Annotated in this window: 101 protein-coding genes and 1 tRNA gene (2 of these 102 running past the window's edge); 55 read left to right on the forward strand and 47 right to left on the reverse strand. The window is 70.1% G+C overall.

Going from position 1 to position 113,010, the window contains the following annotated elements; all coding sequences use genetic code 11:
• The 4 genes in view from xdhC to ABLE43_RS05705 are tightly spaced (at most 4 nt apart) and all read right to left on the reverse strand, a layout consistent with a single transcriptional unit that may run on beyond the window.
• Window positions 1–163, reverse strand: the beginning of a protein-coding gene (gene xdhC, locus ABLE43_RS05690; protein WP_348977513.1) for a xanthine dehydrogenase accessory protein XdhC. Its footprint begins 788 nt before the window's first position; the window shows 163 of its 951 coding nt (coding positions 1–163); its start codon is at window positions 161–163; its stop codon lies off the left edge, out of view.
• On the reverse strand, window positions 160–2,472 hold the full coding sequence (gene xdhB, locus ABLE43_RS05695) for a xanthine dehydrogenase molybdopterin binding subunit (protein ID WP_348977514.1): 2,313 nt from the start codon (window positions 2,470–2,472) through the stop codon (window positions 160–162). The genes xdhC and xdhB overlap by 4 nt, the downstream gene beginning before the upstream one ends.
• On the reverse strand, window positions 2,469–3,872 hold the full coding sequence (gene xdhA / locus ABLE43_RS05700) for a xanthine dehydrogenase small subunit (protein ID WP_425475234.1): 1,404 nt from the start codon (window positions 3,870–3,872) through the stop codon (window positions 2,469–2,471). The genes xdhB and xdhA overlap by 4 nt, the downstream gene beginning before the upstream one ends.
• A 4-nt stretch (window positions 3,873–3,876) precedes the next feature.
• Window positions 3,877–5,232, reverse strand: coding sequence for an NCS2 family permease (locus ABLE43_RS05705; protein WP_425475231.1), 1,356 nt, complete (start codon window positions 5,230–5,232; stop codon window positions 3,877–3,879).
• Window positions 5,233–5,476: 244 nt separating this feature from the next.
• On the opposite strand from ABLE43_RS05705, the gene ABLE43_RS05710 reads away from it, so the two are divergent.
• From ABLE43_RS05710 to ABLE43_RS05770, 13 genes are all read left to right on the forward strand, one after another.
• On the forward strand, window positions 5,477–7,027 hold the full coding sequence (locus tag ABLE43_RS05710; RefSeq protein WP_348977516.1) for an adenosine deaminase: 1,551 nt from the start codon (window positions 5,477–5,479) through the stop codon (window positions 7,025–7,027).
• A 181-nt stretch (window positions 7,028–7,208) separates the two neighbouring features.
• Window positions 7,209–9,539 (forward strand): TonB-dependent receptor, encoded by a 2,331-nt coding sequence (locus ABLE43_RS05715; RefSeq protein ID WP_348977517.1) that lies wholly within the window; start codon window positions 7,209–7,211, stop codon window positions 9,537–9,539.
• A gap of 22 nt (window positions 9,540–9,561) precedes the next feature.
• Window positions 9,562–9,726 (forward strand): hypothetical protein, encoded by a 165-nt coding sequence (locus ABLE43_RS05720; protein WP_348977518.1) that lies wholly within the window; start codon window positions 9,562–9,564, stop codon window positions 9,724–9,726.
• Complete coding sequence (locus tag ABLE43_RS05725) at window positions 9,723–11,078, forward strand: AtzE family amidohydrolase (protein ID WP_348977519.1); 1,356 nt, start codon at window positions 9,723–9,725, stop codon at window positions 11,076–11,078. The genes ABLE43_RS05720 and ABLE43_RS05725 overlap by 4 nt, the downstream gene beginning before the upstream one ends.
• On the forward strand, window positions 11,075–12,658 hold the full coding sequence (locus ABLE43_RS05730) for a gamma-glutamyltransferase family protein (protein WP_348977520.1): 1,584 nt from the start codon (window positions 11,075–11,077) through the stop codon (window positions 12,656–12,658). Before ABLE43_RS05725 ends, ABLE43_RS05730 begins: the two co-directional genes overlap by 4 nt.
• Window positions 12,652–13,908 (forward strand): allantoate amidohydrolase, encoded by a 1,257-nt coding sequence (locus tag ABLE43_RS05735; protein WP_348977521.1) that lies wholly within the window; start codon window positions 12,652–12,654, stop codon window positions 13,906–13,908. The genes ABLE43_RS05730 and ABLE43_RS05735 overlap by 7 nt, the downstream gene beginning before the upstream one ends.
• A 37-nt stretch (window positions 13,909–13,945) precedes the next feature.
• Complete coding sequence (locus ABLE43_RS05740) at window positions 13,946–15,127, forward strand: pyridoxal-phosphate-dependent aminotransferase family protein (RefSeq protein WP_348977694.1); 1,182 nt, start codon at window positions 13,946–13,948, stop codon at window positions 15,125–15,127.
• A complete protein-coding gene (puuE, locus tag ABLE43_RS05745) occupies window positions 15,124–16,026 on the forward strand; it encodes an allantoinase PuuE (RefSeq protein ID WP_348977522.1) in 903 nt (300 codons plus the stop codon). The genes ABLE43_RS05740 and puuE overlap by 4 nt, the downstream gene beginning before the upstream one ends.
• Window positions 16,027–16,034: 8 nt before the next feature.
• The gene (hpxZ, locus tag ABLE43_RS05750; RefSeq protein WP_348977695.1) at window positions 16,035–16,415 is read left to right on the forward strand and encodes an oxalurate catabolism protein HpxZ; all 381 of its coding nucleotides are present in this window, start codon (window positions 16,035–16,037) and stop codon (window positions 16,413–16,415) included.
• Window positions 16,412–16,897 (forward strand): 2-oxo-4-hydroxy-4-carboxy-5-ureidoimidazoline decarboxylase, encoded by a 486-nt coding sequence (gene uraD / locus ABLE43_RS05755; RefSeq protein ID WP_348977523.1) that lies wholly within the window; start codon window positions 16,412–16,414, stop codon window positions 16,895–16,897. Before hpxZ ends, uraD begins: the two co-directional genes overlap by 4 nt.
• The gene (locus ABLE43_RS05760; protein WP_348977524.1) at window positions 16,894–18,315 is read left to right on the forward strand and encodes an FAD/NAD(P)-binding protein; all 1,422 of its coding nucleotides are present in this window, start codon (window positions 16,894–16,896) and stop codon (window positions 18,313–18,315) included. The genes uraD and ABLE43_RS05760 overlap by 4 nt, the downstream gene beginning before the upstream one ends.
• Window positions 18,312–18,653, forward strand: a complete 342-nt coding sequence (uraH, locus tag ABLE43_RS05765; protein ID WP_348977525.1) for a hydroxyisourate hydrolase — start codon at window positions 18,312–18,314, stop codon at window positions 18,651–18,653. Before ABLE43_RS05760 ends, uraH begins: the two co-directional genes overlap by 4 nt.
• 27 nt (window positions 18,654–18,680) lie before the next feature.
• Window positions 18,681–19,667, forward strand: coding sequence for a bile acid:sodium symporter family protein (locus ABLE43_RS05770; protein ID WP_348977526.1), 987 nt, complete (start codon window positions 18,681–18,683; stop codon window positions 19,665–19,667).
• Window positions 19,668–19,674: 7 nt separating this feature from the next.
• Here the strand turns inward: ABLE43_RS05770 and ABLE43_RS05775 are convergent, their stop codons facing one another.
• The 3 genes from ABLE43_RS05775 to acs all read right to left on the reverse strand — a co-directional run bounded on the left by ABLE43_RS05775 (window position 19,675) and on the right by acs (window position 23,349).
• Window positions 19,675–20,580, reverse strand: coding sequence for a LysR family transcriptional regulator (locus tag ABLE43_RS05775; RefSeq protein ID WP_348977527.1), 906 nt, complete (start codon window positions 20,578–20,580; stop codon window positions 19,675–19,677).
• A 63-nt stretch (window positions 20,581–20,643) separates the two neighbouring features.
• Window positions 20,644–21,264 carry a response regulator gene (locus ABLE43_RS05780; protein ID WP_348977528.1) on the reverse strand — a complete coding sequence of 207 codons (621 nt, stop codon included), beginning with the start codon at window positions 21,262–21,264 and terminating at the stop codon, window positions 20,644–20,646.
• Between the two features lie 150 nt (window positions 21,265–21,414).
• Window positions 21,415–23,349: an acetate--CoA ligase gene (acs, locus tag ABLE43_RS05785; RefSeq protein ID WP_348977529.1), complete on the reverse strand. Its 1,935-nt coding sequence runs from the start codon at window positions 23,347–23,349 to the stop codon at window positions 21,415–21,417.
• A gap of 166 nt (window positions 23,350–23,515) precedes the next feature.
• Between acs and ABLE43_RS05790 the strand changes: the two genes are divergently transcribed.
• Window positions 23,516–25,177 (forward strand): MFS transporter, encoded by a 1,662-nt coding sequence (locus tag ABLE43_RS05790; RefSeq protein WP_348977530.1) that lies wholly within the window; start codon window positions 23,516–23,518, stop codon window positions 25,175–25,177.
• A gap of 150 nt (window positions 25,178–25,327) precedes the next feature.
• On the opposite strand, the gene ABLE43_RS05795 is transcribed toward ABLE43_RS05790, so the two are convergent.
• Window positions 25,328–25,693 carry a DUF167 domain-containing protein gene (locus tag ABLE43_RS05795; RefSeq protein WP_348977531.1) on the reverse strand — a complete coding sequence of 122 codons (366 nt, stop codon included), beginning with the start codon at window positions 25,691–25,693 and terminating at the stop codon, window positions 25,328–25,330.
• 35 nt (window positions 25,694–25,728) lie between these two features.
• Here ABLE43_RS05795 and ABLE43_RS05800 point away from each other — a divergent pair, with 35 nt between their 5' ends.
• The 3 genes from ABLE43_RS05800 to ABLE43_RS05810 all read left to right on the forward strand — a co-directional run bounded on the left by ABLE43_RS05800 (window position 25,729) and on the right by ABLE43_RS05810 (window position 29,419).
• On the forward strand, window positions 25,729–27,399 hold the full coding sequence (locus ABLE43_RS05800) for an MFS transporter (RefSeq protein WP_348977532.1): 1,671 nt from the start codon (window positions 25,729–25,731) through the stop codon (window positions 27,397–27,399).
• A gap of 233 nt (window positions 27,400–27,632) precedes the next feature.
• The gene (locus ABLE43_RS05805; protein ID WP_348977533.1) at window positions 27,633–28,484 is read left to right on the forward strand and encodes a manganese catalase family protein; all 852 of its coding nucleotides are present in this window, start codon (window positions 27,633–27,635) and stop codon (window positions 28,482–28,484) included.
• 80 nt (window positions 28,485–28,564) lie between these two features.
• Complete coding sequence (locus ABLE43_RS05810) at window positions 28,565–29,419, forward strand: MBL fold metallo-hydrolase (RefSeq protein WP_348977534.1); 855 nt, start codon at window positions 28,565–28,567, stop codon at window positions 29,417–29,419.
• A gap of 114 nt (window positions 29,420–29,533) precedes the next feature.
• Here ABLE43_RS05810 and ABLE43_RS05815 read toward each other — a convergent pair whose 3' ends face one another.
• The 5 genes from ABLE43_RS05815 to ABLE43_RS05835 all read right to left on the reverse strand — a co-directional run bounded on the left by ABLE43_RS05815 (window position 29,534) and on the right by ABLE43_RS05835 (window position 34,358).
• Window positions 29,534–30,613 (reverse strand): AI-2E family transporter, encoded by a 1,080-nt coding sequence (locus ABLE43_RS05815; RefSeq protein ID WP_348977535.1) that lies wholly within the window; start codon window positions 30,611–30,613, stop codon window positions 29,534–29,536.
• Between the two features lie 229 nt (window positions 30,614–30,842).
• On the reverse strand, window positions 30,843–31,418 hold the full coding sequence (locus ABLE43_RS05820; RefSeq protein WP_348977536.1) for an ABC-type transport auxiliary lipoprotein family protein: 576 nt from the start codon (window positions 31,416–31,418) through the stop codon (window positions 30,843–30,845).
• 23 nt (window positions 31,419–31,441) lie between these two features.
• On the reverse strand, window positions 31,442–32,407 hold the full coding sequence (locus tag ABLE43_RS05825) for an MlaD family protein (protein ID WP_348977537.1): 966 nt from the start codon (window positions 32,405–32,407) through the stop codon (window positions 31,442–31,444).
• Complete coding sequence (locus ABLE43_RS05830) at window positions 32,407–33,258, reverse strand: ABC transporter ATP-binding protein (RefSeq protein ID WP_425475232.1); 852 nt, start codon at window positions 33,256–33,258, stop codon at window positions 32,407–32,409. Before ABLE43_RS05830 ends, ABLE43_RS05825 begins: the two co-directional genes overlap by 1 nt.
• Complete coding sequence (locus ABLE43_RS05835) at window positions 33,249–34,358, reverse strand: ABC transporter permease (RefSeq protein WP_348977539.1); 1,110 nt, start codon at window positions 34,356–34,358, stop codon at window positions 33,249–33,251. Before ABLE43_RS05835 ends, ABLE43_RS05830 begins: the two co-directional genes overlap by 10 nt.
• A 56-nt stretch (window positions 34,359–34,414) precedes the next feature.
• On the opposite strand from ABLE43_RS05835, the gene ABLE43_RS05840 reads away from it, so the two are divergent.
• Window positions 34,415–35,095 carry an HAD family hydrolase gene (locus tag ABLE43_RS05840; protein ID WP_348977540.1) on the forward strand — a complete coding sequence of 227 codons (681 nt, stop codon included), beginning with the start codon at window positions 34,415–34,417 and terminating at the stop codon, window positions 35,093–35,095.
• A 164-nt stretch (window positions 35,096–35,259) separates the two neighbouring features.
• Here the strand turns inward: ABLE43_RS05840 and ABLE43_RS05845 are convergent, their stop codons facing one another.
• The 3 genes from ABLE43_RS05845 to ABLE43_RS05855 form a co-directional block, all read right to left on the reverse strand.
• Window positions 35,260–36,525 (reverse strand): DUF445 domain-containing protein, encoded by a 1,266-nt coding sequence (locus ABLE43_RS05845; RefSeq protein WP_348977541.1) that lies wholly within the window; start codon window positions 36,523–36,525, stop codon window positions 35,260–35,262.
• 67 nt (window positions 36,526–36,592) lie between these two features.
• Window positions 36,593–39,793, reverse strand: coding sequence for an efflux RND transporter permease subunit (locus ABLE43_RS05850; protein ID WP_348977542.1), 3,201 nt, complete (start codon window positions 39,791–39,793; stop codon window positions 36,593–36,595).
• Between the two features lie 4 nt (window positions 39,794–39,797).
• The gene (locus tag ABLE43_RS05855) at window positions 39,798–41,018 is read right to left on the reverse strand and encodes an efflux RND transporter periplasmic adaptor subunit (protein ID WP_348977543.1); all 1,221 of its coding nucleotides are present in this window, start codon (window positions 41,016–41,018) and stop codon (window positions 39,798–39,800) included.
• Between the two features lie 192 nt (window positions 41,019–41,210).
• Between ABLE43_RS05855 and ABLE43_RS05860 the strand changes: the two genes are divergently transcribed.
• Complete coding sequence (locus ABLE43_RS05860; RefSeq protein ID WP_348977544.1) at window positions 41,211–41,933, forward strand: SIMPL domain-containing protein; 723 nt, start codon at window positions 41,211–41,213, stop codon at window positions 41,931–41,933.
• A 153-nt stretch (window positions 41,934–42,086) separates the two neighbouring features.
• On the opposite strand, the gene ABLE43_RS05865 is transcribed toward ABLE43_RS05860, so the two are convergent.
• From ABLE43_RS05865 to ABLE43_RS05890, 6 genes are all read right to left on the reverse strand, one after another.
• Entirely contained in the window at window positions 42,087–42,365 is a 279-nt protein-coding gene (locus ABLE43_RS05865) for a hypothetical protein (RefSeq protein ID WP_348977545.1), read from the reverse strand.
• A gap of 225 nt (window positions 42,366–42,590) precedes the next feature.
• Window positions 42,591–43,019 carry a protein tyrosine phosphatase family protein gene (locus ABLE43_RS05870; protein WP_348977546.1) on the reverse strand — a complete coding sequence of 143 codons (429 nt, stop codon included), beginning with the start codon at window positions 43,017–43,019 and terminating at the stop codon, window positions 42,591–42,593.
• A gap of 172 nt (window positions 43,020–43,191) precedes the next feature.
• On the reverse strand, window positions 43,192–44,952 hold the full coding sequence (gene recQ, locus ABLE43_RS05875) for a DNA helicase RecQ (RefSeq protein ID WP_348977547.1): 1,761 nt from the start codon (window positions 44,950–44,952) through the stop codon (window positions 43,192–43,194).
• 133 nt (window positions 44,953–45,085) lie between these two features.
• The gene (locus ABLE43_RS05880; RefSeq protein WP_348977548.1) at window positions 45,086–45,865 is read right to left on the reverse strand and encodes a class I SAM-dependent methyltransferase; all 780 of its coding nucleotides are present in this window, start codon (window positions 45,863–45,865) and stop codon (window positions 45,086–45,088) included.
• Window positions 45,866–45,867: 2 nt separating this feature from the next.
• A complete protein-coding gene (locus ABLE43_RS05885) occupies window positions 45,868–46,800 on the reverse strand; it encodes an alpha/beta fold hydrolase (protein WP_348977549.1) in 933 nt (310 codons plus the stop codon).
• A 317-nt stretch (window positions 46,801–47,117) separates the two neighbouring features.
• Window positions 47,118–48,932, reverse strand: a complete 1,815-nt coding sequence (locus ABLE43_RS05890; protein ID WP_348977550.1) for an ABCB family ABC transporter ATP-binding protein/permease — start codon at window positions 48,930–48,932, stop codon at window positions 47,118–47,120.
• 95 nt (window positions 48,933–49,027) lie between these two features.
• Here ABLE43_RS05890 and ABLE43_RS05895 point away from each other — a divergent pair, with 95 nt between their 5' ends.
• The 3 genes from ABLE43_RS05895 to ABLE43_RS05905 all read left to right on the forward strand — a co-directional run bounded on the left by ABLE43_RS05895 (window position 49,028) and on the right by ABLE43_RS05905 (window position 51,259).
• Window positions 49,028–49,264, forward strand: a complete 237-nt coding sequence (locus ABLE43_RS05895; protein ID WP_348977551.1) for a hypothetical protein — start codon at window positions 49,028–49,030, stop codon at window positions 49,262–49,264.
• Window positions 49,265–49,353: 89 nt separating this feature from the next.
• Window positions 49,354–50,451, forward strand: coding sequence for a DUF475 domain-containing protein (locus ABLE43_RS05900; protein ID WP_348977696.1), 1,098 nt, complete (start codon window positions 49,354–49,356; stop codon window positions 50,449–50,451).
• Between the two features lie 52 nt (window positions 50,452–50,503).
• Entirely contained in the window at window positions 50,504–51,259 is a 756-nt protein-coding gene (locus tag ABLE43_RS05905) for a Coq4 family protein (RefSeq protein ID WP_348977552.1), read from the forward strand.
• Between the two features lie 18 nt (window positions 51,260–51,277).
• Here the strand turns inward: ABLE43_RS05905 and ABLE43_RS05910 are convergent, their stop codons facing one another.
• A complete protein-coding gene (locus ABLE43_RS05910; RefSeq protein WP_348977553.1) occupies window positions 51,278–51,619 on the reverse strand; it encodes a hypothetical protein in 342 nt (113 codons plus the stop codon).
• A 104-nt stretch (window positions 51,620–51,723) separates the two neighbouring features.
• Between ABLE43_RS05910 and recF the strand changes: the two genes are divergently transcribed.
• Window positions 51,724–52,791: a DNA replication/repair protein RecF gene (gene recF / locus ABLE43_RS05915; protein WP_348977554.1), complete on the forward strand. Its 1,068-nt coding sequence runs from the start codon at window positions 51,724–51,726 to the stop codon at window positions 52,789–52,791.
• Window positions 52,792–52,923: 132 nt separating this feature from the next.
• On the opposite strand, the gene ABLE43_RS05920 is transcribed toward recF, so the two are convergent.
• Window positions 52,924–53,331 (reverse strand): response regulator, encoded by a 408-nt coding sequence (locus tag ABLE43_RS05920; protein WP_348977555.1) that lies wholly within the window; start codon window positions 53,329–53,331, stop codon window positions 52,924–52,926.
• Window positions 53,324–54,394 (reverse strand): GAF domain-containing protein, encoded by a 1,071-nt coding sequence (locus tag ABLE43_RS05925; RefSeq protein ID WP_348977556.1) that lies wholly within the window; start codon window positions 54,392–54,394, stop codon window positions 53,324–53,326. Before ABLE43_RS05925 ends, ABLE43_RS05920 begins: the two co-directional genes overlap by 8 nt.
• Window positions 54,395–54,669: 275 nt before the next feature.
• Here ABLE43_RS05925 and ABLE43_RS05930 point away from each other — a divergent pair, with 275 nt between their 5' ends.
• Complete coding sequence (locus ABLE43_RS05930; RefSeq protein WP_348977557.1) at window positions 54,670–56,121, forward strand: DEAD/DEAH box helicase; 1,452 nt, start codon at window positions 54,670–54,672, stop codon at window positions 56,119–56,121.
• A 145-nt stretch (window positions 56,122–56,266) separates the two neighbouring features.
• On the opposite strand, the gene ABLE43_RS05935 is transcribed toward ABLE43_RS05930, so the two are convergent.
• The gene (locus ABLE43_RS05935) at window positions 56,267–58,759 is read right to left on the reverse strand and encodes an ABC transporter permease (protein WP_348977558.1); all 2,493 of its coding nucleotides are present in this window, start codon (window positions 58,757–58,759) and stop codon (window positions 56,267–56,269) included.
• Complete coding sequence (locus ABLE43_RS05940) at window positions 58,756–59,451, reverse strand: ABC transporter ATP-binding protein (protein ID WP_348977559.1); 696 nt, start codon at window positions 59,449–59,451, stop codon at window positions 58,756–58,758. The genes ABLE43_RS05935 and ABLE43_RS05940 overlap by 4 nt, the downstream gene beginning before the upstream one ends.
• A gap of 71 nt (window positions 59,452–59,522) precedes the next feature.
• Between ABLE43_RS05940 and ABLE43_RS05945 the strand changes: the two genes are divergently transcribed.
• On the forward strand, window positions 59,523–60,203 hold the full coding sequence (locus ABLE43_RS05945) for an arylesterase (RefSeq protein ID WP_425475235.1): 681 nt from the start codon (window positions 59,523–59,525) through the stop codon (window positions 60,201–60,203).
• 4 nt (window positions 60,204–60,207) lie between these two features.
• On the opposite strand, the gene ABLE43_RS05950 is transcribed toward ABLE43_RS05945, so the two are convergent.
• The 7 genes from ABLE43_RS05950 to coxB all read right to left on the reverse strand — a co-directional run bounded on the left by ABLE43_RS05950 (window position 60,208) and on the right by coxB (window position 65,384).
• A tRNA-Phe gene (locus ABLE43_RS05950) sits at window positions 60,208–60,283 on the reverse strand.
• A 30-nt stretch (window positions 60,284–60,313) separates the two neighbouring features.
• Window positions 60,314–60,514 (reverse strand): DNA gyrase inhibitor YacG, encoded by a 201-nt coding sequence (locus ABLE43_RS05955; protein ID WP_348977561.1) that lies wholly within the window; start codon window positions 60,512–60,514, stop codon window positions 60,314–60,316.
• Window positions 60,492–61,469, reverse strand: coding sequence for an Rne/Rng family ribonuclease (locus tag ABLE43_RS05960; RefSeq protein ID WP_348977562.1), 978 nt, complete (start codon window positions 61,467–61,469; stop codon window positions 60,492–60,494). Before ABLE43_RS05960 ends, ABLE43_RS05955 begins: the two co-directional genes overlap by 23 nt.
• The gene (locus tag ABLE43_RS05965; RefSeq protein WP_348977697.1) at window positions 61,462–62,031 is read right to left on the reverse strand and encodes a Maf family protein; all 570 of its coding nucleotides are present in this window, start codon (window positions 62,029–62,031) and stop codon (window positions 61,462–61,464) included. Before ABLE43_RS05965 ends, ABLE43_RS05960 begins: the two co-directional genes overlap by 8 nt.
• A gap of 22 nt (window positions 62,032–62,053) precedes the next feature.
• Window positions 62,054–62,272, reverse strand: coding sequence for a translation initiation factor IF-1 (gene infA / locus ABLE43_RS05970; protein WP_003049127.1), 219 nt, complete (start codon window positions 62,270–62,272; stop codon window positions 62,054–62,056).
• Window positions 62,273–62,545: 273 nt separating this feature from the next.
• Window positions 62,546–64,201 carry a cytochrome c oxidase subunit I gene (gene ctaD / locus ABLE43_RS05975; protein WP_348977563.1) on the reverse strand — a complete coding sequence of 552 codons (1,656 nt, stop codon included), beginning with the start codon at window positions 64,199–64,201 and terminating at the stop codon, window positions 62,546–62,548.
• Window position 64,202: 1 nt separating this feature from the next.
• Complete coding sequence (coxB, locus tag ABLE43_RS05980; protein WP_348977564.1) at window positions 64,203–65,384, reverse strand: cytochrome c oxidase subunit II; 1,182 nt, start codon at window positions 65,382–65,384, stop codon at window positions 64,203–64,205.
• 210 nt (window positions 65,385–65,594) lie between these two features.
• Here coxB and pyrE point away from each other — a divergent pair, with 210 nt between their 5' ends.
• The 8 genes from pyrE to ABLE43_RS06020 all read left to right on the forward strand — a co-directional run bounded on the left by pyrE (window position 65,595) and on the right by ABLE43_RS06020 (window position 71,693).
• Window positions 65,595–66,176 carry an orotate phosphoribosyltransferase gene (gene pyrE, locus ABLE43_RS05985; RefSeq protein ID WP_348977565.1) on the forward strand — a complete coding sequence of 194 codons (582 nt, stop codon included), beginning with the start codon at window positions 65,595–65,597 and terminating at the stop codon, window positions 66,174–66,176.
• The gene (locus tag ABLE43_RS05990) at window positions 66,173–66,901 is read left to right on the forward strand and encodes a pyridoxine 5'-phosphate synthase (protein WP_348977566.1); all 729 of its coding nucleotides are present in this window, start codon (window positions 66,173–66,175) and stop codon (window positions 66,899–66,901) included. The genes pyrE and ABLE43_RS05990 overlap by 4 nt, the downstream gene beginning before the upstream one ends.
• A gap of 151 nt (window positions 66,902–67,052) precedes the next feature.
• Complete coding sequence (acpS, locus tag ABLE43_RS05995) at window positions 67,053–67,454, forward strand: holo-ACP synthase (RefSeq protein ID WP_348977567.1); 402 nt, start codon at window positions 67,053–67,055, stop codon at window positions 67,452–67,454.
• A gap of 11 nt (window positions 67,455–67,465) precedes the next feature.
• Window positions 67,466–68,413, forward strand: coding sequence for a signal peptidase I (gene lepB / locus ABLE43_RS06000; RefSeq protein WP_348977568.1), 948 nt, complete (start codon window positions 67,466–67,468; stop codon window positions 68,411–68,413).
• Window positions 68,410–69,048 (forward strand): maleylacetoacetate isomerase, encoded by a 639-nt coding sequence (gene maiA / locus ABLE43_RS06005; RefSeq protein WP_348977569.1) that lies wholly within the window; start codon window positions 68,410–68,412, stop codon window positions 69,046–69,048. The genes lepB and maiA overlap by 4 nt, the downstream gene beginning before the upstream one ends.
• Window positions 69,048–69,968: a hypothetical protein gene (locus ABLE43_RS06010; protein ID WP_348977570.1), complete on the forward strand. Its 921-nt coding sequence runs from the start codon at window positions 69,048–69,050 to the stop codon at window positions 69,966–69,968. Before maiA ends, ABLE43_RS06010 begins: the two co-directional genes overlap by 1 nt.
• Window positions 69,965–70,483, forward strand: a complete 519-nt coding sequence (locus ABLE43_RS06015) for a DUF2141 domain-containing protein (RefSeq protein ID WP_348977571.1) — start codon at window positions 69,965–69,967, stop codon at window positions 70,481–70,483. The genes ABLE43_RS06010 and ABLE43_RS06015 overlap by 4 nt, the downstream gene beginning before the upstream one ends.
• Before the next feature lie 16 nt (window positions 70,484–70,499).
• Entirely contained in the window at window positions 70,500–71,693 is a 1,194-nt protein-coding gene (locus ABLE43_RS06020) for a glycosyltransferase (RefSeq protein WP_348977572.1), read from the forward strand.
• A 24-nt stretch (window positions 71,694–71,717) separates the two neighbouring features.
• Here the strand turns inward: ABLE43_RS06020 and pepN are convergent, their stop codons facing one another.
• A complete protein-coding gene (gene pepN / locus ABLE43_RS06025) occupies window positions 71,718–74,309 on the reverse strand; it encodes an aminopeptidase N (protein WP_348977698.1) in 2,592 nt (863 codons plus the stop codon).
• A 100-nt stretch (window positions 74,310–74,409) separates the two neighbouring features.
• On the opposite strand from pepN, the gene ABLE43_RS06030 reads away from it, so the two are divergent.
• From ABLE43_RS06030 to ABLE43_RS06040, 3 genes are all read left to right on the forward strand, one after another.
• Entirely contained in the window at window positions 74,410–76,089 is a 1,680-nt protein-coding gene (locus tag ABLE43_RS06030; RefSeq protein WP_348977573.1) for a M20/M25/M40 family metallo-hydrolase, read from the forward strand.
• 168 nt (window positions 76,090–76,257) lie between these two features.
• Window positions 76,258–77,877 (forward strand): M28 family metallopeptidase, encoded by a 1,620-nt coding sequence (locus ABLE43_RS06035; protein WP_348977574.1) that lies wholly within the window; start codon window positions 76,258–76,260, stop codon window positions 77,875–77,877.
• Window positions 77,878–78,056: 179 nt separating this feature from the next.
• Window positions 78,057–78,884, forward strand: a complete 828-nt coding sequence (locus ABLE43_RS06040; protein ID WP_348977575.1) for a Rossmann-fold NAD(P)-binding domain-containing protein — start codon at window positions 78,057–78,059, stop codon at window positions 78,882–78,884.
• Here the strand turns inward: ABLE43_RS06040 and ABLE43_RS06045 are convergent.
• From ABLE43_RS06045 to ABLE43_RS06055, 3 genes are all read right to left on the reverse strand, one after another.
• Window positions 78,794–79,708 (reverse strand): DMT family transporter, encoded by a 915-nt coding sequence (locus tag ABLE43_RS06045; RefSeq protein ID WP_348977576.1) that lies wholly within the window; start codon window positions 79,706–79,708, stop codon window positions 78,794–78,796. The genes ABLE43_RS06040 and ABLE43_RS06045 overlap by 91 nt on opposite strands.
• The gene (locus ABLE43_RS06050) at window positions 79,705–80,706 is read right to left on the reverse strand and encodes a threonine aldolase family protein (protein WP_348977699.1); all 1,002 of its coding nucleotides are present in this window, start codon (window positions 80,704–80,706) and stop codon (window positions 79,705–79,707) included. The genes ABLE43_RS06045 and ABLE43_RS06050 overlap by 4 nt, the downstream gene beginning before the upstream one ends.
• A 196-nt stretch (window positions 80,707–80,902) precedes the next feature.
• A complete protein-coding gene (locus tag ABLE43_RS06055; RefSeq protein WP_348977577.1) occupies window positions 80,903–83,170 on the reverse strand; it encodes a transglycosylase domain-containing protein in 2,268 nt (755 codons plus the stop codon).
• Window positions 83,171–83,304: 134 nt separating this feature from the next.
• On the opposite strand from ABLE43_RS06055, the gene ABLE43_RS06060 reads away from it, so the two are divergent.
• The 5 genes from ABLE43_RS06060 (at window position 83,305) to ABLE43_RS06080 (ending at window position 88,344) form a co-directional block, all read left to right on the forward strand.
• The gene (locus ABLE43_RS06060) at window positions 83,305–83,667 is read left to right on the forward strand and encodes a DUF4440 domain-containing protein (RefSeq protein ID WP_348977578.1); all 363 of its coding nucleotides are present in this window, start codon (window positions 83,305–83,307) and stop codon (window positions 83,665–83,667) included.
• Between the two features lie 175 nt (window positions 83,668–83,842).
• Window positions 83,843–86,044 (forward strand): excinuclease ABC subunit UvrB, encoded by a 2,202-nt coding sequence (gene uvrB, locus ABLE43_RS06065; RefSeq protein WP_348977579.1) that lies wholly within the window; start codon window positions 83,843–83,845, stop codon window positions 86,042–86,044.
• Window positions 86,045–86,195: 151 nt separating this feature from the next.
• Window positions 86,196–87,221, forward strand: a complete 1,026-nt coding sequence (locus tag ABLE43_RS06070) for a glycoside hydrolase family 5 protein (protein ID WP_348977580.1) — start codon at window positions 86,196–86,198, stop codon at window positions 87,219–87,221.
• 41 nt (window positions 87,222–87,262) lie between these two features.
• Window positions 87,263–87,790: a hypothetical protein gene (locus tag ABLE43_RS06075; RefSeq protein ID WP_348977581.1), complete on the forward strand. Its 528-nt coding sequence runs from the start codon at window positions 87,263–87,265 to the stop codon at window positions 87,788–87,790.
• Window positions 87,790–88,344, forward strand: coding sequence for a hypothetical protein (locus ABLE43_RS06080; protein WP_348977582.1), 555 nt, complete (start codon window positions 87,790–87,792; stop codon window positions 88,342–88,344). The genes ABLE43_RS06075 and ABLE43_RS06080 overlap by 1 nt, the downstream gene beginning before the upstream one ends.
• Before the next feature lie 447 nt (window positions 88,345–88,791).
• Here the strand turns inward: ABLE43_RS06080 and ABLE43_RS06085 are convergent, their stop codons facing one another.
• From ABLE43_RS06085 to ABLE43_RS06095, 3 genes are all read right to left on the reverse strand, one after another.
• Window positions 88,792–89,556, reverse strand: a complete 765-nt coding sequence (locus tag ABLE43_RS06085; protein ID WP_348977583.1) for a formate/nitrite transporter family protein — start codon at window positions 89,554–89,556, stop codon at window positions 88,792–88,794.
• Window positions 89,557–89,823: 267 nt separating this feature from the next.
• Complete coding sequence (locus ABLE43_RS06090; RefSeq protein ID WP_348977584.1) at window positions 89,824–91,614, reverse strand: IlvD/Edd family dehydratase; 1,791 nt, start codon at window positions 91,612–91,614, stop codon at window positions 89,824–89,826.
• Between the two features lie 17 nt (window positions 91,615–91,631).
• On the reverse strand, window positions 91,632–92,762 hold the full coding sequence (locus ABLE43_RS06095) for an aldose epimerase family protein (protein ID WP_348977585.1): 1,131 nt from the start codon (window positions 92,760–92,762) through the stop codon (window positions 91,632–91,634).
• A gap of 134 nt (window positions 92,763–92,896) precedes the next feature.
• Here ABLE43_RS06095 and ABLE43_RS06100 point away from each other — a divergent pair, with 134 nt between their 5' ends.
• Window positions 92,897–94,216 (forward strand): sugar MFS transporter, encoded by a 1,320-nt coding sequence (locus ABLE43_RS06100; protein WP_348977586.1) that lies wholly within the window; start codon window positions 92,897–92,899, stop codon window positions 94,214–94,216.
• A 13-nt stretch (window positions 94,217–94,229) separates the two neighbouring features.
• Window positions 94,230–95,216, forward strand: coding sequence for an AraD1 family protein (araD1, locus tag ABLE43_RS06105; RefSeq protein ID WP_348977587.1), 987 nt, complete (start codon window positions 94,230–94,232; stop codon window positions 95,214–95,216).
• A 97-nt stretch (window positions 95,217–95,313) separates the two neighbouring features.
• Here araD1 and ABLE43_RS06110 read toward each other — a convergent pair whose 3' ends face one another.
• On the reverse strand, window positions 95,314–95,847 hold the full coding sequence (locus ABLE43_RS06110; RefSeq protein ID WP_348977588.1) for an NUDIX hydrolase: 534 nt from the start codon (window positions 95,845–95,847) through the stop codon (window positions 95,314–95,316).
• Window positions 95,848–95,857: 10 nt separating this feature from the next.
• On the opposite strand from ABLE43_RS06110, the gene ABLE43_RS06115 reads away from it, so the two are divergent.
• Window positions 95,858–96,247, forward strand: a complete 390-nt coding sequence (locus tag ABLE43_RS06115) for an HIRAN domain-containing protein (RefSeq protein WP_348977589.1) — start codon at window positions 95,858–95,860, stop codon at window positions 96,245–96,247.
• A 114-nt stretch (window positions 96,248–96,361) separates the two neighbouring features.
• On the opposite strand, the gene gspN is transcribed toward ABLE43_RS06115, so the two are convergent.
• Window positions 96,362–97,054 (reverse strand): type II secretion system protein N, encoded by a 693-nt coding sequence (gene gspN / locus ABLE43_RS06120; RefSeq protein WP_348977590.1) that lies wholly within the window; start codon window positions 97,052–97,054, stop codon window positions 96,362–96,364.
• Window positions 97,055–97,071: 17 nt separating this feature from the next.
• On the opposite strand from gspN, the gene ABLE43_RS06125 reads away from it, so the two are divergent.
• The 4 genes from ABLE43_RS06125 to ABLE43_RS06140 all read left to right on the forward strand — a co-directional run bounded on the left by ABLE43_RS06125 (window position 97,072) and on the right by ABLE43_RS06140 (window position 100,236).
• Window positions 97,072–98,094, forward strand: a complete 1,023-nt coding sequence (locus tag ABLE43_RS06125; RefSeq protein WP_348977591.1) for a type 1 periplasmic-binding domain-containing protein — start codon at window positions 97,072–97,074, stop codon at window positions 98,092–98,094.
• 158 nt (window positions 98,095–98,252) lie between these two features.
• Window positions 98,253–98,780, forward strand: a complete 528-nt coding sequence (locus ABLE43_RS06130; RefSeq protein WP_348977592.1) for a type II secretion system protein GspJ — start codon at window positions 98,253–98,255, stop codon at window positions 98,778–98,780.
• Window positions 98,777–99,643, forward strand: a complete 867-nt coding sequence (locus ABLE43_RS06135; protein ID WP_348977593.1) for a type II secretion system minor pseudopilin — start codon at window positions 98,777–98,779, stop codon at window positions 99,641–99,643. The genes ABLE43_RS06130 and ABLE43_RS06135 overlap by 4 nt, the downstream gene beginning before the upstream one ends.
• A gap of 119 nt (window positions 99,644–99,762) precedes the next feature.
• Window positions 99,763–100,236, forward strand: a complete 474-nt coding sequence (locus ABLE43_RS06140) for a restriction endonuclease (protein WP_348977594.1) — start codon at window positions 99,763–99,765, stop codon at window positions 100,234–100,236.
• A 16-nt stretch (window positions 100,237–100,252) separates the two neighbouring features.
• Here the strand turns inward: ABLE43_RS06140 and ABLE43_RS06145 are convergent, their stop codons facing one another.
• Together ABLE43_RS06145 and rsmI are read right to left on the reverse strand one after the other, a co-directional pair.
• Entirely contained in the window at window positions 100,253–100,627 is a 375-nt protein-coding gene (locus ABLE43_RS06145) for a YraN family protein (RefSeq protein WP_348977595.1), read from the reverse strand.
• Window positions 100,624–101,460, reverse strand: coding sequence for a 16S rRNA (cytidine(1402)-2'-O)-methyltransferase (rsmI, locus tag ABLE43_RS06150; protein ID WP_348977596.1), 837 nt, complete (start codon window positions 101,458–101,460; stop codon window positions 100,624–100,626). Before rsmI ends, ABLE43_RS06145 begins: the two co-directional genes overlap by 4 nt.
• Before the next feature lie 11 nt (window positions 101,461–101,471).
• Here rsmI and ABLE43_RS06155 point away from each other — a divergent pair, with 11 nt between their 5' ends.
• On the forward strand, window positions 101,472–102,671 hold the full coding sequence (locus tag ABLE43_RS06155; RefSeq protein ID WP_348977597.1) for a penicillin-binding protein activator: 1,200 nt from the start codon (window positions 101,472–101,474) through the stop codon (window positions 102,669–102,671).
• Window positions 102,672–102,789: 118 nt separating this feature from the next.
• The gene (locus ABLE43_RS06160; RefSeq protein ID WP_348977598.1) at window positions 102,790–103,470 is read left to right on the forward strand and encodes an NYN domain-containing protein; all 681 of its coding nucleotides are present in this window, start codon (window positions 102,790–102,792) and stop codon (window positions 103,468–103,470) included.
• 6 nt (window positions 103,471–103,476) lie between these two features.
• Here ABLE43_RS06160 and ABLE43_RS06165 read toward each other — a convergent pair whose 3' ends face one another.
• On the reverse strand, window positions 103,477–104,292 hold the full coding sequence (locus ABLE43_RS06165; protein ID WP_348977700.1) for an LD-carboxypeptidase: 816 nt from the start codon (window positions 104,290–104,292) through the stop codon (window positions 103,477–103,479).
• Between the two features lie 49 nt (window positions 104,293–104,341).
• On the opposite strand from ABLE43_RS06165, the gene ABLE43_RS06170 reads away from it, so the two are divergent.
• Complete coding sequence (locus tag ABLE43_RS06170) at window positions 104,342–105,742, forward strand: glutamate ligase domain-containing protein (protein WP_348977599.1); 1,401 nt, start codon at window positions 104,342–104,344, stop codon at window positions 105,740–105,742.
• Between the two features lie 72 nt (window positions 105,743–105,814).
• The gene (locus ABLE43_RS06175; protein WP_348977600.1) at window positions 105,815–107,164 is read left to right on the forward strand and encodes an MFS transporter; all 1,350 of its coding nucleotides are present in this window, start codon (window positions 105,815–105,817) and stop codon (window positions 107,162–107,164) included.
• Between the two features lie 36 nt (window positions 107,165–107,200).
• On the opposite strand, the gene ABLE43_RS06180 is transcribed toward ABLE43_RS06175, so the two are convergent.
• The gene (locus tag ABLE43_RS06180) at window positions 107,201–108,124 is read right to left on the reverse strand and encodes an ROK family protein (protein ID WP_348977601.1); all 924 of its coding nucleotides are present in this window, start codon (window positions 108,122–108,124) and stop codon (window positions 107,201–107,203) included.
• A 203-nt stretch (window positions 108,125–108,327) separates the two neighbouring features.
• On the opposite strand from ABLE43_RS06180, the gene ABLE43_RS06185 reads away from it, so the two are divergent.
• The 3 genes from ABLE43_RS06185 to ABLE43_RS06195 all read left to right on the forward strand — a co-directional run.
• The gene (locus ABLE43_RS06185) at window positions 108,328–110,841 is read left to right on the forward strand and encodes a glycoside hydrolase family 3 protein (RefSeq protein ID WP_348977602.1); all 2,514 of its coding nucleotides are present in this window, start codon (window positions 108,328–108,330) and stop codon (window positions 110,839–110,841) included.
• A gap of 110 nt (window positions 110,842–110,951) precedes the next feature.
• On the forward strand, window positions 110,952–112,466 hold the full coding sequence (locus ABLE43_RS06190; RefSeq protein WP_348977603.1) for a carboxylesterase/lipase family protein: 1,515 nt from the start codon (window positions 110,952–110,954) through the stop codon (window positions 112,464–112,466).
• A gap of 256 nt (window positions 112,467–112,722) precedes the next feature.
• A protein-coding gene (locus ABLE43_RS06195) for a hypothetical protein (protein WP_348977604.1) crosses the window boundary here: on the forward strand, window positions 112,723–113,010 show its 5' portion. Its footprint extends 48 nt past the window's final position; the window shows 288 of its 336 coding nt (coding positions 1–288); its start codon is at window positions 112,723–112,725; its stop codon lies off the right edge, out of view.

Consider the following 113,010-nt stretch of genomic DNA (forward strand, 5'->3'; position numbering starts at 1 on the left):
CGAGCGTGCCGCCGCCGATCGTGTCGAACGAAGCGGCATCGCTCACCACCATCCGCGTGCCTGCGCCGCGCGGTGCCGATCCCTCGGTCGCGAGCACGGTGACGAGCGCGAGCGGTTCGTCATCGGCGACCGCCAGCAGCCGTTCCCGCCAGTTCCCGCTCATGCGCGGTGCGCGGCGATCGCGCGCAGGATCGCCTCCGGCGTGGCGGGCGCGTCGAGCGGGGGGAAGGCGCGCCGGTCGGGCGCGGTCGCGGCCACCGCCTCGCCGATCGCGGAAAGGACGCACTGCGCCAGCATGAACGGCGGTTCGCCGACCGCCTTCGACCGGTGGATCGTCGGTTCGACATTCTCCCCGTCCCACAGCGCGATCGTCAGGCGGTCCGGGCGGTCGGCGGCGGTCGGGATCTTGTAGGTCGCGGGCGAATGGGTCAGCAGCCGCCCGTCGGCGGCGAACACCAGTTCCTCGGTCGTCAGCCAGCCCTGCCCCTGGAGGAACCCGCCCTCGATCTGGCCGAGGTCGATCGCCGGGTTGAGCGAGCGCCCGACGTCGTGGAGGATATCGACCGCCAGCACGCGATGCTCGCCGGTCAGCGTGTCGATCACCACCTCCGCACAGGCCGCGCCATAGGCGAAATAGTAGAAGGGCCGCCCGCGATGCGCCGCGCGGTCATAGGCGATGTCCGGCGTGGCGTAGAAGCCGGTCGAGGACAGCGACACCCGCGCCAGATGCGCCCGGCGGCACAGCGTGGCGAACGGAATCGTCTCCGCGCCCGCGACCACCCCTTCGGGCGTGAAGCGCACCTCGTCCGCCGCGCAGCCGCCGATCGATGCCGCCACGCCGGCCAGCCGGTCGCGGATGGTGCGTGCCGCCGCGTGCGCCGCCATGCCGTTCAGGTCGGCGCCGGACGAGGCGGCGGTGGCGGAGGTGTTGGGCACCTTGTCGGTGCGGGTCGCGGTGATGCGGACCCGGGCTGCGGGCACGGCGAACACGTCCGCCACGACCTGCGCGACCTTGATGTACAGCCCCTGCCCCATTTCGGTGCCGCCGTGGTTCAGCTGGATGCTGCCGTCGGCATAGACATGGACCAGCGCGCCCGCCTGGTTGAGGTGGGTGGTGGTGAAGCTGATCCCGAACTTGACGGGGGCCAGCGCGATGCCCTTTTTCAATACCGTGTGCCGCGCGTTGAAGGCGCGCACGGCGGCGCGGCGCGCGTCATAGTCGCTCGTCGCCCGCAACCGTTCGACCAGCGCGGGCGCGATATTGTCGGCGATGGTCATGCCATAGGGCGTCACGTCGCGCCCCGGCCCGTAGAGATTGGCGACGCGCACGTCGAGCGGATCGCGCCCCAGCGCGGCGGCGACGGCATCGATCACCCGCTCGATCGCCAGCATTCCCTGCGGGCCGCCGAACCCGCGAAAGGCGGTGGCGGAGACGGTGTGGGTCTTGAGCCGTTCGGACAGGATCTCGACCGCAGGCAGCCAGTAGCTGTTGTCGGCATGGAACATCGCCCGGTCGTTGATCGCGGGCGACAGGTCGACGGTCGCGCCGCACCGCGAGGCGAGGCGCAGCACGAGGCCGAGGAGATGGCCGTCGTCGTCGAACCCCACGTCATAGTCGACCGTGAAGTCGTGGCGCTTGCCGGTCAGCACCATGTCGTCGTCGCGATCGCAGCGGAACTTGGCGGGCCGCCCGGTCGTGGTCGCGACCAGCGCGGCGGCGGCGGCAAAGGCGGCGGCCTGCGTCTCCTTGCCGCCGAACGCACCGCCCATGCGGCGGACCTCGACCGTGACGTCCGCCGAGGAGACACCGAGCAGCTCGGCGACCAGATGCTGCACTTCGCTGGGATGCTGGGTCGAGCTGGCGACATGGACCTGCCCGCCTTCGCCGGGATGGGCGAGCGCGACCTGCCCCTCGAGGTAGAAATGATCCTGCCCGCCCATCGCGAACCGTCCGCGCATGCGATGCGGCGCGGCGGCGAGCGCGGCGGCGGCGTCGCCGCGCGCCATGCGCTGGGTCGGTTCGATCAGCGACTGCGCGGCGCGGGCGTCGGCGATCGAGAGCAGCGCGGGGCGGGGGGCGTAGGTGATCCGCCCGAGCCGCGCCGCGCGGCGCGCCGCGTCCCGGCTGGTCGCGGCGACGAGGAACACCGGCTGTCCGCGATAGCGCACCTCGCCGTCGGCCAGCAGCCGGTCGTCGTGCGCGACCGGGCTGACGTCGTTGCGCCCGGGAATGTCGGCGGCGGTATAGACCGCGACGACGCCGGGCGCGGCGCGCACCGCCGACAGGTCGATCGCGACGATCGCGGCATGCGTCTCGGTCGCCTGGCCGAAGGCGAGGTGCAGCAGGTCGGCGGGTTCGGGCAGATCGTCGATATAGCGGGCCGCGCCGGTGACATGCAGCAGCGCGCTGTCGTGCGGCAGCGACGGCCGTGCGCCGGACGGGGGTGGGGGCGGGGGCGGGGCGACGGTCATGACACGGCGCGGACCGACACCGGCTCGCCCCGTTCGCGATGCCACAGCCGCCACAGCAGGTTGCCCGCCGCCTCGTGGCGATAGGCGGCGCTGCCGCGCACGTCGCTCAGCGGATCGAAATCCTCGCGCAGCGCGGCGACGGCGCGGACGATCGTCGGCTCGGCGAAGGGCCGGCCGGTCAGCGCCGCCTCGCACGCGGGCGCGCGGCGCGGAGTCGCGGCCATGCCGCCGAACGCGACGCGCGCCTCCGCGATCATGCCCTCCCGCAGCGTCAGGTGGAACGCGCCGCACACCGCCGAGATATCGCTGTCGAACCGGCGCGACAGCTTGGCGATATGGACGATCGCATCGGGGGCGGGGCGGGGGATGTGGATGCGTTCGACGAACTCGCCGGGCGCCCGGTCCTGTCGGCCATAGCCGAGGAAATAATCCTCCAGCGCCAGCACCCGGCGATGCTCCCCCCGGCGCAGCGTCAGCAGCGCGCCGAGCGCGATCAGCGCGGGCGGGCCGTCGCCGATCGGCGATCCGTTGGCGATATTGCCGCCGATCGTGCCCGCGTTGCGCACCTGCAACCCGCCGATGCGCCGCACCAGCTCGCCCAGATCGGGGTGCAGCCGGGCGAGCACGTCATGCGCCTCGGCATAGCGCACCGCCGCGCCGAGCGTCACTCCGCGATCGTCCTCGGCGATCGTGCGCAGTTCGGGCACGTCGCCGATGAACACCGGCGTGGCGATGTCGCGCAGGCCCTTCGTCACCCACAGCCCGACATCGGTCGCCCCGGCGACCAGCCGGGCATGCGGATGGTCGAGCAGCAGCGCGGCGAGTTCGTCGCTCGAACGCGGCGCGAACCAGCGCTTGCCCGGCGCATCTTCCATCGCCCGCAGGTCGCGCAGCGCGGCGGCAACCGCCCGGTCGTCGCGCGCGATCCGCGGCACGTCGCGCGCGGCATCGAGGATCGGGCCATAGCCGGTGCAGCGGCACAGATTGCCCGCGATCGTATCGGCCACCGGCAGGTCGTGCCCCGCCGCCCCCACCGCCCGGCCGTAGAGCGACATCACGAACCCCGGCGTGCAGAAGCCGCATTGCGAGCTGCCGTTCGCCGCCATGCAGGTCTGGAGCGGCGTCGGCGCGCCGCCCTGCGACAGGCTTTCGACGGTCAGCACCGCCTTGCCGTCGACCATCGGCAGGAACAGGATGCAGGCATTGACCGCCCGCCACGCCACGCCGTCCCCGGCGGGCTCGCCGAGCAGCACGGTGCACGCGCCGCAATCACCCTCGGCACAGCCTTCCTTGGTGCCGGTGCGGCGCAGGCGATAGCGCAGATGGTCGAGCAGCGTCGCGGTCGGATCGGCATCGGCGATCGTAACGACCGCATCGTCGAGGAGGAAGCGGACCGTCATCGCCTCACGCACCACCCATCCATGCGAAGCGGGCGACGAACAGCGCGGCGAGCACGAACAGGAACCCGTCGGCGCGCGTCGCCTGTCCGCGCAACGCCTTCAGCACGGCATGCGCGGTGATGCCGAACGCCAGCCCGTTGGCGATCGAGAAGGTCAGCGGGATCAGCGCGACGGTCAGGAACGCCGGGATCGCCGCCAGCGGATCGTCCCACGTCACCTCGACCAGCGGCAGCAGCATCAGCCCGCCGACGACGATCAGCGCGGGCGCGGTCGCGGCGAGCGGCACCAGCTGCGCATAGGGGGCGACGAACATGGTCAGCAGGAACAGCGCGCCGGTGACGACGGCGGTAAGGCCGGTACGCCCGCCCGCCTGCACCCCGGCCGCGCTCTCGACATAGCTGGTGACGGTGCTGGTCCCCGCCACCGCGCCGACCATGGTCGCGACGGCATCGGTCAGCAGGATGCGGTTCAGCCGGGGGATGCGGCCCGCCGCGTCGATCAGCCCGGCGCGCTTGGTCACGGCGACCAGCGTGCCGATGTTGTCGAACAGGTCGACGAACAGGAACACGAACAATATCTCGAACAGGCCGAGCCCGTGTTTCCCGCCCGCGCCGAATACGCCCGCCAGATCGACCTGGAACGCGGTCTGCGTCAGCGTCGTCAGGCTGTACGGCTCGGGCGTCATCGTGACCTGCCCGGTCGCCCATGCCACGGCGGTGGTGGCGACGATCCCGATCAGCATCGCGCCGCGCACGTTCCAGATGCTGAGCCCCGCGATCAGCAGCAGCCCCAGCAGCGCCAGCGCCGCGCCGGGCGTGGTCAGCGGGCCGAGCGCGACCAGCGTCGCCGGACTGGCGACGACGATCCCGGCGTTGCGCAGCCCGATGAAGCCGATGAACAGCCCGATCCCGCCCGCCACCGCCGCGAACAGGTGCGGCGGGATGACCGATACGATCAGCTGCCGCACGCCGGTCAGCGTCAGCACGAGGAAGCAGACGCCCGAGATCAGCACGCAGCCCAGCGCCACCGGCCAGGGGATGCCCATCTGCTGCACGACGGTGAAGCTGAAATAGGCGTTCAGCCCCATGCCCGGCGCCAGCGCGAGCGGCACGTTGGCGACCAGCCCCATCAGGATCGAGGCGAAGGCGGCGGCGAAGCAGGTGGCGGCGGCGACCGCCGCGACCGGCATCCCCGCCTGTCCGAGGATCGCGGGGTTGACCAGCACGATATAGGCCATGGTGAGGAACGTCGTGGTGCCCGCCAGCACCTCGGTCCGCGCCGACGTGCCGCGCTCGGCCAGCTGGAACCGCCGCTCCAGCATGGTCGCAGCCGGTCGTTCGCCTGTTGCCGTGTCCGTCATGCCGTCCCCCGGATTTGCCCCGTGCCCGTCATGCCAGCGGCAGGCTGTCCGATCTACAGCAATGAACGGGACTCATCGTTGCAAAAATGCGTGCACCTCCCCGCCGTGTGCCGGGTGTCGGGCGCGCACGGTTTCCGGCAACGCGACGTGCCGGATATTGCGATGGGCGCGCGCGACCGTCGCACCTAGACAGGCGGGCAGGGGGCCTGCGCCGCGATGCGCAGGCGGTAACAGGGGAACAGCTATGGCCGCCCGTCGGCAGAACGGCATCGATCGCGCGCGCTGGCGGCGGGCGGGCGTCATGGCGATGCTCGCGATGCTGCTGCCGGACGGCATGGCGCGCGCGCGCGGACCCGTGACGCCCGAGGCGCGCACCGCCGCCTATCTCGACCGGATCGCCGACAGCCCGCCGCGGCTGCGCCTGTTCCTGCAGGCGATGCCCAAGGGCGGCGACCTGCACAACCACCCGAGCGGCGCGGTCTATGCCGAGGACATGCTGGCATGGGCGGCGGCGGACGGGCTGTGCCTGTCGATCGATCCGCCGCGCGTGGTGCCGCCGCCGTGCGACGCGCCGGGCCGCGTCGCGGCGGCGGAGTTGATGCGCGACTATCCGCGCCATGCCGCGTTCGTGAACGCCTTTTCGACGCGCGGGTTCGAGGCGGGGGCGGGCGATCCGCGGGTGGCGGGCTATGACCGGTTCTTCGCGACCTTCGACGCCTTCGGGCCGATCGCCGCGCGCAACGCGGGCAAGGTGCTGGCGAATGCGCGGGCACAGGCCGCCGCCGACGGCGTGTCCTATGCCGAGTTCATCGTCGGTTCGGCGGCGACGCAGGCGTTGCTGGCGAAGGTCGGCGACGGCGACGCGAGCGATCTCGCCGCGCTCCATGCCCGGATCGCGCCCGAGCTTCCGGCGGCGGTACAGGCGACCCGCGCGCAGTTCGACCGCTACGAGGCGGAGATGGCGGCGGCGGACGGATGCGCCACCGCTATGCCCAGGCCCGCCTGCGCGACCGAGATCCGCTATCACTTCACCGCCATCCGCATCCGCCCGCCCGCGCAGGTCTTTGCCGAACTGGCGCTGGGCTTTGCGCTGGCCGGGGCCGATCCGCGCTTCGTCGGGGTCAATATCGTCGCGCCCGAACATGATCCGGTGGCGCTGCGCGACTATGCGCTGCACATGCGGATGCTGCGCTTCCTGAAGGAACGTCAGCCCTCCGTTCCCCTGTCGCTGCATGCGGGCGAGCTGACGCTGGGGCTGGTGCCGCCGCGCGACCTGTCGTTCCATATCGGCGATGCGGTGGCGGTCGCGGGCGCGCGGCGGATCGGCCACGGGATCGACATTCCGTACGAAACCGATGCCCGCGCGCTGCTGGCGCGCATGGCGCGCGAGCGGGTGGCAGTGGAAATCAACCTGACCAGCAACGCGGTGATCCTGGGGGTCAAGGGCCGCGACCATCCGCTGTCGCTCTACCGGCAGGCGGGGGTGCCGGTCGTGCTGTCGACCGACGACGAGGGCGTCGCGCGCAGCGACATGACCAACGAATATCTGCGCGCCGTGACCGAGCAGGGCTTGCGCTACCGCGACCTGAAGCAGATCGCGCGCGATTCGCTCCACTATGCCTTCCTGCCCGGCGACAGCATCTGGCAGGATCGCGCCGGGGGGCTGCGCGTCGCCGCCTGCCGCGACCTCGCCGCCCCCGCATGCGCCGCCTTTGCCGCCGCGAACGCGAAGGCCCGGCTCGAAGCCCGTCTCGAACGCGATTTCGCCGCGTTCGAGCAGCAGCGCTTCGACTGAGCGTGCGATTGCGCGAAGCGAGCGAAAAATCCGCGCGCTTGGGGCGCAATATTGTGCTTCCGCACCCGCTTTTGTCGACGCTAACACCGCTGGCGAAGGCGGGCTGCGCCGCACGGAAACCTCCGGCGGACGATGGGAGACGGCACTCCGCCCCATGCGACATCGTTGGTGGGGGCACTTGATGAACTGGACGAAATGCGCGCTGCTGGGATGCGCGGCGCTGATGATCCATCCTTGCGCGGCGCAGGACAGCGCGAACGCCGCCGCACCGGCCGATCCGGCGCAGGATGCGCCGATCCCCGAGATCATCGTCACCGCCGAAAAGCGCGAGGCGGGGTTGCAGGACGTGCCGCAGGCGATCACCGCGCTGACCGGCGACGCGCTGCTCGCGAACAACATCAACAGCTTCCAGGACCTGAGCGCGCTGGCCCCCGGTCTGACCGTCGCCAATGCCGAGGGCGAGCGCACGACGATCTCGATCCGCGGCGTGGGGCAGGAGGCGAACCAGAACGACGTCGCCGCGCCGTCGGTGTCCTATCATCAGGACGGCGTCTATATCGTCTCGCCCTTCGCGCTCGGCGGCAACTTCCTCGATGTCGGGCGGGTCGAGGTGCTGCGCGGGCCGCAGGGGACGCTGTTCGGGCAGAATTCGACCGGTGGCGCGATCAACCTCGTCACCGCCGCGCCGGTGCTGGGCCGGACCGAGGGCTATATCGACGGCGCCTATGGATCGTTCGACTATCGCAACCTGCGCTCGGCGGTGAACCTGCCGGTCGGATCGACGCTGGCGGTGCGCGCGGCGGCGAGCTGGCTGAAGCAGGACGGGACGACCACCAACCTCCGGTCGGGACAGGCGCTGGACGAGCGCGACGATGCGGCGTGGCGCTTCCAGCTGCTGTGGCAGCCTGCCGACCGCCTGCGCATCGACCTGACCGCGCAGCAGTTCCGCAGCGATACCAACGGCCCGGCGCGCTTCGGCCTGCTCGACCCCACGCCGCGCCGCGACGATGACGGCGACCGGCAGCTGTCGCAGGATTCGCCGTCGCGGCTGTTCCTGCGCTCGCAGCTGTACAGCGCGGTGGTGACGTGGGACCTGCCCGCGTTTACCGTCAAGTACCTCGGCAGCCACCAGCGCGAGGATGTCCGCAAGTATCGCGACAACGACTTTTCCGACGTGGCGCTGATCGGCCCGCTGGCGGTGGAGCGCAGCTTCTACGAACGGCAGGACCAGGCGCATCGTTCCTACACCTCCGAACTCAACCTGGTTTCCAGCAGGCCGCTGTTCGGTGCGGTCGACTGGGTGCTCGGCGCCTTCTGGTTCCAGCAGAAGATCGAGGCGCATTCGTTCGAGCGGGTCGACCGCAACCGCAACGGGGTGTTCGATCCCTTCAACCCGGTCGCCAACAACGGCTTGCCGCCTGCGGGCGACATCGGCTTCCAGAGCGATTTCTTCCCCGAGCGCCGCTCCTATTCCTTCTATGGTCAGGCGACGTGGCATGCGACCGACCGGCTGCGGATGACCGGGGGCCTGCGCTATACCGACGACCGCGCGACCAACCGCAACTTCAACTTCTTCACCCTGTCGACCGGGCGCCCGACCGCGAACATCACGTCGCAGGCAAGCGCGGTGACGGGCCGCGCGGCGGTCGAGTTCGACCTCGGCCCCAGCCGCATGGCCTATGCCTCCTATACCCGCGGGTTCAAGCCGGGCGGCAACAACCTGACCTTCGGCATTGCCGACGTGGCGGAGGATCTGGTGTTCCGCACCTTCCGCCCGGAGCATATCGATGCGTACGAACTGGGGTTGAAGGCCGATTTCCTCGACGGGCGGTTGCGCGCCAATCTGGCCGGGTTCGGCTACGACTATCGCGACCTGCAATATATGACCAGCGACCCGCGCAACCGGTCGAGCGGCGTGGCCAACATCCCGCGCAGCCGCATCCTCGGCGCGGAGGCGGAACTGACCTTCGCCCCCAGCCGCGACCTGCGGTTCGATGCCGGGCTGACCTTCCTCGACGGCAGGATCAGCGGGCATGTCCGTGCGCTCGACAGCGTCGATGCGACGGCGGCGGAGCGCGATCTGGTGGTCAACCGGCGGCTCAGCATCTTCGCCCCTGCCGTCACGCTCGCCCGCGCGGCGGTGATCGAGGACCTGTACGGCAACGAACTGGCCAAGACGCCCGCGTTCAGCGCGACGGCGGGCGCGAACTGGAACCACCGGTATGCGGGCGGGGTGCGCGGCTATGGCTCGGCGCTGCTGATCCGGCGCGGGGCGATGCAGGCGCGGGTGTTCAACAATCCGGCGATCGACGACGTGCCGGGCTATACCCAGCTCAACCTGACCGGCGGGGTGCGGTTCGGATCGGGCTGGGACCTGAGCGTCAGCGCGCAGAACCTGTTCGACACCGACGGGGTCAGCACGCGCTTCACCGACGTGTTCGGGGTGAACGCCACCTTCGACCAGCTCATTCCGCCGCGCACCGTCGTCGGCCGCGTGCGGTACAGCTTCTGATGCGACCAACGGGAGAATCGGCATGACCCAGGCGAGCGACGACGAACGGCGACTTGCCGCCCTGCTGGCCGAAGCGATCGGGCTGGTCCTCCCGCCCGAGGTGCTGGACGGGGTGGTGGCCAACCAGCGGCTGCTGGCGGGGCATCACGCGGTGGTGCGCGAAGCGGCGGCGGAGGATGGCCGATGACCCTGCCCGCCACGGCCGTTGCCATCGCCGCAGCGGTCCGCGCGGGGCGGCGGTCGGCGCAGTCGATCGCGATCGAGACGCTCGATCGCATCGCGCGGCACGACGCGCTGAACGCCGCCACCCGGCTGCTGCGGCAGCGGGCGCTGGCCGATGCGGCGCGGGTCGATGCCGATGTCGCCGCCGGACGCGATTCCGGACCGCTGGCGGGCGTGCCCTTTGCGGTCAAGGACCTGTTCGACGTGAGCGGCGAGACGACGACCGCCGGTGCCCGGCAGCGCGCCGATGCCCCGGCGGCGACGCACGATGCCGTCGTCGTCGCGCGGCTGTGCGCGGCGGGCGCGGTGCTGGTCGCGACCACCAACATGGACGAGTTCGCCTATGGCTTCTCGACCGAGAACCGGCATTACGGCACGACCCGCAACCCGCACGACCCGGCGCGGCTGGCGGGCGGATCGTCGGGCGGGTCGGCGGCGCTGGTGGCTGCGGGGCTGGTGCCGCTGGCGCTGGGATCGGACACCAACGGATCGATCCGCGTGCCCGCCAGCCTGTGCGGCATATACGGCCTGCGTCCGACCCATGGGGCGATCTCGCTCGAGGGGGTCTATCCGTTCGTCGAGCGGCTCGACACGGTCGGCGCGTTCGCCCGATCGCCGGAGGATCTGGCGATCGCGCACGCAGTGATGGCCGGGGAGCCGCTGACCCCGTCCGAACCGCAGGTGCCGCGCGTCGCGGTGCTCGGCGGATGGTTCGCGACCCGCGCCGATCCGGTGGTGCTGGCCGGGATCGCGCGGATCGCCGCGCATCTGGGTGCGGGACCGCCGGTCGTGCTGCCGACCGCCGCCGCCGCGCGGTCCGCCGGTTTCATGCTGACCGGGGCGGAGGGCGGCCACCGCCACCTGCCCGCGCTGCGCCGCGATGCGCTGGCGTTCGATTCCGGCACGCGCGACCGGCTGATCGCAGGCGCACTCCAGCCGGTGGCGGCGGTGCGCGAGGCCGAAGGCGTCGCCGAACGCTTCATCGGCGAGGTGCTGGCGGCGCTGGCCGACCACGACCTGTTGCTCGCCCCCGCGACGCCGATGGCGGCACCGCGCAGCGATGCGACGACGATCGTCCTCGACGGACAGACGCTGTCGGCGCGGGCCGATCTCGGCCTGCATGCCCAGCCGATCAGCCTTGCCGGGGTGCCGGTGCTGTCGGTACCGCTCGCCCATGGCGCCGACGCGATGCCGATCGGGGTCCAGCTGATCGCCGCTCGGGGCCGCGAGGCGCTGCTGTTCGCCACCGCCGCCGCGCTGGAAGCGGCAGGGCTGGTCGCCTGTACCCCCGCCCCCCGGTGGGAGGCGGCGGCATGACGCGCGCGACGCCCCGTTCGCTGCGCGGCATGGTCAGCGCGCCGCATCATCTGGCGGCGCAGGCCGGGCGCGACGTGCTGGCCGACGGCGGCAGCGCGGTGGAGGCGGCGGTGGCGACCGCCGCCTGCCTCGCGGTCGTCTATCCGCACATGACCGGGATCGGGGGCGACGGCTTCTGGCTGGTGGCCGAGCCGGACGGGCGCTGCTGGGCGGTCGAGGGCTGCGGCACGGCAGCGGCGGCGGCCGTGCCTGCGCTGTACCGCGACCATGCGACCATCCCGTGGCGCGGGCCGCTGGCGGCGAATACGGTGGCGGGGACCGTCGCGGGATGGCAGGCGGCGCTGGCGCAGGAGCCTGCCGCGCTGCCGCTCGACCGGCTGCTGCGCGATGCGATCCATCATGCGCGCACCGGCGTGGCGGTGACGGCGGGCGGGGCGCAGGTCGCTGCCGCCGCATCGGCGGCGCTCCGCGACCTGCCGGGCGATTATGCCCGCATCTTCGAGCCGGAGGGTCGCCCGCTGACCGAAGGCGAGCTGCTGCGCCAGCACGCGCTCGCGGCCACGCTCGAGCGGCTGGCGGGCAAGGGGCTCGACGGCTTCTATCGCGGCGCGCTGGCTGAGGATATCGCCGCCGACCTCGCGCTGCTGGGCAGTCCGCTGGCGGCGGGCGATCTTGCCGGTTTCGCCGCGCGGCCGGTCGCGCCGCTGTCGGTCGCGATCGGCGGGGCGCGGCTGTTCAACCTGCCGCCGCCGACGCAGGGGGTGGCGTCGCTGCTGATCCTCGCGCTGTTCGACCGGCTGGGGGCGGAAGGGGCCGACGGGTTCGAGCATGTCCATGCCCTCGTCGAGGCGACGAAGCAGGCGTTCCGCTGGCGCGACGCGCATGTCGGCGATCCGGCGACGATGACGGCGGACGCGCAGGCGTTGCTCGACGATGTTGCCGCGCTCGACCGGATGGCGGGCGCGATCGACCGCGACCGTGCCGCGCCATGGCCGCATCCCCCGGCGCTGGGCGATACGACATGGTTCGGCGCGGCGGATGCACGGGGGCAGGTCGTCAGCTGCATCCAGAGCACCTATTTCGAGTTCGGATCGGGCGTGGTGCTGCCGCGCACCGGCGTCACGTGGCAGAACCGGGGCTGCTCGTTCGCGCTGGGGGGCGATGGGCCGAACCGGCTGCGCCCCGGCGCGCGGCCGTTCCACACGCTGAACCCGTCGCTGGCGCGGTTCGACGACGGGCGGGTGATGGCGTACGGCACGATGGGCGGCGAGGGACAGCCGCAGACGCAGGCGGCGGTCTTCACCCGCCACGCCATGTTCGGCCAGCCGTTGCAGGCGGCGGTGGATGCCCCCCGCTGGCTGCTCGGGCGGACGTGGGGCGACCAGAGCACGACGCTGAAGATCGAGGCGGGGTTCGACCCGGCGCTGTACGAACAACTGGCAGCGGCGGGGCATGCGGTCGAGCGCGTGGCCGCGGGATCGTCGATGATGGGTCATGCCGGGGCGATCGTGCGCCGGGCCGACGGGGTGCTCGAGGGTGCCGCCGACCCGCGCGGCGACGGGATGGTGGCGACATGGTGAGCGACCAGCCATCCGGCGCGCGTGCGGCGGCGCGCTGCCGCGAACTGACGCGCCCGCCCTATAGCGACCGCCCCGACCGGCTGTTCCGCGGCTGGCTGACCCCGGCCTATCGCGCCACGATCGAGCGGGTCGGCGGCTGGATGGCGGCGGCGGGGATGACGGTGCGGTGCGATGCCGCGATCAACCTGATCGGCCGGTACGAGGGGGCGTCGCCGGACGCACCAGCGCTGGTGATCGGCAGCCATCTCGACAGCGTGGCCGATGCCGGTGCCTATGACGGGCCGCTCGGCGTGATGCTGGGCATCGAATGCGTCGCGGCGCTCCATGCCCAGCGGCGGCGGCTGCCCTTCGCGATCGAGGTGATCGGCTTCGGCGACGAGGAGGGATCGCGCTTTCCCGCCGCGATGCTCGGCAGCCGCGCGGTCGCGGGGACGCTGACGCCGGGTGCGGCGGACATGGCCGATGCGGACGGGGTCAGCGTCGATGCGGCGCTGCGTGAGTTCGGCAGCACCGCCGCCGCGCTAGGCTCGGCGCGGCGGGCACCGGGCTCGATGGTCGCCTATCTCGAGGCGCATATCGAGCAGGGGCCGGTCTTGGAGGCCGAGGGGCTGGCGCTCGGCACCGTGACCGGCATCGCGGCGCAGCTGCGGCTCGAGGTGACGGTGCGCGGCCATGCGGGCCATGCGGGCACGGTGACGATGCCGCTGCGCCGCGACGCGCTGGCCGCCGCCGCGCGGATGGTGGCGGCTATCGAGGATATCGCGCTTGCCGACGCATCCGATCTGGTCGCGACGGTCGGGCGGATCGCCGCCACGCCGGGGGCGGCGAACGTGATCGCGGGCGAGGCGCGCTTCACCGTCGACATCCGCGCGGGGGCCAGCGACCGGCGCGACCGGGCGGCGACGGCGATCGACGCGGCGATGCACGCCATCGCCCGGGAGCGTGGCGTCGCGATCGCCGTCACGACGATCCACGACCTGCCGCCCGCGCCGTGCGACGCGCGGCTGATGGACCTGATGGACGCGGCGATCGTCGCCACCGGCCAGCCCGCGCGGCGGCTGTTGTCCGGTGCGGGGCATGATGCGATGGCGATGGCGGCGCTGGGGCCGGTGGCGATGCTGTTCCTGCGCTGTGCCGGGGGGATCAGCCACCATCCGGCGGAACATGTCGATTCCGCCGACGCCGACGCCGCCTTTGCGGCGATGCGCGGCTTCATCGACCGATTGGGAGAAGATTATCGTGACGCCTGACCTTTTCGGCGAGATCGATCCGCCGCAGCGGCTGCTGATGGGGCCGGGGCCGGTCAATGCCCATCCCCGCGTGCTGCGGGCGATGAGCGCCGACCTGCTCGGCCAGTTCGACCCGGAGATGACCGGGTACATGAATCAGGTGATGGCGCTGTATCGCCCGGTGTTCGGGACGGCCAACCACTGGACCTTCCTGATCGACGGTACCGCGCGCGCGGCGATCGAGGCGTCGCTGGTGTCGCTGCTGGCGCCGGGCGACCGGTTGCTGGTGATCGATTTCGGGCGCTTCGGGCTGTTGTTGCAGGAGATCGGCGAGCGGATCGGCGCGCAGGTCGAACGCCTGTCGGTGCCGTGGGGCGAGACGGTGCCGCTCGACGCGATCGCCGATGCGATCGAGCGCACCCGGCCGATGGTGGTCGCCTGCGTGCACGGCGATACCTCGACCACCATGGCGCAGCCGCTCGACGGGGTAGGGGCGCTGTGCCGGGCGGCGGGGGCGTATCTCTATGTCGATGCGACCGCGACGATCGGCGGCATGGAAATCGCCGCCGACCGCTGGGGCGCGGATATCGTCACCGGCGGCTTGCAGAAGTGCCTCGGCGGGCCGTCGGGATCGGCCCCGATCACCATCTCCGATCGCGCCGCGACCCGCATCCTCGGGCGCCGCCATGTCGAGAAGGGCATCCGCCGCGCCGATATCGCCGATGCTGCCGGGGTGCGGATCGGCACCAACTATTTCGATCTCGCGATGATCATGGACTATTGGTCCGAGAAGCGCCTGAACCACCATACCGAGGCGACGACGATGCTCTACGGCGCGCGCGAATGCGCCCGTGTCGCGCTGGGCGAGGGGCTCGACGCACGGTTCGCGCGCCATGCCGCGGCGGGGCGCGCGGTCGTCGTCGGGGTCCGTGCGATGGGGCTGGAGGTGTTCGGCGACGATCGCTTCCGCATGACCAACGTCACCGGCATCGTGATCCCGCAGGGCATCGACGGCGAGCGCGTGCGCGCGCGGATGCGCGAGGATTTCGAGATCGAGATCGGCACCGCCTTCGGACCCCTGCAGGGCAGGATGTGGCGGATCGGCGCGATGGGATATAACGCCATGAAGCACAAGGTGCTGCTGACCCTCGCCGCGCTGGAGGCGGTGCTGCGCGCCGAGGGGTTCGCCCTTCCCGCCGGGGCCGGGGTCGATGCCGCGCTCGAAAGCTATGCGGCATGACCGCCGCGCGTGACCTGACGGGTTATGGCGCGACACCGCCCGATCCGCGCTGGCCGGGCGGCGCGCGCGTCGCGGTGCAGTTCGTCGTCAATGTCGAGGAGGGCGCGGAGAATTGCGTCCTGAACGGCGACGCCGGGTCGGAGGCGTTCCTGTCGGAGATGGTCGGCGCGGTCAGCCATCCCGCCCGCGCCATGGCGATGGAGAGCCTGTACGAATATGGCGCGCGCGCCGGATTCTGGCGGCTGCACCGGCTGTTCGCCGAGCGGCAGGTACCGGTGACGGCGTTCGCGGTGGCGCAGGCGATGGCCGCCAACCCGGCGGCGGTCGATGCGATGCTGTCCGCCGGGTGGGAGATCGCCAGCCACGGCCTGCGCTGGATCGACTACCAATATGTCCCCCCCGAGACCGAGCGCGCGCATATCGCCGAGGCGATCGCGCTGCACGCGCGGCTGACCGGCACGCGGCCGCTGGGCTGGTATCAGGGGCGCACCTCGCCCGCGACCGCCGCCCTGGTCGCCGCCGAGGGCGGGTTCGTCTATGACGCCGACAGCTATGCCGACGACCTGCCCTATTGGGACCGGCGGCATGCCGATGCCAATGGCGGGCGGGCGCAGCTGATCGTGCCCTATACGCTGGACGCCAACGACATGAAGTTCGTGGCGTACAACGGCTTTGCCGACGGTGAGCCGTTCTTCCGCTATCTGCGCGACACCTTCGAGCAGCTGCGCGCCGAGGGCGGGCGGATGATGTCGGTGGGGCTGCATGGCCGCATCGTCGGGCGGCCCGGCCGCGCGGCGGCGCTCGCCCGCTTCGTCGATCACGTGATCGCCAGCGGCGACGCATGGATCGCGCGCCGCATCGATATCGCGCGACACTGGCAGGAGGTGCACCCGGCATGACGCCCGAGATGGCAATCGACGACCCGCAGGTGGTGGCGGAAGTCACCGCCGCCTTCGCCGCCTATGAAGCCGCGCTGATGGCCGACGACGTGGCGGCGATGGACCGGCTGTTCCACGATCACCCGACCACGATCCGCTATGGCGTGGGCGAGGTGCTGTACGGCGCGGACGCCATCCGCGCCTTTCGCAAGGGGCGCGGCGGATCGCCGCAGCGCCGCCTCGGCACCGTCGCGATCCACAGCTTCGGGCGCGACCACGCCACCGCCAACGCCGAATTCTTTCGCGAGGGCGACCCGCGGCGGGGGCGGCAGAGCCAGACCTGGGTCCGCTTCGCCGACGGGTGGAAGGTGGTCGCCGCGCATGTCTCGATCGAGGGAGCCGGATCGTGAGCGATTTCAATAGGCTGTCGGAGGCGGTGTTCGTCGCACGCTATCGCGGCGTGGTCGAGCATTCGCCGTGGGTGGTCGCGCGTGCGGCGGCGCGGCGGCCGTTTCCCGATGTGGCGGAGGCGATCGTCGCGGTGCTGGCCGACGCCACGCCGGAGGAGCAGCTGGCGGTGATCCGCGCCCATCCCGAACTGGCCGGGCGCGCGGCGATCGCGGGCACGCTGACCGAGGAATCGCGCAGCGAACAGGCGTCGGCGGGGCTCGACCGCATGACCGCGGAGGAGTTCGAGCGGTTCCACGCGCTGAACGCCGCCTATCGCGACCGGTTCGGCTTTCCCTTCGTCATCTGCGTCCGCCGCACCGACCGCGCGGGCATCCTCACCGCCATGGCCGAGCGCCTGACCAACGATCCCGCGACCGAGGTGGCGACCGCGCTGGACGAGATCGGCCATATCGTCCGCCTGCGACTGGAGACATTGCCATGACCCGACCCATCGGCCTTGCCGCACTGGCGGAGCAGGTCGCGACCGACCTCGAACGCCTCGCCCACGGGGGCCCGGCGTGGACCGTGCCGCAGGAAAGTGCCGAGGGCCATGTCCATGACGTCGTCATCGTCGGCGGCGGGCAGAGCGGGCTGGGCGCGGCCTTCGCCCTGCTGCGCGAACGGGTGTCCGACATCCTCGTCCTCGACGAGAATCCGGCGGGCTATGAGGGGCCGTGGGACACCTACGCGCGGATGATGACGCTGCGCACGCCCAAGCATCTGACCGCGATCGATCTCGGGGTGCCCTCGCTCACCTTCCGCGCCTTCTGGGAAGCGCAGCACGGGGCGGCGGGATGGGCGGCGCTCGACAAGATCCCGCGGCGTGACTGGATGGCCTATCTGCGCTGGTACCGCAGCGTGCTGAACCTGCCGGTACGCAACGACAGCCGCGTCACGCTGATCGAGCCGCTGGGCGGGCGGTTCCGCCTGCATCCGGCGGAGGGTGCACCGCTGCTGGCGCGCAAGGTCGTGCTGGCGACCGGCATCCAGGGCGGCGGCAACTGGCATGTCCCGCCGATGGTGCGCGAGCGGGTGGACCCGGCCCGCTATGCCCATACCGCGGCGGCGATCGACTATGCGGCGCTGGCGGGCAAGCGGATCGCGCTGCTGGGGGCGGGGGCTTCGGCGTTCGACAACGCCCATGCCGCGCTGTCCGCCGGAGTGGCGGAGGCGCATGTGTTCGTGCGCCGCCCGGCGCTGCCGCGGGTCAACCCGATCCGCCACATGGAGCGCAGCGGGATCATCAGCCGCTTCGCCGCGCTGGACGATGCCGCCAAATACCGGATGATGGCCGACTTCTTCGTTCGCAGCCAGCCACCGACCAACGATACCTTCGACCGCGCATCGGCGCTGCCCGGTTTCCACCTGCATCTCGGCACGCCGTGGCTGGACGTGGCGGATACGGCGGACGGCGTGGCGGTGACGACGCCGCGCGGGGTGGAGACGTTCGACTTCCTCGTCCTGTCGACCGGCCTCGTCACCGATCCGGCGCTGCGCCCCGAGCTGGCGCTGGTCGCCGACGGCATCGCGCGCTGGTCCGACCGCTTTTCCCCGGCGGAGGGCGCGAATGCGCTGATCGACGCGCATCCCTATCTGGGGCCGCAGTTCCAGTTCCTGCCGCGTTCGCCGGAACATGCCGACCGGCTGCACGGGCTGTTCGCGTTCAACTATTCGGGGCTCATCAGTCTCGGCCTGTCGGCATCGGCGCTGTCGGGGCTGCGCCACGCGCTGCCCCGGCTGGCGGCGGGGGTCGCCGACCAGCTGTTCCTCGACGATCGCGACGCGATGATCGCCGCCTATCTCGCCTATGACGAGCCGGAGTTCGTCGGGTCGTGGCCGCGCGGCGGGGCGGCGGCATGAGTGCCACGCTCTCCACCCATGTCCTCGACACCGCGCACGGACATCCGGCAGGGGAACTTGCCGTCACGCTGTGCGACGGGCGCGGCGCGGTGCTGTTCAACGGCAGGACCAACGCCGACGGGCGCTGCCCCGAACTGGCGGCGTTGCGGCTGTCGCCGGGGCGGCATGCGCTGCGCTTCGCCGTGGCGGACTATTTCCGGGGGGAAGGCGTGGCGCTCGCCGATCCGCCGTTCCTCGACCAGGTGACGATCGATTTCGGCATCGCGAGCGACGGCGGGCACTATCATGTGCCGTTGCTCGTCTCCCCCTACAGCTATTCGACCTATCGGGGCAGTTGATCCCGTGTGCGCAACCGGAGTGCCCCGATGATCCGCCGCCTGCTCGCCGTCGTCGAACCCTATGTGCTGATGCTGCTGGCGACGGTGCTGATCGCCACGCTGCTGCCGCCGCGCGGCTGGGGCGTGCCGTTGTTCGACGGAGCCGCCGATGTCGCGATCGTCGCGCTGTTCTTCGTGCATGGCGCGAAGCTGTCGCGCGAGGCGCTGCTGGCGGGCGCGCGGCACTGGCGGCTGCATGCGGCGATCCTCGCGACCAGCTTCGTGCTGTTCCCGCTGCTCGGCCTCGCGATCACGGCCAGCGGGCTGCCGTCGCGCGACCTTGCCACCGGCCTGCTGTTCCTGACGCTGCTGCCCTCGACGGTACAGTCGTCGATCGCGTTCACCGCGATGGCGCGCGGCAATGTCGCGGCGGCGGTGTGCAGCGCGTCGCTGTCCAACCTGCTCGGCATCGCGATCACGCCTGCGCTGGCGGCGCTGCTGCTGCCTGCGAGCGGCGGGGTGGAGCTGTCGTTCGACAGCGTGCGCGCGATCGTGCTGCAACTGCTGGTGCCGTTCGCGGCGGGGCATCTGCTGCGCCCGTGGATCGGCGACTGGATCGCCAGGCGCAAGCGGCTGGTGACGACGCTCGACCGGGGGTCGATCCTGCTGGTCGTCTATACCGCGTTCGGCGCGGCGGTGAGCGAGGGGCTGTGGTCGCAGGTCGGGGCGGGGGAACTGGCCGAACTGGTCGCATGGTGCGCGGGGCTGCTGGCGGTGGTGCTGGTGCTGACCGGCATGGCGGCGCGGGCGATGAAGCTGGACGCGGCGGATGCGGCGGTGATGCGCTTCTGCGGATCGAAGAAGAGTCTCGCGACCGGCGTGCCGATGGCAGGCGTGCTGTTCCCGCCCGCGCAGGTCGGCATCGTGCTGCTGCCGGTGATGGTGTTCCACCAGTTGCAGCTGATCGCCTGCGCGTTTCTGGCGCGGCGGCTGGCGAATGCGGCGGAGGCGGCGGAAGCCGCTACGGCGGGGTAGCGCCGCGCTACTCGCCGAGCAGGGCGAATTCCTCCTTGAGCATGTCGACGAAGCTGCTGAGATAGATCGGCAGCACCCGCCCGCGTTGCAGCAGGATCGATACGCTCGCCGGGCGGACGATCCCCTCGGCCAGCGGCATCCAGCACAGCTCGCCCGCCGCCAGCTCGCGCTCCAGCCCGATGCGCGAGAGGAAGGCGATGCCGATCCCGGCGCGCACGAGGTTCTTGAGCGTGTCGATCCGCTCGACCATCGCGACGCGCTTCAGCGGCACGTCGCTGGTGTCGAACAGCTCGGACAGGACGCTCTGCTTCAGCCAGTCGTCGTGCGGCGTCACCACCGCATGGGGGATGCAATCGGGCAGCGTCACCCGCTCGAGCGCGGTCAGGGGGTGGCCGGGCGGCACGATGACCCCGATCGGCGTCTGGACATGCGCCACCGTCGCGGTGCGCGACGTGCCGGTCAGGTCGAACGCGCAGATCACGTCCGCATCCTTCGACAGCAGCTCGGCACGGACCCGGTGATTGTCCCCGGCCAGCAGCGAGAATTCGATCAGCGGAAAACGTTCCCGGTAGCGCGCGATGGTGCGCGGCACGAGATCGTCGGCAAGGCTTTCGGCGGCGGCGATGCGGATGCGCCCGCGCTCCCCGCCGCGCAGCCGCAGCATCTCGTGGCGCAGCGCCACGCTCTCGCGCTTCCACCGGCGGATATAGGCAAGCAGCGCCTCGCCCGCCGCGGTCGGGCGGATGCCGCGCGGCATGCGGACGAACAGCTGCACGTCCAGCTCTTCCTCGAGTTGCAGCAACTGCCGGTTCACCGCCGAGGAGGCGATGTTGAGCGTCTCCGCCGCCTTGCGGATCGAACCCTGGCGGATCGCCTGGTCGAAATAGAGCAACCCCGTCTTGATGAGGGCCATCGCCGTCCCCGCCTTGCCGCCGCCGGACCGGTCATCCGCGAAGGGCGGCGCCTTGGCAAGCCGTTACCCCGTGACCTCCAGCCCCAGCGCGCGCGCCGCCAGCGCCGCCTGCGTCCGGTTGCCGACGTCGAGCTTGCGCAGCACCGCGGTCATGTGCGTCTTGACCGTCGCCTCCGCCATGCCGAGGTCGTGGGCGATCTGCTTGTTGAGCCGCCCGGCCAGTACGCCGAGCAGCACGCGCAACTGCGTCGGGGTGAGCGAGGCGACGCGCGCGGCGATGTCGTCTTCGGGCAGCGCCGTGACCGGCATCCGTTCGCCCGCCAGCGCGGCGCCGATCGCGTCCTCGATCTCGCCCAGCGCCGCATCCTTGCCGACGAAGCCGACCGCGCCGAAGCGGGCGACCTGTGCGAACGCCGCCGCACGGTCGGCGCCGGAGACGACGAGGATCGGCACGCCCGGCGCCTCGGCATGGAGCAGCGCGACGCCGCTGTAGCCGACCGCGCCGGGCATGTTCAGGTCGAGCAGGATCAGCCCGAGGTCGGAGGTATCGCGCACCGCCGCTGCCGCGCGGTCGAGCGAACCTGCCTCGACGATGCGCGCATCGGGCGCGACGGCGATGATCGCGAGGGTCAGCGCCTGGCGGAACAGCGGGTGATCGTCGGCGACGAGGATGGTGGGGGGCATCGGTTCGATACGAGCAGGTCTGCGAACGGTATCACATCGTACCCCCGCGCAGGCGGGGGTCCAGAGCCATGCAAAACAACCGTTCGCTTCTGCGACTCCGGACCCCCGCCTGCGCGGGGGTACGGCGAAGTAAGGATCGCGCGCCGCCGCTCACGCCGGAACGATACGCTCGGCGACCAGCGTGTCGACCACGCCCGGATCGGCGAGCGTGGAGGTGTCGCCCAGATTGCCGGTATCGTTCTCGGCGATCTTGCGCAGGATGCGGCGCATGATCTTGCCCGATCGCGTCTTGGGCAGGCCGGGCGTGAATTGCAGCGCGTCGGGCGTGGCGACGGGTCCGATCTCCTGCCGGACCCATGTCCGCAGTTCGGCGCGCAGGTCGTCCGACGGTTCCTCGCCCGCGTTCAGCGTGACATAGGCGTAGATGCCCTGCCCCTTGATGTCGTGCGGCATGCCGACGACGGCGGCCTCGGCGACCTTCCGGTGCGCAACGAGTGCGCTTTCGACCTCGGCGGTGCCCATGCGGTGGCCGCTGACGTTGATGACGTCGTCGACGCGGCCCGTGATCCAGTAATAGCCGTCGCCGTCGCGGCGCACCCCGTCGCCGGTGAAGTATCTGCCGGGATAGGTGGTGAAATAGGTCTGGAAGAAGCGGTCGTGATCGCCCCAGACGGTCCGCATCTGCCCCGGCCAGCTGTCGGCGATGCACAGATTGCCCTCGGTCGCGCCGTCGAGCACCTTGCCCTCGGCATCGACGATCACCGGCTGCACGCCGGGCAGCGGCCTGGTCGCGCTGCCGGGCTTCAGGTCGGTGGCATAGGGCAGGGGCGAGATGAGGATGCCGCCGGTCTCGGTCTGCCACCAGGTATCGACGATCGGGCAGCGCCGCTCGCCGACGACGCGGTGGTACCAGTCCCACGCCTCCGGATTGATCGGTTCGCCGACCGAGCCGAGCAGGCGCAGCGACTGGCGGCCGGATTGCGTCACCCATTTGTCGCCCTCGCGCATCAGCGCGCGGATTGCCGTCGGGGCGGTGTAGAAGATGTTGACGCCCAGCCGGTCGATCGTCTCCCAGAACCGGCCATGGTCGGGATAGTTGGGCACGCCGTCGAACATCACGGTCGTCGCCCCGTTCGACAGCGGGCCGTAGACGACATAGCTGTGCCCCGTCACCCAGCCGATGTCGGCGGTGCACCAGAACACCTCGCCCTCCCGGTAATCGAACACGTCGCGGAAGGTGGTGTGCGCCCACACCAGATAGCCGCCGGTGGTGTGCAGCACCCCCTTGGGTTTGCCGGTCGAACCCGAGGTGTAGAGGATGAACAGCGGGTCCTCCGCATCCATCGGCTCGGCGGGGCAATCGGGCGAGGCGTCGGCCAACAGGTCGTGGAGCCAGTGATCGCGCCCCGCCTGCATCGGCACGTCCGCGCCGCTGCGGCGGATGACGAGGACGGTCTCGACGCCCGGCGCGTGCCGCAACGCCTTGTCGACATTGGCCTTGAGCGGAATGCGTTTTCCCCCGCGGCAACCCTCGTCGGCGGTGATGACCAGCTTGCTGTCGCAATCGACGATGCGGTTGGCGAGGCTGTCGGGGCTGAAGCCGCCGAACACGATCGAATGGATCGCGCCGATGCGGGTGCAGGCGAGCATCGCGGCGGCGGCCTGCGGGATCATCGGCAGGTAGAGGGTGACGCGGTCGCCCTTCTTCACGCCCTTCGCCTTCAGGACGTTGGCGAAGCAGCAGACCTGCTGGTGGAGTTCGCGATAGGTGACGCGCGCCGTCTCGCCCGGTTCGTCGCCTTCCCAGAGGATGGCTACCTGATCGCCGCGCGTTTCCAGATGGCGGTCGAGGCAGTTGGCCGACACGTTGGTCTGCCCGTCGGCGAACCAGCGGATGCGGAAGTCGGCCTCGTCGAACGAGGTGTCCTTGACCTGCGTATAGGGCCGCGACCAGTCGATGCAGGTGCCGCCCTCGCGCCAATAGGCTTCCGGGTCGGCAACCGAGGCGGCGTAGCGCGCGTCATAGGTCGCCTTGTCCAGCTGTGCCGCAGAATCGCGCGGGGCGGCGTGGATCGTCTCGGTCATGTCTCTCTCCTGTGCCCTTGATCTGTGGTTGCATGGGCGCGCGTCAAGCCGGTGGTGCCTACGACCAAGGTCGTACTGGTCGATGACGCACAGGCGGGCGACAATCGCCGCGTTCGGACGTGCGGCATCAGACCGTGCGCCGCCCTTTCACGGAGAGGATGCCGCCATGGCGGATGCGACGACGGCCGGGGCACACCCCAAGGGCCAGAACGAGAAGCTGGTGATCGCGGCATCGTCGCTCGGCACCGTGTTCGAGTGGTACGACTTCTACCTCTACGGACTGCTCGCGACCTATATCTCGAAACAGTTCTTCTCGGGCGTGAACGAGACGACCGGGTTCATCCTCGCGCTCGGCGCATTCGCCGCCGGGTTCGCGGTCCGGCCGTTCGGCGCGCTGGTGTTCGGGCGGATCGGCGATCTGGTCGGGCGCAAGAACACCTTCCTCGTGACGATGGGGATCATGGGCCTGTCGACCTTCGCGGTCGGGCTGCTGCCCTCCTATGCCTCGATCGGGATCGCCGCGCCGATCATCCTCGTCGGCCTCCGGCTGCTCCAGGGGCTGGCGCTGGGCGGCGAATATGGCGGGGCGGCGACCTATGTCGCCGAGCACGCCCCGCCGGGGAAGCGTGGCCTCTACACCAGCTTCATCCAGACGACCGCGACCATGGGGCTGTTCGCCGCGCTGCTGGTCGTCATCGGATTCCGCACGTTGCTGGGCGAGGAGACGTTCGGCGGCTTCGGCTGGCGGCTGCCGTTCCTCGTGTCGATCCTGCTGCTGGGCGTATCGATGTGGATCCGGCTGCAACTGTCGGAAAGCCCCGTGTTCCTGAAGATGAAGGCCGAGGGCAAGACCTCGAAGGCGCCGCTGACCGAGGCGTTCCTGCGCTGGCCGAACCTGAAGGTCGTGCTGATCGCGCTGTTCGGGGCCGCCATGGGCCAGGCGGTGGTGTGGTATACGGGGCAGTTCTACGTCCTGTTCTTCCTCGAAAAGATGATGAAGGTCGACGGGGCGACGGTGAACGTGCTGCTGGCGGTGGCGCTGGCATTGGGCACGCCGTTCTTCGTCTTCTTCGGCTGGCTGTCCGACCGGATCGGGCGCAAGTGGATCATCATGGGCGGCTGCGCCATCGCCGCGCTCACCTATTTCCCGCTGTTCGGCGCGCTGACGCAGGCGGCGAACCCCGCGCTGGCGGCGGCGCAGGCGAGCGCGCCGGTGCGCGTGGTGGCGCATGACGCCGACTGCTCGTTCCAGTTCGATCCGGTCGGCGGCAACAAGTTCGATGCGAAGAGCTGCGACATCGCCAAATCCTGGCTGGCGAAGAACGGCATCAGCTACACCAATGTCGAGGCCCCGGCGGGTACGATCGCCCGGATCGAGGTCGGCAGCGCCGCACTCGCCACGCCCGATCCGGCGCAGGTGACGGGGACGGCGCGCGCCGAGGCGATCAAGGCGTATCAGGGCGATGTGGCGGCGGCGCTGGCGGCGGCAGGCTATCCGGCCAAGGCCGATCCGGCGGCGATCGATACGGTCAAGGTCGTCGCGATCCTGTGGTTCATGGTGATCCTCGTCACCATGGTCTATGGCCCGATCGCCGCGCTGCTGGTCGAACTGTTCCCCAGCCGCATCCGCTATTCGTCGATGTCGCTGCCCTATCATATCGGCAACGGCTGGTTCGGCGGCTTCCTGCCGACCACGGCGTTCGCGATGGTCGCGGCGACCGGGGATATCTATTACGGGCTGTGGTATCCGGTGGTGCTGGCGGTGGTGACGCTGGTGCTGGGCGTGCTGTTCCTGCCCGAGACGTTCCGGCGGGATATCCGGGAGTAGGGGCGAGTTTACCGGCCTTCGTTCCGATCCTGCATCCCGACCGTTCGTGTCGAGCGTAGTCGAGACACCCGGCGCGACGCTTGCGGCACGGCCCTCGACTTCGTTCGGGACGAACGGGTGGGTGCGGGGCGTCGGCAAACGGGGTAGGGTTCAGGTGAAAAGGTCGCGCAACGCCGCCTCCAACGCTGCCGGATCGCCCGCCACCCGCACCCGCTTCACCCGCGCCGAATCGCCCGCCACGATCGTCACCCGCCCGCGCGCCACGCCCAGCGCCTTGGCGAGGAGGCGGACGACTTCGGCATTGGCCGCGCCGTCGACCGGCGGGGCGGCGATGCGCAGCGCCAGCGCGGTGCGGCCGTCGTCCAGCGCGATCGTGCCCGCCAGCGCGCTGCGCGATGCCCTGGGCGTGACGCGCACCGTCAGCAGCGCGCCGTCGGCGTCGAGGAGATAGGGCGGCGACATGCCCGTCGCGTGCGCGCATTGCGGGCGGCTCGCAAGGGCGATCGGCTTTTCCATGGCACAAAGCGCATGCTTCCCGCATTCACCCCGCCATGACCGCTACCCCCGTAACGACCGCGACCGCGCAGCCGAGCAGGCCGCTGTCGATCCCGATCTTCCGTGCGATCTGGATCGCGTCGATGGCGTCGAACTTCGGCGGGCTCATCCAGTCGGTCGGCGCGTCGTGGATGATGACCGCGCTCGCCTCCTCGCCGCAGATGATCGCGCTGGTACAGGCATCGACCACGCTGCCGATCATGCTGCTGTCGCTATGGGCGGGGGCGGTCGCCGACAATCTCGACCGGCGGCGGGTGATGCTGGCGGCGCAGGGGTTCATGCTGGCGGTATCGGTCGTGCTGGCGGTGTGCGCATGGGAAGGCGTGCTGACGCCGTGGCTGCTGCTGACCTTCACCTTCCTGATCGGCTGCGGCACCGCGATCAACGGCCCGGCGTGGCAGGCATCGGTCGGCGACATGGTGCCGCGCAGCGTCCTGCCGAGCGCCGTCGCGCTCAACTCGATGGGGTTCAACATCGCGCGCAGCCTGGGTCCGGCGATCGGCGGCGCGATCGTCGCGGCGGCGGGGGCGGCGGCGGCGTTCCTGACCAATGCACTGAGCTATATCGGGCTGATCGCGGTGCTGGCGCGGTGGCAGCCGAACTATGCCCCCCGGCTGCTGCCGCGCGAGACGCTCGGCCTCGCGATGGCGGCGGGGGTGCGCTATGTCCGCATGTCGCCCAGCATCCGCACCGTGCTGCTGCGTGCCGCGCTGTTCGGCGTGGCGGCCAGCGCGGTCCCGGCGATGATGCCGCTGATCGCGCGCGACCTCGTGACCGGCGGGCCGCTGACCTATGGCGCGCTGCTGGGGGCATTCGGCATCGGCGCGGTGGCAGGCGCGCTGGGCAGCACGCGCCTCAGGCGGCGCTGGCCGACCGAGCGGGTGGTGCGCGTCGCCGCCACCGGCCTTGCGATCGGGGCGGCGGTGGCGGGGGTCAGCGCGTTCCTGCCGCTGACGCTGATCGCACTGGTGCTGGCGGGCGCAGGCTGGGTGCTGGCGCTCAGCACCTTCAACGTGACGGTGCAGATGGCCGCGCCCCGCTGGGTCGTGGCCCGCGCGCTGGCCTTGTACCAGATGGCGGCGTTCGGCGGGATGGCGGCGGGCAGCTGGCTGTTCGGTTCGGTGGCGGAGGGGCGCGGGGTCGCGACCGCCCTGTTCGCGGCGGCGGGGGTACAGTTGCTGAGCGTCGTCGCCGGGCTGCGCCTGCCGCTGCCCGATATCGAGACGGCGAACCTCGACCCGCGCGGGTGGGAGACGCCCGACACCGCCGTGCCGGTCGAGGCGCGGTCGGGACCGGTGGTGGTGACGATCGACTATCGCATCGCGCCGGGCGATGTCGTCGCGTTCCTGGGGGTGATGGCCGAGCGGCGGCGCATCCGGCGGCGCGACGGCGCGCATCACTGGGCGCTGCTGCGCGACCTGAACGATCCCGAACTGTGGATCGAGCGCTACCACGTCTCGACCTGGCTCGACTATATCCGCCACAACCAGCGCCGGACGCAGGCGGACCATGCCAACAGCGAGGCGCTGCTGAAGCTGCACCGGGGCGAGGAACCGCCGCGCGTCCACCGCATGATCGAGCGCCAGACCGGATCGCTCCCCGTCGCCCGGCTGGAAGGATCGCGCGAGATGGCCGATCCGATGACCGATCCCACGCGGTCGAACTGAGCCGTTTGCTCCGACCCCGTTCGTCCCGGGCATGGTCGAGGGACGTGCCGCGAACGCTGCGCCGCGTGTCTCGACTTCGCTCGACACGAACGGGGTGCGGGCCGCAATCGCCGGGAAAAAACTAATCTGGATCGGGTAAAAATACAGGCAGTTTGATACGCAAAAACAACGACTTATCGTGACGTGATCGGTTGAGGCCCAGTGTCCCCCACGGCGACCGATGGAGCTGAGCGATGTATTATCACGACAAGCGGCTGCAATTCCCCGTCACCTGCGCCAACCCCGACCCGGCGTTCGCGCGTATCCTGCAACAGGCGATCGGCGGCGTCGAAGGCGAGATTCGCGTGTGCATGCAATATTTCTTCCAGGCGTGGGGCAATCGCGCGCCGACGCCGAAATATCGCGACATGCTGCTCCACACCGCCACGGAAGAGATCGGCCATATCGAGATGCTGGCGACCGCCGTCGCGCTCAATCTCGACAAGGCACCGACGCAGTTGCAGGAGGAAGGCGTCAAGGATTCGATCGTCGGCGCGGTGATGGGCGGCGAGAACCCGCGGCACAGTATCGAGGGGTTGATCCACAAGAACCTGCTGTCGGGTGGCTTGGCGGCGATGCCGATGGATTCGGACGGCGTGCCGTTCAACATGAGCCACATCTATGCCAGCGGCAATGTCGCCGCCGACATGTACTGCAATGTCGCGGCCGAGAGCACCGGGCGGGTGCTGGCGGTGCGCATCTTCAACGCCGCGCATGACGAGGGCATGCGCAAGATGCTGCACTATATGATCGCCCGCGACACGATGCACCAGCAGCAATGGCTGGCGGTGATCGAGGAGCTGGGCGGCACCGCCAACCTGCCGATCCCCAATTCCTTCCCGCAGGAGATGGAGGATCAGGCGAACAACTATAATTTCTACGCGACCTCGGTCGACGGCACCTTCCCCGAAGGGCGCTGGACCGACGGCCCGTCGATGGACGGGCGCGGCGAGTTCACCGTGTTCCAGAACAAGCCGCTGGGCGAGGAGCCGATCCTCGGCCCGGCCCGCCCCGACAGCGGTGCGCAGGACCAGCAGATCGGGTGAGAAGCGGGGCGGGCGGCAGCCCGCCCCACCTTCGTCATTCCCGCGCAGGCGGGAATGACGATGATCGCAGGAGAAACCCGATGCGCATCCACCATCTCAACTGCGGCACCGACTGTCCGCTGGGCGGCGCGCTGTTCGACGGGCGCAGCGTCGCGCCGCTGGGGCGGATCGTCTGCCACTGCCTGTTGATCGAAACCGATGCACACGGGCTGGTGCTGGTCGATACCGGCTATGGGCTGCACGACGTCGCGCATCCCCATGCCCGGCCCGATCCGCGCATCACCCTGCCGTGGCGGCTGATGCTCAACATCCGCCTGCGCGAGCGCGAGACGGCGATCCGCCAGATCGAGGCGCTGGGCCACCGGGCGGCGGACGTGCGGCATATCGTCGTCACCCATCTCGACTTCGATCATGCCGGCGGACTGGACGATTTTCCCAATGCCCGTGTCCATGTGATGCGGCGCGAATATGACGATGCGACCGGGCCGCATACCGGCGTCGTCGCGCGCAACCGCTGGCGGCGGGCGCAACTGGACGGCGTGCGCCACTGGCAATGCTATGGCGCGCAGGGCGAGGGGTGGTTCGGGTTCGATGCGGTGCGCGACCTCCACGGCCTGCCGCCCGAGATACTGATGGTGCCGCTGCCCGGCCACACCTGGGGCCATGCGGGCGTCGCCATCCGGCGGGACGACGGGCACTGGCTGCTCCACGCGGGCGACGCCTATTTCTATCGCGGCGAGATGCGGCGGGCGCGGCGGCGCTGTACGCCGGGCCTGCGCGCCTATCAACGGCTGATGGAGGTGGATGCGACCGCGCGGATGACCAATCAGGAACGGCTGCGCGTGCTGTCGATCGAGCGGGCGGGGGAACTGACCGTCACCTGCACCCATGATCCGGTCGAGTATGAGCGCTGTCGCGCGGGGCACCCGTTGTAGACGCAGGAACCTGCATGCCGTTCGTCCCGAGCGCAGTCGAGGGACGTGCCGCAGACGGTTCGCACGGTGTCTCGACTGCGCTCGACACGAACGGTCGGGACGGTTGGGCAGGCCTCAGCTTTCCGCCGTCCCGTCCACGCTCCGCCCGCGCTGTTCGGCGAGGATCGACCAGCCGGTCAGGAACAGCGCCGCGACCACCGGTCCGACGACGATGCCGCTCAGGCCCAGCAGGTCGATGCCGCCCAGCGTCGTCACCAGCACCAGCCAGTCGGGAATGCCTGTATCGCGCCCGACCAGCAGCGGACGCAGGATGTTGTCCGCCAGCCCGATCACCAGCACGCCCGAGGCGAACACCACCACGCCCTGCCACACCGCGCCGGTCGCCAGCAGATAGATGCCGACCGGCCCCCAGATGATGGCGGGGCCGACCGCGGGCAGCAGCGCGGCGATCGCCATCACCACGCCCCACAGCAACGCGGCGGGCAGGCCGACGATCCAGAAGGTGATCGCCCCCAGCGCCCCCTGCACCAGCGCGACCACGCCCGATCCCTTCACGGTGGCGCGGGCGACCGCGACGAACTTGTCGGCGATGCGCTGCGCCACCATCGGCTCGAACGGCAGGGTGCGGACGATGGCCGGGCCGATCCGGTCGCCGTCGCGCAGCAGGAAATAGGTGACGTAGAGGCCGACGCAGAACGCCAGCAGGAACGAGGCGGCATTGGCGCCGATGGTGAAGGCACGCTGGGCCAGCGTGCTCGCGCTCGCGCCGACCGCCTGCGACAGTTGCGCCTGAATCCGCTCGATGCTGCCGAAGCCCGCGCTGTCGATCCAGCCGCGCAGCCGTGGCGGCAGCGCGGCATGCACCTGCTCGAAATAGGTCGCGAAGTTGATCTGCCCGCTGCGCAACTGCGTATAGACCCCGGCGGACTGTTCGACGACCATGCTGGCGATGACGAGCGCCGGGATCACCACCGCCACGGTGATGACGAGCAGGGTCAGCGCGGCGGCAAGGTTGCGTCGGCCCGGATGGCGCCGCAGCATCCACTGGAACAGCGACTGGAACAGCAACGCCGCCAGCCCCGCCCATAGCAGCGCGCCGAGAAAGCCCGACACCACCGCCACCAGCGCGACCGTCATCAGCGCGAGGAACAACAGGAAGCCGCCACGCTCGATTCGCTGCCGGACGATGGTCATGCGGTGGTCGGCTCCCTGCGGTACGAAGATGGTTGTTCCGCTGTCGTAACGCCGCGATGCCGGGATGAGTTGCCCCGGTTGATGTGCGCGAGGCGGATCGACCGGGTACTACAAGCAGCCGTCATTCCCGCGCAGGCGGGAATCCATATGCACCGACGATGCGGCGAATTCCCCACGGTCGGCGTCTATGGACTCCCGCCTGCGCGGGAGTGACGACGGCGTGCCCAGCCTATCGCGCCCAGTCGGCGACCGCCGCCGCCACCTGGTTCGCTGCCTGGTTGATGGCCGGGCCGACGGTGGTCGCGTCGATCGGGCTGACCGGCACGCGCGCCTCGAACCGGCGTTTCTCGAAGGGGGTGGCGTTCACCCGCTGGAGCGTGGCGTCGAACGTCACCACCGCCTCGCCGCGGGTCGCGTCGATGCCGAAGTCGCGGAGTTCGCCCGACAGTTGCGCGCCCGGATCGGTGAAGCCCTGCCGCGTGCTCAGCACCACCATGTTGCTGCGCGCGGTCAGCGTGTCGGACAGCAGCCGCGCGAACAGCCGCGCAGGCGGTTCGGCCCATTGCGCATCCTTGACATAGGCGATGCTGGTATCGCTCGACTGCACCGGCACGCGCGTGACCGACAGCGACTGCGGCACGGAGGGCACCTGCACCGTGATCGACTTGGCCTGCGCCGACGATTGGGTGCGGCCCGCCGGTACCTCGGTCGCCGGGGCGAGGGTCAGCAGCGCAGGCGGCGGCGCCGCGCCGAAGCGGATGCACGCGGCCAGCGGCAGGAGGAGCAGAACCGACAGCTTCTTCATGGGCGTCCTCACTTCTTCGGCCATTATTTCTGGGGCTTGTAGTCGGGCAGCTTGGGACTGCCGACCAATGCGCCTGCCCCGCCCTGATCGACCTTTTCCGCGACCGAGGCGAGTGCGCTCGTCATCGCGCGCAGGTCGCCGACCAGCTGGTTGACCTGCGGCACGGTCTGCTTGCTGAACGCCTTCAGCCCCGGCTGCGCGTCGCCGATCGCGGCATTGAGCGTGTCGGCGCTCTTCTGCGCGCTGGCGATGGTGCGGTTGAGCTGCTGGATCGTCGGCTGGATGTCGTTGGCCAGCACGCCGTTCGTGGTCGCGGCCAGCTCGCCGATCTGCTGCGATGCGATCCCGGCACGCTGGATCGCGATCCGCGTCTCGGCCAGCGTCGCGGCGATCTCCGGCCCCCGATCGGCCAGCGCGTCGGTCAGGCGGTTGGTGTTGTCGAGGATCGCGGCGATCGACGCCTGGTTGCGATCCGACAGCATGTCGGCCAGCCGTTCGGTCAGCGTCGTCACCCGTTCGAGCAGCTGCGGCGCGGAACTGAGCAGCGCGGCCACGCCGCCCGCCTTGGGCGGGATCACCGGCACGCCCATCGGGCAGCTTTCCTGCGGATTGACCTCCGGGCACCGGATCGGCGGCGCGCCCTTGACCGCGCCGTCCAGCGTGATCGTCGACACGCCGGTGAAGCTGCCGACGATCGTCGCGGTGGTGCCGAGCAGGACCGGCGTCTCCTCCTTCACCTTGATCCGCACCCGCACGAATTGCGGGTCCTTGGGCCACAGCGCGATATCCTCGACCTGGCCCGAGGGCACGCCCGAGAAGGACACCGGCGACCCCTTGGCAAGGCCGTCGACCGCCTGTTTGAAGAAGACGTCATATTCCTTCTCGCTGCCGCCGCCGACCCGTGCGAGCCACACGGTGAACAGCGCCAGCATGGCGAGCAGGATCAGCACCACGGCGCCGACGAGGACATGGTTCGACCGGGTTTCCATCAGCGCCTCTGGGCTTGGGACGGTGCCGGCTGCGTGCCGTCAGCGTCGGAACGTTCGCGCGCGGCGATGCGATCCTGTGCATCGGTGGCGGCGCGACCGCGGGGTCCGTTGAAATATTCCTGGATCCACGGGTGATCCAGCGCGAGCAGTTCCGCGATCGTGCCGACCGCGATGACCTTTTTGTCCGCCAGCACCGCCACCCGGTCACAGATGGCGTGCAGCGTGTCGAGGTCGTGGGTGATGAGGAACACCGTCAGCCCCAGCGTCTTCTGGAGCGAGGCGGTGAGATCGTCGAACGCCGCCGCACCGATCGGGTCCAGCCCGGCGGTCGGCTCGTCGAGGAACAGCAGCTGCGGATCGAGCGCCAGCGCGCGCGCCAGCCCCGCGCGCTTCTTCATGCCGCCCGACAGCTCGCTCGGATATTTCGGCCCGGCGTTGGCGGGCAGGCCGGTCATCACGACCTTGTAGCCGGCGATCTCCTCCAGCAGCGCGGGGCTGAGCTTCGGGTAGAATTCCTTGATCGGGACCTGCACATTCTCGGCGACGGTCAGCGTCGAGAACAGCGCGCCGCCCTGGAACAGCACGCCCCATTTCTTGCGGATCTCGACCGCCTCCGTCTCCTCGCGGCCGATGGTGTTCTCGCCGAACACCTCGATCTCGCCCGCCGCCGGGGTCTGAAGCCCGATGATCGAGCGCATCAGCACCGACTTGCCGGTGCCCGATCCGCCGACGACGCCGAGGATCTCGCCGCGCCGCACGTCGAGGTCCAGCCCCTCGTGGATGACCTGATCGCCGAACTGGTTCGTGAGGCCGCGGACGCGGATGATGGAGTCGTGGTCGCTCATATCCATCCGATCCAGGCGAAGAAGATCGCGAAAAAGGCGTCCAGTACGATCACGAGGAAGATCGCCTGCACCACCGCCGCGGTCGTGCGGCTGCCGACCTGTTCGGCGTCGCTCTCCACCTGCATGCCGTGGAAGCACCCCGCCATGCCGATGATCGCGCCGAACACCGGCGCCTTGATGAGGCCGATGTACAGGTCGGTGATCGGCACCACCTCGCGGATGCGCGTCACGAAGGTGATCGGCGGGATGCCGAGCTGCGCCCAGCTCAAAAGCCCGCCGCCGATGATGGCGATGATCGAGGCATAGAAGCCGAGCAGCAGCATCATCACGATCGCGGCGATGACGCGCGGCAGCACCAGCGCCTCCATCGGCGACACGCCGATGGTGCGCATCGCGTCGATCTCCTCGGTCAGCTTCATCGTGCCGAGCTGCGCCGCGAACGCCGATCCCGATCGCCCGGCGACCATGATCGCGGTCATCAGCACGCCCAGCTCGCGAAAGGTGAGGCGACCGATCAGGTTGATCGTGAACACCTCCGCGCCGAATTGCCTGAGCTGCACCGCGCCCTGCTGCGCGATGACCATGCCGATCAGGAAGCTCATCAGCCCGATGATGCCGAGCGCGGATACGCCGACCACCTCGAAGCGCTGCACCGTCGCGTTGAAGCGGAAGCGGCGCGGATGGCGCACGACATTGCCGAAGGCGAGGACGGTCGCGCCCATGAATCCCAGCAGCCCGAGCAGCTGCCTGCCGCTGCCCGACACCGCCTCGCCGATCTCCTCCAGCACGCGGATCGGCGGGCTGACCGCCTTGTCCTTGCGCACGACCGGATCGTCGGCGGCGGCGACCTGATCGAACAGGTGCCGGCTGTCGGGGTTCAGCCCCTCGATCGTGACGTCGCGGTCGCGGGCGAAGCGGTGGATCACCCACGCGCCGACCGTATCGATCCGGTCGATCCCCGACAGGTCGATGCGGTGCACCGGCTCGCGGATCGCGCCCAGCCGGTCGGGCAGGTCGCCGATCGAACTCAGCGACAGATTGCCGGTGAAGCGGAGCACCTGCCCGCCATCGGACCGGACGTGCGAGAAATCGGCGGAAGCGCTCATCACATCCATCCATCGGCGATTTGCGGCGACGCGGCAAGATGATACGCGCGCGTTCCATGTCCCATCCCGATCTCGCCATCTACGACATGGACAAGACCATCACCCGGGTCGCGACCTGGACCCCGTTCCTGCGCCATGCCGCGCGCGATCGGGGGCGTGCCGCGCTGCTGCTGCTGCCGATCGCGGGGGCGGCGGTGGTCGGCTATGCGCTGAAACTCTACGGGCGCGACCGGTTGAAGGAGATGACCCAGCGCGTCGTGCTGGGCCGTGCGGTCGCGGGCGAGCGGCTGGCCGACACCGCGCGCCGATTCGCGCAGGCGACGGTCGCGACCGGGCTGCTCGACGGGGCACGCGAACGCATCGCCGCCGACCGGGCCGAGGGGCGGATGCTGGTGCTCGCGACCGCGTCCTACCGCTTCTATGCGCAGGAGATCGCCGATCTGCTCGGCTTCGACGCGGTGATCGCGACCGAGAGCATGGCGGGCGAGGGCGGGCACATCCTCTCGCGCATCCATGGCGAGAATTGCTACGGCGCGGCCAAGCTGCGCGCGATCGAGGCGTGGGTGGCCGACCGCGGCATCGCGCGCGGCGACGTGGGGGTGCGCTTCTACAGCGACCATGTGTCCGACGCGCCAGTGTTCGACTGGGCGGACGAGCCGTTTCCGGTCAACGCGCACCCGCCGCTGAAGGCGCTGGCCAGGAAGCGCGGCTGGCCGGTGCTCGACTGGCGTCGCTGATCGTCTTCTCCCCTCCCTGGAAGGGAGGGGGCGGGGGTGGGTAGGCTGGTGGCGAGTGCGGCGTTTCCTCGTGGGCCGACCCGCCCCCAGCCCCTCCCTTTCAGGGAGGGGAGTGTGCGCGGGGCATGGCGTGCGCGACGACACGACCGGCGGGAACCCCTTCTTCACAGCCATACGTCCACGACATGGATGGCAAGGCCGACCAGCCCGCCGACCAGTGTGCCGTTGATGCGGATATATTGCAGGTCGCGCCCGACCGCATTCTCCAGCCGCAGCGTGATGGTGGCGGCATCCCAGCCGCGCACCGTGTCCGACACCAGCCGGACGATCGCATCGCCGTAATCCGCCACCGCGCCCACCACCGCGCGCCGGGCGAAGCGGTTGACCTTGGCCCGGAGCGCCGGATCGGCCTCCAGCGTCGCGCCCAGTTGCCGCATCGCTTCGCCCACCGGCCCGGCCAGCGCCCGGTCGGGGTCGCGCGCATGGGCGAGCAGCGTGGCGCGGATGCGTTCCCACACCCCCATCCACCACTGTGCCACCGCCGGATTGGCGAGCAGGTCGGCCTTCAGCCGTTCGACCTTCGCCTGCATCTCGGGCGAATGTTGCAGGTCGTGGGCGAGCAGCGCCAGCCCCTCGTTCGCCTTGGCGCGCAAGGGGTGCGCCGGGTCCGCCGCCACCTCGTCCAGCATCTTGCGCAGGCCGTTCAGCACCGAATTGGCCAGCGTCTCGTCCAGCCCGGTCCAGCGCAGTACCGATCCGGCGCGCTTGCGGATCATGTCGCGGACCAGTTCCTCGTTGGCGTCCAGCGTCTTGGCGGTCCAGCGCACACCTGCGTCGATCAGCGGCAGGTGGCGATCGTCGGCGATCAGCGTGGTGAGGGTGCGCCCGAGCATCGGCGCGACCGCGCTCTGGCGCAGGCGGTTGGCGAGCGCGCCGCGCACCATCGTCCCGAACTGTTCGGGGTCGAGCGCTTCCAGCATGTTGACCGCGAGGCGCGAGGCACCGCGCCGCAGCCGCCCGCCGCGCCGCGCCGGATCGGACAGCCAGCGCCCGGCGGCGCCCGCCACGTCGATCCGCTGCATCCGGCGGGTGACGACCCGCGCGGTCAGGAAATTGTCGCGGAGGAACGTCGCCAGCGTGTCGCCGATCCGGTCCTTGTTGCGCGGGATGATCGCGGTATGGGGGACGGGCAGGCCGAGGGGATGGCGGAACAGCGCGGTGACGGCGAACCAGTCCGCCAGGCCGCCGACCATCGCCGCCTCGGCGAATGCCTGGACGAAGCCCCATGCCGGATGCCCGCCCTGCTGGGAGCGCGAGAGGAGGAACAGCGCGGCCATCGCCACCAGCAGCGCGGTGGCGACACGCCGCATCCGGCGCAATTGAGGAGGAACCGCATCGCCCCCGCGGACGACGCCGACGGATCGTGGCATCGCCGTAACAAAGTTCGAGCGCGGCTTTGGTTCAATGCCGCGCCCGAACTTGTCAGCGTCGTACGGATCACTCCGCCGCGGGCAGGCCCTTCGGCCGATCGTCCTGGGCCAAGCGACCGCCGGGCTGGTGGTCGATCGCCAGCACGTCGTCGCCGTCGCCGGGGCGATAGGTCAGCAGCCGCCGGGACAGCCGCGGCCCGATCCAGCGCTCGAAGCCGACCGCGAGGCTGAACGCGCCCGGCACGATCAGCAGCGTCAGCAGCGTCGAGATGGTCAGCCCGCCGATCACGGTGATCCCCATCGGCGCACGCGACGAGGCATCGCCCGACAGCGCCAGCGCGGTCGGCACCATGCCCGCGACCATCGCCACCGTGGTCATCACGATCGGCTGCGCGCGCTTGTGCCCGGCATCGAGGATCGCGGCCTGTTTCTCGACGCCCTTCTCCATCTCCTCCAGCGCGAAGTCGATGAGCAGGATCGAGTTCTTGGCGACGATGCCGAGCAGCATCAGCAGCCCGATATACACCGGCATCGAGATCGGGTTGCCCGTCACCCACAGCGCCAGCAGCCCGCCCAGCGGTGCCAGCAGCAGCGATCCCATGTTCACGAACGGCGGCATCACCCGCTTGTAGAGCAGCACCAGCACGCCGAAGACGAGGAAGATGCCCGAGATCACCGCGACGATGAAGTTCTGGATCATCTCCGCCTGCCACTTGGCCTGGCCGACGGTCAGTTCGACGACGCCGATCGGCAGGTTCTTCATGGTCGGCAGGTCGTGGATCGCCTTCATCGCCACGCCGGAGACGACGCCCGGCGCAAGGTCGGCACCGACGACGAGGCGGCGCTGCTGGTTGATCCGGTCGATCTTGGTGGGCCCCGCGCCGAAGCCGATGTCGGCGACGACCGACAGCGGCACCGATCCGCCGGAAGCGGTCGGCACCGGCAGGTTCTGGATCGTCGACAGCCGCGAGCGGGCGTCGCGCGAGAGGGCGACGCGGATCGGAATCTGCCGGTCGCTCAGCGAGAAGCGCGCGCTGTTCTGGTCGATGTCGCCCAGCGTCGCGATGCGGATCGCGCCCGACAGCGCGGCGGTGGTCACGCCGAGGCTGGCGGCGAGGTCGCTGCGCGGACGGATGATGATCTCCGGCCGTTGCAGGTCGCCCGACACGCGCGGGGCAACCACCATCGGCAGTTTCTCCATCTCCTTGACCAGCTGGTTCGCGGTCTGGTTCAGCTTGACCGGATCGTCGCCGCCCAGCGTCACCGACAGGTCGCGGCTGGAGCCGCCCCAGCCGAACTGCGACCGGAACGACACCCGCGCATCGGGGATCGACGCCAGCTCGGGCGCGAGGCTGCGCTCGAACTCGACGCTCTTGGTCGAGCGCAGCTTGTCGAAGCTGGCATCGTCCATCAGCCCCAGCTTGTGGCGCACCCGCATGCCGAAGGTCGGCTTCTCGATCAGCTCGGCGGTGACGCGGCCGTTGCCGGCATAGGAGGACGAATAGACCGTCTTGACCAGCGGCTGGGCGCGCAACAGGTTCTCGACGCGCTTGACCACCACGGCGGTCTGTTCGAGCGTGGTGCCCGGCACCATCTCGACGCTGGCGGTCACGCGGTCGCGGTCCTGCGGCGGCTGGAACGTCTGCGGCAGGACCATGAACATCACGACGGTCAGCGCCAGTGCGGCGATGCCGCCGACGACCGGCGCCCAGCGATGCCTGAGCGTCCAGCGCAGCACGTCCATGTAGCGGTCCATCAGCCAGCCCTCGCCGTGCGTGGCGTGGCCGTGCGCCTTCAGGAAATAGGCGGCGATCATCGGGGTGATGAGCCGCGCGACCGCAAGGCTCATCAGCACCGAGACGACGACGGTGAAGCCGAAGTTCTTGAAGAACTGGCCCGCGATCCCCGGCATCATGCCCACCGGCAGGAACACCGCGACGATCGCCATCGTCGTCGCCAGCACCGCGATGCCGATCTCGTCCGCCGCGTCGATCGATGCCTGATAGGCGGATTTGCCCATCCGCATGTGGCGCACGATATTCTCGATCTCGACGATCGCGTCGTCGACCAGCACGCCCGCGACCAGGCTGAGCGCGAGCAGCGTCATCTGGTTGAGGGTGAACCCCATCATGTCCATGAACCAGAAGGCGGGGATCGCCGACAGCGGGATCGCCAGCGCCGAGATCAGCGTGGCGCGCCAGTCGCGCAGGAACAGGAACACGACGACGATCGCGAGGATCGCGCCCTCGACCATCGCCGAGATGGCCGAATGATACTGGATCTCGGTGAACTTGACCGAATTGGACAGCAGCGCGAAGCGGACCTGCGGGTTGCGCTTCTGGAGGTCGGCGAGGCGCTTTTCCGCCTCGTGGAACACGGTCACGTCCGACGCGCCCTTCGCACGCTTGATGTCGAACGCCAGCACCGGGCGGCCGTTATATTCGGCGCGGCTGGTGGGTTCGGCATAGGCGTCGCGCACGTCGGCGATGTCGGCCAGCCGCACCGAACGCCCGCCGCCGACCGGCACCTGCGTCTGGCTGAGGGCATAGGCGGTGGCGGCGTTGCCCAGCACGCGCACCGATTGCTGTGAACCGGCGATCTCCGCCTTGCCGCCCGCCGCGTTCAGATTGACCTGCCGCAGCGCCTGATTGACCTGACTCGCGGTCAGCCCCTGCGCCTGCAACCGCGCGGGATCGAGCGTCACGCGAATCTCGCGATCGACGCCGCCGACACGCTCGACGGTCGCCATGCCCTCGACGGCCAACAGTTCCTTGGCGACGGTGTTGTCGACGTACCAGCTGAGCTGTTCCGCCGTCATGTCGTCCGCGATCGCGGTCCACGACGCCAGATCCTTGTCGGTCGTGTTGGCGCGATAGACCTGCGGTTCGAGAATGCCGTCGGGCAGTTCGCCGCGGATCTGGTTCACCGCCTCGCGCACGTCGTTGACCGCGCGGTCGATCGGCGTGCCGATGTCGAGCTGGACGACGGTGGTCGAGCTGCCCTCGTTCACCGTCGATTCGATCTGGTCGATCCCCTGGAGCGAGCGCACCGCCGCCTCGACGCGCTGCGTGACCTGCGTCTCCAGTTCGGTGGGCGCGGCGCCCGGCTGGCTGATGACGACGATCGCGACCGGGAACTCGATGTCGGGGTCCTGGTTCACGTCCATCCGCAGGAAGCTGACGATCCCCGCGAGCGTGAGCGCGAGGAACAGCACCAGCGGCGGCACCGGGTTGCGGATCGACCATGCCGAGATGTTGCGGAAACCCATCGCGCTATTCCTTGCGAGTGGAAGCTTGGGCGGACGGGGCGGCGGCGCGCACCGGCACCACCTGCTGCCCCGGGTTGAGGAACGCACCCGCGCTGGCGACCACACGCTCGTCGCCGATCAGGCCGGAGGCGATCAGCGCGCCTTCGTCCGACACCTCGGCCACGCGCACGTCGCGGCGCACCGCCTTGTCCTGCGCGTCGATGACATAGACATAGCTGCCCTTGTCGTCGCTCAGCACCGCCGATTCGGGCAGCAGCGGCGCGGTGGCGGCACCCGCCCCGATCCGCGCGCTGGCGAAGCCGCCGGGGCGCAGCGCGGGATCATACTTCAGCGCGATGCGGGCGATGCCCTGCCGCGTCTGCGGATCGATCACCGGCGACACCTGCCACACCTCGCCCTTGAACACGCGGGTGCCGCCTACGGGCGTGACTTCCGCCGGAACGCCCGTGCGCACGGTGGCGAGGTCGGCTTCGGACAGCTGCGCGCGCATTTCCATCTGCCCGCCCATCGCGATGCGGAACAGCACGCCGCTGGCCCCGCCGACCACCTGCCCCGGCTCGACCGCGCGGGTGAGGACGAGGCCGGCCGCGGGTGCGCGGATGTCGAGGCGGCGGTTGCGCGCCTGCGTCTCGGCCAGCTGCGCCTCGGCCACGCGGACGCGCGCCGCCGCCGAATCGCGGGTCGCGGTCTTGCGGTCGAGATCGGCCTTGGACACGAAGCCGCGCCCGACGAGCTGGTTCGAGCGGTCGAGTTCGGTCTGCGCGATCTGCGCATCGGCGCGGGCCACCCGCACCTGCGCCGCGAGCGATTCGGCGGTCTGCGCCTGCACCGACCGGTCGACGGTGGCCAGCACCTGACCCGCGCCGACCCAGCTGCCCGGCTCCACCAGCACGCGGGTGACGAGCCCGCCTTCGCCGACGACGCCGACCGGCATCTCGCGCCGGGCGGCGAGCGATCCGGTGCCGGTGACGTTGCGCGTCACCGTCTCGCGGCCCGGCACCACCACCGTGACCTTCGGCAGCGATCCGGCGGGCGCGGCGGCGGGCGCGGCGCCCTTGGCGGCGGCGCCGTCGGCCTTGCCCTTGCCGAACGCCCACCATGCGCCGATCGCCACCAGCAGCACCACGACGATGCCCACGATCACCGCCCGGCGGCGCGAGCGCGGCCGCTCCGGCCCCTCCAGCAGCGGGCGTTCCCCCGTGATCGTCGTCGATTCGTAGTTCATCCCACCCATCCCGCTGGCCGCAGCCCCCTGCATGTTCCGGGCTGTATTATCCGAATATAGCACCGATCTCAAGCGCACCATCGCGTTTTTCGATAAGAACGACAAGGGCGGCATCGATTGCGTTCAGCGCACGTTGTGGCGCGGTCGCGTAACGACCTTTTCCCTTATCCTGCCGACACGAAGGAACTGCCGATGCTCCGTAACGCCTTGATCCTGGCCGCGATCGGTACCGCGCTGCCCGCCGCTGCGCAGAGCGTGATGCCGCCCGTGGCGACATGGCCCGCCGATGCCACGCTGCTGGAGGTGAGCGCGGAGGGCAAGGCGACCCGGACGCCCGACATCGCGACGATCCGCGCGGGCGTGGTGTCGCAGGCGGCGACCGCCGCCGCCGCGCTGTCGGACAATGCGCAGCGCATGACCCGCGTCGTCGCCGCGCTGCGCCGCGCGGGCGTGGCCGACCGCGACCTGCAGACCGCGCAGATCCAGTTGCAGCCGCAATATCGCTATGCCGAAAATCAGCCGCCCGCGATCACCGGCTATCAGGCGAGCAACAGCGTGTCGGTCCGCTTCCGGGAGGTTGCGAAGAGCGGCGCGATCCTCGATGCGCTGGTCACGCAGGGGGCGAACCAGATCGACGGGCCGACCCTGTCGGTCGACGCCGCCGACGCCGCGCTGGACGAGGCGCGGACCGATGCGATCCGCCGGGCACGCGCCCGGGCCGATCTCTATGCGCGGGCAGCCGGGCTGCGCGTCGATCGCATCCTGTCGATCACCGAGGGCGGGGCGGGCGCGCCGCCGCCGGTGATGCCGATGATGATGGCGCGCGTCGCGGTGCAGCGCGACGAATCGACCCCGATCGCGCCCGGCGAACAGGAACTCACCGCGAACGTGACGGTGCGCTTCGTGCTGCGGTAGGGGGTGTATCGGCTGATCCGGTGAAGCCGGATCAGGGCGGTTCCAGCCCGCTCCCCCACCCGGCCACCCATCAAGGATACCGTGTGGGTGGCCGGGTGGGGGAGCGGGCTGGAACCGCATCCGCGTGAGCGGATCAGATGGTATCAGCGCGCGTCAGTGCGCCCGAGCGCCGCTCGCGAGGAATGCCCGCGCGGCCTTTTGCGCGGCGGCGATCTGTGCGGCGGTCATGTCGGCGGCGATCTCGCTGCGCCATGCCTGGGCGGCGTCGAGCCCGAGCATCGCGGCGAGGTTGAACCATTTATGCGCCTCGACGAGGTCGATGCCGGTCCCGCCGCCGCCGCTCGAATAGCGGATGCCGAGGTCCAACCACGCCGACCCTTCGTCGGCGAACTGCGCGATGCCGCCGTGCGCGGCCTTCAGACTCTGCCCCATGTGCCAAACCCCTGTTGGTACGGAGGTTTGATTAGCGGACATGGTGTTGAACATTGGTTAACGAGGGGCGTCCGGAATCCGGCGCGGGTTGGGGCTGCCGCGCTCCATCCCGTCGACCGTCCGTGTCGAGCACAGTCGAGACACCCCGCGCGACGCCTGCCGCCCGTCCCTCGACTTCGCTCGGGACGAACGGAACCGGATGGTCGGGATCGACCGGAACAGCGCCTATCGCGCGGCCAGCGCCTCCAGCGTCGGACGCATGCCCGACAGGTCATAGCCCGCACCCGCAGCCTTGTCGGCAAGCTCGGCGGGGTCGCCGCCCTGCTTGGCCGAGGCCAGCGCCCACAGGTTGCACGAGCGCGTGCCCGAGCGGCAATAGGCGAGGATCGGCCCGTCGGCGTCCGCCAGCACCGCCGCCATCGCATCGAGCTGCGGATGGCTGAACCCGGCATGGGTGATCGGGATCGCGTGATAGGCGAGACCCGCCGCCGCCGCCGCTTCGGCGATCGCATCACCGCCGGGCTGGCCTGCCTCCTCACCGTCCGGACGGTTGTTGACGATGGTCGTGAAGCCCTGTGCCTTGAGCAGGCCCATGTCGTCGGCGGTGATCTGCGGGCTGACCGAGATGCGGTCGTCGATGCGGCGGATATCCATGGCGCGGGATGTAGCGCGCAGGAATAGGCAGCGCAAATCCTCCCCGGTACGGGGAGGGGGACCGCCGCGAAGCGGTGGTGGAGGGGGTTGGCGGCACACGCCACGGCAGCCATCGCGGCACGCCCCTTCCACCATCCTGCGGATGGTCCCCCTCCCCGTGCCGGGGAGGCGCTTAGTGTTGCCTGATTACGCCCAGGAACGCCTCGCCATAGGCTTCCAGCTTCTTCTCGCCCACGCCGGTGATGCGGCGCATGCCGCCGATGGTCTGCGGGCGGTCGCTCGCCATGTCGCGCAGCACCGAATCGTGGAAGATGACATAGGGCGGCACGCCCGCTTCCTGCGCCAGCTCGCGGCGTTTCGCGCGCAGCGCCTCGAACAGCGGGTCGCCGGTCGGGTTGGGCACCACATCGCCCCGGCGGCGGCGTTCGCGCTTGGGCGGCACGATCAGCGAGAGCGTCGCCTCGCCCTTCAGCAGCGGGCGGGCGGCGGGGCCGAACTCCAGCCCGCCATGGTCGTTGGCGCGCAGCGCGTCGCGCAGTTGCAGCGCGCGGCCCACGGGCTTGAGCAGCCGCACGTCGTCGCCGTCGACGATGTTCCAGACGGACAGCTTCTCATGCCCGTTCATCAGGCTGCGCTCGGTCGACTGGCCGGTCAGCACCTGCTCGATATAGGTCGCGCCGAACATCATGCCGGTGCGGAACACCGCCGACAGATACTTGCGCGCCACCTCGGTCGCGTCGATCGCGTTCGGCGGGTTGAGGCAGTTGTCGCAATTGCCGCACTGTTCGGGCGGATGCTCGCCGAAATGGCGCAGCAGGATGGCGCGGCGGCACCCCGCCGTCTCGACCAGCGCGCCCAGCGCGTTGAGCCGCTGGCGCTCGCCGCCTTGGCGGGCAGGCTCGACCTCGCCGATACGCTGGCGGGCGCGGGCGAAATCCTCGGCGCCCCAGAACAGATGCGCCACCGCCGGATCGCCGTCGCGCCCCGCGCGCCCGGTCTCCTGATAATAGGCCTCGATCGATTTCGGCAGTCCGGCATGCGCGACGAAGCGCACGTCGGGCTTGTCGATCCCCATGCCGAAGGCGATGGTCGCGACCATCACCATGTCTTCGGACGCGACGAAGTCGTGCTGGTTGCGCTGGCGCACGGCGGGGTCGAGCCCGGCGTGATAGACCCGCACCGGGCGGCCGGTCTTCGCCAGCGACTCGGCCAGCTTCTCGGTCCCTGCGCGCGACTGGACATAGACGATGCCGGGGCCGGGCGTGGCGGCGATCACGTCGGCGATCTGCCGCGTCGTCTGGTCGCGCGGTGCGATGTGATAGCGGATGTTGGGCCGGTCGAACCCCGCGACGATCAGCCCGTCGTGGGGGATGCCCAGCTGTTCGAGGATGTCGGCGCGGGTATGGGCATCGGCGGTGGCGGTCAGCGCGAGGCGCGGCACGTCCGGAAACTGGTCGAGCAGCGGGCGCAGCAGGCGATAGTCGGGCCGGAAGTCATGGCCCCATTCGCTGACGCAATGCGCCTCGTCGATCGCGAACAGCGACAGTTGCCCGCGCGCCAGCAGGTCGCGGAAATCCCCGCCCGACGCGCGTTCGGGCGCGACGTAGAGCAGGTCCAGCTCGCCGTCGAGGAAGCGCCCGCGCGTCTCGGCGCGATTGTCGTCGGCGGAGGTGAGCGTCGCGGCGCGGATGCCGACGGCGGTCGCCGCGCGCAGCTGGTCGTGCATCAGCGCGATCAGCGGCGAGACGACGACGCAGCAGCCCGGCAGCATCTTCGCCGGAAGCTGATAGGTCAGCGACTTGCCCGCACCGGTCGGCATCACCGCCAGCGTGCGCGCGCCCGACAGGACGCGATCGACCACCTGCCGCTGGACACCGCGGAAGTCGGGAAAGCCGAAGGTCGATTGGAGGACGGGGATCGGGTCTGGCGCCATTGCGGTCCCACCTAGGGTGTGACGGGCCGAAAGGGAACCGTTCGTCCCGAGCGAAGTCGAGGGACGTGCCGCAGGCGTCGCGCCCGGTGTCTCGACTTCGCTCGACACGAACGGACGGCGGCAGTCGGGTGGATTATCGCACCCGCACCGCGCGCCAGCCGTCGCCGGTGATCGCCGCCTCGCCGACGGTGCCAGCGTAGCTGCGTCCGCCCGCGGTGAACCGCAACGTCTTGCCGCTGAGGCTGCCCGTCACCGCCGCGCCGCCCAGCGTGCCGGTCACGTCCTGGAAGCGCTGGTCGATCGTCAGCATCGCCTCGCGCCCGCCCGGCAACGTCACGCGCCATTCGCCGCCCGCGACGGCGGGCACGATCCACAGATACACCCTCCGGTCGCCGACCAGCCGCTCGCCGTCCGGGCGCCATTCGCCCATGTCGAACGCGTGGGTCACGATCCGCGTGCCGGGGCGCAGTTCGGTCAACAGGCGCGGGCGCAGCGCGAGGTTGATCCGCGGCAGCAGGTACATCGTCACCACGTCCGCCTGGCCTAGCGGCACGTCGAACAGGTTCGCACGGGTGAAGCGTGCCCGCTCGCCCAGACCGTACAGCGCGGCATTGCGGCGGGCGCGATCGACCAGCGTCGCGTCGATCTCCACCCCGCTTGCCAAGGCCCCGGCGCGTGCGGCGGCGAGCACGATGCGCCCGTCACCCGAGCCGAGGTCGATCAGCGTCTCCCCCGGCCTGACCGCCGCCAGCCCGAGCATCGCGTCGACCACCGTATCGGGGGTGGGGACATAGGGCACGTCATAATCGGGCTCGCGCGCGGCGATGCCGGTGCCGCTGAGGATATGGCCCATGCCGTCGCCATAGGCATTGCACCCGCCGAGCAGCAGCGCCGCGACGACCAGCCGCCGCATCGTCAGCGCGCCAGCGGACGCAGCCAGCGCGCGACCTCGCCCGGATGGGTCACGGGCAGCATATGGCCGCCGGCAATGGTGGTGAGCGTGGCGGCGGGGATCGCCGCCGCCGTCGCCTCGCCGTGGAGCAGCGGGTCGAGGAGATTGTCGTCCCTGCCATAGAGGATCGCGACCGGCTTCGCGAGGACGCCGTAGCGCGGGACCATCGCCTCGAGCGAGGGGTTGGCGGCGTGGATCTCGAACGCGCCCGCTTCATAGGCGGACGGGCGCAGCGACGCCATGCCGCCGCCGCGCGTGCCGAAATCGCCCGGTACGGCATCGGGCGCGAAGATCTTCTTCGCCACCAGCAGCCCGGTCAGCGACGACAGCGGCGTGGCGATCGTCCATGCCGCCAGCGCGCGCAAGGGGGCAGGGGGAGCCTTGCCGGTGAACACCGCGGGCAGCGCCGCCAGCGGTCGGGTCAGCGGGGCGATCAGCGCCACGCCGCCGATCTTGGCGGGATGGTCGAGCGCCAGCGCCAGTGCGACCGCGCCGCCCATCGAATGGCCGACCAGCAGCGGGCGATCGAGCCCCAGCGCGTCGATCGCATCGGCGATCATCCGCGCCTGCACCTCGATCGGCGGCTGCGTGCCCTCGACGGTCGAATGGCCCCAGCCGGGCCGGTCGATCAGGATCAGGCGATGGTCGCGCTCCAGCTCGGCGGTCAGCGCGTACGAGAAGTTGCGGAGCTGGCCGTAGAGGCCGTGGAGCATGACGATCACCGGCCCGTCGCCGCCGGTATCGACATAATGCAGCCGCCCGCCCGGCACGTCGACGAAGCGTCCGTCGGGCGGGACCATCGCATCGGCGGCGACGGCGGCGATCGCGGTCCAGCCGACCAGCACCCCGCCGATCAGCGCGGTGGTGACGGCGGTCTTGCGCAGCTTGTTCGTCATCGGCCTAATCCTTTTCGTCACAGCGGGCTACGCTTCGGGGGCGGGAAGGGTCCGGCGGGGTTGATGTGGGTTGGGTAGAAGAAGGTCGGTTTCACGCGAAGGCGCGAGGGCACGAAGAAGGGATTGGTTCGCGCGGAGGCGCGGAGGCGCGGAGAGATGGTGGGGCGGTACCGGTTTGTCCGGCGAAGCCGCCTGTCCAGCATCGACGAGATGAAGAGCCGCTGTCGCGGCAAGCACTCGCTCTCTGCGCCTCCGCGCCTCCGCGCGAAAACCTCCTTCTTCTCTTCGCGTCTTCGCGCCTTCGCGTGAAACCGAATCTACTCGACGAGCGCCGCCTCGCGCTCCGCCGCCTGCCGTGCCCACATCTCGGCATAGACGCCGCCCGATCGCAACAGTTCGGCATGCGAGCCGCTCTCCACGACCCGGCCCGCTTCCAGCACGACGATGCGGTCGGCATGGACCACGGTCGACAGCCGGTGCGCGATCACGATCGTGGTGCGCCCGCGCTCGATCGCCTCCAGCGTGGCGAGGATGTCGGCCTCGGTCCGGCTGTCGAGCGCGCTGGTCGCCTCGTCGAGGATCAGCACCGGCGGGTTCTTGAGCAGGGTACGGGCGATCGCCACCCGCTGCTTCTCGCCGCCCGACAGCTTCAGCCCGCGCTCGCCGACGCGGGTGTCATAGCCGTCCGGCAGGCTGGCGATGAACGGCGCGATCGCCGCACCGCGCGCCGCCGCCGCGATATCGTCGGGCGTGGCGTCGGCACGGCCATAGGCGATGTTGTAGCCGATGGTGTCGTTGAACAGCACCGTATCCTGCGGCACGATACCGATCGCCGCGCGCAGCGACGCCTGCGTCACGCCCGCGATATCCTGTCCGTCGATCGTGATCCGCCCGGCGGTGGGGTCGTAGAAGCGGAACAGCAGCCGGGCGAGCGTCGACTTGCCCGCGCCCGACGGCCCGACCACCGCCAGCGTCGTGCCCGCCGGTATCTCGAGGTCGATGCCCTTCAGGATCGCGCGCCCGTCGCCATAGCCGAAGCCGACGCCCTCGAACCGCACCGTGCCGCGCGTGACGGCGAGCGGCGGGGCGCCGGGCGCGTCGGTCACGTCGGCGGGGGTGTCGATCAGGTCGAACATCGCGCCCATGTCGACCACGCCCTGCCGCACGGTGCGATAGACCATGCCGAGCAGGTCGAGCGGGCGGAACAGCTGCGTCAGCAGCGTCGACACCAGCACCACGTCGCCGGGCGAGAAGCGCCCGCTGTTCCAGCCGAACACCACCAGCGCCATGCCGCCGCCCAGCATCAGCGCGGTGATGAACGCCTGCCCGATGTTGAGCAGCGCCAGCGAATTCTCCGACTTCACCGCCGCATCGGCATAGCTGGCGACCGCGCGGTCGTAGCGCGCCGCCTCGCGCGCCTCGGCCCCGAAATATTTGACCGTTTCGAAGTTCAGCAGCGAATCGACCGCGTGCGCGACCGCGCCGGTATCGAGGTCGTTCATCCGTTCGCGCAGGGACGACCGCCAGTCGGTGACGATCCGGGTGAAGCCGATATAGACCACCACCATCGCCACCGTGCCGCCGACCAGCCACGCCCCGAAGCGCGTGCCGAAGATCCACAGCACCAGCCCCAGTTCGAGGATCGTCGGCGCGATGTTGAACAGCAGGAAGTACAGCATCGTGTCGATGCTCTTGGTCCCGCGCTCGACGACCTTGGTGACGGCCCCGGTGCGCCGCTCCAGATGGAAGCGCAGCGACAGCGCGTGGAGGTGGCGGAACACCGATGCCGCCAGCCGCCGGGTCGCGTCCTGCCCGACGCGCTCGAACACGACGTTGCGTAAGTTGTCGAACAGCGTGCCCGCGAAGCGCGCGGCGGCATAGCCCGCGACCAGCGCGACCACCAGCCACAGCGCGTCGCGCGATCCCGCCGCCATCGTGTCGATCGCGCCCTGCAATGCGAAGGGCGCGCCGCGCACCTGCACCACCTTCGACGCGATCACCAGCAGCATCGCGGCGACGATGCGGACCTTGAGGCCGGTCGCGCCCTTCGGCCAGAGATAGGGGAGGAAGCGACGCAGCGTCGCGAGCATCGGCCGGGTCGGGCCGGAAGGAACACGGGTTTCGGGGCGCATTGCAAGCGCTATCTGGGGCGCCGGGCGCATGCTTGCAACGCTTCGTCGGAACAACCGGCCGCGCGGGGGATTAAGCAATTGTCAAGGAGATCGATATGGCCCCGCTGGTCTATGTCATGGCGATCCTGGGTTGCGGCGACGACGGTGCCGCCTGCACCCGCGAACGCATCGCCCCCGCCACCTTCGCCACGGTCGCCGAATGCCAGGCGGCGGTGCCTGCGATGCTGACGCGCAATACCGACCTGTCCTATCCGGTCATCATGGCCGATTGCCAGGCCGGTTCCCGCGAGACGATCGCACAGGCGCAATCCATGGTTCGCCGCAACGGCTGAGCTTTGACTGTCGAGCGACAGTCGCTATGCGCGTCCGGCAGAGGTGAGGCCCGCGACGTGGCCGTAACCGCCATGGGGGACGCCGGGTGCTGCTGAAATACTACAAGGGATCCTTCCTGTTCACCGCCGTCTGCCTCGCGCTGGCGGCGTGGCTGGGCTGGGAATCGACCGGGACGGTCGGCGGCACGCTCGGCATCCTGTGGATCACCGCCGTGCTCGGCGTGCTGGAGGTGTCGCTGTCGTTCGACAATGCGGTGGTCAACGCCACCGTGCTGCGCGACATGGATGCGAAGTGGCGGCGGCGGTTCCTGACATGGGGCGTGCTGATCGCGGTGTTCGGGATGCGGATCGTGTTCCCGCTGGCGATCGTCGCCATCGCCGCGCAGGTCGGACCCGTAGAGGCGGTCAAGCTGGCGGCGGGCGATCCGGAGCGGTACCAGGAGATCATCACCGGCGCGCATATCGGCATCGCCGGGTTCGGCGGCGCGTTCCTCGCGATGGTCGGCCTCAATTTCTTCCTCGATCCCGAAAAGGACGTGCACTGGCTCGGCCCGATCGAGCGGCCGATCGCCGGACTGTCGCAGATCAGCGGGCTGGCGGTCGGCGTCGTCCTGCTGATACTCTACGGCGTGTCGCGGATGCTGACGACGGACGAGGCGCTGACCTTCCTCGTCTCGGGCATGCTCGGCCTCGTCGTGTTCATCATCGTCCATGGCCTCGGCACCGTGCTGGAGGGCGACGGCGATGCCGTGACCGGCGCGGCGGCGCGTTCGGGCCTCGCGTCGTTCCTGTACCTCGAGGTGCTCGACGCCAGCTTCTCGTTCGACGGGGTGATCGGGGCCTTCGCGCTGTCGAACAACCTGTTCATCATCGCGCTCGGCCTCGGCATCGGCGCGATGTTCGTGCGGTCGATGACGATCATGCTGGTCGATCACGGGACGCTGACCCAGTATCGCTACCTCGAACACGGGGCCTTCTATGCCATCGTCGCGTTGGCGGCGATCATGCTGCTGTCGGCGCATTTCCATATTCCGGAGACGATCACCGGCCTGATCGGCGCGGCGCTGATCGGCCTCGCCTTCTGGTCGTCGGTCCGCCACAACCGCAAGAACCCGCAGGATGCACTGGTCGACGCCGATCCGGTGACGCCGTCCGGCGCGCATCTGCACGACCGCCACGGCGCTTGAAGCCTGCCCGCGATGCTGTCACATTGACAGCATTGTAAGTAACGAGGGCGGCATGGCGAGCCACGCGCAGGGAACCGAACCGATCCAGCCCATGCGGCGCGACTGGCGCACCGCATGGGCGGCGCTCCGGCGGCTGCTGGCGAACGGCGACGATACGGTGCAGGTGTTCCGCATCATGCGGGCGCTGAACGCCGATACCAGCCACCGCAACTATGCCCGGCTGCTGACCGAGCCGGGCGGCGGGCGCATCGCCTATCAGCGGGTGGAACTGGCCGACCGCTTCTCCGACCGGGCATGGCTCGACGCGCTGCCCGAGGGGAGCGTCGGCGCCCACTATCGCGCGTTCCTCGACCGCACCGGCTTTTCGGCGCAGGGGCTGGCCGACATCAGCTACGCCGACGGCGAGGGCTGGCAGCGGGTCGAGCATCCCGTCGCCTGGTTCGGGCGGCGCGAGCGCGACGTGCACGACATCTGGCACGTCCTGACCGGCTATACCGCCGAGGAGCATCTGGGCGAGGCCTGCCTCGTCGCCTTTTCCTATGCCCAGACCGGCGGACTGGGCTGGGCGGCGATCGCGCTGGGCGCGGCGGTCAAGTCGCTGCGCGTGACCGGGGAGCGCGATTTCGCGCGGGCGGTGTGGGAGGGATACCGCCATGGCCGCCGCGCCCGCTGGCTGCACCGCGAGGATTATGCGGCGCTGCTCGCCGAACCGCTCGACGATGCGCGCCGGCGGCTCGGGATCGCCGAACCGGTTGCCTACCGGATCGCGCAGGCAAGGCTGCGCGCGCGGGGGATATCGGGAATCTGATACGGCGGGGCGGCCGCGTTACTTCGCCAGCGTCGCGCTCGCCTGTGCCTCGCCCGCGTCGCGGACCGCCTTGGCGCGCGCTTCGGCCTGTTGCTCGACCAGCCTGGCCTCCTGCCTGATCGCATCGGCGCGGACCTTGAGGCGCTCGGCATCATAGCCGCCGCCCTGGCCCGCCTGGTTGAGCAGCCCTTCCGCCTCGACCTTCATCTGCGCGGTCTGGTTCTCGGCCGCCGCCTCGATCGCGTCGGCCTGTGCATCGGCCTGGTCGCGCAGCTGCGCGGCGGCCTTTTCCTGCGGCGTCTGCGCGCCGCACGCGGAGACGGCGAAGGCGGCGGCGGCGACAAAGGCGAAGCGGTTCATCGGGACGTCCTGTTGCATGAGTACACGTGCAATTCGCGGGGGCCCGGAAAGTTTCGTTCGTATAACATTGGTATGATCCGGTTCGACACACTAACGACGGGGCGATGCTGCGTCGCCTGACCCTGACCGACTTCCGCAACCATGCGGCGGCGACGATCGAACCGGGGCCGGGCTTCGTGGTGCTGAGCGGCCCGAACGGCGCGGGCAAGACCAATCTGCTGGAGGCGGTGTCGCTGCTGGCGCCGGGCCGCGGGCTGCGCCGGGCGGCGCTGTCGGACATGGCGCGCGAGGGCGGGGCGGGGGGCTTCGGCGTCGCCGCCGCGCTGGAGGGCGACATCGATCTGGCGACCGGAACGCTGCCGAATGCGCCCGAACGGCGGATCGTCCGGATCAACGGCGCGAACGCATCGGCGGCGGCGCTGGCCGAACGGCTGTCGGTGCTGTGGCTGACCCCGGCGATGGACCGGCTGTTCGTCGAACCGGCGGGCGAGCGGCGGCGCTTCCTCGACCGGCTGACGCTGGCGCTCGATCCGGGGCACGGCGTGCAGGCGACGCGCTACGACGCGGCGATGCGCCAGCGCAACCGGTTGCTGGCGGAGGACGGCGTGCCCGATCGCGACTGGCTGGCGGCGCTGGAGGCGCGGATGGTCGAGCATGGGCTGGCGATGGCGGCGGCGCGGGCGGCCTGTGTCGCTGCGCTCGACGCGCGGATTGCGGCGGCACCGGCGGCGGGATTTCCCCGCGCCGCGCTGGCGCTGGAGGGGTGGCAGGGCGATGCCGCCCGCTTCGCGCGCGAACTGGCCGAAGGGCGGGCGCGCGATGCGGCGGCGGGGCGGGCGCTCGGCGGGCCGCATCGCACCGACCTGATCGTCGCCGATCGCGACCGGGGGCAGGCGGCGGCGCGCTGTTCGACCGGCGAGCAGAAGGCGCTGCTGCTCGGCCTCGTGCTGGCGCATGCCGAACTGGTGGCGGACCGCAGCGGGCGCGCGCCGGTGCTGCTGCTCGACGAGGTGGCGGCGCATCTCGACCCCGATCGGCGCGCGGCGCTGTTCGCGCGGGCGGCGGGGATCGGGCAGGTCTGGCTGACGGGCACCGAGGCGGCGCTGTTCGCGGCGGTGCCGGGGGCGGCCACGCGCTTCCATGTCGCGGACGGGGCGGTGATCGCGGGGTAGGCGGACCCGGCCCGAGCCCCCGACCGTTCGTGTCGAGCGCAGGCGAAACACCATGCGGGTCGCCTGCGGTACGTCCCCCGACTTCGCGCGGGACGAACGGGATGTCCGGGATCGGACCGATCGAAAACCGCTTCAGGCGTAGAAGTGCAGTTCCGGCGGCACCCGTTCGGGTTGCCGCCCCTGTGCGTGGGCATGGGCGGCGGCCACCGCATGGCCGAGGCCCGCGGTCGGGAACGGCTTGGCGATGCAGCCGAGGATGCGGGGATGGTCGGCGCGGTCGGGGCAGTTGCCGCTGAGGAACAGGCAGGGCACGCCCATCTCCGCCAACGCCACCGCCACCGCCCGGCCGCAGTCGCCCGTCGCCAGCCGCACGTCGCACAGCGCCATGTCGGGCCGCTCGCGTGTTGCCAGCGCCAGCGCTTCCGCCTGCGTATCGACGATACCGACGACGCTGTGATCGTGGAGCAGCAGCGCGTCCTCAATCAGCATCGCGACCAGCGCCTCGTCCTCGACCACCAGGATGCGCAGCGGTTCAGCCATGTGCCGCCAGCGTCACGGCCAGCGCGTCCGCCCCGTCGCGCGCGAGTTCGGCGCGCAGTTGCCGCAGCAGCGCGCGCACCAGGCGGCTGTCGTCGATCGCGGGCTGCGCCGCGCCCAGGCCCGGTGCCTGCAACCGCAGGTCGAGCCGGGTTCCCGCCTGACCGATGGTCAGCGTCGCATCGGCGTCGGCGGGCAGCAGCGCCTGCACCAGCATCGCGGCGGCGGCGGCCTGCTCGACCGGCAGCGCGGGCGGCGGCGTGTCGCCCGTCCATGGCGATCCGTCCTGATCGACCAGCGATCCCAGCAGCGCGGCGAGATCGATCCGCGTCGGCGTCGCGGTGGCATAGAGCGGGCGATGCGCGGCGGCGAGCACCTCCAGCCGCCCGGCGGCGAGCGCCAGCGCATCGCGCACGCCCGCATCCGCGCTGTCGGCCATGCCGAGCCGCACCACCGCCACCGCGGTCTGGAGCGCATTGCGCACCCGGTGGTTGAGTTCGCCCAGCAGCCGCTCGCGCGTCGCGATCCCCTCGCGCAGCTCCGCCTCGACGCGCAGGCGATATTTGGCGAGCGCGACATAGTGGCACAGCGTGCGCAGCAGCGCGAGTTCGTCGGCGTCGAACCGGTCGGTCCAGCGTCGCCCGAAGCTCAAGGTGCCCATCAGCGTCGATCCATGGATCAGCGGGGTGCAGGCATAGGCATCGACGCCGAGCCCGCGCACCGTGTCGGTCATCTCCGCGTCCGACGCCTGGATCGAAAACGCCTCGATCGGATGACCGTCGCGCGCGACGCGGCCGCACACCGCCTGCCCCAGCGCCAGCCGGTCGAGCGCCGCCGCCTGCGCCGCGTCCAGCCCGCCGTGCGCGTCGAGCCGCAGTTCGTCGCCGTCGAGCCGGTAGTTGATGAAGAGGTCGAGCCGCAGTTCGTCGGCGATCAGCGCGAACAGGTCGCGCACCATCGTCGCCGGGTCGTCGGCCGCCAGCAGCCGGTCGGCCGCGTCGCCCAGCAGCCGGAGGTGCCGCCGCGGCAGGCTGTCGAGTCGGGGGTCGGGCAGGCCGCTGTGCATCAGCTACCCGATGTAGGGTGGCAACCTACCCATCGCCATCGACCGTTTGCATGATGCAGGTGAAGCGGTCGCGGTTGACGCGGGCGTCCGTTCCGCCTATCTGCCGCAGTGCAGCGACGCTTTTTCAGGCAGCGTGATCGGACCCCTTGGGTCTCGGCTCCGCGTCGCGGCTCCAACCGGCTTCCCTAGTCACGCGGGTCGCAATTTTTTGCCCCGCCACCCGTGTGCCCGTCGTTGCGGCATGCGGTTGCCGGACCTGTTTTATAGGAACGCACATGTCCTTCCAGTCGCTCGGCCTGTCGAAGTCGATCCTCGACGCGCTCGCCGCCAAGAATTACGAAACCCCCACCCCGATCCAGCGCGACGCGATCCCGCTGGTGCTCGAAGGGCGCGACCTGCTCGGCATCGCGCAGACCGGCACCGGCAAGACCGCCGCCTTCGTGCTCCCGTCGATCGACCTGCTGGTCAAGGCCAACGTCCGTCGCCGCCCGATGCGCTGCCGGATGCTGGTGCTGGCCCCGACGCGCGAACTGGTCAGCCAGATCGCCGACAACGCCCGCGCCTATGCCAAGCACAGCAAGCTGACCGTCGCCACCGTGTTCGGCGGCGTGCCGGTGGCGCGCAACATCCGCGACGTGGCGTCGGGCGTCGACATCCTCGTCGCGACGCCGGGCCGGCTGCTCGACCTGATCGACCAGAAGTGCCTCGGCCTCGGCGAGCTGGAAATCCTCGTGCTGGACGAGGCGGACCAGATGCTCGACCTCGGCTTCATCCACGCGCTGCGCCGCATCGTGGCGATGGTGCCGAAGTCGCGCCAGACGCTGTTCTTCTCGGCGACGATGCCCAAGGACATCCGCGATCTGGCCGACAAGTATCTCACCGATCCGGCGACCGTGCAGGTGACGCCGGTCGCCTCGACCGCCGAGCGCGTCGAGCAATACGTCACCTTCGTCCAGCAGGCGGAGAAGCAGGCGCTGCTGACGCTGTTCTTCCGCAATACCAAGATCGACCGCTCGATCGTGTTCACCCGCACCAAGCATGGCGCGGATCGCGTCGTGAAGCTGCTGGCGGCGAACGGCATCGCGTCGAACGCGATCCACGGCAACAAGTCGCAGCCGCAGCGCGAGAAGGCGCTGGCCGCGTTCCGCGACGGCACCGTGCCGATCCTGGTGGCGACCGACATCGCCGCGCGCGGCATCGACGTGTCGGGGGTCAGCCATGTGGTGAACTTCGAGCTGCCGAACGTCTCGGAGCAGTATGTCCACCGCATCGGCCGCACCGCGCGTGCCGGCGCCTCGGGTGTCGCGTTCAGCTTCTGCGCGGACGACGAGCGGCCCTATCTCAAGGGCATCGAGAAGCTGACCAGGCAGAAGGTCGAGGTCGTGCCGCTGCCTGAGGACTTCCTGCAGCAGAGCGCGCAGATCAAGGCGAGCCGCGCGCCCTATGCCCCCGACCGCCCCGAGCGGCTGCCCAGCGAGCGCGGTCCGGCGCGGCCGCGTGCGACCCATGCGCACGGTGCCAAGCCCGCGCATGGCTCGGCACGCAGCGGTTCGGTCGGCAACCCGGCACGCGGCGGCCAGCCGCGGCGTGACGGGCAGGGCGGCGGCCAGCCCCAGCGCGAGGGCGGTGCCGGTCGTCCCGCGGCGGGCGGTGGTCAGCGTCCGGGCGGCGGCGGTCGCGGTCGCGGCGGTCGCGGTCGCGGCGGTGCTCCGCGCGCCACGGCGTAACCCAGCCGATCCTCCCCGGCACGGGGAGGGGGACCAGCCGCAGGCTGGTGGAGGGGGGTATCCACGAACGCAACGGCAGCGTTTTCGGGCACCCCCCTCCACCACCGCTTCGCGGCGGTCCCCCTCCCCGCGAGCGGGGAGGCGCTTATAGCTCCCTGAGGGCCCGCGCCGGCCTTGCGCTCAATATCGGCAGCGCGCCGAGCAGGCCGATGCCCACCGTGACCCCCGCGCCGATCGCCAGCGTCGCCGCGACCGCGCCGTAATCCGGCAGCCAGTCGAAGCCGAACAGCTCCACCACCACATACCAGCCCGCGCCCAGCCCGATCGCGGCGGCAAGGCCCGAGAGGATCGCCGCGAGCACCGCATATTCCAGCGCCTGCGTGGCCAGTATCTGCCCGCGCGTCGCGCCCAGCGTCTTCAGGATCACGCTGTCATAGGTCCGCGTCTCGCGCGCGGCGGTGATCGCGCCGACCAGCACCGCGATGCCCGCGAGGATCGCGATCCCCGCTGCCGCCGCGATCGCGGTCGCCATCTGCGAGACGATCGTCTGCACCTGCCCGATCACCTCGCGCACCTCGACCACCGAGGTCGAGGGGAAGCCCCCCGCCAGCGCGCGCGTGACCGCGCGTTCGCGCCCCGGCGGCATCGTCACCGTCGCCGCAAGGTTGTGCGGCACGTCGGACAGCGCGTTCGGGCTGAACACCATCACGAAGTTGAACCCCATCGTATCCCACGCGATCTTGCGGAACGAGGCGATGCGCGCGCTGCGTTCCTGCCCCGCGACGCTGATCGTCAGCGGATCGCCCAGTTTCAGGTTCAGCGCCTGCGCCATCCGCTCGTCGATCGACACCAGCGGCGGCCCCGCATAACCCGCGGGCCACCATCTGCCGCGCACGATCTCGCTGCCCGGCGGGGGCAGGGCGGCGAAGGTCAGCCCCCGCTCACCGCGCAGCGCCCATGCGCCCTCCGGAATCGTCTTGAGATCGGCGACGCGGGTGGTGCCGTATGCGGTGATCGTGCCGCGCATCAGCGGTACGGTCTGGACCGCCGCGCCCGGCTGGATGTTGGCGATGGTGTCGCGGAACGCCCCCTCGCGCTCGGGCGGTACGTCGAGCGCGAACAGCGCAGGCGCGCGTGCGGGCACGGTCTTCGCGATATTGGCGTCGAGGCTGGTGCGGATCGCCGCCAGCAGCACGAACAGCGTCAGGCCCAGCCCCAGCGCCACCACCAGCGCCCCGGTCCGCGCGCCGGGGCGGTGCAGCGCCGCCACCGCGAGGCGCCACAACGGCCGCCGGGGGCTGGGCAGGCGCGCGGCACCCAGCCGGATCGCCTGTCCCAGCCCGGCCAGCACCAGCAGCAGCGCGGCGGCGGCGGCGAGGAAGCCCGCGCCGAACCATGGCCGCTCGCTGGTCGCCAGCACCAGCGCGACGATCCCGGCGAACGCCGCGCCCATCCATGCCGCCGCCTGCCACCGCGGCGCACGCCGCGGGTCGAGCGTCCCGCGCAGCAGCCCGGCGGCGGGCACCGCGCCTGCCGCCAGCAGCGGCGGCGCGGCAAAGGCGAGCGCGATCAGCAGGCCATACGCCGCCGCCTGCCCCAGCGGCAGCCATTCGATCGCAAAGGCGGGCGCGACCGGCAGCACGTCTCCGGCCAGCGCCACGATCAGCGGCACGGCGGCGATGCCGATCCCCAGCCCGATCGCGATGCCGACCGCCGATACCGCCGCGATCTGGAGCAGATAGACGCGCGCGATCAGCCCCGAAGTTGCCCCCAGTATCTTCAATGTCGCGATGCTGCCGCGCCGGGTGGCGAGATAGGAGGCGACGCCGTTGCCCACCCCGATCCCGGCGATCACCAGCGCGGTCAGCCCGACCAGCACGAGGAACTCGCCCATCCGGGTCAGGAACCGCTCGGCGCCGGGCGAGGCGCGGTCGCGGGTGCGCGTGTCCCAGCCTTGTCCCGGATAGCGGGTGGTGAACGCCTCTGCCGCCTGCGCCGGGTCATAGCGGCTGGCGATGCGGTATTTGCTCTCGTACAGGCTGCCCGGCGCGATGAGGCCGGTGCGCTGCAAGCCGTCCAGCGAGACCAGCGCCACCGCGCCCAGCGTAAAGCCCTCGCTGAGGCGATCGGGTTCGTCGGCGATCACCCCGGCGATGGTGAAACGGGCACTGCCGTAGCGCACCGTGCCGCCGACGCGCAGCTTGAACCGTTCGAGCAGCGCCGGGCCGACATAGGTCTCGTCGGGGCGCAGCGCGCGCGCCGGGCCGTTCCGCAAGGTCAGCGTGCCGTAGAGCGGATAGGCACCGTCCACCGCCTTCAGCTCGATCGGCGCGGTGTCGCCGGTGGGGTTCGCCGCCATCGACTGCATCCGCAGCGTTTCCGATACCCGCCCGATCCGCGCCATCGAGCGGCGCTCGGCCACGTCGGCGCGGCGCTGCGATACCGAGAGTTCGAGGTCGCCGCCGAGCAGGCTCTGCCCCCGCGCCGCCAGTTCATGGGTGATCGACCGCGTCAGGCTGCCGATCGCCGCCAGCGCGCCGACGCCGAGGATCAGGCAGACGAGCAGCAGCCGGAACCCGCGGAAGCGCGCATCGAGTTCGCGCCGGGCGAAGGTCCAGGCGAGCCGCCAGTCGCTCATCGGCCTGAATCGCGCAGGATGCGCCCGTCGGCCAGCTCGACCACGCGGTCGCAGCGTTCGGCCAGCGCCGGGTCGTGGGTGATGACCAGCAGCGTCGCGTGGGTCGCCGCGCGCCGATCGAACAGCAGGCCCATGATCGCCTGGCCGGTCGCGCGGTCGAGATTGCCGGTCGGTTCGTCGGCGAACACCAGCGCGGGGCGACCCGCCAGCGCGCGGGCGATCGCGACGCGCTGCTGCTCGCCGCCCGACAGTTGCGCCGGATAATGGCGGAGGCGGTGGCCGAGACCGACCGCGTGCAGTTCGGCCTCGGCCAGCGCGAAGGCGTCGCGCGCCCCTGCCAGTTCCATCGGCACCGCGACATTCTCCAGCGCGGTCATGGTGGGCAGCAGGTGGAACGCCTGGAGCACGATGCCGATCCGCCCGCGCCGAGCGCGCGCCAGATCGTCCTCGCCCATCGCGCCGAAGTCCGCGCCCGCGATCCGCACCGTCCCCCCGCTCGCGCGTTCGAGGCCGGAGAGCACCGCCATCAGCGACGACTTGCCCGATCCCGACGCGCCGAGCAGCGCGACGCTGGTCCCCGCTGCGACGGCAAGGTCGATGCCGTGGAGAATCCGCGTCGCCCCCTCGCCCTGGCCCAGCGTCAGGGTGACACCGCGCGCGTCGATAACCATATCGTCGGGGAAGCTTTGCATGGAGTGTATCGCCGGTGACGCAACAAGGACCGCGCCCATATGCGGGTGCGATCGCCATTCTCCAAGGCGCGATGCTGCTGGGCGGCTGCGGCGGCCCCGATTTGTCGGAGGGCAACGACGTCGCGCCGGTCAATGTCGCGGCGGTCGCGCCGCCGACGCCGGTCGCCTCGCAGGCGGCGGTCGCCGGGCCGGAACGGCTGGTGCTGGCGTTCGGGGACAGCCTGTACGCCGGATACGGCCTCGCGCGCGGCGACAGCCTGCCCGACGATCTGCAGGACGCCCTGCGCGCCGACGGGATCGATGCGCGCGTCGTCAACGCCGGGATTTCGGGCGATACCAGCGCGGCGGGGCGCAGGCGGCTGGCCTTCACGCTCGACCGGCTGGAGCGCAAGCCCGACCTCGTGCTGCTGGGGCTGGGCGGCAACGACCTGCTGCGCCAGATTCCGCCGGCGGAGACGCGGGCCAATTTCGTCGCGATGCTCGACGAATTGCAGCGCCGCGACATTCCGGTGGTGCTGACCGGCATGATGGTGCCGCCCAACCTCGGCCCGGACTATGCCGCGCAGTTCAACCGCATCTGGCCCGACTTGGCGAAGCGGTACGACGCGGTGCTCGATCCGTTCATCCTCGCGGGCGTGATCGGCAACCGCCAGCTGATGCTGCCCGACGGGGTGCATCCCAACGCACAAGGCGTGGACCGCATCGTGACGCGGCTGGCCCCGGTAGTCGCGAAGCGGCTGGGCGAATTGTAGGAAATGGTGCCCAGGGACGGGATCGAACCGCCGACACTGCGATTTTCAGTCGCATGCTCTACCAACTGAGCTACCTGGGCACGCCCGGCGTGGCCGGGAGAGCGCGCCTGTTAGCCGCGCGAATCGTGGCTGTCCAGCCCGGTTTCGCCTTTTTCGTCCGAAGACGCTGCCGGTCCGGCGATGCGATAGCCCTCGCCCAGCCAGTGGAGCATGTCGCGGTCGCGACATCCCCGGCTGCAGAAGGGGCGATAGGCGGCGACGGCGGGGGCGTCGCACAGCGGACACTGGTTACGGGAAGCGGGCCTGGACATGCCCGCCGGATATGGCGAGCCGGGGGTCGGCCCGCAAGGCGAGCGGCGCGCCGAGCCGTCGCTCGACCGCCGTGCACCAGTCGGGCCGGGCGGCAAGGACGGCGAGGATCGCCGGATGCGCGCTCAGCGTCCGTTCGCCGCTGCCCGGTGTCCGCTCCGCCTGACGCAGCAGCGCGCGGGCATGCGCCGGGCTTTCCGCGAACAGTTCGACGAGCGAGGCGCGGGTGCGCCGCCGCACGATCTGGAGAAAGCCGAAGCCGTTGACCGCGGTGCGCTCGAAGGGTTGCGGCAGATGCGCGTCGATCGCCGCCGCCGCCGCGCCGCGGACGCCCTTGTCGCCCACGGTCGGCAGGTCGATGCCGATCGATCCGGCGAGGTCGAGCCGCGCGATCGCCCGCGCCGCCGCCCGCGCGCCCGCAAGCGCGAGGTCGGCGAGGGCAAGCTCGCCGTCGATGTCGATCAGGGTCATCGCCGGGGTGGGCGAGATGGTCAGCGCACCGCCGGGGAAGGCGACCTGCCCGGTCGCCGCTTCCTCGATCAACTCGTTCCAGCCCGCCTCGCCCAGCCGGTCGCGGTCGAAGGACCCAAGCAGCGTCGCGCCGGGCAGGTCGGCGAGGGTCGGGCCATCGCCGGGTACCGCATCGGGTGCGGCGGGACGGGCGCGGGCGCGTTTCGGCTTGCCGGGTTCGGACAGGGCGGGGCGGGTGATCTCGATCAGCAGCGTCGCCCCTTCGGTCACGCCGCGCGGCAGGGGGTGGAGCAGCGCCTCGCCCCCGTCCCATGCGGCGATGCCTTCGTTGCGGGCGACGATGCGGCGGACGAGGCGGGCGGGCAGGACGGTGCCCGCGCGCAACGCATCGTCGGGTTCGATCCGGGCCTCGACGATGGCGCCGTCGACGATCCGCGCGGCGCGGATTTCGCCGATGCCCCGTTCGACCAGCCAGCCGTCAGCCAAGCGGCACGCCCGCCGTTTCCAGCAGCGCGCGGGTATCGAACAGCGGCAGGCCGATCACGCCGGAATGGCTGCCCGACAGGAAGCGGACGAACGCCTCCGCCCGGCCCTGGATCGCATAGCCGCCCGCCTTGCCCAGCCCTTCGCCGCAGGCGACATAGGCGTCGATCTCGCGCGGCTCCAGTCGCTTGAACGCGACGATCGTGTCGGCCACGCGGATGCGCGCCTGCCCGTCGGGCATCAGCACGCACACCGCCGACAGGCAGTGGTGCCGCCGCCCCGACAGCAGCCCGAGCAGCTGGCGCTGCACGTCCTCGCTGGTGGCGGGGGGCAGGATGCGGCGGCCGACCGCGATGGTGGTATCGCCCGCCAGCACCACGGCACCTTCGGAGGGGCCGATCGCGCGCGCCTTCGCCTCGGCCAGCCGCAGCGCATAGGGGCGCGGCAACTCGCCCGGCAGCGGCGATTCGTCGATGTCGGGAGCCTCGACCCGGTCGGGCACCGCGCCGATCCGCGCCAGCAGGTCGCGGCGGCGGGGCGAGGTGGACGCGAGGATCAGGCGCATGGCCGGGGCCATGGGACGTCGCTTACTTGAAGCGGTAGGTGATGCGACCCTTGGTGAGGTCATAGGGGGTCAGTTCGACGAGCACTTCGTCGCCGACCAGCACGCGGATGCGGTTCTTGCGCATCTTGCCCGCGGTATGCCCCAGGATCTCGTGATCGTTCTCGAGCCGGACGCGGAACATCGCATTGGGCAGCAGCTCGACCACCTGGCCGCGCATTTCGAGAAGTTCTTCCTTCGCCAAACAGATACCTCGTATGAATATGGCGCACCGGCTTTCCGGGCGGGTTCCTGTACGCGCTGTCCCGTAAAAAGGAAAGCACGAACGACCGGGCGCGCGGGTTGCACGGCCGGTCGATCATTTCTGTTACGCAAATGGGGGTTCCGGCGCGCAATGGCAAGCGCGAACGAACAGGGCCGACATCCTCCCCTCCCTTCTAGGGAGGGGAGCAGCCAGACGCAAACGCCCCGGACCTTGCGGGTCCGGGGCGTCCTGTTCCGGCGATCGACTCGACGGTCAGTCGACCTTGGGCAGCGTCTCGAACTGGTGGAACGGCGGCGGGGAGGACAGCGTCCACTCCAGCGTCGTCGCCCCTTCGCCCCACGGATTCCCCGCCGCCTTGCGACCCGCCATCAGCGAGACGACGAGGTTGACGAAGAAGAACACCATGCCGACACCCATGATGACATAGCCGAGCGAGGCGATGTGGTTGTAATAGGCGAAGGCGTCGGGATAGTCGGGGTAGCGCCGCGGCATTCCCTGCCACCCCAGCAGGTGCATCGGGAAGAACATGACGTTCACGCCGATGAAGAATACCCAGAAGTGCAGCTGGCCGAGCAGCTCGTTGTACATCTTCCCCGACATTTTGGGGAACCAGTAGTAGAAGCCCGCGAACAGCGCGAACACCGCACCAAGCGACAGCACGTAGTGGAAGTGGGCGACGACGTAATAGGTGTCGTGCAGCACGTCGTCGACGCCGCCGTTGGCCAGCACCACGCCGGTCACGCCGCCGACGGTGAACATGAAGATGAACCCGATCGCCCACAGCATCGGCGTGGGGAAGCGCAGTGATCCGCCCCACATGGTCGCGATCCACGAGAAGATCTTGATGCCGGTCGGCACGGCGATGATCATGGTGGCGGCGGTGAAGTACATCTTGGTGTTCACGCTCAGGCCCGTCGTGAACATGTGGTGCGCCCACACGACGAAGCCGACCGCGCCGATCGCGACCATCGCATAGGCCATGCCGAGATAGCCGAACACCGGCTTCTTGCTGAACGTCGCGATGATGTGGCTGATGATGCCGAAGCCCGGCAGGATCATGATGTACACTTCGGGGTGGCCGAAGAACCAGAAGAGATGCTGGTACAGGATCGGATCGCCGCCGCCCGCCGGATCGAAGAAGGTCGTCTCGAACTTGCGGTCGGTCAGCAGCATGGTGATCGCCGCCGCCAGCACCGGCAGCGACAGCAGCAGCAGGAAGGCGGTGACCAGCACCGACCACACGAACAGCGGCATCTTGTGCAGCGTCATGCCCGGTGCGCGCATGTTGAAGATGGTGGTGATGAAGTTGATCGCGCCGAGGATCGACGATGCACCCGCGAGGTGGAGCGACAGGATCGCCATGTCCACGCTCGGCCCCGGCTCGCCATAGGTCGACAGCGGCGCATACACGGTCCAGCCGGTGCCCGCGCCGCCGCCGAACATGGTGCTGCCCAGCAGCAGCGCGAAGGCGGGGATCAGCAGCCAGAAGCTGATGTTGTTCATCCGCGGGAACGCCATGTCGGGCGCACCGATCATGATCGGCACGAACCAGTTGCCGAAGCCGCCGATCATCGCGGGCATCACCATGAAGAACACCATGATGAGGCCGTGCGCGGTGATGAGCACGTTCCAGAAGTGCAGTGCCTGGTCGCCGTCATGGCCCGACAGCCACGGCAGCCACTGGATGCCCGGTTCGGCCAGTTCGAGGCGCATCAGCCCCGAGATCGCGCCGCCGATGATCCCCGCCATGATCGCGAAGATCAGGTAGAGCGTGCCGATGTCCTTGTGGTTGGTCGACATGAACCAGCGGGCGAAGAACCCCGGCTTGTGGTCCGCGTCATGATGGTGCGCGTCGTGATGGCCGTGCGCGTCGAACGCATGGTCGGGGGACAGGGCGGTATCGGTCATCTTACTGGTCCACGTTGCCGACGCCGCCGCCGTTGCCGGTGGCGCGCTGGGTGGAGGGAGAGGCGGCTTCGGTCGCGTTGACGACCGGCACGTCCGCCGCATTGCCGGCGTTCGACGTTTCGTCGGCCACGTCGGCACCCGGCTGCGGGATCACCGCGTTGCTGGGGGCGGCAGCCTCCGCCGCGCCGGGCAGCGTGCCGCCCTTGGCGCGGATCCACTGGTTGAACTGTGCGACCGGCACCGCCTCTACCGCGATCGGCATATAGGCGTGACGCGCGCCGCACAGCTCGCTGCACTGGCCGAAATACAGGCCGGGCTTCTCGATGGTGAAGCTCGTCTCGTTCAGGCGACCGGGCACCGCGTCGAGCTTCACCCAGAAGGCGGGGATCGCCCAGCTGTGGATCACGTCGCTGGCGGTGGTGATGAGGCGGATCGGCACGCCGACCGGCAGCACGATGCGATTGTCGACCGCGAGCAGGCGCGGCCCGTCGGCATCGGTGCGGAACCGCTGGCCGGGTCCGACCTCGTTCCTTTCCTTCAGCATGTTGGCCGTGACCGACACGCCGCCGTAATCGGGATATTCGTAGGACCAGAACCACTGGTTGCCGATCGCCTTCAGCGTGACCGCATTGTCGGGCGCGGGCTTGAACTGGCGGGCGAGCAGCCCGATCGAGGGCACCGCGATCAGCGCGAGGATCAGCACCGGGGCGGCGGTCCAGATGATCTCGATCGTCGTGTTGTGCGACGTCCTGGACGGAACCGGGTTCGCCTTCTCGCGGAAGCGGAAGGCGACATAGACCAGCAGCAGCAGCACCAGCAGCGAGATGGCGATGATGACCGGCATCAGGACGCGGTTGTGGAACGCCTTGGCCTCACGCCCGGTCGGGGTGAACTGCTTCTGGAGATCGGCGGCGCCGTCGACCGGCTGGCCGATGCCCGGCGTCGCGACCATGCGCGGCGATCCGTCGGCGTTCAGCGTCGGGTCCTGTACCGCAGGCGGGATCGGCGCGGCGGCGGTAGCGGCCGGCACCGCCTGTCCGGTCGGTTTCGCCTCCGCCGATCCCGGCGGCGGCGCGCCCGCCTGTGGCGCGGTCGCGGTCACGCCGCTGCCCGGCGTCACCGCCGCGGGAGCCTGCGCATAGGCAGCACCCGACAGCGCCGCTGCCGCCGCGATCAAAAACATCCTCGTCCCAAAGCTTCGCATCGTGTCGTGTCACCCCGTTGTGTGGCACGCGGCACGCTTCTGAAACGGCATGGTCGCGTGCGGCGGGCGTTTGGAATCCCTAACCTACCGGGCTATACGCGGCATGTCGCCCGGCCTCAAGCGAAGGTTGCGGACGTGCCCGATACGGGACTAATGCGGCGCGCGACGGCAACGGGCGGGACGGACCCCATGAACGACGACGCGATCCTCGACGAGTTCCGGCAGGCGGAAGCGCTGCTGGAGGGGCATTTCATCCTGTCGTCGGGTCTGCGATCCTCGCGCTACCTGCAATGCGCGCGCGTGCTGATGGACCCGCGCCGTGCGGCGCGGCTGACCGACGAGCTGGTCCGCCGCCTGCCCGCCGACCTGCGCGATTCGATCGAGGTGGTGATCGCACCTGCGATGGGCGGGGTGATCGTGGGGCATGAGATGGGGCGCTCGCTGGGCACGCCCGCGATGTTCCTCGAGCGGCCCACCGGCACCTTCGAGCTGCGCCGCGGGTTCCGCATCGATCCGGGCACGCGGGTGCTGATGATGGAGGATGTGGTGACGACCGGCCTGTCCAGCCGCGAGGCGATCGCGGCGATCCGCGCGGCGGGCGGCGAGGTGGTCGCCGCCGCGTCGCTGGTCGATCGCTCGAACGGGGCGGCGGATCTCGGCGTGCCGTTCTTCCCGCTGATCCGGCTCGACGTGCCGAGCTATGCCCCCGATGCGCTGCCGCCCGAACTGGCGGCGATCCCGGCGGTGAAGCCGGGGAGCCGGGCGGCATGAGCGGCGCGCTGCGGCTGGGCGTCAACATCGATCACGTCGCGACCGTGCGCAACGCGCGCGGCAGCGGCTATCCCGATCCGGTGCGCGCCGCATTGCTGGCAGCCGGGCATGGCGCGGACGGCATCACCGCGCACCTGCGCGAGGATCGCCGTCACATCACCGACGACGACATCGCCCGGCTGTCGGCGGAACTGACCGTGCCGCTCAACCTCGAGATGGCCGCGACCGACGAGATGCTGGGCATCGCGCTGCGCCACCGCCCGCATGCCGCCTGCATCGTGCCCGAGAAGCGCGAGGAGCGCACGACCGAGGGCGGGCTGGATGCCGCCGGGCAGCACAATACCCTTGCCCCCATGGTGCGCGAACTGGGCATGGCGGGCATCCGCGTGTCGCTGTTCATCGAACCCGCCGCTGAACAGATCGCCGCCGCCGTTGCGCTGGGCGCGCCGGTCGTCGAACTCCATACCGGGCGCTATGCCGAACTGGCGGGCGAGGCACAGGTCGCCGAACTGCGCCGCATCGCCGATGCCGCGGCACTGGCCGCGAAGAACGGGGTCGAGGTACATGCCGGGCATGGCCTGACGTTCGACAATGTCGTGCCCGTCGCCGCCATCCCGCAGCTGCGCGAGCTGAACATCGGCCATTTCCTGATCGGCGAGGCGGTGTTCGACGGGCTGGGCCCGGTGGTGCGGCGGATGAAGGGGTTGATGGAGGACGCACGGTGATGGCCGTTCGATCCTCCCCGGCACGGGGAGGGGGACCATGCGCAGCATGGTGGAGGGGGGGTGCCTCCAACGCAACCGTCGTGGAGCAGGTGAACCCCCTCCACCACCGCTTCGCGGCGGTCCCCCTCCCCGTGCCGGGGAGGATCCGGGCGTGATAATCGGTCTCGGGTCCGACCTGTGCAACATCGAGCGCATCCAGGCGTCGCTCGACCGGTTCGGCGACCGTTTCGTGCAGCGCGTCTTCACCGAGGTCGAGCAGGCAAAGGCGGCGCGGCGGCCCTTCACCCGCGCGGGTACGCTCGCCAAGCGCTTCGCCGCGAAGGAGGCGTTTTCCAAGGCGGTCGGCACCGGCTTTGCGCAGGGCGTGTTCATGCGCGATATCGGCGTGGTCAATGCGGCGTCGGGCGCACCGACGTTGGCGCTGACCGGCGGTGCCAAAGCACGACTTGACGCGACGATCCCCGGGGGCCACGTCGGGCGCGTCCACCTTACGATGACCGACGACCATCCCTGGGCCCAGGCGTTCGTCATCATCGAAGCCATCCCCGAGTAGAAGGACGTTCGATGGCCGATCCACTGGCGCTGGCGGGCGGAGGCGACCGCCCCGCTCCCGTGCCGCCCCCCGCCGCCCGGCCGCGCCGCAGGACGCTGGACTGGAAGGGTGAGCTGCGCGGGCTGTTCTGGCTGCTGCTGGTGGTGCTGGGCTTCCACAGCTTCATCGCCAAGCCGTTCTACATCCCCTCCGAATCGATGCTGCCGGGGCTGCGCGTCGGCGACCGGCTGGTCGTCAGCAAGTTCGCGTACGGCTGGTCCTACGTCTCGCCGACGATCCCCAATCCGGTGGCGATGTTCCGCGACCTGGTGCTGCACGAACCGCAGGAGACGTGGAGCGTCCAGCTGCCCGCATGGCATGGCCGCATCTGGGGATCGCTGCCGGAACGCGGCGACGTGGTGATCGTCAAGCCGCCGGGCAGCAACACCGACCTTATCAAGCGCGTCATCGGCCTGCCGGGGGACCGTCTGGAGGTGGCGGGCGGCGTCGTCTACATCAACGACATCGCGATCCCGCGCAAGGCGATGGGCGATGCGATGATCCCGGTCGACGCCAACACCCGCTGCGACGCCGATCAATATCCCGGTGCGCTGACCCGTACCGCCAAGGGCGTGTTCTGCCGCCTGCCGATGTACCGCGAGACGCTGCCGAACGGGCGGCAGTATGACACGATCGACTATCGCTATTCGCAGGGCGACAATTTCCCGGCGATCACGATTCCCGCCGACCATGTGTTCCTGATGGGCGACAACCGCGACAACAGCGCCGACAGCCGCTTTTCGGAGGCCGAGCGGGGGCTGGGCGGGCCGGTGCCGTGGGAGAATATCGGCGGGCGCGCCGAGTTCATCACCTTCTCGCTCGACGGCACGACGGGGCTGAACCCGGCGACGTGGTTCTCGTCGTTCCGCTCGGGCCGCGCGGGTACCTCGCTGGTCCCGGCCGAGGGGCCGGCGCGGTGAGCGGCTATACGCTGTACGACTATTTCCGGTCGTCGGCGGGATACCGGGTCCGCATCGCGCTGAACCTGAAGGGCGTTGCCTGTACCCGCGTCGACGTGTCGCTGCTCGAGGACGAGCAGCGCGCGCCCGAGCATCTGGCGCGCAACCGCCAGGGGCTGGTGCCCGCGCTCGATATCGGCGGCGGCACGGTGCTGACGCAGTCGCTGGCGATCCTCGACTGGCTCGATGCGGCGCATCCCGAACCGTCGCTGTTCCCCGCCGACCCGCTGGACCGCGCGCGGGCGATGGCGCAGGCGCTGGTGATCGTCGCCGACATCCACCCGATCGACAACCTGCGCGTGCTCCGGCGGCTGGAGGCGCAGTTCGGCGCGGATGCGGATGCCAAGGCCGACTGGTATCGCCACTGGATCGCGGAGGGTTTCGACGCGCTGGAGGCGACGGCGCCGGACGCCGGGCTGTTCGGCGGCGATCCGCCGAACGTCGTCGACTGCTGCCTCGTGCCGCAATGCTATAACGCGCGGCGCTTCGCACTGGACATGGCGCGCTGGCCCCGCCTCGCCGCGATCGACGCGCGGGCGGCGGCGCTGCCCGCGTTCGCCGCCGCGCATCCCGATGCCGTGGCTCCCGTGGCCTGATGCCGATCGACGTCCCCCCGACGACGCCTAGGGAAGCGCCCGACCTCGCCGGGCTGGTGCCGCTGGAGCGTATCCGGCGGCGCTGGCCGCGCATGCTCGGCGCGCTGCTGTCGGGGCTGATGATCCTCGGCCTCGCATGGGAATTGTTCGACCATGGCTGGGCCGGGGTGGAGCTGGCCGCGCCCGATTCGCCGTGGTTCTACCTGTTCTTCGCGCTGGCCTATCTCTCGCCGCCGCTGTTCGATTTCGTCATCTTCCGGCGGCTGTGGCGGCTGCCGTTCGACGGGTTCGGCGCGCTGGTGCGCAAGCGGATCGCGAACGACGTCGTCATCGGCTATTCGGGCGACGTGTTCTTCTATGCCTGGGCGCGCGCGCGGCTGAAGATGGTGACGGCGCCGTTCGGCGCGGTGAAGGATGTCACGATCCTGTCGGGCATCGCGGGCAACATCGTGACGGTCGCGATGCTGCTGGTCGCGCTGCCCTTCGCGTTCGAGCTGTTCACGCCCGCGCAGCTGCGGATGCTCGCCTGGTCGGCGGGCGTCGCGATCGGCATTTCCGCGCTGCTGCTGCTGTTCTCGCGCCGGGTGTTCTCGCTGCCCGCGCGCACGCTGTCGTGGATCTTCGGGGTGCACAGCGCGCGGCTGGTGTTCGGTTCACTGGCGTTCGGCGTCGCCAGCTATTTCGCGATGCCGTGGGTGTCGATCAAATGGTGGCTGTTCCTCGCCGCCGGGCGGCTGGTGGTGGCGCGCCTGCCGCTGTTGCCGAACAAAGACCTTCTTTTCGCCAACTTCGCGATTATCTTTATCGGACATGGCGAAGCCCTGTCCGACCTCGTCGCGTTCGTCGCGACGCTCACCCTCGCCACCCATGCGGTGCTGATGGCGGCATTCGGGCTTCCCGCGCTCACGAGGAAAGAATGATGCGATTGCCCCTGATGCTGGCGGGGGCGGCGGCGCTGTCCGCCGCGCTTCCCGCCGCCGCCCAGTCGATCGGCAGCGATGCCGCCGCGTGCAACGGCGGGCAGGGTCCGGCGATCCGCGTCAACGTCACCGGGCTGAAGGACCGCACCGGGCGGCTGAAGCTGGAGCTGTATCCGGCGAACGAAGCGGATTTCCTGAAGGACGACCGCGACCTGAAGGCCGAGGGCAAGTTCTTCCGCCGGGTGTGGGCGCCGATGCCCGCCAGCGGCGCGGTGCAGCTGTGCATCAAGGCACCCGCGGCGGGGCGCTATGCGCTGCTGTTCACGCACGACCGCGACGGCCGCAACAAGTTCAACTTCATGCGCGACGGCGCGGGCTTCGTCGGGACCGACCGGATCGGGCGTGCCCGGCCCAAGCTGGCGCAGGCGATCGTCAACGTGGGCGCGGGCGTCACCACGGTCAGCGTGCGCGCGCAGTATCTGCGGGGCTTCGGCGGCTTCGGCCCGCTCGACTGATCGAATCGCACTCCGGATGCGCGTCGTCGACGTCAACGAATTCTATTCGCCCACCGGCGGCGGGGTTCGCACCTATATCGATCACAAGATGACGATCATGGCCGAACTGGGCCATGAGCTGATCGTGATCGCCCCCGCCAAGGCCAATTCGGTCGAGGAACGCCCCGGCGGCGGGCGCATCCACTGGGTGAAGGCGCCGACGCTGGTGCTCGATCCCAATTACGGCATCTTCGTGCGCGGCGGGGCGATCCATGCGCTGCTCGACGAACTCCATCCCGATGTGGTCGAGGCGTCGAGTCCGTGGCGGCCCGCGACCATCGTCGCCGACTGGGGCGGCCATGCGGTGAAGGTCTATTTCGCGCACAACGACAATGTCGGCGCCTATCCGCTGCGCTGGTTCGAGGGGCTGGCCAGCCGCGAGCGGATCGAGGAGGCGTTCATGTGGTGGACGCGCTACATGGCGCGCTACCTCGCCAGGATGGATGCGTTCGTCACCAACGGCCCGGCGCTGGAAAAGCGCCATGCCGCGCGCGGGCTGACGGTGCATGCGTCGATGCCGCTCGGCATCCAGCGCGGCTTCTTCTCGCCCGAGCATCGCGACGAGGCGTTGCGCGCCTCGCTGCTCGAACAGCTGGGGCTGCCGCCCGAGGGGCATCTGCTGCTGGGGCTGGGGCGGCATCATGCCGAGAAGCGCTGGCCGATGATCTTCGACGCGGTCGAGATGGCGGGCGAGCATCTGCCCGTCGGCATGATCCAGATCGGCAGCGGGGTGCATACCCATCGCCTCGAACACCGGTTGAAGGACAGCCCGCATATCAAGCTGTTCCGCCCGGTCTACGACCGGGTGCGGCTCGCGCGCATCATGGCCAGCTGCGACGCGCTGATCCACGGATCGGATGCCGAGCCGTTCGGGCTGGTCGCGCTGGAAGGGCTGGCGTCGGGCCTGCCGCTGATCGTGCCCGACGAGGGCGGCTGTGCCGAGATCGCCGAGCCGGACTTCGCCGAAACCTATGCCGCGCGCGATCCCCGGTCGGCGGCGGACGCGATCGCGCGGATGTTCGCGCGCGACTATCCCACGGTGAAGGCGGCGGCGGATGCGGCGGCGGCGCGGGTACGCACCGATCGCGACCATGCGGTCGACCTGATGCGCTATTACGAGGGGTTGGTCGCGGAGAAGGCGCAGCGCTACCCCGAGTGGTTCGCGAAATAGATCCTCCCCGTGCCGGGGAGGAGATCAGGACAGTGACTTGCCGACCTGTTCCAGCATGTCCTTCGACAGGCCCGGCACCGACAGGATGCGCTCCAGCTGCGCCCGCATCAGCCCGGCGCGCTGCGCATCGAACCGGCGCCAGCGCGCCAGCGGCGGCAGCATCTTGGCGGCGGTCTGCGGGTTGATCCGGTCGAGCGCGATCAGCTGGTCGGCGAGGAAGCGATAGCCCGCGCCGTCGATCCGGTGGAACGCCCGCTGGTTCATCGCGAACGCCCCCACCAGCGCGCGGGCGCGATTGGGGTTGGTCAGCGTGAAGTCGCGGTGCCCGGCGAGGTCGACGACCTGTTCATAGGCATCGTCGCGCGTCGACAGCGCCTGCGTCGTGAACCATTTGTCGAGCACCAGCGGATTGTCGCGATAGCGGTTGTAGAAGATGTCGAGCGCGGCGATGCGCGCATCGGCGTCCGAATTGACCAGCGTCATCAGCGCGCCCTGCCGGTCGGTCATGTTGTCCGCGCGCTCGAACTGGTCGAAGGCGATGTCGGCGGCGTCCGCCGCGCCCGATGCGGCGATATAGCCCAGCGCCACGGTGCGCAGGCGCCGCTTGCCCTTGGCATCGGGGGTATATTCGAACCCGTCCGTCGCGGCGGTCGCGGCATAGGCGGCGCGCCATTCCGCGATCAGCGCCTGCCCGATATCGGCACGCAGCGCCTCGCGCGCGGCGAAGATCGCTTCCGGATCGACGATCCCCATCTGGTCGCCGACGAAGCTGTCGGAGGGGAGCAGCACCGCCTCGGCCACGAACGCGCGGTCGAGCCGGTCGTCGGCCAGCGTGTTCGCCACCGCCTGCACCACCGCGTCATGGTCGCCGTGGCCGCTCGCGACCGCCGCGACCAGCGTGTCGAGCATCAGCTGCTGCATCGCCTCGTAGCGGGCGAAGGGATCGTCGTCGTGCGCGCTCAGGAAAGCGAGGTCGGCGGAGGTGCGGTCGGTCTCGACGATCACCGGCGCGGAGAAGCCGCGGTTGATCGACAGTACCGGGCGCTCGGTCACCGCCTCGAAGGTGACGCGCGCCTCGTCCTCCGCCAGCAGCACCAGATGCTCCTCGCTGACCGGCGCGCCCGTCTCCGCGCCGAACAGCTTGACCCGGAGCGGCAGGACCATCGGCTGCTTCACGTCCTGCCCCGGCGTCGGCGGCACGACCTGCCGCAGCGTCAGCGTGGCGCGTCCGCCGCCCGCCGCATGGGCCAGCGTCGCCGAGACGCGCGGCGTGCCCGCCTGTTCGTACCAGCGGCGGAAGCGCGACAGATCGACGCCGGAGGCATCCTCCATCGCCACCACGAAATCCTCGCAGGTGGCGGCGGTGCCGTCGTGCCGCTGGAAATACAGGTCGGTGCCCGCGCGGAACGCTTTCGGCCCGAGGATCGTCGCGATCATGCGGACGACCTCCGCCCCCTTGTTATAGATGGTCGCGGTGTAGAAGTTGCTGATCTCCTGATAGGAATCGGGACGGATCGAATGGGCCAGCGGCCCTGCGTCCTCGGGGAACTGCGATGCGCGCAAGCTGCGCACATCCTCGATCCGCTTGACCGCCGCCGATCCCTGGTCCGCCGAGAAGCCCTGATCGCGATAGACGGTGAAGCCTTCCTTCAGCGACAGCTGGAACCAGTCGCGGCAGGTGACGCGGTTGCCCGACCAGTTGTGGAAATATTCATGAGCCACGACGGCGGCGATGCCGTCATAGTCGTAATCGGTCGCGGTATCGGGGTCCGCCAGGATGTAGCGGCTGTTGAAGATGTTGAGCCCCTTGTTCTCCATCGCGCCGAAGTTGAAATCATCGACCGCGACGATGTTGAACACGTCGAGGTCGTATTCGCGGCCATAGACCCGCTCGTCCCACGCCATCGACGTTTTCAGCGCATGCATCGCATGGTCGGTCTTGGCGAGATCGGCGGCGCGGACCCAGATGCCGAGCTGCACCTCGCGGCCCGATGCGGTGACGAACGAGGATTCGTTGGCGACCAGATCGCCCGCGACCAGCGCGAAGAGATAGGAGGGCTTGGGGAACGGATCGTCCCATTCCGCCCAGTGCCGCCCGTCGTCCAGATCGCCCGACGCCACCGGATCGCCGTTCGACAGCAGCACCGGGAAGCGCGCCTTGTCGGCGGTCATCCGCACGCGGTAGCGCGCCAGCACGTCGGGCCGGTCGGGGAAGAAGGTGATGCGGCGGAACCCCTCCGCCTCGCACTGGGTGCACAGGTTCCCGCCGGAGGCATAGAGGCCCATCAACTGGGTATTGGCCTGCGGCTCGATCACGACCTCGGTCGCGACCTGATGCGCGTCGCCGGGCAGGTCGATGACCAGCGTGTCGCCGTCCATCGACCATGCATCGCTGGATTGCCCGTCGACCGTGACCGACAGCGGGGTCAGCCCCTCGCCGTCGAGCCGCAGCGGACCCTCGCCGCGGCGCTCGACGTCGAGCTTGGCGCGGACGCGGGTGCGGCGCGGGTCGAGGTCGAAATCGAGCGCGACCTGCGGCACCTCCCATGCGGGCGGGCGATAATCGCGGCGCCGGACGACCGGCGGGGCGATGATGTCATGCGTCGCGTCGAGCATCGGCATTGCTACTTCCAGTCATGGGTCTGCGGCCGATGCGTTGCGCACCGGCACGACAGGCGATACGCCTCTATCTATGATCGCTTGTCTAAGGATTCCAATGTTCCGTCCAGCCTTGTCGCTCGGCCTTTTCCTCGGCACCGCCGCCGTCGCCCAGACCGCGCCCGTGCCTGTTCCCGCCCCGACCCCTGCACAGGTGCAGGCGGCCAATGCCGAGATCAACGCCGTCCTGCCGCCCGCGCAGGCGGCGATGAAGGCGCATGTCATGTTCCTGGCGAGCGACGCGATGCGCGGGCGCGACGCAGGTTCGCCCGAATTCGACATCGCCGCGCAATATGTCGCGTCGCAATTCTATGCCGCGGGGCTGCGCCCGGCGGGCGACGACGGCAGCTATCTCCAGCGGGTGCCGCTCATCAAGGTCGGCCCGGCCGATACGGGCGCGGTGAGCCTCGCCGGACAGGCGCTGACCTTCGGGCAGGACTATCTGCCCGGCGTCAATCCCGCGGCCCCCGAAACCGCGCTCGACGCGCCGGTGGTCTATGTCGGCTACGGCGTGTCGTCGCCTGCGCGGGACGATTACGCCGGGCTCGACGTGCGCGGCAAGATAGTGGCGGTGGTGCGCGGCGCGCCGGACGGCCTCGACAGCGAGGAAGCGGCGCATTTCGGCGGCTATGCCACCAAGGCGGCGGTGGCGAAGGCCAAGGGCGCGATCGGCATCATCGCGCTCCAGACGCCCGAGGTGTCGGCGCGTGCGCCGATGAGCAAGACCGTCGCGACCGCGCAGCCGACCAGCGTCACCTGGGCCGCGCCGGACGGCAAGGGGCACATCATGGGCGACGGCGTGCCGACGCTCGCCACCCTGTCGGCGACGGGCGCGGAAAAGCTGTTCGCCGGATCGGGCACGACCTGGGCCAAGGCCGCCGCCGCGCTGGACGGCAAGGGGAAGTTCCGCGGGGTCACGCTCAAGCCCCGGCTGGCAGTGAAGATCAGGACGACCACGACCCCGCTGCCGAGCTACAATGTCGCGGGGCTGCTGCCCGGCAGCGATCCGGCGGTCGCGCCGGAGACGGTCGTGCTTTCCGCGCATCTCGATCACGTCGGCGTCGGCGCGCCCAATGCGAAGGGCGACACCATCTACAACGGCGCGATGGACAATGCGGTCGGCATCGCCTCGCTGATCGAGGAGGCCAAGCGGTTCAAGGCGGCGGGCAAGGCACCGCGCCGCTCGATCCTGTTCCTTGCGGTGACCGCAGAGGAGAAGGGCCTCGTCGGCTCCGACTATTTCGCGCATTACCCCACGGTCGGAAAGGTCATTCCCGGCGGCAAAATGGTCGCAGACGTCAACCTCGACATGCCGATCATCACCTACAAGTTCACCGACGTGATCGCGTTCGGCGCGGCGCGATCGACGCTGGGCGACATCGTCAAGCGCGCGGCGGCGCAGGCAGGCGCCAGCTTCTCGCCCGATCCGATGCCGGAGATGGCGCTGTTCGTGCGTTCCGATCACTATCGTTTCGTGCAGCAGGGGGTGCCCTCGGTCTTCCTGTGGCCGGGCACGTCGGGGCCGGGCAAGGCGGCGGTCGATGCGTTCTTCGCCAACAACTACCACAAGCCATCGGACGAGGTGGTGCAGGGCCCGCCGATCGACTGGGAATCGGGCGAGCGGTTCATCAACGTGAACTATCAGATCGCGCGCGAGATCGCCGACGCACCGCAGCGCCCGGCGTGGAACAAGGGCGATTTCTTCGGCACGCTGTATAACGGCTACGGCGCGAAGTAGGCGGGCGTATCCCCCGTGCCCTACCCCCGCGCAGGCGGGGGGCCAGGGTCCGGCAGGCCGGAGCGTCCCGCATTCGGCACTGGACCCCCGCCTGCGCGGGGGTACGCTGGTGGCCGATGCCGGACCGGCGCTTCTCCCGGACGATGACCAGAACGACAAGGAAACCCCATGCGCCTCCTCCCCCTCGCGCTGCTGCTGATCTCCACCGCCGCGCCGGCGCAGACCGCGCCGCCGCCGCTCACCCCGCAGGAAGCGGCGATGCGCGCGCATGTCGCCTTCCTCGCCGCCGACGACATGAAGGGGCGCGAACCCGGCACGCCGGAATATGACCGCGCCGCCGCCTATGTCGCCGACCAGATGCGCGCGGCGGGCCTGCTGCCCGCGGGCGACAACGGCACCTATCTCCAGAAGGTGCCGCTGGCGTCGGCGGTGCCGAACGGCGAGGGGCGGCTGACCGCGCCGGGCCGTCCCGCGCTGACCTTCGGCACCGATTACATCACCCCGACCAGCTTCCGCGACGCCGACCTGAAGCGCAGCGGCGAGGTGGTGTTCGTCGGGCGCGGCGTCGTCGATCCGGCGCACGGCATCGACGATTATGCGGGGCTCGACGTGAAGGGCAAGATCGTCGCCTATCTCTACGGCGCGCCCGCCACGCTGCCGAGCGAGATCCGCGCGCATCTGGCCAGCGGCGATTCGAAGCGGGCGACGGCGGCGGCGAAGGGCGCGATCGGCGTGATCGCGATCGAGAATGCCGAACAGACCAAACGCTATCCCTTCAGCTACCTCGCCAATGTCTGGCGCTCGAAGCGGATGACGTGGGTGGGCAAGGACGGCATGCCCCATGTCGTCGCCCCCACGGCGCCCGCGGTCGCTTCGCTCAGCGCGACCGGCGCGGCCCGGCTGTTCACCGGCAGCAAGATCGACTGGGCGGCGGTGGTGAAGGCCGATGCGGCGGGCGGGCCGACGCCGCGCGGGGCCACGGGCGTGCGCGTGTCGACGCAGCAGCGCGCGACCGTCACCCGCTTCGACAGCAGCAACGTCGTCGGCAAGCTGCCCGGCAGCGATCCCGCCTTGCGCGACCAGTATGTCGCGCTGTCGGCGCACCTCGACCATATCGGCATCTCGACCGATCCGACGCTGCCGAAGGACGCGGACCGGATCAACAACGGCGCGATGGACAATGCCGCGGGCACGGCGGCGATGATCGAGGCGGCGAAGCTGTTCGCCGCCGATGCGCAGCGCCCACGCCGCAGCCTGTTGTTCGTCAGCGTCACCGCCGAGGAGAAGGGGCTGATCGGCAGCGATTATTTCGCGCAGAACCCGACGGTGCCCAGGGGATCGATCGTCGGCGACGTGAACCTCGACATGCCGATCCTGTCCTATCGCTTCCAGGACCTGGTCGCGATCGGCGCGGATCATTCGACCGTGGCGCAGGCGGTGGGCCGCGTCGCCGCGTCCAAGGGGCTGAAGCTGGTGCCCGATCCCGAGCCGGAAGAGGCGATCTTCGTGCGTTCGGATCACTACAGCTTCGTCAAGGCGGGCATCCCGGCGGTGTCGCTCGACACCGGGCCGGGCGGTCCGGGTGCCGCGGCGATCGCCGATTTCCTCGAGCATCGCTATCACCAGCCCGGCGACGACATGCACCAGACGTTCGACTGGACGGCGGGGCGGATGTTCGTCCAGATCAACCACGACATCGCGCTCGACCTCGCCAATGCCGACGAACGCCCGAAGTGGAACAAGGGCGATTATTTCGGGGTGCTGTACAACGGCTATGGGGCGAAGTGAGGATTGGTCCGCACGATTGGAGCAATTCAGACCGTTCGTCCTGAGTAGCCGCTGAGCGAAGTCGAAGCGGCGTATCGAAGGACCGTCCTGGGGCAGGTGCTTCGATACGGGCCTTCGCCTTCGCTCAGTCCCTACTCAGCACGAACGGTCCGGACATTAGGGTGGTAGGAAGGACCAGAATGCGCCTGCTGATCTTCGGCCTGGGCTACAGCGCCCGCGCCGTCGCCGATCGCCTGACCCCGCACGGCTGGCGCGTCGTCGGCACCACCCGCGACGGGCGCGGCGGCAGCATCGCCTTTGCCGACCGCGACCGGGTGGCGTTCGAGGCGCGCGCGGCGACCGCGATCCTCTCGACGGTGCCGCCGGAGCGCGACGGCGATCCGGTGCTCGACGCCTACGGCGACCTGCTGGACGGGCGGACGCTCGCCTATCTGTCCTCGACCGGCGTGTACGGCGATGCGGGCGGCGGCTGGGTGGACGAGAGCGCACCGCTGACCGGGCGTCGCGCCAGTCGCAACGAGGCCGACCGCGCATGGCTGGCGCGGGGCGCGCGGGTGTTCCGCCTGCCCGGCATCTACGGCCCCGGCCGATCGCCGCTGGAGCGCGTCCGCGAGGGGCAGGCGCACCGGGTCCATTCGCCCGGACAAGTGTTCAGCCGCATCCATGTCGCCGATATCGCCGAAGGGGTGGCGCGCGGGCTGCGCGCGCCCGCCGGTGCCTATAACCTCGCCGACGATTGCCCCGCGCCGCAGAACGATGTCGTCGCCTATGCCGCGGCGTTGCTGGGGCTGCCCCCGCCGCCGTTCGTGCCGCTCGAATCGCTCAGCCCGATGGCGCGGGCCTTTTACGCCGAGAACCGCCGGGTCGCGAACGGCCGGGCGAAGCGGGTGCTCGGCTGGGTTCCGGCGTTCCCCGACTACCGGTTCGGCCTGCGCGCCCTGAGCGCCACGACCAGCCCGGCCAGCGCCAGCGCCGCGCCCGCGCCTGCCAGCAGCGACCAGCGATAGCCCTCGAAGACCGTGGACAGCAGCATCGCGATCACCGGCACGACCACGCCGTTATAGGCCGCCTTCGCCGGGCCGATCGCGCGGATCAGCCCGAAATACAGGGTGAACGCCACCGCCGACGCGACGATGCCGAGGTAGAGCAGCCCCGCGAAATAGCTCCAGCGCCAGTCGAACACCGGCGGCCCGACCGTCGCCCCGGCATAGGCGGCATCGATCGCGGCGCCGATCAGCATCGCGATGCCCAGCACCGGGACCATTGGATAGGCGCGCGCGGTGGGCGTTGCCTGCATGACGTTCGCGACCGACGCCGACAGCACGCCCGCGAGCGAGATCGCCAGCCCCAGCAGCACCACGCCGCCGTTCTCGGGGTGGCTGCGCGCCTCGTGCAGGAACAGCAGCGCGACCCCGGCGAGGGCGATGCCCGATCCGACCAGCAACTGCCGCCCCATCCGCTGACCGAGGAAGAGGCGGGCGAGCAGCGCATTGGGCACCACCAGCAGCGCGTACATCAGCGCGACGAGGCCGGAGGTGATGTGCAGTTCGGCGCGATAGACGAAATTGAAGTTCAGGCAGAACTGCGTCAGCCCCAGCCCGGCGGCGAACAGCCAGCCGCGCCGGTCGAGCGCGATGCGGTCGCCGCGCAGCGCCGCCCATGCCAGCATGGTCATCCCTGCGATCACGAAGCGGTACGTCACCGACCAGGAGGCGGGGACCAGCCCCAGCTGGTCGCGGATGACGATCCACGTCGATCCCCAGATCAGCGTGACGATCGCGAAGGGGATCAGGACGGCGGGCGTCGCCGAGCGGGGCGGGGGCGCGGTCACAGCGCCGCGATCGCCGCGGCAAGCGGGCGGACGACGTCCGTCCCCTGATCCCACGCCACCACCAGCCGGGCCTGCCCGACGCCCCAGTCGTAGAAGTCGAACCCCTGTGCGCGCAGGGCGGCGGCCTCTTGCGCGGTCAGTGCGACGAACACCTCGTTCGCCTGTACCGGATGCACCAGCCGCTCGCCCGCTGCTTCCGCCAGCAGCGCCGCCCCGGCATTGGCGGTGCGGGCGTTGGCGAGCCACAGGTCGCCCTCGATCATCGCCAGCAGCTGCGCGGCGAGGAACCGGCCCTTCGACGCCAGCAGCCCGGCGCGCTTGCGGCGGTACCTGGCGACCTTCGCGAGGTCGGCGCGGAAATACACCAGCGCCTCCGCCGACATGCCGCCGTTCTTGATGCAGCCGAAGCTCAGCGCATCGACCCCAGCGCGCCATGTCACCTCGGACGGGTGGCAGCCGAGATGCGCGACCGCATTGGCGAAGCGCGCGCCGTCCATGTGCAGCCCGAGGCCGCGCGCGCGGGCGACTTCGCCGATCGCCGCTACCTCGTCCGGCGCGTAGACGCAGCCCGCCTCGGTCGCCTGGGTGATCGAAACGACGTGCGGCTGCACCTGATGCACGTCGTCGCGGACGGTCGCGAGGAAATCGGTGATCGCTCCCGGCGTCAGCTTGGCGTGCTCGCCGTCGAGCAGCATCAGCTTGGCGCCGTGCGTGTAGAATTCCGGCGCGCCGCCCTCGTCGTTCTGGATATGCGCATGCGCGTGGCAGATGATGCCGCCGTGCGGCGGGCACATCGTCGCCAGCGCGATGCAGTTGGCGGCGGTGCCCGAGGGTACCCACAGCACCGCGACCTCGCAGCCGAACAGGTCGCCGAACGCCGCATCGAGTTTCCGGCTCAGCGCATCGCCGTCATAGGCGGTATCCTGCCCGTTCGCGGCGACGATCGCGTCGAGCACGGCGGGATGGGCGGGGGCGGCATTGTCGGAGAAGAAGCGCATGGCCGATGCCTTGCGACCGTGCGGGGCGGGGGTCAACGGCTTCCTGTCCGCCTGTGCTGGAACGGTGCGACGGTCGTCGTACCATGACTTCTTCGTCATTCCCGCGCAGGCGGGAATCCATACGCGCAGGTGGCGGGTCTTGAAGCGCGAACGTCGCGTCTATGGATTCCCGCCTGCGCGGGAACGACGGACCGGCCTATTGCTCGTCTTCGTCCACCGGCGGTTCGCGGCCCGGTCCGCGCCGGTCGTCCAGCGGCGGTCCGCGGCGCGCGTCGGGCGGGCCGTCGTCCTCGCGCCGTCGCGGTTCGCGGGGGTTGAAACGGACCTGTCCGTCGCGGTCGAGCGTCACGTCGACCCCCGGCCCCTCGATCGTCACCGGCCCCTCGTCGGGGATGCCCAGCGCCTCCTGCACCGCGTCGATCGCATTGTCGATCGGCTCGGGCTCGGCCACCACCGGCTCCGGCGCGCGCAGGTCGAGCGCCTGGCGCATGAAGTCGCGCCAGATGCGCGCGGGCAGCCCGCCCCCGGCCAGCCCCGGATTGGGCGTGTTGTCGTCGTTGCCCAGCCACACCCCGGTCACGATCCCCCCGGCATAGCCGATGAACAGCGCATCGCGATTGTCCTGCGTCGTGCCGGTCTTGCCGAAGGCGTCGACCGGCAGGTTGGCGGCGATGCCGGTGCCCTGCCGGATCGATGCCGCCAGCAGCGTGCGCATCCCCTCCAGCTCATGCCGCCCGAGCGCCTTGCGCGACGAGCGCAGCCGGTCGAGCCATGTCGGCTCCTGCGCCTCGGCAAGGCCGCGCGGCACCACCGGCGCTTCCCCGGCGGCGATCGCGGCATAGGCGCTGGTGAGTTCGAGCAGCGAGACGGTGGAGGTGCCGAGCGCGATCGACGCCTCGTTCGCGATCGGCGTCGAGATGCCGAGGTCGCGCGCGGCGCGGATCACGTTCTTGACCCCCACCTCCTTGGTCAGCCGCGCGGCGGCGACGTTGCTGGAGCGCTGGAACGCGCGGGTGAGGGTGATCGCGCCCAGATAGCGCCCGTCGCTGTTCTTGGGCTTCCAGTCGCCGATCGTCACCGGCTCGTCGAGCACCTCGCTGTCGGGGTCGAGGCCCGAGCGCAGTGCCGCCAGGTAGACGAACAGCTTGAAGGTCGATCCCGGCTGCCGCCGCGCCTGTACCGCGCGGTTGAACGGGCTGGCGCGGTAATCCTTGCCGCCGACCATCGCGATGACCCGACCGTCGGGGCGCATCGCGACGATCGCGACCTGCGTCTGTTTCAGCCCCGCGCCGCGCACCGCGCGTTCGGCGGCGCGCTGCATCTTCACTTCCAGCGTGGTCGTGACCTTGCGATCCGTGCCGATGCCGCCCTCGCGGTCGCGTGCCTGCGGCAGCACCCAGTCGGCGAAATAGGTGCCCGAAGGCAGCGTCGAATTGTCGGTCACGCGCAGCACCGCGGGCTTCACCCGGTCCGCCTCGCGCGGCGTCAGATAGCCCGCCGCCTGCATCGCGCCGACGACCACCGCCTGCCGCGCGCGCGCGCCCTTCAGATTGGCGGTGGGGGCAAGGCGCGACGGTGCCTTGACGAGGCCCGCGAGCATCGCCGCCTGTCCCACGGTCAGATCCTTGGGCGCGCGGCTGAAATAATGGTGCGCGGCGGCGTCGAGGCCATAGGCGTTGTCGCCGAAATAGGCGTTGGACAGGTAGCGCGACAGGATTTCGTCCTTGGTCAGCCACGCCTCCAGCCAGAAGGCGATCATCACCTCGCGCAGCTTGCGCGTCGCGGTCCGGTCCGAATCGAGGAAGGCGTTCTTGGCGAGCTGTTGCGTGATCGTGCTCGCCCCCTGTCGCACGCCGCCCGCCGCGGTGTTGGTCCACAGTGCGCGGGCGATGCCGCGCGGATCGACGCCCCAATGGGTGCGGAAGCGGCGGTCCTCGATCGCCATGAACGCTTCGGTGACATGCGCGGGGAGTTTGGTCGCGTCGACCGGCTTGCCGATGTTGGCGCCGCGCTCGGCGATCGGTTTCCCCTCCGCCGACAGCAGCGTGATCGACGGCGGGGCGGGCGGCTCCAGCGACTTGGACAGCGGCGCGGTGAACGCCAGCCACGCGATCGCGATCACCAGCAGCACGATCAGCACGCCGAACCCGCGCATCGCCCAGCGCAGATACCAGCGCAGCGGGCGGCGGCGACGCAGGGCGGGTGCGGCGGCGGGCGCGACCTGATCGGCGACGCTGCGGTCGAACGCCGACAGCGCATCGTCGAACGAATCGATCCGTTGCCGCCGGTCGGCGGGATCGTCGCGATAGGCGCGGATCGATTCGTCCAGCCGCCGCCGCCGTTCCGCCGCCTCGCCGGTCAGCGGGCGCGACAGTCGCCCGACCTCGCCCGGCGCGATCCTGTCGCCCGGCGGATAGGGATCGCCGCCGGAGGGATCGGTACGGTTGGAGCGACGCCAGAACATCGGACTGTCCTATTTGGCTAGAACGCTCTCGGCAAGCGGAGTCGCGGCCGTGCGTTCGTCCGCGATGGACCGCGCGCGGAACCCTTGCGCCTGTCCATACGCTGGGTCGCGGCAATCACCGGAGAATTTGGACCATGGACGACGACCGCATCTGGCGCTTCGAGGAAAGCCTGTGGACCGCCGATGCGGCCCATTACGAGGAGTCGATCGACGACGCATGCCTGATGGTGCTGCCCGCCCCGCCGTTCGTGTTCACGGGTGCCCAGGCGATCGACGCGGTGAAGGACACGCCGCGCTGGGACCAGGTGTCGCTGACCGACCGGCAGGTCGCGCGCCCGCAGGAAGGGCTGATCGTCGTCGCCTACAAGGCGGAGGCGCACAAGGGCGGCGAGGCGTATCTGGCGTACTGCACCTCCACCTATCGCCGGGTCGAGCATGAGGTGTGGACGGTGGTGCAGCACCAGCAGACCCCGCCGCTGACGTCGAAGGGCGAATGACGGCGTAGCCGCAAGTCATACCGTACCCCCCGCGCAGGCGGGGGTCCAGGGCCGGATCGAACCACCTGCGTATCGGGCTCTGGCCCCCCGCCTGCGCGGGGGTACGCAGTGGTAAGGTTGCTATTCCGGCTGGGCCACCGTTGCCGATCCGTTCCCCGTGACCCATATTCCGCCCATGGCGATCCAGATCCGCACCAACCTGTCCGAACCCGAAACCGGGCAGAGCTTCATCCCCCACCGGCCCGCGCGGCCCGAGAAGGTGGACGCGGGCAAGCGCTTCGTCATCAAGTCCGACTACCAGCCCGCAGGCGACCAGCCGACCGCGATCGCCGAACTGGTGGCGGCGGCAAGGGCGGGCGAGCGCGATCAGGTGCTGCTGGGCGTCACCGGATCGGGCAAGACCTTCACCATGGCCAAGACGATCGAGGAGCTGCAACGCCCCGCGCTGATCCTGGCACCCAACAAGATCCTCGCGGCGCAGCTGTACGGCGAGATGAAGTCGTTCTTTCCCGACAATGCCGTCGAATATTTCGTCAGCTATTACGATTACTACCAGCCCGAGGCGTACGTCCCGCGCTCGGACACCTATATCGAGAAGGAAAGCTCGACCAACGAGGCGATCGACCGGATGCGGCACTCCGCGACGCGGTCGCTGCTGGAGCGCGACGACGTCATCATCGTCGCGTCGGTGTCGTGCCTCTACGGCATCGGTTCGGTCGAAACCTATTCGGCGATGATCTTCGACCTGAAGAAGGGCGATGTGGTCGACCAGCGCGAGATCGTGCGCAAGCTGGTCGCGCTGCAATACAAGCGCAACGACGCCGCGTTCCAGCGCGGCAACTTCCGCGTGCGCGGCGACAGCCTTGAGCTGTTCCCGTCGCACTATGAGGATAGCGCGTGGCGCATCACCTTCTTCGGCGACGATATCGAGGAGATCACCGAGTTCGATCCGCTGACCGGCAAGAAGATCGCGAACCTCAACTCGATCCGCGTCTATGCGAATTCGCACTATGTGACGCCCGGCCCGACGTTGAAGCAGGCGGCGGAGGCGATCAAGCATGAGCTGGCCGAGCGGCTGAAGGAACTGGTCGGCGAGGGCAAGCTGCTGGAGGCGCAGCGGCTGGAGCAGCGCACCAATTTCGATCTCGAGATGATCGCCGCCACGGGCAGCTGCGCGGGGATCGAGAATTACAGCCGCTTCCTGACCGGTCGCCTGCCCGGCGAACCGCCGCCGACGCTGTTCGAGTATCTGCCCGAGAATGCGCTGCTGTTCGTCGACGAGAGCCACCAGACGATCGGCCAGATCAACGGCATGTCGCGTGGCGACCACCGTCGCAAGATCACGCTGGCCGAATACGGCTTCCGCCTGCCCTCGGCGATCGACAACCGGCCGCTGCGCTTCAACGAATGGGACGCGATGCGCCCGCAGACCGTCTGCGTCTCGGCGACGCCCGGGTCGTGGGAGATGGAGCAGACCGGCGGCGTGTTCAGCGAACAGGTCATCCGCCCGACCGGCCTCATCGACCCTCCGATCACGATCCGGCCCGTCGAGGAACAGGTCGACGACCTGATCCACGAGGCGAAGGAGACGGCGAAGAACGGCTATCGCACGCTCGTCACCACCCTCACCAAGCGCATGGCCGAGGATCTGACCGAGTTCATGCACGAGGCGGGGCTCAAGGTCCGCTACATGCACAGCGACGTCGAGACGCTGGAGCGCATCGAGCTGATCCGCGACCTGCGCATGGGGGTGTATGACGTGTTGGTCGGAATCAACCTGTTGCGCGAGGGGCTGGACATTCCCGAATGCGGGCTGGTCGCCATCCTCGACGCCGACAAGGAAGGGTTCCTGCGCTCCGAAACGTCGCTGATCCAGACGATCGGGCGCGCGGCGCGCAACGTCGACGGGCGGGTGATCCTCTATGCCGACCGCATCACCGGCAGCATGGAACGCGCCATCGCCGAAACCGACCGCCGGCGCGAGAAGCAGCGCGCGTACAACGAGGCGCACGGCATCACGCCCACGACGATCAAGCGCCAGATCGGCGACATCATCGCCGACGTCGCCTCGCGCGATCAGGTGACGGTGGAGATCGACGAGGATCGCCCGCACATGGTCGGCCACAATCTGCGTTCGTACATCGAAAGCCTCGAGAAGCAGATGCGCGAGGCGGCGGCCAATCTCGAGTTCGAGACGGCGGGGCGGTTGCGCGACGAAATCCGCGCGCTGGAGAGCGAGGAACTGGGCCTGCCCGCCGCCGAGCACAAGGCGCCGATCATGGGCCGCTCGAACGAAGGCAAGCCGGGGACGCGCAAGACCCGCTACGGCAAGCAGAAGGCGATGCGCATGGCGGGCGCGGGCGGACGGCGGCGGTAGGGCGGGTCGGCGTTGCGCCCCTCCCTTCCAGGGAGGGGGGCAGATTAAATGCATTTCGTGGAATATCGGCGTAGCGAGGGGCATCCCGACAGCGCTGGACAATCGCAACCACCCGCGCCACCCTCCGGCGAAAATGCCGGAGGGGGAGTCCATGCGCCACATCATCGCCGCCTGCGTCGCGCTGACGCTGGTCACCAACGCCGCCGCCCAGCAGAAGCCGCGCTATTCCCCCGCGCCCGCCGCCGTGCCGCGCACCGGAGCGGCGCTGCGGCTCGGCAAGTGCATCAACCTGTCGAACATGCTCGAAGCGCCGACCGAAACCGCATGGGGCCGCGCGTTCCGCGACGACGACATGACGCGGATCAAGGCGAAGGGCTTCACCGGCCTGCGCCTGCCGGTGCGCTTCTCGGCGCATGCGGGCGAGAAACCGCCCTATCGCATCGACCGCGCCTTCATGCAGCGTGTCCGCCACATCGTCGACCTGGCGACCGCGAACGGGATCGCGGTGATCGTCGACCTGCATCATTACGAGGAACTGTTCGACGATCCGGCGGGCCATGCCCCGCGCTTCGCCGCGCTGTGGCGACAGGTGGCGGAGGCATTCCGCGACGCGCCGCCCAGCGTCTATTTCGAGCTCATCAACGAACCGCACGGCAAGCTGACCGCCGCCAACCTGCTGGCGGTCGTCACGCCTGCGCTGAAGGCGGTGCGGGCGAGCAACCCCACCCGCCCGGTGGTGATCGACGGGCCGGACTGGGCCGGGCTGGACGCGATGTTGGCCAGCCCGTTTCCCGACGACCCCTATGTCGTGCCGACCTTCCACTTCTATGACCCGCCCAATTTCGGACTGGACAAGGCCGACTGGCTGACCCCGAAGGTCAAGGAGATGTACGGCGACCGGCAGGATCTGACTCAGCTCGACGCGGCGATCGCCAAGGTGACGGCCTATGTCGCGCGCACCGGGCGCGTGCCGTTCGTCGGCGAATATGGCGCATGGGAAGGGCGCAGCGCGGAGCAGCGGGCGCGCTATTATCCGATCGTCAGCACCGCATGGGCATCGGCAGGCATCCAGAGTTGCGCGTGGGGCTATACCAACACCTTCCAGCTCTATCGCGACGATGGCGGCTGGCTGGATGGCGCGGTGGACCGCATCACCACCACGACGACCTTGCCCTAGGCGGTTGAGGCACCGGCAAGCATGGCCCATAAGATCGGGCCATGCGTAGCCTGTTGCAGTTCGCCCCGATCCTCCTCCTCGCCGGATGCGTGCCGCCCGCCGCACCGCCCGCCGCCGCGCCCGACCCCATCGAGCGTGCGCCGCGGCCGACGCCGCCGGTCGCCACGGTGCCGCCCGCCGTCGGCGACTGGCGCGACTGGCCGTTGACGCCGGGCGACTGGCAGTATCGCGGGCTCGGCACCGGATCGGTCGCGACCTATGGCGCGCGGGGGGGCGTGCCGGTCGCGACACTCGCCTGCGACACGGGTAGCCGCCGGGTGACGCTGACCCTCGCGAGCAGTCGCCCGGCCCCGGGCACGCTCACGATCCGTACGTCGAGCACCCAGCGGAGTGTGCCCGTCCAGCCCGCCCCCGGCGGCGTCGCGCTGACGCTCGGTGCGGACGACCGGCTGCTCGACGCGATCGGGTTCAGCCGCGGGCGCTTCGTGGTCGAGGGTGCGGGCGTCGGTCGGCTGGTCTTGCCCGCCTGGGCCGAAATCCTGCGCGTGACCGAGGATTGCCGCCGCTGATGCCGCGCCGCGCGCTTGCCCTTGCGCTGTTCGTCGCCGCCTGTTCACAGGCACCCGATCCCGCGCCTGCGCCCAGCCCGACCCCGGTCGCCACGCCGCGCCCGACACCCTCGCCGCGGGCGCTGCGTCCCGGCGAGTTGCCCACGCCCGAACTGGACGGCGCGGCGCCGCTGGCGGGTGCATGGCGGTTCCAGGCATCGGCGGCGGGCAGCGCGGCGCTGTACGAATCGAACGGACAGGCGGTCTTCGCCGTGCGCTGCGATCCGCGCGCGCGGCGAATCGTGTTCGTGACGCCGCATGCGGGCGACAGCATCCGCCTCTATGTGGCGGACGCCGCCGCGACCTTTCCCGCCGACCGTATCGACGGCCGGTCGGAGGCGGCAGTGACCACCGGGCAGACGTTCCTCGACGCGCTGGTGCGCGCGAAATCGATCGGCGTGGGCAGCGGGGAGGGGCCGGTCGCCCGGTTGCCCGGCGACGATGCGATCCGCACCGTGGTGCGATCGTGCCGCCCCGGCGGCAGGGCGGGGATTGTCGGCGCAACGCGCGCGTAATTCAAGTCTTGTACGCAAAGATCGGATGGCACACATTGCGAGTGCGCCACCGTTCGGGGCGTAACGGCTTTAACTAGCGAAAGGAGGTGATCCGATGTCTCATGGTTCAGCAATGGGGTCGGTTCAGTTCGTTCGGGAGACGCGCCGCTAAGCCTATCGGGCCGTGCGGGGGGTATCCTCCCCCAGACAACGCATGGCCTTGCTGACGCGGCTCGCATGGTCTCCCGGGCTGGAGCTTCCGGCCGCTGACCATGCTTGAGGTCGCCGGGTGTCGAGAGACCCCGGCGGCCTCTTTCATTTTTGTGCGCCTTGCGTGCGCTTGGAGTCCGATCCGCTTGCGCGGATGCGGCACCGGCCCGCTCCCCCACCCGGCCACCCATCGAGGATACCGTGCGGGTGGCCGGGTGGGGGAGCGGGCCGGTGCCGCGCTGATCCGGCGTTGCCGGATCAGACTTTGGCGTGGCCCGCCGCGAGAACGATCGCGACCGCACTGCCGCCGAGGATGTTGCCTGCCGTCGCCAGTAGCAGGTTGTACGCCAGTCCGCCGATCGGCACCGCCGCCGGATCGAGCAGCGCCGCGATCGGCAGCAGCGTCATGTTCGCCACCGAATGCTCGAATCCGGCGGCCACGAACAGCGTGACCGGGCCGATGACCGCCACGATCTTGCCGCCGATCGATTTGGCCCCGGTCGCCATCCATACCGCCAGGCACACCAGCATGTTGGCCAGTACGCCCGAGGCGAGCAGCGCGCCCCCGTCCTTGCCGAGCTTGGTCGCTGCGGTCTTCAGCGCCGCCTCGCCGACCGCGCCGTCGATCGCCTGCGTCGCGCCCGATGCGACGAACAGCGCGGCGATCGCGATGCTGCCGACCAGATTGGCGACCCACACCACGGCCCAGTCGCGCAGCGTCTCGCCGATACCCAGTCGCTCCTGCGCGGCGGGCAGCACCAGCATCGTGTTGCCGGTGAACAATTGCGTACCCGTCACCATCACCAGCATCAGCCCGACCGAAAAGGCGACGCCGGACAGCAGTTGCAGCGCCCCGCCTGGCGTGCCCGCCGCCTGCGCGATCAGATAGCCGATCGCGCCGAAACCGATCTGCGCCCCCGCCGCGATGCCGAGCAGCAGCATCGCTCCCACCGGGGGCCGCGTCTTGGCGAGCATCGCGTCGTCGATGGTGTCGGCCAGTTCGGCGGCGGTGGCGTCGGCCATGGAGTGCTCCTGTCGTTGTGACAGGGGAACGACCGTGGCGGGCGCGGGGTCCATAGGGTGGTGTGGGTCGCGACCGTCAAGGACAAGCCCGTGCCCCGGCGAAGGCCGGGGCCCAGTTGCGAAGCGCATCGAAGGAAGCGCGGATGTTCCCCCACTGGACCCCGGCCTCCGCCGGGGTGCGGATAGTGCCGCGCTCGCTCCCTGCAACGCGAAACGGCGCGACCCTTGGCAGGCCGCGCCGTTTCCCTCTCCCCGACCGGTCGCGCGTCAGTGGTTGTCGCGCGGCAGTCCCTGCGTCTGGGCGATGCGCTGGAATTCCTCCGCGCCTTCGAGGATCGCGCCGGTCGCCATCTGGCCGACCACCGAGCGCTGGATCGCCTGCCACGGCGTCTGCGACGCGGGGTAGCGATAGCCGCCCTCCGCCTCCAGCGCGCGGCGACGCTCCGCCAGTTCGTCGTCGGACAGCAGCACGTCGGCGCGGCCCTTGCCCAGATCGATCCGCACCCGGTCGCCGGTGCGCAGCAGGGCGAGGCCGCCGCCCGCCGCCGCTTCCGGGGAAGCGTTCAGGATCGAGGGGCTACCCGACGTGCCCGACTGCCGCCCGTCGCCGATGCACGGCAGTGCATGGACGCCTTCCGTGATGAGATAGGCGGGCGGGCGCATGTTCACGACTTCCGCCGCACCGGGATAGCCGATCGGCCCCGCGCCGCGCATGAACATCAGCGTCTCGGGCGTGATGCCGAGCGCCGGATCGTCGATGCGGTGGTGATAGTCCTCCGGCCCGTCGAACACGACCGCCGGCCCCTCGAACGCTTCCGGGTCGTCGGGGTTGGAGAGATAGCGGGTGCGGAATTCCGGCCCGATCACGCTGGTCTTCATCACCGCCGCGTCGAACAGATTGCCCTTGAGCACGATGAACCCGGCGTCTTCCTTCAGCGGCTGGTCGAACGGGCGGATGACCTTCTCGTCCTCGATCGTCGCGTCACGGCAATTCTCGCCGATCGACTTGCCGTTGACGGTCAGCGCGCCTTCCGCGATCAGCCCCGCGCCCATCAGCTGGTTGACGACGGCGGGCACGCCGCCCGCGCGGTAATAATCCTCGCCGAGATATTCGCCCGCCGGTTGCAGGTTCACCAGCAGCGGCACCTTGTGCCCCTGTTCCTGCCAGTCCTCGATCGGCAGGTCGACGCCGATGTGCCGGGCGAGCGCCGCGAGGTGGATCGGCGCGTTGGTCGAACCGCCGATCGCCGAATTGACCTTGATCGCGTTGTGGAACGCATCCCGGGTGAGGATGTCGGAGGGCTTCAGATCCTCGCGCACCATCTCGACGATGCGCAAGCCCGTGCGGTAGGCGATTTCCTGCCGGTCGCGATACGGCGCGGGGATCGCCGCCGATCCGGGCAGCTGCATGCCGAGCGCCTCGGCCAGCGAGTTCATCGTCGTCGCCGTGCCCATGGTGTTGCAATAGCCGGTCGAGGGTGCCGACGACGACACGAGGCGGATGAATTCCTTGTTGTCGATCTCGCCCGCCGCCAGCATCTGGCGCGCCTTCCACACGATGGTGCCCGAACCGGTGCGCTCGCCCTTGTGCCAGCCGTTGAGCATCGGCCCGACCGACAGCGCGATCGCCGGGATGTTCACGGTCGCCGCCGCCATCAGGCACGCAGGCGTCGTCTTGTCGCAGCCGATCGTCAGCACCACCCCGTCAAGCGGATAGCCGTAGAGCACCTCGACCAGCCCCAGATAGGCGAGGTTGCGGTCGAGCCCGGCGGTCGGGCGCTTGCCCGTCTCCTGGATCGGATGGACCGGGAATTCGAGCACGATGCCGCCCGCCTCGCGGATACCCTCGCGCAACCGCTCGGCCAGCACGAGGTGGTGGCGGTTGCAGGGTGACAGGTCGCTGCCGGTCTGGGCGATGCCGATGATCGGCTTGCCCGACTGGAGTTCCTCCTGGCTGAGGCCGAAGTTCAGATACCGCTCGATATAGAGCGCGGTCATGTCGATATTGTCGGGATTGTCGAACCACGCGCGGCTGCGCAGGGCGGGGGTGTCGGTCATCGGTTGCGGCCTTCGGATCAGCGGGTCGTGGAGAGGCGATAGATCATGACGTGGCGATACGGCGTGCCCGGCCGCACCTCCGGCGAGCCGAAGTTCGGCTGGTTGGGCGAATCGGGAAATTTCTGCGGTTCCAGCGCGATGCCGTCGCCCATGCGATACAGATGCCCCTGCTTGCCGACATAGGTGCCGTCAAGGAAGTTGCCGGTATAGAACTGGAGGCCCGGTTCGGTGGACAGCACCTCCAGCACGCGCCCGGTCGCGGCGTCCTCCAGCCGCGCGGCCAGCTCGGGGGTATCGCTCGGGCCCTTGTCGAGCACGAAATTGTGGTCATAGCCCTGACCCAGCCGGATCTGTTCGTCGCGCCCGTCGCGGATGCCGTCGGCGATCAGCCGGGCCTTCCGGAAATCGAACACGGTGTTCACCACCGGGCGCAGCTCGCCGGTCGGGATCAGCCGCGCGTCGACCGGGGTATAGCTGCCTGCGGGTACGGTCAGCCGGTGCTGCACCGTGCCGCCCGGCGCGCCTTCGCCCGCAAGGTTGAAGATCGCGTGGTTGGTCATGTTGACGATCGTCGGCTTGTCCGTCGCCGCATCGAACGCGATCGTCAGGTCGCCCTTGTCGTCGAGCGAATAGGTCACTGCGACCGTCAGCGTGCCGGGATAGCCCTGGTCGCCGTCCGGGCTGGTCAGCGTCAGCTTCACCGAAGCGACCGGCCCCGACTTCACCTCGGCGACGCGCCACATCCGCTTGTCGAACCCGGCGGTGCCGCCGTGGAGCGAATTGGTCTTGTCGTTCTGCGTCAGCTGATACGCCCGCCGGTCGATCGTGAAGCGGCCCCCGGCGATGCGGTTGGCATAGCGGCCGACCGTCACCCCGAAATAATTGGGGCGCGATTCGTAGCTCGCGACATCGTCGTAGCCGAGCACGATGTCGGCGCGCCTGCCGTTGCGGTCGGGCGCGATCAGCGATTGCAGCGTCGCGCCATAGGTCAGGATGCGCGCCGACACGCCCCTGCCGTTCGACAGGGTGATCGCCTCCACGGCGGTCCCGTTCTTCAGCCGCCCGGCGGCCTCGCGCTTCGCATCGGCGGCATGGGCCGACGTGATCGTCAGCGCGGCAGCCGCCGCTGCCAGACCCCAGTGGTACATCGCTTGCTCTCCCCTCCCGCGTGGCCGTTGACGCGGCTTGTTTCGGCATATAGTCAGACAATAACGATTTGGGCAAGCGGATGTGACGAGCCAACCGTCGGCCCGGCCCGAAATGCGAGGGGAGTGCCAAGAATATGCCCGCACCGATTTCGTCCGCCCGGCCGCAGCCCGGCGGCGCGGCGCCGTCCGCCAACTACACCTCCGCGCTGGTGCTGCTCGCCAGCCTGTTCTTCATGTGGGGGTTCATCACCGTCATCAACGGCACGCTGCTGCCGCACCTGCGCAGCGTGTTCGAGCTGAGCTATTTCCAGGCGGCGCTGATCGAATCGGTGTGGTTCATCGCCTATTTCTTCGCCTCCATCCCCTCCGCCAAGCTGATCGAGCGGATCGGCTACCAGAAGTCGCTGGTGACGGGGCTGCTCGTCATGGCGGCGGGATCGCTCGGCATGACGCTGGCGGCCAGCCTGCCGTCCTACGGCGTCACGCTGTTCATGCTGTTCGTGATCGCCAGTGGCATCACCCTGCTCCAGGTCGCGGCCAACCCCTATGTCGCGGTGATCGGCCCGGCCGAAACCGCATCGTCGCGGCTCAATCTAGTGCAGGCGATGAACTCGGCGGGCACGATGCTCGCGCCGCTGTTCGGTGCCTATCTGATCCTCGGCCGATCGAAGGGCGGCACGGCGGAGGCGGGCACGGTGCTGACCCAGGCCGAGCGGCTGGCCGATGCCCAGTCGGTGATCCTGCCCTATGCGCTGGTCGCGGTCGTGTTGCTGGTGCTGGCGATCGTCATCGCCCGCTTCCCGCTGCCCGCCATGGGCGCCGCCACCGCGCGCGTGGCGAAGGCGGAACGCCAGAATCATTCGCTGCTCCGCCACCGCAACCTGGTGTTCGGGGTCGGCGCGATCTTCATCTACCTGATCGCCGAGATCGGGGTCGGCAACCTGTTCGTGAACTTCGTCACCCTGCCCGAAATCGGCAACATGACCACCGAACAGGCCGGACGCTATCTGACGTTGCTGTGGGGCGGCATGATGGTCGGCCGCTTCGTCGGTTCCGCGATCATGCAGAAGGTGGCGGCCGAAACCGTGCTGGCCGTGTTCGCCGTCGGTGCGTTCGTCACGATGATGGTGACGGTATTCGCCACCGGGCCGCTCGCCATGTGGTCGCTGATCCTCGTCGGGCTGTTCCATTCGATCATGTTCCCGACGATCTTCACGCTGGGCATCAAGGGGCTGGGGCCGCTGACCGAGGAAGGATCGGGGCTGCTCATCATGGCGATCGCAGGCGGTGCGCTGGTCGCGGTGCAGGGCTGGCTGGCCGATCACTACGGCCTCCAGAACTCGTTCCTGCTGACCGCGGTGTGCGAGCTCTACATCGTCTTCTACGCGGTCTGGGGGTCGAAAGTGACCAACCCCATCGCCGATCCGGTCGCCGACACCGACGCTTTCGCCTGAAGGAACTGCCGACATGACTCTCCGCCTGTTGCAGCGCGTGGCCCCCACGCGCGCCGTCATCGCCGCCACCGATGGTGGTGCGCACATCGTCCCCGGCTTCGCGAGCGTCCGCGACCTCGCGCTCGCCGCGATCGAGGGCGGCCACGGCCTTGCCGATGCGATCGCCGCCGCGGGGCAGGGTGAGGCGGTCGATCTGCCCGTGCTGTTCGACGCCGGGCAGATCGGATCGCCGATCGACCACGAAGACCCGGCGCATGTCGTGATGACCGGCACCGGCCTCACCCACCTCGGTTCCGCCGAGGGGCGTGACAAGATGCACCGTGCCGCCGCCGAGGCCGCGACCCAGACCGATTCGATGCGCATGTTCCTCGAAGGGGTCGCGGGCGGCAAGCCGGCGGAAGGGCAGGTCGGCCAGCAGCCCGAATGGTTCTACAAGGGCGACGGCAGCCAGCTGGTCGCCCCCGGCGGCGACTTCGCCATGCCGCATTTCGCCAAGGACGGCGGCGAGGAGCCGGAACTGGCGGGCATCTACCTGATCGGTCCCGACGGCACGCCGCACCGCATCGGCCTCACCCTCGCCAACGAATTCTCGGACCATGTGACCGAGCGGCACAATTATCTGTGGCTCGCGCACAGCAAGCTGCGCCAGGCATCGCTCGGCCCCGAACTGCTGGTCGGCACCCCGCCCGAGCATGTCGAGGGGACCAGCCGCATCGTGCGGGGCGGCGAGACGATCTGGGAAAAGCCGTTCCTGTCGGGGGAGGCGAACATGTCGCACAGCCTCGCCAATCTCGAGCATCATCACTTCAAATATGCGCTGTTCCGCCGTCCGGGCGACATCCATGTCCATTTCTTCGGCACGGCGACGCTGTCCTTCTCCGACGGGATCGGCACGCAGGAAGGCGATGTGTTCGAGATCGCGGCGGCCCCGTTCACCCTGCCGCTGCGCAACCGCCTGACGCGCGCGGGCGAGGAGACGGTGGCGGTCCGCCAGCTCTGACCCTCCGTCCTTCCGGCGGAGCGTACCGCCGCGCACCTGGTTGTCGTCATTCCCGCGAAGGCGGGAATGACGGACAGGATGGTTTCATCCCCTGCCTTCATCCCCCCAGCAGCGGTGCGATCCGGTCGAGCAGCGGCAACTGGCTCTTCAGCATCATCGTGCGCGCCTCCGCGACGGGCATCCAGCGCGCGGCGTCGACTTCGGGAAATGCGCGCCTGCGCCCGCTGCGGGGCGGCCATTCGATCTCGAACGTCGTGCTGACGATCCGCCCGGTATCGACATCCTGTTCGGCGGCGAAGGCGGACACCGACTTGCCGCCCGCCTGCCTGACCATGCCCAGCGGTGCGAGCGGCCCGGCGACCGTCACGCCCAGTTCCTCCGCCACCTCGCGCCGGGCGGCGTCCTCGACCGCTTCGTCCGGTTCGACATGGCCCTTGGGGATCTGCCACGCGCCGACCTGTCGCCGCGCCCAGAACGGGCCGCCGGGGTGGACGAGCAGCACGGCGGGGGTCGGCTTTCGGCGATAGAGGAGGATTCCGGCGCTATGCTGCGGCATGGTGTGACGAGGCCCCTGTCTACGGGCGATCATATGCGTCGCCCCGCTGTTGCTCGGGATACGCCGCCGACCCATGTTGCGTTCCATGCGCGAACTCAGCCTGCACGTCGTCGGGGCCGATCACCCCAATCGCAGCGGTCGCGGCAACCGCCGCTTCGAGATATTGCTGTGCCGTCCGGGCGAGCCGGTGACGCTGGCGCCCGAGCCGCGCAACCCCGTGGACCCCAATGCGGTGATGGTGCTGAGCGCGCGGGGCGTGCAGATCGGCTATCTCACCGCCGACCGCGCGGCGTGGATCGCGCCGATGCTGCGTAGCGGGCGGGAATGCCACGCGATCTTCCAGCAGCCGACACCGGCAGGGGCGGCGATCCGGCTCGCCTTCGACGGTCGTCGCCCGGCGTTGCCACGGGCGGTCGGGGAAGGGGCCGACGAGGAACCCGATTACTGGCCCGACGACCTGCCGCCGGACGACTGAGCAGCCACCGCTACCCTCCGTTCGTCCCGAGCGACGTCGGGGGACGTGGCGCAGGCGCTGTGCATGGTGTCTCGACTACGCTCGACACGAACGGGGGGAGATGAAGATGCGCCCTCAGAACGTCCCTTCGACCTTCGCCCCCGCGGGCAGGCCCGTGAACGGCAGCGTCGCCGCGCCGTCGCCGGTCATCTGGAACGACAGCGTGCCGTTCTCGCGCAGCGTCGCGTCCATCAGCGTGCGCCGCCGCTGCGCCTCGGGCACCAGCCGGATGCGCGTCTCCTGCCCGATATGCTCGGCGGTCAGCAGCATAGCGGGGGTGGCGGCGGCGACATTGCCCGGCCGCGTCGCGCAGGTGCCCGGCTCGATCGCGACGCGCCCCTCGGCAAAGGCGCCGCCGTCGACGCTCGACAGCTTCGGCACGTCGATCTGCATCACCGCGTCGCAGGTGAAGGGCAGGTCCGGCTGCAATGCCTGGAGCAGCGAGGCGTCGGCCGATCCCGCCACCCGGTCGAGCCGCACGCCGCCGGGGTAGGCGATCGCCTGTCCGCCGAGATCGGTGTCCGGACCCGTGGCGGTCCAGTCCACCGCGAAGCCGAGGCTGGTGAGGCTGCGCAAGGGCGCGAAACGCCATTCGAGGCGGCTCCCGCCCGCGATCCCGACCTCGCCGTGCCAGATGGTGCCGCCCACGCCGCTGCGCCACGCGACGTTGCGCACGATCAGGCTGGCGGGCAGCGTCGCCACCATCGCCACCGCGAACGAGGCTATGCCGAGCGCGGCGAAGGCGATACTACGCCGCCGTGCCTGCAATCTCGAAGGACTCGGCGATGCAATCGCGACGTGCGGCCCTGCGGCTGCTGGGGCAAGGGCTGCTGCTGGCGTCGGCGGCATGCGGTTCGTCCCCCCTGTGGGCGGCCCGCCGGGCGAAGGGCATGGCCGCGTTGCTGGTGCCGCTCACCGGCGAGCGGAGCGCGCTGGGCCGTAGCATAGCCGATGCGGCGACGCTTGCGGAAACGGATGTGGCGGCGCTTCGGATCCTCGACACCGGCGGCACGCCCGCAGGGGCGGTGCGCGCGGCGCAAGGCGCGGTGCAGGCGGGGGCGAGGCTGCTGCTCGGCCCGCTGACCGCCGCGGAGACGCGCGCGGTGGCGCAGGCGGTGGGCGCGCGCGTGCCGGTGCTGGCGCTGACCAACGATGCAGGCGCGCGCGGGCAGGGGGCGTTCGTGCTCGGCATCACGCCGGGACAGGCGACGCAGGCGTTGCTCGGCTATGCCCGGTCGCGCGGGGTGCGCCGGGTGCTGGTGCTCGACGACGCCGGCGCGTGGAGCAGCGGTTGCGCCGCTGCGGCCAGGGCGGCGGAAGGCGACCTCGGCCTGTCGGTGCAGGTCTTGCGGGCGCTCCCCGGCGTGATCCAGGCCGATGCGCTGTTCGTGCCCGGCGGCAGCGCCGCGACGCTCGCGGCGGCGCAGGGGGCGCGCGCGGCGGGCGTGCAGTTGCTGGCGACGATGCAGGCGCTCGACTATCGCCCGGAGGCGATGGCCGCGCTGGAGGGGGCGTGGATCGCCAGCCCCGATCCCGAACGCTTCGCGACCTTCGCCACCGCCTTTGCCGCGCGCAACGGCGGGCGGCCGGGGGCGATCGCCGCGCTTGGCCACGACGCCGCCTTCATCGCGCGGGCCTTGCGGGAAAGCGACGCCGCGACCCGCGAGGGGGTGCTGCGCGAGGCGGGGTTCGATTGCACCACCGGCCCGTTGCGCTTCCGCTCGGACGGCAGCTGCGCCCGCGACTTCGCGATCCTGGTGGCGAAGGCCGGGCAATATGAGAAGGTGGCCGAGAGCCGCGGGGCATGATCGGAACGGCGGGCAGGTCCGGGCGCATGGCTGAATCCGCCGACCCAGCCAGATCGTACCCCCGCGCAGGCGGGGGGGCAGGGGCGCAGTCGCCGACCGTCGTTCCACCGGACCCTGGGCCCCCACCTGCGCGGGGGTACGCCGCTGTTCACCGGGACATGTGCCCACCCCCCCAATCCGGCTTCACCCTGCTCGAACTGATGATCTCGCTCGGCCTGTTCGCGCTGATCGCGGTGGCGGGCCTCGCGCTGGTCGACAGCGTGATCGGCGTCGACGGGCGGACCGAGGCGCGGCTGGACCGGGTGGCGGACATGCAGCGGGCGATGGTGGTGATCGCCAGCGACCTCGACCAGATCGCGCCGGGGCCGCTGGCGGGCGACGGCGCGCGGCTGCGGTTCCGGCGCGCCGCACCGGGGTTCGGCGGACCGGCGCTGACCGTCGCCTATCGCGTCGAGGGCGGACGGCTGCTGCGCGACGTCGACGGGCGGGCGCAACTGGTGCTGGACGGGGTGGCGGGCGCGCGCTGGCGCTATTTCGACGGCAGCTGGCTGCCCGCATGGCCGCCCGCGCCGGATCGCGCCACCGGCTGGCCGCGCGCGGTGGCGGTGGAGCTGGAACTCACCGGCCCCGGCGGCGGGCTGCTGCGCCGCGTCGTGGCGCTGCCGCAACCGGCGCAGGCATCGTGAGGCCCGCGACGCCCGAGCGCGAGGGCGGCATGATCCTCGTCAACGTGCTGATGTTCGTCGCCATCGCCAGCGGGCTCGTCCTGCTGATGATCAACCGCGAGGAACTGGCGCTCGACCGCTCGATCCGCGCGCGGGAGGCGGCGCGGGCGCTGGCGGTGGTGCGCGGCGGCGAGCTGTCGGCGCTGGTCGCGCTGCAACGCGACGCACGCATCGCGCCCGAGGCCGACTATCCCGGCGAACCCTGGGGCGCGCTGGCCGAGGACGGCATCGCGATCGAGGGCGGGCGGTTCGACCTCGCGCTCGCCGATGCGCAGGGGCGGTTCAACGTCAATTCGGTGCGGCGCGGCGAGGACCCGATCCCGCAGCTGGTGTTCCTGCGCATCGCCCGCGCGGCGGGCCTCACCGACGAACAGGGGGTGGCGGCGATCGCGCTGATCCGCGAGCGGGGGCCGGTGCAGGACCTGCGCCCGCTGGGTGCGTTCCTGCCGCCCGACAAGGCGGCGCTGCTGGCGCGGATGGTGACGGCGCTGCCCGGCGACACGCCGGTCAACCTCAACGCGGCGACGCCCGAACTGCTGGGCGTGCTGTTCGAGCCGGACAAGGTCCCGCGCCTGCTCGCGGTGCGCAACCGGCAGGGCTATCTGTCGAAGGAAGACCTTGCGCGCGAGGACGTGACCGTGCCCGCGGGCACCGGCTTCCAGTCGAACCACTATTGGGTCCGCACCCGCGCGACGATCGGCGGCACGGTGCAGCAGGGCGCGACGCTGATCGAACGGGTCAAGACGGAAGCGGGGATACAGGCGATCCCGGTGGAACGCTGGCGCAACGCCGCGATTCCGCCGGAGGTGCCGGGGTTCGGGTGAGAGCAGACGACGCACAACTTGGTTTATCATTGCATTTGCTTGCGACCCTCCCCAAATCGCCCGTTAACCTATATTTTGGCAATCAAATTCTACCGCTATTACGATGTGAAAGTGGCATAATGTCTAGATACGATCCTGATTTCGATCCCACTGATTCGGATTTTGAGCAGCTAGCACGCGAAATTGTCGAGCTAGACCCTGACTTGGTAAAGATTCGCGGTGCGAGCAATCAAGGTGGAGATGACGGGGTTTATAGAAACGTAGTAACCGGTAACATTTTGACGGTAGAGGCAAAGTTCTATCGGCAGCAGCGGAATTTGCCGCGCCGTGATGTCGACAACCTAAATGAGGCGGCTGCTCGAAACGAAGAGGCGTACGGTGGTAGGTCCGACAAGGTTCTGATTACTACTTCTGGTGTTATCGGGCATGGTACCAAAAAAAAATTGAAGGAGATCGAAAGGCAAGGCTCTCCTGTTATAGTGCATGACTATGAAAAAATTAAAGAAATTGCAGAGGATGCTTCAGTGCCTGCGGGTCTAGCAGATGGATTGAAGGCATGCCTGCGTAAAAAGGCTAGGCGAACGTCAGTTTAGTCTGAGAGAGCGAGTGCTAATACCCCACCCACGCATTCTCGATATGCCGGAGCGGCACCCGCCGCGCGATCAGGATCACGTCGATCCGCACGTCCTCGCCGCCCGCCGCATAGGCCGGGGCCAGAACCTCGGCCGCCGCCGCCACCCGCGCCAGCCGCCGCTCGTCGATCGCCACGTCCAGATCGGCTACGCCCTGCCGCAGCTTCACCTCGACGAACGCCACCAGACCCGGACGCCGCGCGATCAGGTCCACCTCGCCGACCCTGGTCTTGACCCGGCGCGCGACGATCTCCCAGCCCTTCAGCCGCAGCCACCATGCGGCGATGCGCTCGCCCTGCCGTCCGGCGGCATCGGCGGCGATGCGCGACGCGGTGGAGCGTGGTCGCCTCATTCGCCCTTCATCGCCAGCGCCCGCGCGTAGAGTTCCTTGCGGTCCAGCCCCAGCGCCTTGGCCACTTCCCCCGCCGCCTTCGACGCGGGCAGCCGGGTCAGCGCCTCGCGCAGCGCCGCCTCGCCGTCCTCTTGCGTCGCGGGCGGTGGCGCACCGGGAGGGGCGACGACGATCACGATCTCGCCCTTGGGCGGCGCATCGGCATAGCGCGCGGCCAGCGCCGACAGCGTGTCGGTCACGCATTCCTCGAACCGCTTGGTGATCTCGCGCGCGACGCCCGCCTCGCGGTCGCCCAGCCCCTCGGCCAGTGCGGCGAGGGTGGCGGCAAGGCGCGGCCCGCTCTCGTAGAACACCAGCGTGGCGCGCACCGCGGCGATCTCGGCGATCGCCTCGGCGCGGGCATGCGCCTTGGGCGGCAGGAATCCGGCGAACAGGAAGCGGTCGGTCGGCAGGCCCGCCAGCGTCAGCGCCGCCACCGCCGCGCACGGCCCCGGAATCGTCACCACCGCATGGCCCGCCCCGCGCGCGTCGCGCACCAGCTTGTAGCCCGGATCGGAGATCAGCGGCGTGCCCGCGTCCGACACCAGCGCCACCGCTTCCGACGCCATCCGCGCGATCAGGCCCGGCCGCATCCCTTCCGCATTGTGATCGTGATACGGGATCATCGGCCGCCTGACCCCGATATGGCGCAGCAGCCCCGCCGTCACCCGGCTGTCCTCCACCGCGATCACGTCGGCGCGCGACAGGATATCGGCGGCGCGCGGCGACAGGTCTGTGAGATTGCCGATCGGGGTCGCGACGATGTAGAGGCCGGGGGCAAGTTTTTCGGTCATCAGGATATTCCATGGCAGACACGACCGCCCGCCCGCAATGGCGTCACCACCTCGCGCGCGGGATCGCCGTGCTCGGCGCGGCACTCCTGTCCGCCTGCAGCGGCATCGTGCCGCGGGGGCCGGTGGAACAGGCGCCGCCGCCCGTCACCCGCCCGCAGCCGACCCGGCCCGATCCGATCACCGGGGGCATCCCGGCGGATACCCAGCGCCACCGCGTCGCACTGCTGGTGCCGATGACCGGCCCCAACGGCGGGGTCGGGCGCTCGATCGCCAATGCGACGCAGCTGGCGTTGCTCGATTCGCGCAGCGAGCGGGTGCGCATCACCACCTATGACACCGCGCTCGGCGCCGCCGCCGCCGCCAGCCGCGCCATCGCGGAAGGCAACCGCCTGATCCTCGGCCCCCTGCTGGCCGACGACGTGCGCGCCGTCGCGCCGATCGCCCGCGACGCGAAGGTGCCGGTCGTCAGCTATTCCAACGACGTGTCGGTCGCGGGGAACGGCACCTATCTGCTCGGCTATACCCCGGCCCAGTCGATCGAGCGGGTGGTGGAATATGCCCGTAGCAGCGGCATCAGCCGTTTCGCCGGGCTGGTGCCCGCGGGCGTCTATGGCCAGCGTGCCTCGACCAGCTTCCTGCGTGCGGTCGAACAGGCGGGCGGGCAGGTCGTGTCGCTCCAGACCTATGACCGGGGGCAGGGGCAGATCGCCGCCGCCGTCACCCGCCTGTCGCGCACCTCGCCCTATGAGGCGGTGCTGATCGCCGACCAGGCGGGCACCGCCGCGCTGGCCGTTCCCGCGATCCGGCGGGGGGCGAGCAAGGGCGCGAAGCTGCTCGGCACCGAATTGTGGAACACCGAGACGGGGCTCGGGTCGATGCCCGCGCTGAACGGTGCGTGGTATGCCAGCGTGTCGAACACCCTCTACCGCCAGTTCGCGACCAAGTACCGCGCGCGCTTCAACGCCGCGCCCTATCGCCTCGCCAGCCTGGGGTATGATTCGGTGCTGCTGACGATCCGCATCGCGCGCGACTGGCCGGTCGGGCGCGACTTCCCCGAAAGCCGCCTGCGCGCAGAGGACGGCTTTGCGGGGCTGGACGGCGCATTCCGCTTCGGGCGCGACGGCGTGGCCGAACGCGCGCTGGAGGTGCAGGAGGTGCGCACCGGGGGGGCGGTAACGGTCAGCCCGGCGCCGCGGACGTTCGGGGAGTAGGGGGGTGTTGAAATTCGCATGTTTCCGGTATACCTGAAACATAACTCCCCCGATGGCTTCGGCCGTCGGGCGCACGGCGGGCCAAAAGCCCGCCGTTGCTCTTTGTAGGGCGGATGCCTTGAACACCCACGTCTATATCGACGGGTTCAACCTCTATTACGGGCTGCTGAAGGGCACGCCGTACAAATGGCTCGATCTGGAGCGTTGGTGCGACCAGCTTCTGCCGCGCAACAGCGTCACGAAAATCCATTATTTCACCGCGCAGGTCGATGCCCGCCCGCAGGATCCCGACCAGCCGACCCGCCAGTTCGCCTATCTTCAGGCGCTGCGATCGCTGGCGCGTGTCGAAGTGCATCTCGGCACCTTCATGAGTTCGGTGGTCAATCAGGTGCTCGTCGAAACCGATCCCGACACGGGCCGCTATCGACGCTCGGGCGGACAACCGGTCCTCCGGCTCGACCCGACGGGGCAGCCGATGAGGGCATGGACCTACAAGAGCGAAGAGAAGGGATCGGACGTCAACCTTGCGGCACATCTGCTGCGGGACGCCTATCGCGGCCATTGCGATTGTGCGGTCATCGTCTCGAATGATTCCGACCTGCTGACCCCGATTCGTATCGCGAAGCAGGACTGCGGCACAGTGATCGGGCTGGTCCCGCCCCGACCGCGTGGCAGCATCGAGCTGAAGGCACTGGCGGATTTCCGGATCGAACCGCGTGTGCATCTGCTGGCCGGTTCGCAACTGCCCGATCCGGTCGTCACCGCGACAGACACGATTCACAAACCCGCCAACTGGTAGCGCCGCTCAAGCCACCCCGAACGGCACCACCATGTTCGCCGCATAATGGCCGATCGTCGCCCGCCCCAGATAGGGCACGCCCATCTCGCGCGCCCAGCGGGTGACGATCTGTTCCTCGCTCTCGCCGAAGCCCGTGTCGTCGGCGCTGCGATCGGTGACGGCACCCAGCCGTAGCCCCGCGATCCCCTTCAACTGCGTGGACGCCGCCAGCTGGAAGAACAGCCGGTCGAGCCGGTAGAGATCCTCGCCGACCTCCTCCACCATCACCACATGGTCGGTCAGGTCGGGCAGCCACGGCGTGCCGACCAGCGAACACAGGATGACGAGGTTGAACGCCACGGTCGGGCGCCCGTCCAGTTCGGGGGCGAGCACCCGCCGGTCGCCCTCCACCAGCCATGCCAGCGATCGCGCCGCGCTGTTGGTGCCGCCCGCCTTGCCGACCTGCGCCGCCATCGGCCCGTGCACCGGTCGCCCGATCCGCCGGGCATAGAGCGCGCCGAGCAGGAACCCCATGTCGGAAAAGCCGACATAGGCCTTGTTCGCCGCCGCCCGGTTCAGCTGCGGCATGACGGTGCTCAGGATGCGGTTCGATCCGTATCCGCCGCGCGCGAACCAGATCGCGTCGAAGCCGGGATCGTTGGCGAATTCGAGGAAGGCGGCGGCGCGCTGTTCGTCGGTGCCCGCGAAATGCCCGGCATCGAGGAAGCATTGCGGGTGCACCACGAGGTCGAGCGTGGGCCAGGTCAGCGCCGCATAGCCCTGCGTGCGCGCCATCTGTTCCTCGTCCACCCGCCGCGCCGGTGCGACGACCCCGATCCGCATGTCCGCAACCCCGCTTGCCTCGTTGAGCCCATGGCGATAGCGCCGCACGATGCTCCACGGCAAATCCTTCTTCCTCGTCGGCATCGGCGGTTCGGGCATGCTGCCCCTCGCGCTCATCCTCGCCGGGCGCGGCGCGACCGTCGCCGGTTCGGACCGCAGCCTCGACCAGGCGACGCTCCCGGCCAAGTTCGATGCGCTGCGCGCCGCGGGCATCGCGCTGTTCCCGCAGGACGGCAGCGGCATCGTATCGGCCGACCAGATCGTCGTCGCCTCCGCCGCGATCGAGCCGACCGTCGCCGATGTCGTCGCCGCGGATCGGGTGGGGGCAAGGCGGATGGGCCGCGCCGAACTGCTCGCCGAGCTGTTCAATGCCGCCGCACTCCCGATCGGCGTCGCCGGCACCAGCGGCAAGTCGACCGTCACCGGCATGATCGCGCATATCCTCCATATGCTGGGCCGCGATCCCACCGTCATGAACGGCGCGGTGATGAAGAATTTGGTCGCCCCCGACCGCCCCTTCGCCAGCGCGCTGGTCGGGGCCGGCGACGCCTTCGTCAGCGAGGTGGATGAGAGCGACGGGTCGATCGCCTTCTACCGACCGTCGGTGGCGGTGCTGAACAACGTCAGCCTCGACCACAAGACGCTGGACGAGCTGCGCGCGCTGTTCGGCGGCTTCGCGGATCGCGCCCGCCACACGGTCGTCAACATCGGTGACGGCGAGGCGGCGGCGCTGGCGGCGGCGATCCCGGCCGAGCGGCGGACGACCTTCGCGGTGGAGGGCGAGGCCGATCTGGTCGCGACCGATCCGGTACTGGAGCCCTATGCCAGCCGCTTCACCCTCGTCACGAAGGACGGCACGCATGCCGTGCGGCTGGCGGTGCCGGGGCGGCACAACATCGCCAATGCGCTGGCGGCGCTGGGCGCGGTCGCGGCGGCGGGGGTGCCGCTCGGCGATGCGGTGCAGGCGATCGCCGGGTTCGTGGGGCTGAAGCGCCGGTTCGAGCGGGTGGGGGAGGCGGGGGGCGTCACCGTCCTCGACGATTTCGGCCACAACCCCGACAAGATCGCCGCCACCATCGCCACGCTGCGCAGCCAGCCGGGCCGACTGCTGCTGCTGTTCCAGCCGCACGGCTATGGCCCGCTCCGGGTCATGCGCCGCGAACTGGTGGCGATGTTCGCGCGCGATCTGGCGCCGGACGACCTGCTGGTGCTGCCCGATCCGGTCTATCGCGGCGGCACGGTCAAGCGGGAAGTCACCAGCGCCGACATCGTCGCCGACCTGACCGTCATCGGCGCACCCGCGCGGCACATCCCCGATCGCGCCGCCGCCGCCGCGCATCTGGCGGCGCAGGCGCGGACGGGCGACCGCATCGTCGTGATGGGCGCGCGCGACGACACCCTCTCGGCACTCGCCGCCGATATCGTCGCGATGCTGGACGCACGTCGATAGCCTCTATCCCGCTTGCCCGACAGCGAATAAGATAAAATGAAAGTTTAATTTGTCGGACAAGGGAGAGGCCGGTTGGCTGTCAAACAGGCGGGTTCCGCCACCACGGGGCTGGCGTTCGCCGCCGTCACCACATTGTTCTTCGCATGGGGGTTCATCACCTCGCTGATCGATCCGCTGGTCGCGGCGGTGAAGGGCATCTTCACCCTGTCCGACTTCGAGGCGCAGTTCGCGGCGACGGCGTTCTTCCTCGCCTATGGGCTGATCTCGATGCCCGCCGCGATCCTGCTGGCGCGGCTGAAGGCGGTGCCCTCGATCCTGTTCGCGCTGGTGACGATGGTCGTCGGCTGCCTGACGATGCTGGTCGCGGCGAACCTCGCGGTGTTCCCGCTGGTGCTGGCCGGGCTGTTCATCCTCGCGGCCGGGATCACCGTGTTGCAGGTCGCGGCCAATCCGCTGGCGGCGGCGCTCGGCGATCCGAAGCTCAGCCACTTCCGCCTGACGCTCAGCCAGACGTTCAATTCGTTCGGCACCTTCCTCGGGCCGCTGCTCGGCGCCAGCCTGTTCCTCGAAGGGGTCGAGGTGAAGGACGGCACGGTATTGACCGACGCGGTGCGTGCGGGCGCGCTGGCGGGCATCGACCGGGCCTATTTCTGGATCGCCGGGCTGATCGCGGCGCTGGCGCTGTTCTTCTTCCTCAGCCGCAAGGTGGTGTCGGCGGCGGTGCCCGCGACACCCGCCGCCGTCCCCTCGGCAGGCACGCTGCTCAGCGAAGCGTTCGCGTCGAAATGGGCGCTGCTCGGCGCGTCGGCGATCTTCATCTATGTCGGTGCGGAAGTCGCGATCGGGACGCAGATGGCGCTGTTCCTCAACGCGGATACCGTATGGGGCACCTCCAACGCCGCGTTCGGCGTGCCGCTGCTCGGCTTCGCGATGGGCGACGACGGGGTGCCGGGCGTGTCGCTCCAGGAAGCGGGCAAGGCGGTCGCCTTCTACTGGGGCGGGGCGATGGTCGGCCGCGCGATCGGATCGGTGCTGCTCTCCAAGGTGAAGGCGCACCGGCTGATGACGCTGTTCACCGCGATCGCGGTGGCGATGTGTCTCTATGTCGCGTTCGTCGGCGGGGTGACGGCGGGGTTCGTCGCGCTCTCGATCGGGCTGTTCAACTCGATCATGTTCCCGGTGATCTTCACGCTGACCCTCGAACGCTCGACCGCGAGCGAGGCGGCGACCTCCGGGCTGCTGTGCACCGCGATCGTCGGGGGGGCGGTGATCCCGCTGATCGTGGGGCTCGTGTCGGGCGCAACCAGCCATGGCTTCGCCTTTGTGGTGCCCGCGATCTGCTATGCGCTGCTGTGCGCCTTTGCGGTGGCGGCGGGGCGGACGGGCGTGCGCAACATCGCCTCGGCGAAGAGCCTGCACTGATCCGGGCGGGCGGGGGCTGCGCGCCCCCGCCACGCTTCACGCGGCGGCGAGCGCGCGCTGTGCCAGCGCGATCGATCCGAGCGGCCCCGCCTGATCGCCGAGCGCCGGGGCGACGACATAGCCGCCCGCGGTCGGCAGCGGCAGATAGCCGTTGATGCTGGCCCTGAGCGCCGGTTCGATCCGGGGCAGCAGGTGCGGCTGCTTGTTCATCACCCCGCCGCCGATCGCGATCCGCTTCGGACCCGTCGTCGCCACCATCGCATGGCACATGGCGACGATCGCCGACACGACCCGGTCCCAGACCGGATGATCGGCGGGGATGGTCGAGACATGCACGTCACCCAGCGCCGCCTTGATGCCGGTGCCCGATGCCAGTCCCTCGACACAATCGTCGTGGAACGGGCAGCCGCTGGGCAGCGTGTCGCCCGGCAGCCGCGGCACGCGCAGATGGCCGATCTCGGCATGGCCGATCCCGCGCGTGGGCGCGCCGTTGACCAGCAGCCCCACGCCGACCCCGGTGCCGATGGTGACATAGGCGAAGTCGTCCAGACCCTTGCCCGACCCCCAGCGCGTCTCGGCGAAGGCCGCGCCGTTCACGTCGGTGTCGAACGCCACGGGCACGTCGAACCCGGCGGTCAGCCGTCCGGCGACATCGGCCATCGGCCAGCCGGGCTTGGTCGTGGCGAGGATGTGCCCCCAGGTCGGCGAGGCGGGATCGAGATCGACCGGCCCGAAGCTGGCAATGCCGAGCGCGCCGAAGCCGTGCGTATCCCGCCAGCGGCGCAGGATGGCGGCGATCGCGGGCAGCGTCTCGTCGGGATGGGTCGTGGGGACGGTTTCCTGCGCCAGGATCGCCCCCGGGCCGAATCCCAGCGTGCAGACGCATTTGGTGCCGCCCAGTTCGATCCCGGCGAACGGCACGCCGCTGCCGTCCGACTGCGTGCCGGTGTCCATCGTCATCCCCACCCCTGAAAAACGTCTGCCCTCGATACCCGGCAGCGTTGCAGCAATGCAGCGAAAAAGCAAATATGAAATCGTAAATAGGCGGACGGCAGCGCGTTCCACCATCACCGCAGTTCGAGATTGACAACGCTGTCTATTTTAGCGATCCACCGGCCAGCGCCCCGGAACGACAGCGGGCGGTCCCCAGGGAGAGTGATGCGATGACACCGGCCAGAATGTTCCTGATGTGCACCGCCATGGCCGCTTTCGGCGGGGCGCTGCCCGCAGGGGCGCAGACCGTGCCCGCACCGCCGCCCGCCGCCACCGCGCATCCCGAGATCTGGCCGCGCGCCAACTGGCCGTACAGGACCGATGCGGCGATGGAAGCGCGCATCGCCGACCTCATCAAGCGGATGACGGTCGAGGAAAAGGTGGGGCAGGTGATCCAGGGCGACATCGCCAGCCTGACACCCGCGGACGTGAAGCGCTATCACCTCGGCTCGGTGCTCAACGGCGGCAATTCCGCCCCGAACAACGACGAGTTCGCTCCCGCCGCCGAATGGCTGAAGCTCGCCGACCGCTTCTATGAAGCGTCGGTCGATACGTCGGACGGCGGCGTCGGCATTCCGGTGATCTGGGGCACCGACGCGGTGCACGGCCACAGCAACATCGTCGGCGCGACGCTGTTCCCGCACAATGTCGGGCTGGGCGCGATGCGCGACCCGGCGCTGATGCGGAAGATCGCGCAGGCGACGGCGGCGGAAATCCGCGCGACCGGCATCGAATGGACCTTCGCCCCCACCATCACCGTGCCGCAGGACCTGCGCTGGGGCCGCGCATACGAGGGCTATTCGTCCGATCCGAAGCTGGTGGCGAGCTATGTCACCCAGTTCATCGAGGGGTTGCAGGGCGCGCCGGGCTCTACGGGTCAGCTGAAGGGTCCGTATGTCCTCGCCTCGACCAAGCATTTCCTCGCCGACGGCGGCACCTTCGGCGGGCAGGATCAGGGCGACGCGAAGATCCCCGAAACCACGCTGCGCGACATCCACGGCACCCCCTATGTCGCGGCGATCGACGCGGGCGTGCAGACCGTCATGGCCAGCTTTTCGAGCTGGAACGGCGAGAAGATCACCGGCCACAAGGGGCTGATGACCGATGTGCTGAAGAAGCGCATGGGCTTCGGCGGGTTCATCGTCAGCGACTGGAACGCGCATGGCCAGGTCGCGGGCTGCACCAACGCCAGCTGCCCGCGCGCGATCAACGCCGGGCTCGACATGTATATGGCGCCCGACAGCTGGAAGCCGATGTGGGAAAGCCTCGTGCGGCAGGTGAAGTCGGGCGAGGTGCCGATGGCGCGCCTGGACGATGCGGTGGCCAATATTCTGCGCGTCAAGCTGCGCGCCGGGCTGTTCGACGTGGGCAAGCCCTCGACCCGGGCGCTGTCGGGCAGGTTCGACCTGCTCGGCAGCCCGGAGCACCGCGCCATCGCGCGCGAGGCGGTGGCCAAGTCGCTGGTGCTGCTCAAGAACAACGGCTCGCTGCTGCCGCTCAAGCCCGGCGCGCGGGTGCTGGTGGCGGGTGACGGCGCGGATGACGTGGCGCGCCAGTCGGGCGGCTGGACACTGACGTGGCAGGGGACGGGCATCGACCCCAAATATTTCCCCGGCGCGACCTCGATCTACAAGGGGATCGACGGCGCGGTGAAGGCGGCGGGGGGCAGCGCGATGCTGTCGCCGACCGGCAGCTTCACCGGTGCGAAGCCTGACGTCGCGATCGTGGTGTTCGGCGAGACGCAATACGCCGAGTTCCAGGGCGATATCAAATCGCTCCAGCTCCGCCCGGAGCAGCGCGCGCCGATCGAGACGATGAAGAAGCTGAAGGCGCAGGGGATTCCGGTCGTCGCGGTGATGCTGACCGGGCGTCCGCTGTTCGTGAACCCGGCGATCAACGCCGCCGACGCCTTCGTCGTCGCATGGCTGCCGGGGTCGGAGGGCGAGGGCGTGTCCGACGTGCTGTTCCGCGCGCCCGACGGCAAGGTGCGTCGCGATTTCACCGGCAAGCTGTCCTTCGCATGGCCCGCCACGGCGGACGCGACCGGCCCGACCCAGTTTCCGCTCGGCTATGGCCTGTCGGGGGCGAGCCGCACGACGGTGCCGGTGCTGAGCGAGGACCCGCGCGTGACCGAAGCCGATTCGGGCGGCGTGTTCATGGACAAGGGCCTGCCCGCGACCGCATGGTCGCTGGAGGTCGGCGGGGCCGGGACCGGCGGCAACACCCGCGTCACCACCGTGCCCGCCCAGTCGGGCGGCGGCCGGGTGAAGGTGAGCGCCACCGATTACGGCGTGCAGGAAGGCGCGCGCCGGTTCGAGGTGGACGGCAGCGGCCCGGCGGAGATCGTGCTGCGCACCCAGTCGCCGGTCGACCTGCTGCGCCAGACCAACGGCGACGTGATGCTACTGGCGACGATGCGCGTCGATGCCGCGCCGACCCGGCCCGTCACCCTCGGCATCCGCACCGGTGCGGGCGGCAGCACCGTGCCGCTCGGCCAGCTCGACCTGCTGCCGGCGGGCCAGTGGAAGACGGTCGGCGTGCCGCTGAAATGCTTCGCAGGCAATGTGAACATGGGCACGGTCGATACGCCGTTCGTGCTGTCGACCGACGGACGCATGACGGTCAGCATCGCCCGCGTGCTGCTCGGCACGACGGCGGACGTGACCTTGCCCTGCAGGAAGTGAGCGGCGGGCATCCGCGCGGCTGATCCGGCCGCGCGGGCTTGCCCGCCGATGCCGGATGCCGCACATCGCGGGCGAACCGGTCGAAGCCGGGCAGACGAAGGGGACGCAGCGTGACCGGCGGACGATTCATCGGTGTTTCCCTCGGGCTCGCGGCGCTCGCCGCGGTGGCGGTCGTCGCGCAACAGGTGCCGCCTGCCGCCGCGCCCGTCCCGCCCCGCGTGTCGGTGTCGGGCGGGATCGTCGAGGGGCAGGTGCTCCCCGACCGCACGATCTTTCGCGGCCTGCCCTATGCCGCGCCGCCGCTCGGGGCCAATCGCTGGCGCGAGCCGCAGCCGGTGGTCGAATGGACCGGCATCCGCCCTGCGACTGCGCAGCCGCCCGCCTGCCTCCAGAACGACTATGGCTGGAACCGCGCGCATCATGTCCGCGCGAGCGAGGATTGCCTGACGCTGGACGTCGGCACGCCGTCGATGACCGGCAAGGCCCCGGTAGTGGTGTGGATCCACGGCGGCAGCAACCGCGCTGGATCGGGCGACGGCATGGTCTATGCGCCGATGGTGGCGAAGGGGGTGGTGGTCGTCGCGCTCCAGTATCGCCTCGGCATCTTCGGTTTCCTGCCCCACCGGGCGCTGGCCGCAGAGGCGGGCGGCAACAGCGGCAACTACGGCCTGATGGACCAGATCGCGGCGCTGCGCTGGGTCCGCGACAATATCGCCAAGTTCGGCGGCGATCCCGACAATGTGACCATCGCGGGCGAGAGCGCGGGGTCGCAGGACGTATCGCTGCTGCTCGCTTCGCCGCTGGCGCGCGGGCTGTTCGCCAAGGCGGCGATGGAATCGGGTACGCCGGGCTTCGGCCTGCCGTGGCGACCGCTGAAAGAGGCGTTCCGCATCGGCGACCAGCTCGATTCGCTGCTGGGCACGCAAGGTACGGCGGGTTTGCGGGGGGCGTCGGCCAATGCGCTGCTCGCCGCCGACCTGAAGCTGCACGATGCGAAGCTGACCGCCGACGACTATCTCTATCTGCGCACGACGATCGACGGCGCGGTGCTGCCCGACAGCCCCGACAAGCTGTTCGTCACCGCCCCGCGCAAGCCGGTCATCATCGGCAGCAACATGCTCGAGCTCGACCTGCCCGGCGGGCGCGCGGCGCGCGACGGCTTCGTCGACCTCTCGTTCGGGGCTAATGCGGAAAGCGCGCGCGGCTTCTACCGTCTCGACCAGCCCGACGATGCGCCGCATCCCCGGCTCGGCACGCGCGAACAGCAGATCGCGACCGATGCCACCTTCCGCTGCCCGGCGAACAATCTGGCGACGTTGCTCGCCGCGCGCGGCTGGCCGGTATGGCGCTACGAATTTGACATCGCGGGCGACGGGGGGGCGGGGCCGACGACCCATGCCGCCGAAATCCCGTTCGTGTTCGGGATGCGGCCCGCCGGGCCGGTGTCGATGCTCGACTATTGGGTCGCCTTCGCGAAGAGCGGCGATCCGTCGGGCGCGGGACTGACGCCGTGGCCGCGGCAGGTGCGCGGCAAGCCCGCCAACCTGCTGTTCGAGCTGCGTGGGCCGACGGCGCGCGACGGCGACATCCGCCCCGACATCTGCCGCCTGACGAGCGCGCTGTAGCGGGTTCCACTGCCCGCCTCCCCCTGTCCGGCAACCGTTCGTGTCGAGCGAAGTCGAGACACGGTGCGCGGCGTTTGCGGCACGTCCCTCGACTTCGCTCGGGACGAACGGGTAAGCGGTTCGGATGGACCGGAATGCCGAAAAGCTGAACGAACCGCGTATGGTTGCGACAGTTCGACACAGTTTTCCGGCACTTGCGACAAACATGCGCGACACGGGTTTCCTACCTTCCCTGTCACCCAAGAGGAGGAAACCGATGAAGAAGTTCGCAATGATCCTGGCCGCCGCCGGCGTCGCCGCCACCGCGCTTCCCGCCGCCGCGCAGCCGGGCTGGCAGTCGATCAACCAGCGTCAGGCGCAGATCGAGCGGCGCATCGACCAGGGCATCCGCAGCGGCGCGCTGAGCCGTCGCGAGGCGGTGAACCTGCGCGCCGAATTCCGCCAGATCGCCAGCCTCGAACAGCGCTACCGCCGCTCGAACGGCCTGTCGCTGGCCGAGCGCCGCGACCTGCAGCGCCGCTTCGACGCGCTGTCGTACAAGGTG

The sequence above is a fragment of the Sphingomonas silueang genome (genome assembly GCF_040049155.1).
Classification (GTDB): Bacteria; Pseudomonadota; Alphaproteobacteria; order Sphingomonadales; family Sphingomonadaceae; genus Sphingomonas; species Sphingomonas silueang.

Coding starts and splice junctions, on each gene's coding strand:
- xdhB (WP_348977514.1), bottom strand. CDS start 2,472: ATGACCGTCGCCCCGCCCCCGCCCCCACCCCCGTCCGGCGCACGGCCG.
- xdhA (WP_425475234.1), bottom strand. CDS start 3,872: ATGACGGTCCGCTTCCTCCTCGACGATGCGGTCGTTACGATCGCCGAT.
- ABLE43_RS05705 (WP_425475231.1), bottom strand. CDS start 5,232: ATGACGGACACGGCAACAGGCGAACGACCGGCTGCGACCATGCTGGAG.
- ABLE43_RS05710 (WP_348977516.1), top strand. CDS start 5,477: ATGGCCGCCCGTCGGCAGAACGGCATCGATCGCGCGCGCTGGCGGCGG.
- ABLE43_RS05715 (WP_348977517.1), top strand. CDS start 7,209: ATGAACTGGACGAAATGCGCGCTGCTGGGATGCGCGGCGCTGATGATC.
- ABLE43_RS05720 (WP_348977518.1), top strand. CDS start 9,562: ATGACCCAGGCGAGCGACGACGAACGGCGACTTGCCGCCCTGCTGGCC.
- ABLE43_RS05725 (WP_348977519.1), top strand. CDS start 9,723: ATGACCCTGCCCGCCACGGCCGTTGCCATCGCCGCAGCGGTCCGCGCG.
- ABLE43_RS05730 (WP_348977520.1), top strand. CDS start 11,075: ATGACGCGCGCGACGCCCCGTTCGCTGCGCGGCATGGTCAGCGCGCCG.
- ABLE43_RS05735 (WP_348977521.1), top strand. CDS start 12,652: ATGGTGAGCGACCAGCCATCCGGCGCGCGTGCGGCGGCGCGCTGCCGC.
- ABLE43_RS05740 (WP_348977694.1), top strand. CDS start 13,946: ATGGGGCCGGGGCCGGTCAATGCCCATCCCCGCGTGCTGCGGGCGATG.
- puuE (WP_348977522.1), top strand. CDS start 15,124: ATGACCGCCGCGCGTGACCTGACGGGTTATGGCGCGACACCGCCCGAT.
- hpxZ (WP_348977695.1), top strand. CDS start 16,035: ATGGCAATCGACGACCCGCAGGTGGTGGCGGAAGTCACCGCCGCCTTC.
- ABLE43_RS05760 (WP_348977524.1), top strand. CDS start 16,894: ATGACCCGACCCATCGGCCTTGCCGCACTGGCGGAGCAGGTCGCGACC.
- uraH (WP_348977525.1), top strand. CDS start 18,312: ATGAGTGCCACGCTCTCCACCCATGTCCTCGACACCGCGCACGGACAT.
- ABLE43_RS05770 (WP_348977526.1), top strand. CDS start 18,681: ATGATCCGCCGCCTGCTCGCCGTCGTCGAACCCTATGTGCTGATGCTG.
- ABLE43_RS05775 (WP_348977527.1), bottom strand. CDS start 20,580: ATGGCCCTCATCAAGACGGGGTTGCTCTATTTCGACCAGGCGATCCGC.
- ABLE43_RS05780 (WP_348977528.1), bottom strand. CDS start 21,264: ATGCCCCCCACCATCCTCGTCGCCGACGATCACCCGCTGTTCCGCCAG.
- acs (WP_348977529.1), bottom strand. CDS start 23,349: ATGACCGAGACGATCCACGCCGCCCCGCGCGATTCTGCGGCACAGCTG.
- ABLE43_RS05790 (WP_348977530.1), top strand. CDS start 23,516: ATGGCGGATGCGACGACGGCCGGGGCACACCCCAAGGGCCAGAACGAG.
- ABLE43_RS05795 (WP_348977531.1), bottom strand. CDS start 25,693: ATGGAAAAGCCGATCGCCCTTGCGAGCCGCCCGCAATGCGCGCACGCG.
- ABLE43_RS05800 (WP_348977532.1), top strand. CDS start 25,729: ATGACCGCTACCCCCGTAACGACCGCGACCGCGCAGCCGAGCAGGCCG.
- ABLE43_RS05805 (WP_348977533.1), top strand. CDS start 27,633: ATGTATTATCACGACAAGCGGCTGCAATTCCCCGTCACCTGCGCCAAC.
- ABLE43_RS05810 (WP_348977534.1), top strand. CDS start 28,565: ATGCGCATCCACCATCTCAACTGCGGCACCGACTGTCCGCTGGGCGGC.
- ABLE43_RS05815 (WP_348977535.1), bottom strand. CDS start 30,613: ATGACCATCGTCCGGCAGCGAATCGAGCGTGGCGGCTTCCTGTTGTTC.
- ABLE43_RS05820 (WP_348977536.1), bottom strand. CDS start 31,418: ATGAAGAAGCTGTCGGTTCTGCTCCTCCTGCCGCTGGCCGCGTGCATC.
- ABLE43_RS05825 (WP_348977537.1), bottom strand. CDS start 32,407: ATGGAAACCCGGTCGAACCATGTCCTCGTCGGCGCCGTGGTGCTGATC.
- ABLE43_RS05830 (WP_425475232.1), bottom strand. CDS start 33,258: ATGGATATGAGCGACCACGACTCCATCATCCGCGTCCGCGGCCTCACG.
- ABLE43_RS05835 (WP_348977539.1), bottom strand. CDS start 34,358: ATGAGCGCTTCCGCCGATTTCTCGCACGTCCGGTCCGATGGCGGGCAG.
- ABLE43_RS05840 (WP_348977540.1), top strand. CDS start 34,415: ATGTCCCATCCCGATCTCGCCATCTACGACATGGACAAGACCATCACC.
- ABLE43_RS05845 (WP_348977541.1), bottom strand. CDS start 36,525: ATGCCACGATCCGTCGGCGTCGTCCGCGGGGGCGATGCGGTTCCTCCT.
- ABLE43_RS05850 (WP_348977542.1), bottom strand. CDS start 39,793: ATGGGTTTCCGCAACATCTCGGCATGGTCGATCCGCAACCCGGTGCCG.
- ABLE43_RS05855 (WP_348977543.1), bottom strand. CDS start 41,018: ATGAACTACGAATCGACGACGATCACGGGGGAACGCCCGCTGCTGGAG.
- ABLE43_RS05860 (WP_348977544.1), top strand. CDS start 41,211: ATGCTCCGTAACGCCTTGATCCTGGCCGCGATCGGTACCGCGCTGCCC.
- ABLE43_RS05865 (WP_348977545.1), bottom strand. CDS start 42,365: ATGGGGCAGAGTCTGAAGGCCGCGCACGGCGGCATCGCGCAGTTCGCC.
- ABLE43_RS05870 (WP_348977546.1), bottom strand. CDS start 43,019: ATGGATATCCGCCGCATCGACGACCGCATCTCGGTCAGCCCGCAGATC.
- recQ (WP_348977547.1), bottom strand. CDS start 44,952: ATGGCGCCAGACCCGATCCCCGTCCTCCAATCGACCTTCGGCTTTCCC.
- ABLE43_RS05880 (WP_348977548.1), bottom strand. CDS start 45,865: ATGCGGCGGCTGGTCGTCGCGGCGCTGCTGCTCGGCGGGTGCAATGCC.
- ABLE43_RS05885 (WP_348977549.1), bottom strand. CDS start 46,800: ATGACGAACAAGCTGCGCAAGACCGCCGTCACCACCGCGCTGATCGGC.
- ABLE43_RS05890 (WP_348977550.1), bottom strand. CDS start 48,932: ATGCGCCCCGAAACCCGTGTTCCTTCCGGCCCGACCCGGCCGATGCTC.
- ABLE43_RS05895 (WP_348977551.1), top strand. CDS start 49,028: ATGGCCCCGCTGGTCTATGTCATGGCGATCCTGGGTTGCGGCGACGAC.
- ABLE43_RS05905 (WP_348977552.1), top strand. CDS start 50,504: ATGGCGAGCCACGCGCAGGGAACCGAACCGATCCAGCCCATGCGGCGC.
- ABLE43_RS05910 (WP_348977553.1), bottom strand. CDS start 51,619: ATGAACCGCTTCGCCTTTGTCGCCGCCGCCGCCTTCGCCGTCTCCGCG.
- recF (WP_348977554.1), top strand. CDS start 51,724: ATGCTGCGTCGCCTGACCCTGACCGACTTCCGCAACCATGCGGCGGCG.
- ABLE43_RS05920 (WP_348977555.1), bottom strand. CDS start 53,331: ATGGCTGAACCGCTGCGCATCCTGGTGGTCGAGGACGAGGCGCTGGTC.
- ABLE43_RS05925 (WP_348977556.1), bottom strand. CDS start 54,394: ATGCACAGCGGCCTGCCCGACCCCCGACTCGACAGCCTGCCGCGGCGG.
- ABLE43_RS05930 (WP_348977557.1), top strand. CDS start 54,670: ATGTCCTTCCAGTCGCTCGGCCTGTCGAAGTCGATCCTCGACGCGCTC.
- ABLE43_RS05935 (WP_348977558.1), bottom strand. CDS start 58,759: ATGAGCGACTGGCGGCTCGCCTGGACCTTCGCCCGGCGCGAACTCGAT.
- ABLE43_RS05940 (WP_348977559.1), bottom strand. CDS start 59,451: ATGCAAAGCTTCCCCGACGATATGGTTATCGACGCGCGCGGTGTCACC.
- ABLE43_RS05945 (WP_425475235.1), top strand. CDS start 59,523: ATGCTGCTGGGCGGCTGCGGCGGCCCCGATTTGTCGGAGGGCAACGAC.
- ABLE43_RS05955 (WP_348977561.1), bottom strand. CDS start 60,514: ATGTCCAGGCCCGCTTCCCGTAACCAGTGTCCGCTGTGCGACGCCCCC.
- ABLE43_RS05965 (WP_348977697.1), bottom strand. CDS start 62,031: ATGCGCCTGATCCTCGCGTCCACCTCGCCCCGCCGCCGCGACCTGCTG.
- ctaD (WP_348977563.1), bottom strand. CDS start 64,201: ATGACCGATACCGCCCTGTCCCCCGACCATGCGTTCGACGCGCACGGC.
- coxB (WP_348977564.1), bottom strand. CDS start 65,384: ATGTTTTTGATCGCGGCGGCAGCGGCGCTGTCGGGTGCTGCCTATGCG.
- pyrE (WP_348977565.1), top strand. CDS start 65,595: ATGAACGACGACGCGATCCTCGACGAGTTCCGGCAGGCGGAAGCGCTG.
- ABLE43_RS05990 (WP_348977566.1), top strand. CDS start 66,173: ATGAGCGGCGCGCTGCGGCTGGGCGTCAACATCGATCACGTCGCGACC.
- lepB (WP_348977568.1), top strand. CDS start 67,466: ATGGCCGATCCACTGGCGCTGGCGGGCGGAGGCGACCGCCCCGCTCCC.
- ABLE43_RS06010 (WP_348977570.1), top strand. CDS start 69,048: ATGCCGATCGACGTCCCCCCGACGACGCCTAGGGAAGCGCCCGACCTC.
- ABLE43_RS06015 (WP_348977571.1), top strand. CDS start 69,965: ATGATGCGATTGCCCCTGATGCTGGCGGGGGCGGCGGCGCTGTCCGCC.
- ABLE43_RS06020 (WP_348977572.1), top strand. CDS start 70,500: ATGCGCGTCGTCGACGTCAACGAATTCTATTCGCCCACCGGCGGCGGG.
- pepN (WP_348977698.1), bottom strand. CDS start 74,309: ATGCTCGACGCGACGCATGACATCATCGCCCCGCCGGTCGTCCGGCGC.
- ABLE43_RS06030 (WP_348977573.1), top strand. CDS start 74,410: ATGTTCCGTCCAGCCTTGTCGCTCGGCCTTTTCCTCGGCACCGCCGCC.
- ABLE43_RS06035 (WP_348977574.1), top strand. CDS start 76,258: ATGCGCCTCCTCCCCCTCGCGCTGCTGCTGATCTCCACCGCCGCGCCG.
- ABLE43_RS06040 (WP_348977575.1), top strand. CDS start 78,057: ATGCGCCTGCTGATCTTCGGCCTGGGCTACAGCGCCCGCGCCGTCGCC.
- ABLE43_RS06050 (WP_348977699.1), bottom strand. CDS start 80,706: ATGCGCTTCTTCTCCGACAATGCCGCCCCCGCCCATCCCGCCGTGCTC.
- ABLE43_RS06055 (WP_348977577.1), bottom strand. CDS start 83,170: ATGTTCTGGCGTCGCTCCAACCGTACCGATCCCTCCGGCGGCGATCCC.
- ABLE43_RS06060 (WP_348977578.1), top strand. CDS start 83,305: ATGGACGACGACCGCATCTGGCGCTTCGAGGAAAGCCTGTGGACCGCC.
- uvrB (WP_348977579.1), top strand. CDS start 83,843: ATGGCGATCCAGATCCGCACCAACCTGTCCGAACCCGAAACCGGGCAG.
- ABLE43_RS06070 (WP_348977580.1), top strand. CDS start 86,196: ATGCGCCACATCATCGCCGCCTGCGTCGCGCTGACGCTGGTCACCAAC.
- ABLE43_RS06075 (WP_348977581.1), top strand. CDS start 87,263: ATGCGTAGCCTGTTGCAGTTCGCCCCGATCCTCCTCCTCGCCGGATGC.
- ABLE43_RS06080 (WP_348977582.1), top strand. CDS start 87,790: ATGCCGCGCCGCGCGCTTGCCCTTGCGCTGTTCGTCGCCGCCTGTTCA.
- ABLE43_RS06085 (WP_348977583.1), bottom strand. CDS start 89,556: ATGGCCGACGCCACCGCCGCCGAACTGGCCGACACCATCGACGACGCG.
- ABLE43_RS06090 (WP_348977584.1), bottom strand. CDS start 91,614: ATGACCGACACCCCCGCCCTGCGCAGCCGCGCGTGGTTCGACAATCCC.
- ABLE43_RS06095 (WP_348977585.1), bottom strand. CDS start 92,762: ATGTACCACTGGGGTCTGGCAGCGGCGGCTGCCGCGCTGACGATCACG.
- ABLE43_RS06100 (WP_348977586.1), top strand. CDS start 92,897: ATGCCCGCACCGATTTCGTCCGCCCGGCCGCAGCCCGGCGGCGCGGCG.
- araD1 (WP_348977587.1), top strand. CDS start 94,230: ATGACTCTCCGCCTGTTGCAGCGCGTGGCCCCCACGCGCGCCGTCATC.
- ABLE43_RS06110 (WP_348977588.1), bottom strand. CDS start 95,847: ATGGGTCGGCGGCGTATCCCGAGCAACAGCGGGGCGACGCATATGATC.
- ABLE43_RS06115 (WP_348977589.1), top strand. CDS start 95,858: ATGCGCGAACTCAGCCTGCACGTCGTCGGGGCCGATCACCCCAATCGC.
- ABLE43_RS06125 (WP_348977591.1), top strand. CDS start 97,072: ATGCAATCGCGACGTGCGGCCCTGCGGCTGCTGGGGCAAGGGCTGCTG.
- ABLE43_RS06130 (WP_348977592.1), top strand. CDS start 98,253: ATGTGCCCACCCCCCCAATCCGGCTTCACCCTGCTCGAACTGATGATC.
- ABLE43_RS06140 (WP_348977594.1), top strand. CDS start 99,763: ATGTCTAGATACGATCCTGATTTCGATCCCACTGATTCGGATTTTGAG.
- ABLE43_RS06145 (WP_348977595.1), bottom strand. CDS start 100,627: ATGAGGCGACCACGCTCCACCGCGTCGCGCATCGCCGCCGATGCCGCC.
- rsmI (WP_348977596.1), bottom strand. CDS start 101,460: ATGACCGAAAAACTTGCCCCCGGCCTCTACATCGTCGCGACCCCGATC.
- ABLE43_RS06155 (WP_348977597.1), top strand. CDS start 101,472: ATGGCAGACACGACCGCCCGCCCGCAATGGCGTCACCACCTCGCGCGC.
- ABLE43_RS06165 (WP_348977700.1), bottom strand. CDS start 104,292: ATGCGGATCGGGGTCGTCGCACCGGCGCGGCGGGTGGACGAGGAACAG.
- ABLE43_RS06170 (WP_348977599.1), top strand. CDS start 104,342: ATGCTCCACGGCAAATCCTTCTTCCTCGTCGGCATCGGCGGTTCGGGC.
- ABLE43_RS06180 (WP_348977601.1), bottom strand. CDS start 108,124: ATGACGATGGACACCGGCACGCAGTCGGACGGCAGCGGCGTGCCGTTC.
- ABLE43_RS06185 (WP_348977602.1), top strand. CDS start 108,328: ATGACACCGGCCAGAATGTTCCTGATGTGCACCGCCATGGCCGCTTTC.